Annotated in this window: 98 protein-coding genes and 2 pseudogenes (1 of these 100 running past the window's edge); 41 read left to right on the top strand and 59 right to left on the bottom strand. The window is 66.9% G+C overall.

The features are described from left to right. Positions 1-14 carry the end of a hypothetical protein gene (locus tag NED98_RS07260; protein ID WP_179515370.1) on the top strand. Its footprint begins 211 nt before the window's first position, so only the last 14 of its 225 coding nucleotides appear in the window; its start codon lies off the left edge, out of view; the stop codon is at positions 12-14. A gap of 46 nt (positions 15-60) precedes the next feature. Here the strand turns inward: NED98_RS07260 and NED98_RS07255 are convergent, their stop codons facing one another. The 6 genes from NED98_RS07255 to NED98_RS07230 all read right to left on the bottom strand — a co-directional run bounded on the left by NED98_RS07255 (position 61) and on the right by NED98_RS07230 (position 3,825). Then, positions 61-435: a MarR family winged helix-turn-helix transcriptional regulator gene (locus NED98_RS07255; RefSeq protein ID WP_179515371.1), complete on the bottom strand. Its 375-nt coding sequence runs from the start codon at positions 433-435 to the stop codon at positions 61-63. A 34-nt stretch (positions 436-469) separates the two neighbouring features. Further along, positions 470-844 carry a JAB domain-containing protein gene (locus NED98_RS07250; RefSeq protein WP_265268230.1) on the bottom strand — a complete coding sequence of 125 codons (375 nt, stop codon included), beginning with the start codon at positions 842-844 and terminating at the stop codon, positions 470-472. A 140-nt stretch (positions 845-984) separates the two neighbouring features. Further along, complete coding sequence (locus NED98_RS07245; RefSeq protein ID WP_265312399.1) at positions 985-1,458, bottom strand: hypothetical protein; 474 nt, start codon at positions 1,456-1,458, stop codon at positions 985-987. A gap of 55 nt (positions 1,459-1,513) precedes the next feature. Continuing rightward, positions 1,514-1,852, bottom strand: a complete 339-nt coding sequence (locus tag NED98_RS07240; RefSeq protein WP_179515373.1) for a hypothetical protein — start codon at positions 1,850-1,852, stop codon at positions 1,514-1,516. A gap of 68 nt (positions 1,853-1,920) precedes the next feature. Beyond that, positions 1,921-2,604, bottom strand: a complete 684-nt coding sequence (locus NED98_RS07235; protein ID WP_265312398.1) for a hypothetical protein — start codon at positions 2,602-2,604, stop codon at positions 1,921-1,923. A 270-nt stretch (positions 2,605-2,874) separates the two neighbouring features. Further along, entirely contained in the window at positions 2,875-3,825 is a 951-nt protein-coding gene (locus tag NED98_RS07230; RefSeq protein WP_265312397.1) for a LysR family transcriptional regulator, read from the bottom strand. A gap of 126 nt (positions 3,826-3,951) precedes the next feature. On the opposite strand from NED98_RS07230, the gene purU reads away from it, so the two are divergent. Next, positions 3,952-4,806: a formyltetrahydrofolate deformylase gene (purU, locus tag NED98_RS07225; RefSeq protein ID WP_265312812.1), complete on the top strand. Its 855-nt coding sequence runs from the start codon at positions 3,952-3,954 to the stop codon at positions 4,804-4,806. Beyond that, positions 4,803-5,297 (top strand): prolyl-tRNA synthetase associated domain-containing protein, encoded by a 495-nt coding sequence (locus NED98_RS07220; protein ID WP_265312396.1) that lies wholly within the window; start codon positions 4,803-4,805, stop codon positions 5,295-5,297. Before purU ends, NED98_RS07220 begins: the two co-directional genes overlap by 4 nt. A 135-nt stretch (positions 5,298-5,432) precedes the next feature. Here NED98_RS07220 and NED98_RS07215 read toward each other — a convergent pair whose 3' ends face one another. From NED98_RS07215 to NED98_RS07200, 4 genes are all read right to left on the bottom strand, one after another. After that, on the bottom strand, positions 5,433-6,563 hold the full coding sequence (locus tag NED98_RS07215; RefSeq protein WP_265312395.1) for a tyrosine-protein phosphatase: 1,131 nt from the start codon (positions 6,561-6,563) through the stop codon (positions 5,433-5,435). 295 nt (positions 6,564-6,858) lie between these two features. Then, positions 6,859-7,905, bottom strand: a complete 1,047-nt coding sequence (locus NED98_RS07210; RefSeq protein WP_265312394.1) for an alpha/beta fold hydrolase — start codon at positions 7,903-7,905, stop codon at positions 6,859-6,861. Positions 7,906-7,931: 26 nt separating this feature from the next. Beyond that, positions 7,932-9,413, bottom strand: coding sequence for a carnitine 3-dehydrogenase (locus NED98_RS07205; protein WP_265312393.1), 1,482 nt, complete (start codon positions 9,411-9,413; stop codon positions 7,932-7,934). 1 nt (position 9,414) lies between these two features. Next, entirely contained in the window at positions 9,415-10,320 is a 906-nt protein-coding gene (locus NED98_RS07200) for a beta-keto acid cleavage family enzyme (RefSeq protein WP_265312392.1), read from the bottom strand. Between the two features lie 110 nt (positions 10,321-10,430). Here NED98_RS07200 and NED98_RS07195 point away from each other — a divergent pair, with 110 nt between their 5' ends. The 6 genes from NED98_RS07195 to NED98_RS07170 all read left to right on the top strand — a co-directional run bounded on the left by NED98_RS07195 (position 10,431) and on the right by NED98_RS07170 (position 18,507). Beyond that, positions 10,431-11,396: a GlxA family transcriptional regulator gene (locus tag NED98_RS07195; protein ID WP_265312391.1), complete on the top strand. Its 966-nt coding sequence runs from the start codon at positions 10,431-10,433 to the stop codon at positions 11,394-11,396. Between the two features lie 117 nt (positions 11,397-11,513). Continuing rightward, positions 11,514-12,896 (top strand): purine-cytosine permease family protein, encoded by a 1,383-nt coding sequence (locus tag NED98_RS07190; RefSeq protein WP_265312390.1) that lies wholly within the window; start codon positions 11,514-11,516, stop codon positions 12,894-12,896. Between the two features lie 181 nt (positions 12,897-13,077). Then, positions 13,078-15,369, top strand: coding sequence for a TonB-dependent receptor (locus NED98_RS07185; RefSeq protein WP_265312389.1), 2,292 nt, complete (start codon positions 13,078-13,080; stop codon positions 15,367-15,369). A 147-nt stretch (positions 15,370-15,516) separates the two neighbouring features. Then, positions 15,517-16,851 (top strand): MFS transporter, encoded by a 1,335-nt coding sequence (locus NED98_RS07180; protein WP_265312388.1) that lies wholly within the window; start codon positions 15,517-15,519, stop codon positions 16,849-16,851. Next, positions 16,848-17,771 carry a carbon-nitrogen hydrolase family protein gene (locus NED98_RS07175; RefSeq protein WP_265312387.1) on the top strand — a complete coding sequence of 308 codons (924 nt, stop codon included), beginning with the start codon at positions 16,848-16,850 and terminating at the stop codon, positions 17,769-17,771. Before NED98_RS07180 ends, NED98_RS07175 begins: the two co-directional genes overlap by 4 nt. A 16-nt stretch (positions 17,772-17,787) precedes the next feature. Continuing rightward, positions 17,788-18,507 carry a potassium channel family protein gene (locus tag NED98_RS07170; protein ID WP_265312386.1) on the top strand — a complete coding sequence of 240 codons (720 nt, stop codon included), beginning with the start codon at positions 17,788-17,790 and terminating at the stop codon, positions 18,505-18,507. On the opposite strand, the gene NED98_RS07165 is transcribed toward NED98_RS07170, so the two are convergent. Genes NED98_RS07165 through NED98_RS07155 form a run of 3 tightly spaced genes read right to left on the bottom strand, consistent with a single transcriptional unit; the run spans position 18,508 to position 21,508 of the window. Beyond that, positions 18,508-19,761, bottom strand: coding sequence for an adenosylmethionine--8-amino-7-oxononanoate transaminase (locus NED98_RS07165; protein WP_265312385.1), 1,254 nt, complete (start codon positions 19,759-19,761; stop codon positions 18,508-18,510). Further along, positions 19,758-20,387 carry a dethiobiotin synthase gene (gene bioD / locus NED98_RS07160; protein WP_265312384.1) on the bottom strand — a complete coding sequence of 210 codons (630 nt, stop codon included), beginning with the start codon at positions 20,385-20,387 and terminating at the stop codon, positions 19,758-19,760. Before bioD ends, NED98_RS07165 begins: the two co-directional genes overlap by 4 nt. After that, the gene (locus NED98_RS07155; RefSeq protein ID WP_265312383.1) at positions 20,384-21,508 is read right to left on the bottom strand and encodes an 8-amino-7-oxononanoate synthase; all 1,125 of its coding nucleotides are present in this window, start codon (positions 21,506-21,508) and stop codon (positions 20,384-20,386) included. Before NED98_RS07155 ends, bioD begins: the two co-directional genes overlap by 4 nt. A 151-nt stretch (positions 21,509-21,659) precedes the next feature. On the opposite strand from NED98_RS07155, the gene NED98_RS07150 reads away from it, so the two are divergent. Beyond that, complete coding sequence (locus tag NED98_RS07150) at positions 21,660-22,217, top strand: inner membrane-spanning protein YciB (protein ID WP_265312382.1); 558 nt, start codon at positions 21,660-21,662, stop codon at positions 22,215-22,217. 3 nt (positions 22,218-22,220) lie between these two features. Here NED98_RS07150 and NED98_RS07145 read toward each other — a convergent pair whose 3' ends face one another. Beyond that, entirely contained in the window at positions 22,221-22,841 is a 621-nt protein-coding gene (locus NED98_RS07145) for a hypothetical protein (RefSeq protein ID WP_265312381.1), read from the bottom strand. A 102-nt stretch (positions 22,842-22,943) separates the two neighbouring features. Here NED98_RS07145 and NED98_RS07140 point away from each other — a divergent pair, with 102 nt between their 5' ends. The 3 genes from NED98_RS07140 to NED98_RS07130 are packed head-to-tail and all read left to right on the top strand — an operon-like array spanning position 22,944 to position 25,422. Beyond that, the gene (locus NED98_RS07140) at positions 22,944-23,390 is read left to right on the top strand and encodes a MarR family winged helix-turn-helix transcriptional regulator (RefSeq protein WP_179515391.1); all 447 of its coding nucleotides are present in this window, start codon (positions 22,944-22,946) and stop codon (positions 23,388-23,390) included. After that, a complete protein-coding gene (locus tag NED98_RS07135; RefSeq protein WP_265312380.1) occupies positions 23,387-24,676 on the top strand; it encodes an MFS transporter in 1,290 nt (429 codons plus the stop codon). Before NED98_RS07140 ends, NED98_RS07135 begins: the two co-directional genes overlap by 4 nt. Next, positions 24,673-25,422: an isocitrate lyase/PEP mutase family protein gene (locus NED98_RS07130; RefSeq protein ID WP_265312379.1), complete on the top strand. Its 750-nt coding sequence runs from the start codon at positions 24,673-24,675 to the stop codon at positions 25,420-25,422. Before NED98_RS07135 ends, NED98_RS07130 begins: the two co-directional genes overlap by 4 nt. On the opposite strand, the gene NED98_RS07125 is transcribed toward NED98_RS07130, so the two are convergent. Continuing rightward, positions 25,419-27,884 carry a TonB-dependent receptor gene (locus NED98_RS07125; RefSeq protein ID WP_265312378.1) on the bottom strand — a complete coding sequence of 822 codons (2,466 nt, stop codon included), beginning with the start codon at positions 27,882-27,884 and terminating at the stop codon, positions 25,419-25,421. The two genes, NED98_RS07130 and NED98_RS07125, sit on opposite strands and share 4 nt — an antisense overlap. A gap of 158 nt (positions 27,885-28,042) precedes the next feature. Between NED98_RS07125 and NED98_RS07120 the strand changes: the two genes are divergently transcribed. Next, positions 28,043-28,594, top strand: coding sequence for a sigma-70 family RNA polymerase sigma factor (locus tag NED98_RS07120; protein WP_179515395.1), 552 nt, complete (start codon positions 28,043-28,045; stop codon positions 28,592-28,594). Continuing rightward, positions 28,591-29,565, top strand: coding sequence for a FecR family protein (locus NED98_RS07115; protein ID WP_265312377.1), 975 nt, complete (start codon positions 28,591-28,593; stop codon positions 29,563-29,565). The genes NED98_RS07120 and NED98_RS07115 overlap by 4 nt, the downstream gene beginning before the upstream one ends. Positions 29,566-29,717: 152 nt before the next feature. Here the strand turns inward: NED98_RS07115 and NED98_RS07110 are convergent, their stop codons facing one another. Continuing rightward, a complete protein-coding gene (locus NED98_RS07110) occupies positions 29,718-31,169 on the bottom strand; it encodes an amidohydrolase (protein WP_265312376.1) in 1,452 nt (483 codons plus the stop codon). Between the two features lie 202 nt (positions 31,170-31,371). On the opposite strand from NED98_RS07110, the gene NED98_RS07105 reads away from it, so the two are divergent. Continuing rightward, on the top strand, positions 31,372-33,663 hold the full coding sequence (locus NED98_RS07105) for a TonB-dependent receptor (protein ID WP_265312375.1): 2,292 nt from the start codon (positions 31,372-31,374) through the stop codon (positions 33,661-33,663). A gap of 38 nt (positions 33,664-33,701) precedes the next feature. On the opposite strand, the gene NED98_RS07100 is transcribed toward NED98_RS07105, so the two are convergent. Continuing rightward, positions 33,702-35,087: an aminotransferase-like domain-containing protein gene (locus tag NED98_RS07100; RefSeq protein ID WP_265312374.1), complete on the bottom strand. Its 1,386-nt coding sequence runs from the start codon at positions 35,085-35,087 to the stop codon at positions 33,702-33,704. Positions 35,088-35,198: 111 nt separating this feature from the next. Between NED98_RS07100 and NED98_RS07095 the strand changes: the two genes are divergently transcribed. Further along, positions 35,199-36,041, top strand: coding sequence for a PhzF family phenazine biosynthesis protein (locus NED98_RS07095; protein WP_265312373.1), 843 nt, complete (start codon positions 35,199-35,201; stop codon positions 36,039-36,041). A 6-nt stretch (positions 36,042-36,047) separates the two neighbouring features. Here NED98_RS07095 and NED98_RS07090 read toward each other — a convergent pair whose 3' ends face one another. The 7 genes from NED98_RS07090 to NED98_RS07060 all read right to left on the bottom strand — a co-directional run bounded on the left by NED98_RS07090 (position 36,048) and on the right by NED98_RS07060 (position 42,559). Further along, positions 36,048-36,494, bottom strand: coding sequence for a host attachment family protein (locus NED98_RS07090; protein WP_265312372.1), 447 nt, complete (start codon positions 36,492-36,494; stop codon positions 36,048-36,050). Positions 36,495-36,562: 68 nt separating this feature from the next. Then, on the bottom strand, positions 36,563-37,432 hold the full coding sequence (locus tag NED98_RS07085; RefSeq protein WP_265312371.1) for an RDD family protein: 870 nt from the start codon (positions 37,430-37,432) through the stop codon (positions 36,563-36,565). Beyond that, the gene (locus tag NED98_RS07080; RefSeq protein WP_265312370.1) at positions 37,410-38,432 is read right to left on the bottom strand and encodes a stage II sporulation protein M; all 1,023 of its coding nucleotides are present in this window, start codon (positions 38,430-38,432) and stop codon (positions 37,410-37,412) included. The genes NED98_RS07085 and NED98_RS07080 overlap by 23 nt, the downstream gene beginning before the upstream one ends. After that, positions 38,429-39,739: a DUF58 domain-containing protein gene (locus tag NED98_RS07075; protein WP_265312369.1), complete on the bottom strand. Its 1,311-nt coding sequence runs from the start codon at positions 39,737-39,739 to the stop codon at positions 38,429-38,431. Before NED98_RS07075 ends, NED98_RS07080 begins: the two co-directional genes overlap by 4 nt. Next, positions 39,736-40,692 (bottom strand): AAA family ATPase, encoded by a 957-nt coding sequence (locus NED98_RS07070; RefSeq protein ID WP_265312368.1) that lies wholly within the window; start codon positions 40,690-40,692, stop codon positions 39,736-39,738. The genes NED98_RS07075 and NED98_RS07070 overlap by 4 nt, the downstream gene beginning before the upstream one ends. Then, positions 40,689-41,903, bottom strand: coding sequence for a DUF4350 domain-containing protein (locus NED98_RS07065; protein ID WP_265312367.1), 1,215 nt, complete (start codon positions 41,901-41,903; stop codon positions 40,689-40,691). The genes NED98_RS07070 and NED98_RS07065 overlap by 4 nt, the downstream gene beginning before the upstream one ends. Next, on the bottom strand, positions 41,900-42,559 hold the full coding sequence (locus NED98_RS07060) for a DUF4129 domain-containing protein (protein WP_265312366.1): 660 nt from the start codon (positions 42,557-42,559) through the stop codon (positions 41,900-41,902). The genes NED98_RS07065 and NED98_RS07060 overlap by 4 nt, the downstream gene beginning before the upstream one ends. A gap of 200 nt (positions 42,560-42,759) precedes the next feature. On the opposite strand from NED98_RS07060, the gene NED98_RS07055 reads away from it, so the two are divergent. Further along, complete coding sequence (locus NED98_RS07055; protein ID WP_265312365.1) at positions 42,760-43,560, top strand: DUF7847 domain-containing protein; 801 nt, start codon at positions 42,760-42,762, stop codon at positions 43,558-43,560. A gap of 11 nt (positions 43,561-43,571) precedes the next feature. Here the strand turns inward: NED98_RS07055 and NED98_RS07050 are convergent, their stop codons facing one another. The 4 genes from NED98_RS07050 to NED98_RS07035 are packed head-to-tail and all read right to left on the bottom strand — an operon-like array spanning position 43,572 to position 47,768. Continuing rightward, positions 43,572-43,853, bottom strand: coding sequence for a DUF3325 family protein (locus tag NED98_RS07050; protein ID WP_265312364.1), 282 nt, complete (start codon positions 43,851-43,853; stop codon positions 43,572-43,574). Further along, a complete protein-coding gene (locus NED98_RS07045) occupies positions 43,850-45,295 on the bottom strand; it encodes a PepSY-associated TM helix domain-containing protein (protein ID WP_265312363.1) in 1,446 nt (481 codons plus the stop codon). The genes NED98_RS07050 and NED98_RS07045 overlap by 4 nt, the downstream gene beginning before the upstream one ends. A 20-nt stretch (positions 45,296-45,315) precedes the next feature. Continuing rightward, positions 45,316-45,612, bottom strand: coding sequence for an iron transporter (locus NED98_RS07040; RefSeq protein ID WP_265312362.1), 297 nt, complete (start codon positions 45,610-45,612; stop codon positions 45,316-45,318). Next, positions 45,609-47,768, bottom strand: a complete 2,160-nt coding sequence (locus NED98_RS07035; RefSeq protein WP_265312361.1) for a TonB-dependent siderophore receptor — start codon at positions 47,766-47,768, stop codon at positions 45,609-45,611. Before NED98_RS07035 ends, NED98_RS07040 begins: the two co-directional genes overlap by 4 nt. A 369-nt stretch (positions 47,769-48,137) precedes the next feature. Here NED98_RS07035 and NED98_RS07030 point away from each other — a divergent pair, with 369 nt between their 5' ends. Then, entirely contained in the window at positions 48,138-48,458 is a 321-nt protein-coding gene (locus tag NED98_RS07030; protein ID WP_265312360.1) for a DMT family transporter, read from the top strand. Between the two features lie 81 nt (positions 48,459-48,539). Here NED98_RS07030 and NED98_RS07025 read toward each other — a convergent pair whose 3' ends face one another. The 5 genes from NED98_RS07025 to NED98_RS07005 all read right to left on the bottom strand — a co-directional run bounded on the left by NED98_RS07025 (position 48,540) and on the right by NED98_RS07005 (position 56,287). Beyond that, entirely contained in the window at positions 48,540-50,597 is a 2,058-nt protein-coding gene (locus tag NED98_RS07025) for a S9 family peptidase (protein WP_265312359.1), read from the bottom strand. A 191-nt stretch (positions 50,598-50,788) separates the two neighbouring features. Further along, positions 50,789-52,048 (bottom strand): metal-dependent hydrolase family protein, encoded by a 1,260-nt coding sequence (locus tag NED98_RS07020; protein WP_265312811.1) that lies wholly within the window; start codon positions 52,046-52,048, stop codon positions 50,789-50,791. A 168-nt stretch (positions 52,049-52,216) separates the two neighbouring features. Further along, positions 52,217-54,286 (bottom strand): alpha-glucosidase, encoded by a 2,070-nt coding sequence (locus NED98_RS07015; protein WP_265312358.1) that lies wholly within the window; start codon positions 54,284-54,286, stop codon positions 52,217-52,219. Positions 54,287-54,311: 25 nt separating this feature from the next. After that, positions 54,312-55,382, bottom strand: coding sequence for an LLM class flavin-dependent oxidoreductase (locus NED98_RS07010; protein ID WP_265312357.1), 1,071 nt, complete (start codon positions 55,380-55,382; stop codon positions 54,312-54,314). After that, positions 55,379-56,287: an aldo/keto reductase gene (locus tag NED98_RS07005; protein ID WP_432423302.1), complete on the bottom strand. Its 909-nt coding sequence runs from the start codon at positions 56,285-56,287 to the stop codon at positions 55,379-55,381. The genes NED98_RS07010 and NED98_RS07005 overlap by 4 nt, the downstream gene beginning before the upstream one ends. Positions 56,288-56,439: 152 nt before the next feature. Here NED98_RS07005 and NED98_RS07000 point away from each other — a divergent pair, with 152 nt between their 5' ends. Beyond that, on the top strand, positions 56,440-58,779 hold the full coding sequence (locus tag NED98_RS07000; protein WP_265312356.1) for a TonB-dependent receptor: 2,340 nt from the start codon (positions 56,440-56,442) through the stop codon (positions 58,777-58,779). A gap of 69 nt (positions 58,780-58,848) precedes the next feature. On the opposite strand, the gene NED98_RS06995 is transcribed toward NED98_RS07000, so the two are convergent. After that, positions 58,849-60,090 carry an MFS transporter gene (locus NED98_RS06995; RefSeq protein ID WP_265312355.1) on the bottom strand — a complete coding sequence of 414 codons (1,242 nt, stop codon included), beginning with the start codon at positions 60,088-60,090 and terminating at the stop codon, positions 58,849-58,851. Positions 60,091-60,148: 58 nt separating this feature from the next. After that, positions 60,149-61,216, bottom strand: a complete 1,068-nt coding sequence (locus tag NED98_RS06990) for a LacI family DNA-binding transcriptional regulator (RefSeq protein ID WP_265312354.1) — start codon at positions 61,214-61,216, stop codon at positions 60,149-60,151. 195 nt (positions 61,217-61,411) lie between these two features. On the opposite strand from NED98_RS06990, the gene NED98_RS06985 reads away from it, so the two are divergent. Beyond that, positions 61,412-62,938 carry a malonate--CoA ligase gene (locus NED98_RS06985; RefSeq protein ID WP_265312353.1) on the top strand — a complete coding sequence of 509 codons (1,527 nt, stop codon included), beginning with the start codon at positions 61,412-61,414 and terminating at the stop codon, positions 62,936-62,938. A gap of 81 nt (positions 62,939-63,019) precedes the next feature. Here the strand turns inward: NED98_RS06985 and NED98_RS06980 are convergent, their stop codons facing one another. From NED98_RS06980 to NED98_RS06940, 9 genes are all read right to left on the bottom strand, one after another. After that, positions 63,020-64,612, bottom strand: a complete 1,593-nt coding sequence (locus NED98_RS06980) for a family 43 glycosylhydrolase (protein ID WP_265312352.1) — start codon at positions 64,610-64,612, stop codon at positions 63,020-63,022. Next, entirely contained in the window at positions 64,612-65,583 is a 972-nt protein-coding gene (locus NED98_RS06975) for an alpha/beta hydrolase (protein WP_265312809.1), read from the bottom strand. The genes NED98_RS06980 and NED98_RS06975 overlap by 1 nt, the downstream gene beginning before the upstream one ends. An 8-nt stretch (positions 65,584-65,591) precedes the next feature. Beyond that, positions 65,592-68,474, bottom strand: a complete 2,883-nt coding sequence (locus tag NED98_RS06970) for a TonB-dependent receptor (RefSeq protein ID WP_432423301.1) — start codon at positions 68,472-68,474, stop codon at positions 65,592-65,594. Positions 68,475-68,701: 227 nt separating this feature from the next. Then, positions 68,702-70,267, bottom strand: coding sequence for a carboxylesterase/lipase family protein (locus NED98_RS06965; RefSeq protein ID WP_265312351.1), 1,566 nt, complete (start codon positions 70,265-70,267; stop codon positions 68,702-68,704). After that, a complete protein-coding gene (locus NED98_RS06960) occupies positions 70,254-71,264 on the bottom strand; it encodes a sugar kinase (RefSeq protein WP_265312350.1) in 1,011 nt (336 codons plus the stop codon). The genes NED98_RS06965 and NED98_RS06960 overlap by 14 nt, the downstream gene beginning before the upstream one ends. Then, the gene (gene kduD / locus NED98_RS06955; protein WP_265312349.1) at positions 71,261-72,016 is read right to left on the bottom strand and encodes a 2-dehydro-3-deoxy-D-gluconate 5-dehydrogenase KduD; all 756 of its coding nucleotides are present in this window, start codon (positions 72,014-72,016) and stop codon (positions 71,261-71,263) included. Before kduD ends, NED98_RS06960 begins: the two co-directional genes overlap by 4 nt. A gap of 5 nt (positions 72,017-72,021) precedes the next feature. Next, the gene (gene kduI / locus NED98_RS06950) at positions 72,022-72,864 is read right to left on the bottom strand and encodes a 5-dehydro-4-deoxy-D-glucuronate isomerase (RefSeq protein WP_265312348.1); all 843 of its coding nucleotides are present in this window, start codon (positions 72,862-72,864) and stop codon (positions 72,022-72,024) included. A 19-nt stretch (positions 72,865-72,883) separates the two neighbouring features. After that, positions 72,884-74,302, bottom strand: a complete 1,419-nt coding sequence (uxaC, locus tag NED98_RS06945; RefSeq protein ID WP_265312807.1) for a glucuronate isomerase — start codon at positions 74,300-74,302, stop codon at positions 72,884-72,886. A 180-nt stretch (positions 74,303-74,482) separates the two neighbouring features. Then, positions 74,483-75,511, bottom strand: a complete 1,029-nt coding sequence (locus tag NED98_RS06940; protein ID WP_265312347.1) for a LacI family DNA-binding transcriptional regulator — start codon at positions 75,509-75,511, stop codon at positions 74,483-74,485. A 99-nt stretch (positions 75,512-75,610) separates the two neighbouring features. On the opposite strand from NED98_RS06940, the gene NED98_RS06935 reads away from it, so the two are divergent. The 7 genes from NED98_RS06935 to NED98_RS06905 all read left to right on the top strand — a co-directional run bounded on the left by NED98_RS06935 (position 75,611) and on the right by NED98_RS06905 (position 86,131). Continuing rightward, positions 75,611-77,077 (top strand): UxaA family hydrolase, encoded by a 1,467-nt coding sequence (locus NED98_RS06935; RefSeq protein ID WP_265312346.1) that lies wholly within the window; start codon positions 75,611-75,613, stop codon positions 77,075-77,077. After that, positions 77,074-78,495 (top strand): mannitol dehydrogenase family protein, encoded by a 1,422-nt coding sequence (locus NED98_RS06930; protein ID WP_265312345.1) that lies wholly within the window; start codon positions 77,074-77,076, stop codon positions 78,493-78,495. The genes NED98_RS06935 and NED98_RS06930 overlap by 4 nt, the downstream gene beginning before the upstream one ends. Before the next feature lie 75 nt (positions 78,496-78,570). Continuing rightward, positions 78,571-79,356, top strand: coding sequence for a 2-keto-4-pentenoate hydratase (locus NED98_RS06925; RefSeq protein WP_265312344.1), 786 nt, complete (start codon positions 78,571-78,573; stop codon positions 79,354-79,356). A gap of 62 nt (positions 79,357-79,418) precedes the next feature. Then, positions 79,419-80,687 (top strand): MFS transporter, encoded by a 1,269-nt coding sequence (locus tag NED98_RS06920; protein ID WP_265312343.1) that lies wholly within the window; start codon positions 79,419-79,421, stop codon positions 80,685-80,687. A gap of 12 nt (positions 80,688-80,699) precedes the next feature. Then, positions 80,700-84,467, top strand: a complete 3,768-nt coding sequence (locus tag NED98_RS06915; RefSeq protein ID WP_265312342.1) for a LamG domain-containing protein — start codon at positions 80,700-80,702, stop codon at positions 84,465-84,467. 71 nt (positions 84,468-84,538) lie between these two features. Further along, positions 84,539-85,666, top strand: a complete 1,128-nt coding sequence (locus tag NED98_RS06910) for a DUF885 domain-containing protein (RefSeq protein ID WP_265312341.1) — start codon at positions 84,539-84,541, stop codon at positions 85,664-85,666. A gap of 78 nt (positions 85,667-85,744) precedes the next feature. After that, positions 85,745-86,131, top strand: a complete 387-nt coding sequence (locus tag NED98_RS06905) for a cupin domain-containing protein (RefSeq protein WP_265312340.1) — start codon at positions 85,745-85,747, stop codon at positions 86,129-86,131. A gap of 15 nt (positions 86,132-86,146) precedes the next feature. On the opposite strand, the gene NED98_RS06900 is transcribed toward NED98_RS06905, so the two are convergent. The 10 genes from NED98_RS06900 to NED98_RS06855 form a co-directional block, all read right to left on the bottom strand. Further along, complete coding sequence (locus NED98_RS06900; RefSeq protein WP_265312806.1) at positions 86,147-86,962, bottom strand: ferredoxin--NADP reductase; 816 nt, start codon at positions 86,960-86,962, stop codon at positions 86,147-86,149. Between the two features lie 2 nt (positions 86,963-86,964). After that, a complete protein-coding gene (locus NED98_RS06895; RefSeq protein WP_265312339.1) occupies positions 86,965-87,387 on the bottom strand; it encodes a hypothetical protein in 423 nt (140 codons plus the stop codon). A gap of 22 nt (positions 87,388-87,409) precedes the next feature. Continuing rightward, on the bottom strand, positions 87,410-88,402 hold the full coding sequence (locus tag NED98_RS06890; RefSeq protein WP_265312338.1) for a DUF6607 family protein: 993 nt from the start codon (positions 88,400-88,402) through the stop codon (positions 87,410-87,412). A gap of 15 nt (positions 88,403-88,417) precedes the next feature. Beyond that, positions 88,418-90,688, bottom strand: a complete 2,271-nt coding sequence (locus NED98_RS06885) for a TonB-dependent hemoglobin/transferrin/lactoferrin family receptor (protein ID WP_265312337.1) — start codon at positions 90,686-90,688, stop codon at positions 88,418-88,420. A gap of 384 nt (positions 90,689-91,072) precedes the next feature. Further along, positions 91,073-92,521, bottom strand: a complete 1,449-nt coding sequence (locus NED98_RS06880) for an aldehyde dehydrogenase family protein (protein WP_265312336.1) — start codon at positions 92,519-92,521, stop codon at positions 91,073-91,075. 20 nt (positions 92,522-92,541) lie between these two features. Next, positions 92,542-93,306, bottom strand: a complete 765-nt coding sequence (locus NED98_RS06875; RefSeq protein ID WP_265312335.1) for a sugar isomerase domain-containing protein — start codon at positions 93,304-93,306, stop codon at positions 92,542-92,544. 28 nt (positions 93,307-93,334) lie between these two features. After that, positions 93,335-94,072, bottom strand: a complete 738-nt coding sequence (locus NED98_RS06870) for a nucleoside phosphorylase (protein WP_265312334.1) — start codon at positions 94,070-94,072, stop codon at positions 93,335-93,337. Between the two features lie 26 nt (positions 94,073-94,098). Next, positions 94,099-94,944, bottom strand: a complete 846-nt coding sequence (locus NED98_RS06865) for a carbohydrate kinase family protein (protein ID WP_265312333.1) — start codon at positions 94,942-94,944, stop codon at positions 94,099-94,101. After that, positions 94,941-95,534: a cysteine hydrolase family protein gene (locus NED98_RS06860; protein WP_265312332.1), complete on the bottom strand. Its 594-nt coding sequence runs from the start codon at positions 95,532-95,534 to the stop codon at positions 94,941-94,943. The genes NED98_RS06865 and NED98_RS06860 overlap by 4 nt, the downstream gene beginning before the upstream one ends. Beyond that, positions 95,534-96,316 (bottom strand): GntR family transcriptional regulator, encoded by a 783-nt coding sequence (locus NED98_RS06855; RefSeq protein ID WP_265312331.1) that lies wholly within the window; start codon positions 96,314-96,316, stop codon positions 95,534-95,536. Before NED98_RS06855 ends, NED98_RS06860 begins: the two co-directional genes overlap by 1 nt. A gap of 137 nt (positions 96,317-96,453) precedes the next feature. Here NED98_RS06855 and NED98_RS06850 point away from each other — a divergent pair, with 137 nt between their 5' ends. From NED98_RS06850 to NED98_RS06820, 9 genes and pseudogenes are all read left to right on the top strand, one after another. Beyond that, the gene (locus NED98_RS06850) at positions 96,454-98,721 is read left to right on the top strand and encodes a TonB-dependent receptor (protein ID WP_265312330.1); all 2,268 of its coding nucleotides are present in this window, start codon (positions 96,454-96,456) and stop codon (positions 98,719-98,721) included. Positions 98,722-98,740: 19 nt separating this feature from the next. After that, positions 98,741-99,898, top strand: coding sequence for an MFS transporter (locus tag NED98_RS06845; protein WP_265312329.1), 1,158 nt, complete (start codon positions 98,741-98,743; stop codon positions 99,896-99,898). 313 nt (positions 99,899-100,211) lie between these two features. Then, a complete protein-coding gene (locus NED98_RS06840; RefSeq protein ID WP_265312328.1) occupies positions 100,212-101,597 on the top strand; it encodes an amino acid permease in 1,386 nt (461 codons plus the stop codon). A 23-nt stretch (positions 101,598-101,620) separates the two neighbouring features. Continuing rightward, positions 101,621-101,839, top strand: a complete 219-nt coding sequence (locus tag NED98_RS23380) for a hypothetical protein (RefSeq protein WP_432423310.1) — start codon at positions 101,621-101,623, stop codon at positions 101,837-101,839. Between the two features lie 55 nt (positions 101,840-101,894). Beyond that, a pseudogene (locus NED98_RS23375) lies at positions 101,895-102,032 on the top strand (sulfotransferase family protein); the annotation flags it as partial. A gap of 3 nt (positions 102,033-102,035) precedes the next feature. Next, positions 102,036-102,200 (top strand): hypothetical protein, encoded by a 165-nt coding sequence (locus NED98_RS23370; RefSeq protein WP_353744687.1) that lies wholly within the window; start codon positions 102,036-102,038, stop codon positions 102,198-102,200. 142 nt (positions 102,201-102,342) lie between these two features. Continuing rightward, complete coding sequence (locus NED98_RS06830) at positions 102,343-105,036, top strand: TonB-dependent receptor domain-containing protein (protein WP_265312327.1); 2,694 nt, start codon at positions 102,343-102,345, stop codon at positions 105,034-105,036. A gap of 13 nt (positions 105,037-105,049) precedes the next feature. Next, entirely contained in the window at positions 105,050-105,778 is a 729-nt protein-coding gene (locus NED98_RS06825; RefSeq protein ID WP_265312326.1) for a PepSY domain-containing protein, read from the top strand. Then, positions 105,775-106,509 carry a PepSY domain-containing protein gene (locus NED98_RS06820; RefSeq protein ID WP_265312325.1) on the top strand — a complete coding sequence of 245 codons (735 nt, stop codon included), beginning with the start codon at positions 105,775-105,777 and terminating at the stop codon, positions 106,507-106,509. The genes NED98_RS06825 and NED98_RS06820 overlap by 4 nt, the downstream gene beginning before the upstream one ends. 1 nt (position 106,510) lies before the next feature. Here NED98_RS06820 and hutC read toward each other — a convergent pair whose 3' ends face one another. The 3 genes from hutC to NED98_RS06805 all read right to left on the bottom strand — a co-directional run bounded on the left by hutC (position 106,511) and on the right by NED98_RS06805 (position 110,316). Further along, positions 106,511-107,278, bottom strand: a complete 768-nt coding sequence (gene hutC, locus NED98_RS06815; protein ID WP_265312324.1) for a histidine utilization transcriptional repressor HutC — start codon at positions 107,276-107,278, stop codon at positions 106,511-106,513. A 60-nt stretch (positions 107,279-107,338) separates the two neighbouring features. Next, a complete protein-coding gene (locus NED98_RS23275; RefSeq protein ID WP_265312323.1) occupies positions 107,339-107,863 on the bottom strand; it encodes an energy transducer TonB in 525 nt (174 codons plus the stop codon). A gap of 233 nt (positions 107,864-108,096) precedes the next feature. Beyond that, the gene (locus NED98_RS06805) at positions 108,097-110,316 is read right to left on the bottom strand and encodes a TonB-dependent receptor (protein WP_265312322.1); all 2,220 of its coding nucleotides are present in this window, start codon (positions 110,314-110,316) and stop codon (positions 108,097-108,099) included. A 285-nt stretch (positions 110,317-110,601) separates the two neighbouring features. Here NED98_RS06805 and NED98_RS06800 point away from each other — a divergent pair, with 285 nt between their 5' ends. The 4 genes from NED98_RS06800 (at position 110,602) to NED98_RS06785 (ending at position 114,191) form a co-directional block, all read left to right on the top strand. After that, on the top strand, positions 110,602-111,276 hold the full coding sequence (locus NED98_RS06800) for a response regulator transcription factor (RefSeq protein ID WP_265312321.1): 675 nt from the start codon (positions 110,602-110,604) through the stop codon (positions 111,274-111,276). Positions 111,277-111,406: 130 nt separating this feature from the next. Further along, positions 111,407-111,805 (top strand): hypothetical protein, encoded by a 399-nt coding sequence (locus NED98_RS06795; RefSeq protein ID WP_265312320.1) that lies wholly within the window; start codon positions 111,407-111,409, stop codon positions 111,803-111,805. 132 nt (positions 111,806-111,937) lie between these two features. Beyond that, complete coding sequence (locus tag NED98_RS06790; protein ID WP_265312319.1) at positions 111,938-112,291, top strand: protein-glutamate O-methyltransferase CheR; 354 nt, start codon at positions 111,938-111,940, stop codon at positions 112,289-112,291. Beyond that, positions 112,200-114,191 (top strand): CheR family methyltransferase, encoded by a 1,992-nt coding sequence (locus NED98_RS06785; protein WP_265312318.1) that lies wholly within the window; start codon positions 112,200-112,202, stop codon positions 114,189-114,191. The genes NED98_RS06790 and NED98_RS06785 overlap by 92 nt, the downstream gene beginning before the upstream one ends. Here the strand turns inward: NED98_RS06785 and NED98_RS06780 are convergent. Then, positions 114,188-115,195, bottom strand: coding sequence for a chemotaxis protein CheB (locus NED98_RS06780; protein WP_265312317.1), 1,008 nt, complete (start codon positions 115,193-115,195; stop codon positions 114,188-114,190). The two genes, NED98_RS06785 and NED98_RS06780, sit on opposite strands and share 4 nt — an antisense overlap. A 33-nt stretch (positions 115,196-115,228) precedes the next feature. Further along, a pseudogene (locus tag NED98_RS06775) lies at positions 115,229-115,343 on the bottom strand (IS5/IS1182 family transposase); the annotation flags it as partial.

The raw sequence follows: 115,343 nt of genomic DNA, 5'->3' as shown, positions 1-115,343 counted from the left end.
AACGGCGCAGTTAGCGCCGCCAGCCGGCGCCGTGCAGCGCGCTCTTCTTCATTTTTTCCTTCAATCTCTGAGTGTTGTTTGCGCGCGCTGGAATTGATCCGACAGGAATTGGTCGAGCGCGGCGATCACCTGGGGCGCGAGGCGGACGAAGGCCCGCCGCCGGTCAAGCGGATCGGGCTCGCGCGTGAAAATCCCACTGTCGATCAAGGCGTTGACATGGCGCAACGCGGTCGATGTCGGCGCCCCGGCGGTCGCGCATAGCGCGGTGATCGAGACCCGGCGCTCGACACCGTGATGAATATACAGATCGAGCAACAGGTTCCACGCCAGATCGCCGACGTCGAGATCGGGGAAGACCGTCTCGCGCCTGCGCCTGATCGACAGCATGAAGCTCGCAAGGGCGATCGATCGCGGGGAGGATGCAGCTAGGGTCATGTGGACTTTGATCCGGGTTCGGGGTGGCCTTGGCTCATAACAAGCCCGCGGCGCGCATGCTCAGCGCGCCACTTTCGGTGACGATCCAATGATCGACGAATTCGATCGAAAGCAGGCGGCTTGCCTCGGCAAGAATACGCGTGCTCTCGATATCGTGCGGTGTCGGTTTCCAGCGGCTCGACGGATGATTGTGCGCGATGATGATCGCACTCGCGTCGAACAGGATGCACTTACGAAGGATTTTATGGATTTCGACGCGAACCTTCCATCGCGTGCCGCTCGCGACGACCTGATCCTTTATCAGCCGATAGGATGAATCCAGGTACATCACCCGGATCTGCTCGACCGAGAGGCTTCCCATTTCGTGCGTAAGGTATCGCTCCACCAGCGCCGGCTGGTCGAGCAACATCGTATTCTGGAGCTGTTCGCGGAGCAGCTGGGAAAACAGCTGCTCGGTCTGGCGGAGGTGCTGGACGCTCGGTCGAAGCTGGTCCGGGAGCGACGCGGTGTCGGCGCCGAGGATCTGGCGGAGGCCGCCGAAGGTGGCGATCAGTTCGGCTGCGACTTGCTCGCTTTGATGCCCGGCGATCGGCCGGATAAGCGCGGCCACCAGCGCGCGAGACGCTTCCGCACGGGCGGCCAGTCGCGCAACGTCACGAATTGCAGAAGGATCACGATCGGCCATGACCAGGAAACCGTCCCCCGGACATAGACCCAGGGGGCGATACCCGGCATCAGCCCCGCAAGATGCGACAACACCGTCACGCCTTGCAGCGCGGCGATCCAGGAAGGCCAGCGTGCTTCGGAACATGCGACAACGCCTAAAAGGGCTAACCAGGTCACCACATCGACCGTGACGAGCTTCCAGGAAATGTGCACGACGCGCTCGGACCCGGTAAACGGGATGAGCCAGGTCGCCAGGGCGGCCAGGGTCAGAATGACCCCGATCCGTCGCGCATTCCGGTCACCGATCAGGAGCGCCGACAGGACGCTGGTTACCAGAAGGATTGCAAAGATCGTCATCCGCATGGCTTGACCGGATCATGGAGCCATGAGCCGGTCAAGCCGACAATCGGTCTCAGGCGACCGCGCGGAGCACTTTCTCCTCGACGCCCGTCGGCAACGAGCTGCAGCAATCGCCGAACGCGCTTGGACCCTTGCGGATGACCGTGCGGAATTCCTTGAGCTGCAGGTGCGCTTCGGATGCCTGGTTGCGCGCCTTCATCGCGAGTTCGAGCGTACCGAACAGCGACGCGATGATCGGCTGCGAGACAGGGGCGGCGATGCCGATGTCATTGCTCTTGACCGTGGCGGCCTTGAGGAGATCGCATCCGTCGGCCAGCGCCGCGTCGATACTGCGCTCGAAGCCGCGAAGCACGAGGCCGATTTCGCGAAAGTCCTGTTCATATTCAGACATAGAGCCTCCTCAGGCGACAGCATCCGCTGCGCCTTACGTATGTGGCTCCGAGGAACCCCCTGGAGCGATTAACGAGACAGCTGGGCGTACATGTTGCCGAGCGCGATCGTCGCCAAAACGAGGGCCAGGGTTATCGCCAGCGACCGCCACACCCGGCTCCAGATGACCCCCGGGGTGGTGCCCGTTGGTCCCAAGGCCGCGGGGGCCAGCGTTTCATTATTACCCGCCGATATCGCGCCGAAAGTGAGTTCGGTATCGCGAAAGGTCAGCGAGATATCCCCGTTGATTGCCTGATCCCGTTCGTTCGACGAGGACGTCTTTGCGCCCGATTGCCGGGGGGACAAAAGGTCCTCTGGCGGGAGGTCCAATCGGTGGACCCCCTGGCGCGCCTCGTATTCGGCGAACTGACGCGCGGCGTCGAAGCGCGAATTCGTCCCGATCCGCTCCATCGCCTGTTTGATGACCTTGTCGATCGCCGCCTTCGATACCTCGTTCCCGCGCTCGCGCTCGGCACGCGCGATCTCGGCCGAATTCTGTCGAATCAGGACCGCGCGCAGATAATGCCGCTGGCGCTCGTTGAGCTTGTTGAAGCGATCGTCTCCAGTCACGCCCCCAAGCATATAGCCCCAGAATGGGGAGGAAAAGTTGGCTCTTCGGCGCGGGCCGGGCGTGGCGGGCCGATCGGGCCGGCACAGTATCAACAGAGCCGCGCACAGGTCTTTGTCATGCTCGCCGAAGCGCCAGCGGTTCAAATATCTCGGGGGCTGGCCCCGCGCGTATGCGAGAATTTTACCAGTAAAAAAAAGACGGCCGGGCAAAACGCTGCCCGGCCGCGTTCTGGGAGGTCCCGCTGAACGGGATTTCTATTTGCCATGATCATCACGGGATTTTCAAGATGACGCCTTCAAAATGAAGGAGATTGTCGATCGCTTGCGCGTGATTTCATCGGCGCGAGAAGATGGTTAACGAAAAGGGCCCACGATGTGGAGACGGGCGGCCGAAGAAAAAAGTTCGACCGGCCGCTAGCGGGCGACCGGCGCCGCCCACGGCAATCGCGCGAGCACCGGGGGAAGCGCCTGTTCGTGGATCACCGCGCGCGCGAGGCCCGCGGTGCTGGCGGCGAGATCGCCGAGTTCGCCGGCCCGCGCGACGACCTGGATGCGGCGGGAGAACCGCCCACGCGGCATCGGCTCGACGCGCAGCTGCGGGATCAATCCGGGCATCGCCGCGAGGCACAGCAATGAGGTGATGCTCCAGCCGATCCCCAGCGCGACGATCGTGAGCTGCTGGTGGATGATGTCGACCTCGATCACATTGGGCAGCGCGAGCTTCATCCGGGTGAGCTGGCTTTCGATCCGCTGCCCCATGCCGGTATCGAGCGAATAGCGCACGAAGGGGAGCCGCCCCGCCGCTTCGGCCGGATCGGGCGACCCGTGATAATCGCTAGGAAAGACGAGCACGAACGGATCGTCGGTAACGTCGTGATGCTCGATCCCGGGGTGTTTTTCGAGCGTGTTGCTCCCCGTAACCAGCATGTCGCACCGGCGGGCGAGGAAATCCTGTTGCTGGTTGAGCGATATCCCCGAGCGCACCCGCCACCGCCCGACCCTTTTGCCGGCGTGGTGGAGCAATGGGGCGGTGAGCAGGGTGGCCAGGGTTTCGGCCATGCCGATCGTGATCTGGTCGATCGGCTGTTGCGCGCCTTCGCGCACCTCGTCGACCACGCGCCGCGCGGTGGAGAGCAGGGTACGCGCGCGCTCGTACAAGGCGCGTCCCGCGGGGGTGACGCCCAAGGGGCGCAGCGATCGATCGAAGAGCGCGGTGCCGATGCCCTGTTCCAGCCGCGTGATCGTCTGTGACACCGCCGATTGGGTGATGCGCAATTGCTGCGCGCTCGCCGTCATCCCGCCCAGCTCGACGGTAAGGACGAACACCTCCAGCGCGTGAAGATCGAACTCGGGCGGCAGGCGCATCAGGCAGGCTCCGCAATAAAATTACCTGAAACTGTATATTACATGTTCTTATGAAAAGCCAGTCGACTTTCCGCCTTCCGGGCGCATGCGTAGATGCTAGAGCGGTGAGGGATGACGGGGATGAACATGGCCAAGCCCGATTTCGTGTTGCTGGTGTCGTGCGTCGATCGGAAGGGGATCGTCGCGGCGATCGCCAATTCGATCGCCGCACAGGATTGCAACATCGTCCATAATGCGCAGTTCGGCGATGCCGACAGCGGGCGCTTCTTCATGCGCGTTACCTTCACCGGCCCGGCGGGGATGACCACCGAGAGCTTCGGGCGCGGCTTCCTGCCGGTCGCGGCGGCATTCGATCTGCAATGGCAGGTCCATGATCTGTCGGTGAAGCAGCGCGCGCTGATCATGGTCAGCAAGGGCGGCCACTGCCTCAACGATCTCCTCTATCGCGCGGTCACCGGCTATCTGCCGATCGAGGTGACCTCAATCGTCTCCAATCACGAGATCTGGCGGCGGCGCGCCGAGCACGAAGGGATTCCCTATCACTATCTGCCGATCACGCCGGCAACCAAGGCCGAGCAGGAGCAGAAGCTGCTCGCGTTGATCGAGGAACAGCAGGTCGATCTGATCATCCTCGCCCGCTACATGCAGGTCTTGTCGGATTCAGCCTGCCGCGCGCTACAGGGCAAGGTGATCAACATCCACCACAGCTCGCTCCCCGCCTTCAAGGGCGCGCGGCCCTATCATCGCGCGTGGGAGCGCGGGGTGAAGATGGTCGGCGCGACCGCGCATTATGTCACCCCCGATCTCGATGAGGGGCCGATCATTGCGCAGGACGTGTCAACGGTCGATCACGCCGATACGGCCGACGATCTCATCGCGCAGGGGCAGGAAACCGAAAGCCGCGTGCTGACCCGCGCGGTCAAGGCGCATTGCGAGCATCGCGTGATGCTCAACGGCCAACGGACGGTGGTGTTCAAATGAGCGAGGAAGCGCTGCGCCTTGCCTTTGCCGATCGCGGGCTGGGCTGGGACGTGCTCGAACATCAGGCGGTGTTCACCGTCGAGGAGAGCTTGGCGATCCACGCCGCGATGCCCGGTGCGCATACCAAGAACCTGTTCCTCAAGGATTCGGGCGGCGCCTTCTGGCTGGTGACGGTCGATCACGCCAAGAGCGTCGACCTGAAGGCGCTCGCCGGGGTGATCGGCGCGAAGAAGCTGAGCTTCGGCAAGGCCGAGGATATGCAGGCGCTGCTGGGGGTGGCGCCCGGATCGGTTACCCCGCTCGCCGCGATCAACGACCGCGAGGCGCGGGTGCGAGTGGTGATCGACACCGATCTCGCCGAGGCCGCGCAGGTCAATGTTCACCCGTTGCGCAACACCGCCACGGTGGGGCTGTCGGGTGCGGCGCTGCGCGCATTGCTCGCCGGCTGGGGGCACGAGCCGCTCGTGGCGACGATCCCGCAGCGCGGCTGAGCGCCCTGCGCTTAATTGGGACCACGTCGAGCCGCCCTTGTGCTCCCGGGAAGGCGGGAGCAGAAGGAAGAGCGCACCACCTCGGCAAAAGACCGGGGTCCAGTCGCGACCAGCTCCGGCCTGTGCCGGGGTGGATCACTTCGTCAGGTAGCGCGCCCGCAATGCCTTAATGTCGGCCTCGGTGAGCCCGAGCCCGTGGCGGATATAATTGTCGAACGAGCCGTAGCGATGCTCGACCTCGTCGAACGCCGCCTGGATATAATCGGGGCGCACCGTCATCGCCGCTTCGAGATAGGCGGGTTTCATCGGCGACCCCGGTTTGGCGAGCGCGGCGAGCGCCGCATCGTTCTTGGCGCGCAGATAGGTGTTGCTGAGCATATAATCGTGCAGCACCGTCTCACGCGGGACGCCGAGCAGGGTGAGGATCACCGCGCTGGCCCAGCCGGTGCGGTCCTTCCCGGCGGTGCAATGATAGAGCAGGGCATTGGTGCCCGGTGCTTCGAGCTTCTGGAGCAGGTCGCGGTAGCCGGCGCGCGCGCTGGGCAGCGAGACGAACTCGCGGTTGGCGTCGACCAGCATCTCCGCGGCATGCCCGGAGGCGATCGCCGCCATCGCGCCGCGCATGTCGCCGCCCAATGAGCCCTGGCTGTCCTTGGCGATATCGAGCACCAGCGGCTCGGCGCCCGCCGCGACGCGATCGGGTTCGCGAGTGCGCTCGGCGACGGTGCGCAGATCGGCAATGGTGGTCAGTCCGAGTCTGCCCATCGCCGCGAGATCGGCATCGCTCAGCCGGTTGAGCTGATCCGAGCGATAGATCAGCCCCATCTTCACCCAGCGGCCGTCGCTGGTGCGATAGCCGCCGATATCGCGCAGATTGGGCACCGTCGCGAGGTGCAGCCCGCGATCGGCGACGACCAGCGGGTCGCCTTCCGCGGGAACGAGCGTGAAGAACCAGCGATGATCGGGGGCGAGCCCATCGACCGTCACCGCGGCGGTACCCAGCCCCTCCGCCACCGGCTTGCCGGTCGATACCGGATCGGGGCGCTCGCTGGCGAAGACGCGTACCGTGCCGGCATTCTGCCCGGTCCATTCGATGCGGTAGCCGCCGCCGGCACGGGTGACCGAGGCGGCGGTGAACGGGATCGCAGTAACCCGCGCGGCGGCGGGGCGGGTGAGTTGCGCCTTGCCGCGGGCGATCAGCGGGGCGGGGGCCGATACGGCCAAGGCCAGCGCCGTCGCGCCGATCACTTTCCGCGAGATGTTCATCGGTTGTCTCCGCCGCTTAGCCGTCGGCGCCCGTTTCCGCCGGGCAGGCAGCGCAAGTCAACCGCTTTGCGTAGAAATATGCGCATTTATGTCCGCAAAACAGCGATCCAAGCTTTGCACGTTCGATCGGGATCACATTGAGCCGCCCTTGTGCTCCCGCGAAGGCGGGAGCCCAGACTGGGTCCCCGCCTTGGGTTCCCGTCAAAGTACTACTTTGACGGAGGCCCTTCGCGGGGACACAAGATGGGAACCACCCCGGCGAAGGCCGGGGTCCAGTTAGGATCGGCCCGATGCGCTAGCGCCGCGACCAGGCGCAGATGCCGAGCGTCGCGCCCTTTGCCACCAATCCCTCCGCCTCTGCCTTGGCGACCGCGCGGGCCTTGCCGGCCTCACAGATCACACTCTGGTCGGTGAAACCGGCGAGTTCGATCAGCACCTGGTCCCAGTGGCGATATTGCACGTCATGCGCTTCGCCGGGGAAGACGCGGAACGAGGCGACATTGGGATAATGGCTGCGCCAATATTCGGCCTGGTCGATCTTCACCAAGGGATCGGCGCCGCCCTGATAGATATGCACCGGCGCGGTGACCTTCGAGACATCGGGGGCGGGGCCGCAATAGCGCAGCATCTCCGCCGCCTCGGGGGTGGGATCGCCCATCTGGCCGCGGATGAAGAAGGTGCGTGCGCCTTCCTCATAAGCGCGATCGGAGAAGCCGGGGATGCGGAAGGTCGGGCTGTTGGCGGGGAAGGCCCACCAGCTTTGCGGGTTCTGTACCGAGGATCTGACCCCCGCGGTGGCCTGTTCGAGCGATACCTTGCACCGCGCCGAGCCCGCCGAGGTGGCGGCAGTGGCGAGCATATGGACCGAGATCAACCGCTCGGGCATCGCCCCGGCGACCGCCGCCATATACGGCCCGCCGCCCGAGATCGCGACTCCGGCGAAGCGCTTGACCGCGAGATGATCGAGCACCGCGCGCACCTCACCGGCATAATCGGCGAACCCCCAATCGGGCTTGAATACGGTGTCGCCGAAGCCGTTACGCTCGACGGTGATGAAGCGCAGCTTGAGCTGCTGGCGCAATGTCTTGAGGAAATCGGTCATCCCCGCAGCGCGCGCGCTGGTGCCTGTGCCGCCGATGAACAGGACGGTGCGGCCGCCGGCCTCGCCGGTGTCGGTATAATGGACCACCCGGCCCGACGGCAGGGTCAGCGACTGCACCGCGGGGCCGAAATCGTCGAAGTCGGACTGGATCGCGCCGATCGCCGGCACCGAGGGCGGATCGGCCAGCGCCGGGATCGCCCCGATCAACATGGCCGGCAGCGCGAGCAATCCGATCTTCATCATCCTCTCCTCTTTATCGTTTTCAACTATTTCCCCGGCATCGAAATCCGTCGCCCGGCGCCGTCGGGCGGGGCAAGCCCGGCCTGCGCCTTGGCCAGCGCCGCGACCTTTGCGGCGGGCGTCCCCGAGGCGGGGCCGCCGCGCCCTGTCTTGGCATCGACGTGAAGCAGCATCTGTTCGGCGGTCGCGACGCAGGCGCCGTCGCTCGCGCGCGACAGGCTGTGGAAGACGTGGAGCCGTTTCTCGTCCGCGCCGAGGATCTGGGTCGTCGCGGTGAGCCGGTCGCCGGCCTTGGTCTCGCCGAGATGCCGGATATGCGTCTCGACCGTATACCAGCTCCCGCCGTTCGCGAGATAATCGGCGTCGACCGACAGATAGCGCAGCAACGCATCAGTCGTATCGCCGAACACCTGCAGATAGCGGTGCTCGGTCATATGGCCGTTATAATCGATCCAGTCGGCCGCGACTGGCGCCTCGTGCAGCGCGAGCGGCCTCGTCTCGTCCACCTCGGTCGCCGGGGCGGGCAGCTTCGCCATCACCGTGCGGGCATAATCGGCGAGCGTCTTGCCCGCGCCATAATCCTCGCCGCGCAGCCCCGAGAGCACCGCGATCAGCGCGTCGTCGCGGATTCGCTCCAGCTCGCGGATCGAGGTGCCGCCGGCCTGATCGTCGGATTGCTCGGCGACGCGATCGACCAAGGCATCGGTCAGCTCGGGCGCCTCCAGCTTGGTCCAGGGCAATTTCAGCGCGGGGCCGAATTGCGCGAGGAAATGCCGCATCCCCGCCTCGCCGCCGGCGACGCGATAGATCAGGAAGGTGCCCATGAACGACCAGCGCAGCCCCGCGCCGTAGCGGATCGCGTCGTCGATCTCCTCGGTGGTGGCGATGCCGTCGTTGACCAGCCACAAGGCCTCGCGCCACAACGCCTCGAGCAGGCGATCGGCGATGAAGCCGTCGATCTCCTTGCGGACGTGGAGCGGATGCATCCCGAGCGAGATGTAGAAATCCGCCGCCCATTGCTTGGTCGCGTCGGAGGTCGCCGCGCCGCCGCAGATCTCGACCAGCGGGAGCAGATAGACCGGGTTGAACGGATGCCCGACCACCAGCCGCTCGGGATGCGCCATCCCCGATTGCAGCCGCGTCGGGAGCAGCCCGGAAGTCGACGAGCCGATCACCACATCGGGACGGGTCGCGCGATCGATGCGGCCGAGGACGTCGATCTTGAGGTCCTCGCGCTCGGGCAGGCTCTCCTGGACGAAATCGGCATCGGCGACGGCATCCTCGACCGAAGAGGCGAGCCGCAACTTGCCCTCGGCGGGAAGCCCCGCCGGGATCAACCGCTGCCACGCGCGCCGCGCGCCGGCGAGCACCGTCTCCACCTTGCGCCCGATCTCGGGATCGGGATCGAAGATCGCGACGTCGATGCCGTTGAGCAGCAGCCGCGCCGCCCAGCCGGCGCCGATCACCCCACCGCCGACCAGCCCGGCCTTGCGCACCGTGGCGATCATGTCAGGCGGCCTTCCTGAGCTTGAGCTTCTCGCGCACCTCGGCCGGGCCCATCACGCGGACGTTCATCGCCTCGATGATCGTCTTCGCGCGGGTGACGAGATCGGCGTTCGACGCCTTCACCCCGCGCTGGAGATAGAGATTATCCTCCAGCCCAACGCGGACGTTGCCCCCCGCCAGCACCGCCATCGCGACGAACGGCAATTGCCGCGAGCCGATCGAGAAGCCGGAGAAGATCGCGCCCTCGGGCAATTGGTTGACCAGCGCCATCGTCGTCATCGGATCGTCGGGCGCCCCATAGGGGATGCCGAGGCACAGCTGGATCATCAGTGGGTTATCGAGCAGCCCTTCCTTGATGAGATCCTTGACGAAGACGAGATGACCGAAGTCGAACACTTCGAGCTCGGGGCGGACGCCGAGTTCCTGCACCCGCTTGGCCATCGCGCGCAGGTGGCTGGGGGTGTTGGTCATCACATAATCGCCGGCCGAGAAATTCATCGTGCCGCAATCGAGCGTGCAGATTTCGGGCAGCAATTCCTCGACATGCGCCAGCCGCTCGAGCGGGCCGACCATATCGGTGCCCTTCGGGTCGAGCGGCAGCGGGTTCTCGCCGGGACCGAACACCACGTCACCGCCCATCCCGGCGGTGAGGTTGATGATGACGTCGGTGTCCGACGCGCGGATCCGCTCGACCACTTCGCGATACAGCGCGGGATCGCGGCTCGCGGCGCCGGTTTCGGGATCGCGGACGTGGATATGCGCGATCGCCGCGCCCGCCTTGGCCGCCTCGATCGAGGCGTCGGCGATCTGCGCCGGGGTGATCGGAAGCCCGGGATGCCGGCTGGCGGTATCGCCCGATCCGGTGACCGCGCAGGTGATGAACACTTCGCTTTGCATGGGGCTTTGCATGTGGGCCTCTCGCTAATCTGCGAGGAAATCTGCGCCGCGTTTCGATATTACGTGGGGCATCAGGCGACATTATTGGTGCATTTTGCGACAATATGTGATTGGTGCCGTTCATGGCCGACGGCATCGAGACGGTGGATTTCCTGTTGGTCGAGGGCTTTTCGGCGCTCGCCTTCTTCTCCGCGGTCGAGCCGCTGCGCGTCGCCAACCGCATCGCCGGGCGGACGATCTTCGCCTGGCGACTCCACGCCGAAGACGGCGCGCCGGTCGCCGCGTCGAGCGGGATGCGCTTCCCGGTCGATCGCGCGCTGGCCGAGGTCACCGCGCCGGGCACGCTGATCGTCTGCGCCGGTTTCCGCCCCGACAAGGCGATCGGCCGTGCCGGGCTCGCGACGCTGCGCCGCTTCGCGCACGACGGCGGCCGGCTGGGCGCGCTCGATACCGGGGTGGAAATCCTCGCGCGCGCCGGGGTCGCCGGACGCGGGCCGGTGGCGATCCACTGGGAGGCGGCGCCCGAATTTCGCGAGCGCTGGGCGGACATCCCCGTCACCGACGCGCTCTACGCTATCGGCGAGCGGGTGTTCACCTGCGCCGGGGGGACGGCGGCGCTCGACATGATGCTCGAACGGCTCGCCGACAGCCACGGTCGCGCCTTCGCACATGCCGTCTCGGAACAGTTCATCCACGATCGCATCCGCCGTGCCGGCGAGGCGCAGCGCATGGCGCTCGACCGCCGGCTCGCGGTGCGCAACCGCGCGGTGCTGGGGGTGATCGCGGTGATGGAGGCGCATCTCGACGCGCCGCTCGCCTCGCCCGCGCTCGCGGCGCGCGCCGGGCTGTCGGTGCGGCAGGTCGAGCGGTTGTTCGACACGCATCTCGGGATGGCGCCACAGGATTATTACCGGCGGTTGCGGGTCGAGCGCGCCCGCGCGCTGATTGAGACGACCGACCTCAAGGTGCTCGATATCGCGCTGGCAACCGGGTTCGACTCGGCCTCGGCGCTGGCGCGGGTATTCCGTCGGACGTTCGGCACGAGCCCGGCGTCGCTGCGCAAGCAATCTCCGTCAGCCCGGCCCTAAGCCGGGATGACGGGGCGCGCAACAACCCCCTTGCTAACCTCGTTCGACCCACCCCAGCATCGCGTGCGTATACGGGCGCGCACTGGAGCGACGCCTGACCATATGGGGGAGCGGGCTATGTCCAGTCAGCCGCTGATCGAAGTGCGTTCGATCGATTTCGTCCCGCTGGAAGAGCGGCACGGCAAGGTTTGGCATCTCTGGCCGATCTGGTTCGCCGGGGATGCGCATCTTGCGACGCTTGCCACCGGCGCGCTGGGCATCGCGATGGGGGCCAATCTGTTCTGGTCGATCGTCGCGATCGTCGGCGGGTGCGCGCTCGGCACTTTCTTCATGGCCTTCCACGCCGCGCAGGGGCCGCAGCTCGGCCTGCCGCAGATGATCCAGTCGCGCCCGCAGTTCGGGCATCTCGGCGCGCTGCTGGTATGGGGCGTCGCACTGGTCACTTATATCGGATATAACGCCTTTAATCAGGTTCTTGCGGGCCAGACGATGCACGAGCTGGCCGGGCTGCCGACCCGCCCGACGATGGTGGTGTTCACGCTGATCGGGCTCGCCGTCGCATTCGTCGGCAACGATCTGATCCACACCGCGCAGCGCGTGCTGGCCTTCACGCTGATCGTGATCCTCGCCGCGTTCAGCATCGGCGCGCTGATCGCGGTGCCGCTCCCTGCGGGGCAGCTCGATCCGGCGCGTTTCCTGCTCGTGCCGTTCATGATGCAGTTTTTCGCGGCGGCGGCCTATCAACTGAGCTGGTCAATCTACGTCTCTGATTATTCGCGCTATTTGCCACCGAATGTTGGGGTGAAGGCGGCCTTTTGGTGGACCTTCGCCGGGGCGATGCTCGGCGGGGTGTGGATGATGCTGGTCGGCGCGCTCGCGGTCGCGGCCTTTCCGCAGATGAACGTGATCGCCGCGGCGCGCGCGGTGGGCGACGCGATCGTCCCCGGCTTCGGCACGGTGCTGCTGGTGGTCGCCTTCGCCAGCCTGATCACCGCCACATCGCTCAATTTCTACGGCGCCTCGCTCACCCTGCTCAGCATCGCCGACGCATTCCGCAAGGTCGCGGCGACGGTGAAGAACCGGGTGATTTCGCTGCTGATCGTGATGCTTGCCTCTTCGGCCTTGTCCTTCTCGGCCTCGGGCAGCTTCATGCACCAGTACGAATTGCTGCTGTCGATCCTGATCTATCTGTTCACGCCGTGGACCGCGATCAATCTGGTCGACTTCTACATTGTTCGAAAACAACATTATTCGATCCCCGACATCTTCGATCCCGACGGCATCTACGGCCGGTGGAATGCAGCGGGGCTGATCGCCTATCTCATCGGCTTCGTGGTGATGGTGCCGTTCTTCAGCACGCATCTGTTCACCGGCGCGGCCGCGAAGGCGATCGGGGGGATCGACGTCTCGATGCTGGTCGGCCTGCCGGTCTCGGCAATCGCCTATCTGTGGCTGTGCCGGCGCGAAAAGATCGGCGAGTTTGCGGCGCAGTCGACATGAACTATTAGGAAAACGCGACTTGACCATAAGAGGCCCTGCTGAATAGCCTTCGGTCAAGCCCATTTCAGAACAAGACGAACCGTAACAAAGACAGCCCGAAGACCGGCCCTCCAGCGGCCGTTTTTCGGGAAGGGGGATCGGCGCGCTGCGTTGATCGACAGGCTTATCGATAGGGGGGAATATGCTTCGACATCAGCTTCTTGCCGGGGTCGCACTGGTTGGCGCGCTCGGGCTGCCTGCACTGCCCGCCACGGCGCAGACGCAACCGCGCACGCCCGACGGCGCGATGCAGGAGGATATCGTCGTCTACGGCAAGGGCGAGACTCGCCAGGTCCAGACGCTGACCGCCGCCGACATTTCTGCCGCCGCGCCGGGCACCAGCGCGCTCAAAGTGCTCGAAAAGCTGCCGAGCGTCTCGTTCCAGTCGGCCAATGCGCTGGGCACCAACGAATGGTCGACGCGCATCGCGGTGCGCGGCTTCACGCAGAACCAATTGGGCTTCACGCTCGACAATGTGCCGCTCGGTGACATGAGCTATGGCAATTTCAACGGCCTGCACATCAGCCGCGCGATCGCTTCGGAGAATATCGCGCGCTCGACGCTGGCGCAGGGCACCGGCTCGCTCGATACCGCGTCGAGTTCCAACCTCGGCGGCACGCTGCAATTCTTCAGTAAGGCGCCCGAGGATGTGATGGGCGGCGATGTCGAGGCGAGCTATGGCAGCGAGAACGCCTATCGCCTGTTCGGCCGGATCGAGACCGGTGATCTCGGCGGCGGGGTGAAGGGCTATGTCAGCGGCTCGTGGCTCGATTCGCCGAAATGGAAGGGGCAGGGCAAACAGCAGGCGTGGTCGGTCAACAGCAAGTTGGTCGTGCCGCTCGATACACGCGGCAGCATCAGCGCCTTCGTCAATTATTCGGACTTCAAGGACGACGACTATATGGATACGTCGCTCGCCCTGATCAAGAAATACGGCTGGGACTGGGATTATATCCGCAACGATTACCCGACCGCGCTGGCGATCGCGAAGAACCTCCAGTCCGATCTGGTGAACTATACGGGATATTGCGCGAAATATCCCGGTTACTCCCAGACGATCTGCGCCGACGATACCTATTATAACGGCTACGGCCTGCGCAAGGATCTGCTGGTCGGCGCCAATCTGGACTATAAGTTCAGCGATACGGTTTCGATCAAGCTGACCCCCTATTTCCACCGCAACCGCGGCATCGGCACGTGGTGGACGCCTTATACCCCCACGCCGGGCGGCGCCGCGCTGTCGATCCGCTCGACCGCTTATGCGATCAACCGCGGGGGCGCGACCGGCGGGCTGACGTTCCACTTCGGCGACCACCAGATCGAGGTCGGCGGATGGTTCGAGCGCAACGGCTACACGCTGACGCGCGAATTCTTCCCGTTGGCGAACAGCAATGTGTCGAGCATCGACAATCGGCAATGGCCGGAGAACCCGTTCTATATCCAATATCAATACGATATGACGATCACCACCGGCCAATATTATGTTCAGGATACCTGGCAGGTGACGCCCGATTTCAAGATTACCGCGGGCTTCAAGGGGCTGGATGTCAAGATCGTCAATAAGTACGATCCGGTCAGCCAGGCGTCGGCGGCGTCGCGCGATACGAGCGGCACGCTCGAATCGAAGAAGATGTTTCTGCCGCAGGTCGGGTTGAACTACAGCTTCTCCAACGCCGTCGAGGCGTTCGCCGGCTATGCCGAGAATATGCGTGCCTATACGACCGAACCGTTCGTGACCAACCAAGCGGGCTTCCAGGCGATCCAGGGCAAGATCAAGCCGGAAACCTCATGGACGCTCGAAGGCGGCCTGCGTTTCCATCTGCCGAACTTCGACGGATCGCTCGCCGGCTATCACGTCAAGTTCAGCAACCGGCTGCTGTCCGTCCAGCCGTGCGCGATCGTGGTCGGATGCGCCTCGGTCCTGTCGAACGTCGGTTCGGTGACGACCAACGGCGCCGAGCTGGCGGGCACCTATCACCTGACCCACGCGCTCTCGCTCTACGGCTCCTACGCTTATACCGACGCACAATATGACGATGATGTGCTGAGCGGGCAGGTGTGGGCGACCAAGGGCAAGCAGGTCGTCAGCATTCCGAAGCATCTCGCCAACGGCGAGATCGCCTATGACGACGGCGCGATCATCGCGCGCATCGCGGCCAATTATCAGAGCCGGCGCTATTATACCTATACCAATGACGCGAGCGTGCCAGGCCGGGTGCTGGTCGATTTCGCGCTCGGCTATCGCTTCCACGATACCGGCAGCGCACTCGACGGGCTGGAGATTCAGGGCAATGTGACCAACGTGTTCGACAAGAAATATGTCGGCACATTGGGGCAGAACGGCTTCGCTTTCTCCGATCCGGGCGGCACGCTGCAATCGATGCTGGTTGGCGCGCCGCGGCAGGCGTTCATCACGCTGCGCAAGAAGTTCTGATCGTTACGCTTCGGCGCGACGGAAGGCCCCGTGCGGCACGCGCCGCGCGGGGCTTTTCGCTATTAGGCCGCATAACCGTTGATCCCGGCGCCGAAACGGTGTTGCTGGCGGGCGATATCGCCACGTCCAGCCAGAAAGACCGCCCTGATGCATCAAACCGCCGGCGCCCGAACGGCACCCCGCCAGCAACAGGGGCGTCTGTGGTCGATCTTGGGCGGATCGGCGGGCAATCTGGTCGAATGGTACGACTGGTACGTCTATTCGGCGTTCACGCTCTATTTCGCGCCGGCCTTTTTCCCGGCGAGCGACCGCACCTCGCAATTGCTCAACGCCGCGGCGATCTTCGCGGTCGGCTTCCTGATGCGGCCGATCGGCGCGTGGCTGATGGGGCTCTACGCCGACCGCCACGGGCGCCGCGCCGCGCTGACGCTGTCGGTGACCCTGATGTGCGCCGGGTCGCTGCTGATCGCGCTGACCCCGTCGTTCGCGACGATCGGCGTGATGGCGCCGATCGTGCTGCTCGCCGCGCGGCTGATGCAGGGGCTGTCGGTCGGCGGCGAATATGGCGCCAGCGCGGTCTATCTCAGCGAGGTGGCGGGGAAGAAGCATCGCGGATTCTTCTCCAGCTTCCAATATGTCACGCTGATCGCGGGGCAATTGGTCGCGCTATGCGTGCTCCTCATCCTCCAGGGCGTGTTGAGCGAGGCGGAACTCCATCTGTGGGGCTGGCGCATTCCGTTCGCGATCGGCGGAATGCTGGCCTTCGCGGTCTTCTACCTGCGGCGCGGGATGGACGAGACCGACTCGTTCCGCCGGGTCGAGGAAAGCCGCGCCGAGCGGATCAGCAGCCTCAAATTGATGCGCGATCATCCGCGCGAGGTGCTGCTGGTGATGGCGCTCACCGCGGGGGGGACGCTCGCTTTCTACACCTATAGCGTCTACCTCCAGAAATTCCTCGTCAACACCTCGGGCTTTTCGGTGCAGACCGCCTCGCGGGTGATGACTGCGGCGCTGTTCATCTACATGCTGCTCCAGCCGCTCGCGGGGGCATTGTCCGATCGGATCGGGCGCAAGCCGCTGATGATCGCCTTCGGCATCGCCGGGGTATTGGGCACGGTGCCATTGTTCACCGCGCTGGAGACGGTATCGAATTCGTTCAACGCCTTCCTGCTGGTGCTCGCCGCGCTGGTGGCGGTGACCGGCTATACCTCGATCAACGCGGTCGTGAAGGCGGAGCTGTTCCCGGCCGATATCCGCACGCTCGGCGTCGCGCTGCCTTATGCATTGGCCAACACATTGTTCGGCGGGACCGCGGAATATGTCGCCTTGTGGTTCAAGCGTGCCGGGTTCGAGAAGGGCTTCTATTGGTATGTCACCGCGATGATCGGCCTGTCGCTGATCGTCTATCTGCGGATGCGCGAGACGCATCACAGTGGCACGCTGGCGGTGGAATATGCCGAGGCCGAAGGGAAGGGTGAATGAGCCAGAAAACGATCGCCGCGCTGCAGATCGGTGCGTCGCCCGACGGCACCGAGGCGACGCTGGCGCAGATCCTGTCGTTCGAGGGGGCGATCGCCGATGCGGGCGCCGATCTCGTCGTGCTGCCCGAAGCCGTGCTCGGGGGCTATCCCAAGGGCGAATGGTTCGGCACGCGGCTCGGCTATCGCCTGCCCGAGGGGCGCGAGGCGTTCGCGCGCTATCACGCCAAGGCGATCGACCTGCCGGGGCCGGAGACCGCCGAACTGACGGCGCTGTCGCAGCGCACCGGCGCGAGCCTTGTCGTCGGGGTGATCGAGCGCGACGGCGGGACGCTTTACTGCACCGCCTTGTTCTTCACCCCGGCCGAGGGGCTGGTCGCCAAACACCGCAAATTGATGCCGACCGGGACCGAGCGGCTGATCTGGGGGCAGGGCGACGGCTCGACGCTGCCGGTGGTGGAGACCGGCGCGGGGCGGGTCGGCACCGCGATCTGCTGGGAAAACCATATGCCGCAATTGCGGCTGGCGATGTACGCCAAGGGCATCGACATATGGGCCGCGCCGACGGTCGACGAGCGCGAGATCTGGCAATGTTCGATGCGGCATATCGCGCATGAGGGGCGCTGCTTCGTGGTCAGCGCGTGCCAGGTGCAGCCGTCGCCCGCGACGCTCGGCCTCGATCTGCCCGGCTGGGACGCCGATCGCCCGCTGATCCGCGGCGGCAGCCTGATCGCCGATCCGCTGGGCGAAATGCTCGCCGGCCCGCTCTACAACGAGACCGGGCTGGTCGCCGCGACGATCGACACCGGCGCGATCGTGCGCGGGCGCTACGATTTCGATGTCGTGGGCCATTATGCCCGCCCGGACGTTTTCTCGCTGACCGTGGACGAGCGCGCGCGGGCGGCGGTGCGCTTCACGCGCTGAGGCGGGAAGATAGCGCATGCGAACCTATCGCATCCGGCATTATCGGATCGACTGGGGGCTCAGCGCCCTGCTCGGGTTGCAGGTGCTGACGCTGTTCGTCGCGGTACCGCTCAACACGCAATATGCCGGCGCGCATCTGTTGCTCGACGGGTGCCGGCTGGGATTCGCTCTGGTCTGCGTCACCGTGCTGACGCGACATCGGCTGCTCCAGTTGTTGCTCCTGCTTTCGCTGGCGGCGCCGCTGTTCGGGCCGCTCGTCGCGCGGCGATTGCTGCTCGATATCGGGATCGATGCCAGCCCCGGCTTCCAGCACGGGGTGATCGAGGTCGCCGCCTTCTGCTTCAACGCGGCGGTGACGGCGCTGGTCGCGCGGCACGTCTTCGGGCCCGGGCGGGTGACCGTCCATCGCATCCAGGGCGCCGTGCTGATCTATCTCAACATCGCCGCGCTGTTCGCGATCGCCTTCAATGCGATCCTCACCCACTCGCCGGGCGCATTGGTCTCGACCACTGCGACCCCGCTCGCGCTGGGGCAGGGGGAGCGGACCGCGGTGCTGACCTATTTCAGCCTCGCGACGCTCACCACCACCGGTTATGGCGATATCGTGCCGGTGCTGCCGCTGGCGCGCAGCCTCGCCAATCTGGAGGCGGTGATCGGGCAATTGTTTCCCGCGACATTGCTCGCGCGGATCGTGGCGCTCCAACTCGAACATAGCCGGCGCACCCCGGATGCGTGATCAAAGCGCAGAGATCGCCTCGGCAATCGCATCATAAGCGCGATCGAGATCGTCGTCGCCGATGCAATAAGGCGGCATGACATAGACGGTATTGCCGAGCGGGCGGAGCAGCAGGTCGCGCTCGCGGAAATGCGCGAGGAGCCGCGGGGCGAGGTTGGAGAGATAGCCGCCGCCCGCCGGATCGACGAGATCGACCGCCGCGATCGTCCCGATCGACCGCGGGTTGGCCACCCCGGGCAGCGGGGTGAGCCGCGCCAGCCGTTGCGCCTGCCGCGCCGCGAGATCGGCGATCCGCGCCGTCACCGGCTCGTCGCGCCAGACCGCGAGATTGGCATTGGCCGCCGCGCAGGCGATCGGATTGGCGGTGTAGCTCGACGAATGGAAGAACATCCGCGCGCGATCGGGTGAGAGATGCGCCTCGTAGATCGCCGCGCTCGCCAGCGTCACCGCGAGCGGGATCGCCCCGCCGGTCAGCCCCTTTGAGAGGCACAGGATATCGGGCACCACCCCGGCCTGTTCGCATGCCAGCAACGTACCGGTGCGGCCCCAGCCGGTCATCACCTCGTCGGCGATGAACAGCACGTCGTGTCGCGCGCAGATCGCGCGCATCTCCGCCAGCACCCACGGCGGGTAGATCAGCATCCCGCCCGCGCCGAGCACCAAAGGCTCGACGATCAGCGCGGCGGGTGCCTCGCGGCACGCCGCCTCGAGCGCGTCGAGCGTCGCCTGTTCGTTGCCGGCGGTGGGAAAGGGGAGCGTGCCGACGTCGAACAGCAATGGCGTATAAGGCGCGTTGAACACCCCGCGCTCGCCGACCGACATCGCGCCGATCGTATCGCCGTGATAGCTATGCTCCATCACCAGGATGCGGTGCCGCGCCGTGCCGCGATTGGCCCAATAGCCGAGCGCCATCTTGAGCGCGACCTCGACGCTGGTCGAACCCGAGTCGGAGAAGAATACATAGCCGAGCGAGGGCGGCATGATCGCGGTGAGCCCGCGCGCGAGCGTCTCCGCGGGCTCGTGGGTCCAGCCGGCGAAGATGATCTGGTCGAGCTTCGTCGTCTGCTCGGCGATCGCGGCCATGATGCGCGGATGGCAATGGCCGTGCGTCGTCACCCACCAGGAGGAGATGCCGTCGACGATGCGCCGCCCGTCGGCGGTGTAGAGCGCGGCCCCCTCGGCATGGGTGACGAGGGGAATCGGCTCGTTCAGGCCGTGCTGGGTGAAGGGGTGCCAGATCGGCGAGCGCGTCATCGGAAATCCCTCGGATCGAAATGCGCGGCGAAGGCCGCCGCCAGCGTGTCACGGTCGAGCGGATCGAGCAGCGGCAGCCGGCCGAGTCGCTTGACCTGGCCGATGCTGGCGATCGTCTCCTCGCTGTCGGGCTGCGGGTCGCCGATGAAGGCGATGCCGAGGATCGGCACGTCGCGCCGGCGCAGCGCCTCGATCGACAGCAAGCTGTGGTTGATCGTGCCGAGCGCGGTCCGCGCGACGATCACCACCGGCGCGCGCCAATGCGCGAACAGATCGGCGAACAGCAAGGTGCGCGACACCGGCACCATCACCCCGCCGGCGCCCTCGATCACCAGCGGCCCCGCCACTTCGGGAACAGCGAGCCGCGCCAGTTCGATCGTCACCCCGTCGATCTCCGCCGCGCGGTGCGGCGAGCATGGCGTGGTCAGGCGATAGGCCTCGGGCAGAGCGCGGTCGGGCGGCAGGCCGGCGAGTGCCGCGGCGCGCTCGATATCGCCTTCGGGATCGACCCCGGCCTGCACCGGTTTCCAATAATAAGCCCCGAGCGCCCCCGCCAAAGCGGCGGAGAAGATCGTCTTGCCGACATCGGTGTCGGTGCCGGTGACGACGATCCGAGGATGGGTCATGAGCGGCATGTCCTGATCGTATCGGCGAGTGCGACGATGTCGGCCTCGGCGACGTTGAGGGTGATCGAGATGCGCAGCCGCGCGGTGCCGGCCGGGACGGTGGGGGGACGGATACCGCGCACGTCGAAGCCCGCCGCCTGCACCCCCGCCGCCAGCGCCATCGCCGGGGCGTCCTCGCCAATCACCAACGGCAGGATCTGCGATCCGGTCGGCGCCACGCCGCAATCGGCCAAGGTGCGCTCGGCAAAGGCGATCAGCGCGGCGAGCCGCGTGCGGCGTTCGGGCTCGTCGGCGAGGATGTTCAGGCTCTCGCGCACCGCGGCGGCGATCAGCGGCGAAGGGGCGGTCGAGAAGATGAAGCCGCGCCCGCGATTGATCAGGAAATCGCGCACCACGCGCGGGCCGCAGATCAGCGCGCCCTCGCACCCCAGTGCCTTGCCGCAGGTGCGCAGGGTGACGACGTCTTCACGCCCTTCGAGCGGTGCGGCGAGCCCGCGGCCGCGATCGCCGAACACCCCCGTGGCATGTGCCTCGTCGATCAGCAAAATCGCCTCGTGCTGCGCGGCGATCGCGGCGAGATCGTCGAGCGGAGCAAGGTCGCCGTCCATGCTGTACAGGCTTTCGACCGCGATCCACGGCCGCCCGATGCCACCCGCGGCGCGCCAGCGGCGGATCGCCTCGTCGAACGCGCCCGCATCGTTATGCGCCGCCGCGACACGCTCGGCGCGGGCGAGCCGCATCCCCTCATGCGCGCTGGCATGGACCAGATCATCGTGGACGATCAGGTCGCCGCGCTGCGGCAGCGTCGAGAGCAATGCGGCGTTGGCGGTGTAGCCGCTTGAGAAGAACAAGGCCGATTCGCTGCCGAAGAACGCCGCCGCCTCCGCCTCGAGCGCCTCGTGCTCGGCATCATTGCCGCGCAGCAGCCGCGAGCCGCCCGAACCGACTGGCACGCCCCGTGCCAGCGCCGCCGCCACCCCGGCGCGCAGCCGCGGCGCATCGGCCAGCCCGAGATAGTCGTTGGACGAGAAATCGCGCCCGGTGCGGGGCTGCAAATGCCGCAACCGCGTGCGGTCGGCGAGGGCGCTGAGATCGCGTTGCTGGGCGGCGAGGAGACTCATGAGCGCGCGCTATAGCGCATTGCGGCCGCGGCGCACCTCATCCAATGTACGAAAACCGGGAGCCTAAGTTTACGGTGTAAACTTTTTGATTGACGCGCTTCGCGAGGCGTGCCAGATCGATGTTAACAGTGATAATATCAAGGGTCCCGAGATGCTCCGCCAATTGAAATTCGCCGCCGGTCCGCTGCTGCTCGATTCGCTCGGGGTGATCATCTTTGCGGTGCTGATGGCGCTTCATGCCAGCGTGTTGGTCGCGACGATATGCGGGGCGACGATCGCGGTGGGAATGGTCGTCAGCGATATCGTGCGGGGCAAGCCGGTGCCGGCGATGCAATGGCTCAGCCTCGCGCTGGTGGTCGTGTCCGCAGGCGCGACTTTGCTGACGCACGACCCGCGCTTCGTGATGGCCAAGCCCTCGATCATCTATTGGGTGGTGGGATGCGCGATGCTCCGCCCCGGCTGGCTGAACCGCTATGTCATCCCCGAGGAATTCGCGGTGATCGGCGATCTGATGACCGCATTTGGCTATGTCTGGGCCGGGCTGATGTTCGTCACCGGGATCGCCAACCTCGTGATCGCGATCGCCTTCCCGCAATGGTGGCTGACGTTCCTCGCGATCTTTCCCACCGCGTCGAAAGTCGTGCTGTTCGCGGTGCATTTCGCCACGTTGCGCATCATCGGACGGCGCCGGGTGCGCGCCGCCGCCTGAGCTTTACTGCGGCTTCTTCAGCGTTTCGTCCAACGCCTTCGCGCTACGGCCGACGATCGCGTCCGCCTGCGCCGCCACCGCGAGGAATTCGGCCTTCGAGACCGGCGTATAATTGCAGCCGACGAACAGCGTTGTGTTGGTCGCGTCGGGCTTGGCCTCGCCGCCGAACAGCAATTCGAGCGAATTGTCGGTCGGGGCGAAGGCACCGAGCATCGGCCCCTCTTCATCGGTGATGAAGCGATAATATTGCTCGGTGATGCGGATCGGGGCGCGTTCCAGCTTCTGATCGCGGACGATCGCGTCGGCCGCCTCGCGCGGCAGCTCCACCACCACCCATTGTTTGAGGAACGACAACGTATCGACGCTGCGCCCGAAAACCTCGATCGGCCGGTCGAGGCGATAGGTCCACAGCCCGAGCATCCCCGGATGCCCGTTGTCCGACACCGGCTTGAGCCAAGCCGGCCGCTGCTTGTCGCTGAACAATGCCTCGCCGAAAGCGCCGAGCGTCGCGAGATCACCACGGCATTCGATCGTCCGCTGCAACGCCTCCGGCGACAGCTCGGGCTCCGCCGCAACCGCCGGAGCGGCGAGCAGCAACGTCAGGATCGCCGGGATGATACGCAACTGAAACTCCGTCATTATTTACGTCCGCCTAGCCGCACGACTGGGCGCACGCCACCGTTCCGATCGTTGACAGCGAGATGCCCGTCCCACTAGATGATGCATATGCATCATGACACCGACTCGCTGACCGCGCTGCCCTGTATCTGTACCGCGCTGCGCAAAGCCTCGCGAGCCGTGACCCGCGCCTATGACGAGGTGATGGAAGAGGCGGGGATGTCGGTCGCGCAATTCTCGATCCTGCGGCACCTCGCGCGGCACGGCCCGCTCCCGCTCAGCCGGCTCGCCGAATTGCTGGTGATGGAACGCACCACGCTCTACCGCGCCCTCGGCCCGATCGAACGGCACGGCTGGGTGACGATCGCCGAGGGGGCGGGGCGCGCCAAGATCGCGACGCTCAGCCCGGCCGGGCATCAGGCGATCGCCGACGCCACCGCAGGCTGGGCGAAAGTGCAGACCGCGATGCTCGAACAGATCGGCGCCGACGACTGGCAGGAGCTGGAAGCGGCGCTGGCGCGGATCGTCGCCGCGACGCGGGAATGCGGCGCATGAGCCGGATGCTCCACCGCACCGGGCTGGTGCCGAGACGGGTTCATATCTTCCTGGTCGTCGCGGCGACGTTCGTCGCGCTGCTCGTATCGGCGGGGCTCCGCGCGACCCCCGGGGTGTTGATGCAGCCGCTCGAACTGCATTTCGGCTGGGACCGCGCGACGATCTCCTTCGCCGCGGCGGTCGGCATCTTCCTGTATGGGCTGGTCGGGCCGTTCGCGGCGGCGCTGATGATGACGTTCGGGATCAGGCGGACGATGCTCGGCGGGCTGATGCTGATGGCCGGCGCGACCTTCGCCAGCCTGTGGATGCGCGAGCCGTGGCATTATGTGCTGAGCTGGGGCGTGATCTCCGGGATCGGCAGCGGGGCGGTCGCTTCGGTGCTCGGCGCGGCGATCGTCAACCGCTGGTTCGCGACGCGGCAGGGGCTGGTGATGGGGCTGCTCAGCGCGAGCACCGCGACCGGGGCCTTGGTGTTTCTGCCGCTCCTCGCCTGGCTCTCGACCGGCGGCGCATGGCGCCCGGTGGTGATGGCGGTGAGCCTTGCCTGCCTCGTGCTGGTGCCGATCGTCGCGCTGGTGGTGCCCGAACGGCCCGGCGACATCGGCACCGGCCGCTTCGGCGAAGAGCCGGGGAGCGCGCCGCCCGCGCCGCTCAAACAGGCGGGCACCGCCGGGCTGGCGATCTCGGTGCTGCTGCGCGCGGGGCGCAAGCCGGTGTTCTGGCTATTGTTCGGTACCTTCTTCGTTTGCGGGCTCACCACCAACGGGCTGGTCGGCACGCATATGATCGCCTTTTGCGGCGATCACGGCATCGCGCCGGTCGCCGCGGCGGGCTTGCTGTCGATGATGGGATTGTTCGATCTCGTCGGCACCACCGCCTCGGGCTGGCTGACCGACCGCTATGATCCGCGCAAGCTGCTCGCGGTCTATTACGGGCTGCGCGGGCTGTCGCTCGTTGCCCTGCCGTTCCTCAACTTCGACACGATGAGCCTGACGATCTTCGCGATCTTCTACGGGCTCGATTGGATCGCGACCGTCCCGCCGACGGTCAAGCTCGCCAATGATGCGTTCGGCGAGCAGGAAGCGCCGATCGTGTTCGGCTGGATCCAGACCGGGCACCAGCTCGGTGCGGCGCTCGCGGCGTTCGGTGCAGGGGTGATCCGCGAGGCGACCGGGACCTATCTTCCCGCCTTCGTTGTTGCGGGCGCGACCGGTGTGATCGCTGCCGGGCTGCTGCTAGGCTGGATTTCGCGCACGCAATTTCACGACCGGAGACACATCGCATGACGAGCATCGCCGACGCCCGCCTTCGCTTTCGCAAGCTACACGAAAGCGGATTCTTCATCCTGCCCAATGCATGGGACGCGGGCAGCGCGGTGCGGCTCGCCGCGCTCGGCTTTCAGGCGATCGCCTCGACCAGCTCGGGCGCGGCCTGGGCCGCGGGCAAGGAAGACGGGCAATTGACCCGCGACGAGGTGCTCGCGCACCTGCGCCTGCTGGTCGGCGCGACCGATCTGCCGGTCAACGCCGATTTCGAAAACGGCTTCGCCGATGCCCCTGAGGATGTCGCAGCGAACGTCAGGCTGGCGGTCGATACCGGGGTGGCCGGGCTGTCGATCGAGGATTGGTCGGGCAGCGCGCTCTACGACACCGGGCTTGCGGTCGAGCGGATCGCCGCGGCGCGCGAGGCGATCGACGCGACCGGCCAGGATGTGATGCTCGTCGGGCGCAGCGAGAATTTCCGCGTGCCGGGGATGAGCGCCGCCGACAGCATCGCGCGCGCGGTGGCCTATGCCGAAGCGGGGGCGGATTGCCTGTTCGTGCCGGTCATCGAGGATCGCGGCGCGGTCGCCGAGCTGATCGCCGCGGTCGCGCCCAAGCCGGTCAATGTGCTGGTGCACGATTATGACGGGCGCATCGCAGAATTCGCCCGGCTCGGCGCGCGCCGCTGCAGCGTCGGCGGGAGCCTCGCCAAGGCGAGCTGGAATGCATTCGACGCGGCGGCACGCACGCTGAAAGGATGCGCGCCCTAGAAACGATAGGCGACATCGAGGCTGGCGGTACGGGGCAATGCGTTCCACACCTGCCCGATGCCGGCCGGTCCCGAGGCGATCCGCGCCGGTACTTTATCGTCGAGCAGATTCCTGATCGACAACCCGGCATTCCAGCGCGCCTGTTCGACGAGCAATTGAAGGTCGAGCTGGGTGCGCCGCGCGGTCCGCTCGAAATAGGGATCGGTGCGGTTGAAGGCGGTGTTCATCGCCGAGGTGTAGCCGAAGTCGATGCGGGCGACTGCGTTGGTGGTGGTGGACAGCGGTTCGCGGCGCTGCATCCCCAGCGCGAAGGCGAGCAGCGGCACGTTGGGCAGGCGATCGCCCTTGCGCGCGATGATCCCGCTCGTGTCGATCGGCTGGTTCCGCGACAGCCGCGCGTCGGTCAGGCTGGCGCGGCCCTCGATCGTCGTGCGCGGATCGGCGACGACGGTCAGCTCCAGCTCGGCGCCGTGGATCGCCGCGCTGCCCGCATTGCTGTTATAGGCGAAGGCGCCATTTGCGCTCGACACCGGATAGATCATGTCCGACCAGTCGATGCGATAGACATCGGCATTGATGCTGACCCTGCGATCGAACGCGCTGGCCTTGACCCCCAGCTCGTAGCTCCACAGCCGATCCGCGCGATAGACGCGCAGCCCGGGGGCGAGCAGCGGAATGATATTGACCCCACCCGGCCGGTAGCCCTGCGACGCCTCGGCATAGACCAGCAATGCCTCCGCCGGATGCCACGACAGCAACGCCTTGAGATTGCTCCCGATCTCCCGGCTGGCATAGCGCCCGCCCTGCAGCGCGCCGGTGCCGGTGATCGGATTGGGGATATCGACATTGCCCCCCGAGGCGCGGACGTAGCGGAACAGCCGTCCGCCGAGCGTCAGCGCCAGCGCGCGGGTCAGCCCCTGCGTCCATTCGCCGAACAGCGCCTGTTGCGACAACACGCTGTCGAGATAGCGCAGCCCGGTGACGTCGAGCGGGCGCGGCATGATGCCGGTCGCCGCATCGACCTTGAGCGCGTAGCTCGCGATATGCTCGCGCCGCCGCTCGAGATAGGCGCCGACGGTCCATTTGGCGGCGCCCGATCCGGTCGAGGAGAAGCGCAGCTCCGCACTCCAGTCGGCGACCCGCATCGGCTGATAGAGGATGCCGGGCAAGCGGCTGTCGACGAACGACCCGAACGCAGCGACCTGCGCGGCGGAGCAATTTTCGGTCGCCGCGAGCGCGAAGAAGCTGCGGCAGATCGCGGGATCGTCGCGCTGGCCGGAGAGGACCCCCGTGTAATCGATCTCGCGAACGATGTTCCACGTATAATGCGAGACGGTGGCCAGCGCGGTGACCCCGCCCAGATCGTGTCGCGCGGTAAGATTGTAGAGCGTCAGGTCGTTGCGCTGCGGGGTGCGCGCGCTCTGGTCGTTGATGTTGCGCCCCTGCGCGCGATACCAGAAGGCCGCGTCGCTGATCCGCGTGCGCTGGACGATCGCGCTGCCCTGGATGCTGGTGCCGTCCTGCGGGGCCCAGGCGAGGGTGAAGCGCCCGCCGCTCTTGTCGGTCCGCCCGCCGTGGTCGAGATCGAGATGGTCGTTGCGGATCACCCCGCCGGCGCGCCGTGCATAGAGCGACATCCGCGCCGCGAGCTGATCGGCGACGATCGGCGCGTTGAGCGTCAGCGAGGCACTGCCGCCCGGCCCCGCCCCGCTGGTCTGTTCGACACCGGCACGCGCCTCGCCGTGCCACGCGGCCGGATCGGGCTGGTTGAAGATGACGCGCACCACGCCGCCCATCGCGCTCGCGCCGTATAACGTGCCCTGCGGCCCGCGCAGCAGCTCAACGCGATCGATATCGACCAGATCGAGATCGGGGGCGAAGGCGCTGGGATCGAAGGTCGTCCCGCCGGGGCCGCTGATCGCGCTTTCGTCATAATAGATGCCGACGGTCGGCTCGCCCGCGCTGGCGAGGCCGCGGATCAGCAGCCGCTGCTGACCCGTCCCGGTATCCACCACGCTCAGTTCGGGATGCCGGCGCGCCAGCGTGCGAATGTCGTGCACCCCGCGGTCGGCGAGCACGTTGCCCCGCTCGACGCTCATGCTCAGCGGGGTTTCGGCCATCACGGTTTCGCGCTTCAGCGCGGTGACGATCACCGGCTGGTTGTCGGCCTCGGCGGCGGGCGGCGGCGCACGGCTCGGCGCGCGCGGGACGATCAGCAAGGTGCCGCCGGGCAGCCAGCGCGCCTCCAGCGCGTTATCGCGCAACAGCCATCCGAGCAGTTTCTTCGCATCGGCGGCGTGCGTCGTGCGCTTGATCGAGCGCCCGCGCACCAGCGCCGGATCGAACAGCAATTGCCAGCCGGCTTGCCGCGCGAGATCCGTCAGCGCCGTCGCGAGCGGGCCGGGGCGCAATGTGACGGTCCGTCCTTGCGCCGCCGGCGCGGCGGCCGCCTGCGCCGGCAACGCGGCGGACAGGAACGCCGCCGAAACGGGGAAAAGGCGCGGGGACGGGTGAAGAATCGAAATGCGCCTTTCCAGCGGTGGCCGATGGCCATGTTATCCAAAGCTTACTTGGGTTGCACCGTTGACAGGCGCGCGCGCGACCGATTTATTTCACATCCGTGACCAATCTCCCCGATGGGATATCAGGCGGCTCTCACGGCCTGCTCGCCCCGCCGCAACCGGCGGCGGGCGCGGCCGCGCCGTTCCTGTCCTATCTCGGTGCGATCCGCGCCTTCGTCTCGAAACGGGTGCATCCCAACGATCTCGACGATGTGGTGCAGGATGTCGCGCTCAAGATGCACCAGCGCGCGGGGCGCGACGGGGTGGAGAATGTCCAGGGCTATCTGTTCCAGGTCGCGCGCAGCGTGCTCGCCGATCACGGGCGACGCAGCCGCGCCGGGCAGGCGGGGCTGCACGATCCGCTCGAGGATCATAACCACCCGGTCGAAACCTGCCCGCCGGACCGCATCCTGGAGAACCGGCAGGAATTGCAGCTGATGCTCGCGGCGCTGCGCGATCTGCCCGATCGCGCCCGCCAAGCATTTGTTCTTCATCGATTTGAACATATGAGCTACGCGGACATCGCGCGGCATATGAACATCTCGGTCAGCGCGGTTGAAAAGAATATCATGCGCGCGATGAGGCAACTGACCGCATGTCGGCAGAAATGACGATGACGAACGCGAGCGACGAGGCGGCGCGCTGGTATGCGCGCCGGCACGCCGCTGCGCCGACCACGGCGGAGCAGGCAGCGTTCGAGGCGTGGCGCAACGGCAGCGCGGCGAATGCCGAAGCCTGGGCGGCGACCGAAGCGACGCATGACGCGCTCGGCGGGCTCGCCGCCTTGCCTGAGATGACAGCGCTGCGCAGCGCGGCGCGCCGGCCGGTGCCGCCCTGGTTCGCGTCGTGGCGGATCGCCGCATCGGTCGCCGCGCTCGTCGCGGGGGCGGCGGGGACGTACAGCCTGATATCGCATCGCGCGCCGACCACCACCGCCCCCGCGGTGGCCGCGGTCGCGCATTATCGCACCGCGATCGGCGAGCAGCGCATCGTCGCACTGGCCGACGGCACGCGGATGACGCTCAACACCGATTCGCAGATCGACGTCCCGGCGTGGCAAAGCGAGCGCCGCATCCGGCTGCTGCGCGGCGAGGGCTATTTCGAGGTCGCCAAGGACAAAAGCCACCCGTTCGTCGTCGAAACCGGCGCGGGCGATGTCGTCGCGGTGGGCACCGCCTTTGCGGTGCGCAAGGCGGGGCGCGGCTTCAGCGTTGCGCTGGCCGAGGGCAAGGTGCGCGTGACGATCCCCGCGATCGCCGAACCCGCTGTGCTCACCCCGGGCGAGCGGCTCGCCTATGACGGCGTGGCGGTGAAGCGCGAGACGAGCGGCGCGGGCGAAGCGACGACGTGGCTGGCGGGCAATCTCACCTTCCGCGATACCGTGCTCGGCGATGCGATCGCGGAGATGAACCGCTATTCGCCGCGTAAGATCGTGCTTGACGACCCCGCCGCCGCGCACCGCAAGCTGACCGGGGTGTTCCGCACCGGCGACGTCGCAACCTTCGTCGCGGCGGTGACGGCTTATGGCATGGCGCGCATCGAGCGCGAGGATGCGGCGGAGATCCGATTGAAGGGGGCGTAACCTCCGTTCGCCCTGAGCTTGTCGAAGGGCTGCACTTCTTCCGACGAAGAAAAGTACAGGGCTTCGACAAGCTCAGCCCGAACGGATTCTATTGTATCTACCGTATCGACAGGTTTCAGGAGCCGGGATCGAGCGACCCCGGCTCCCGCACCTTATTGCGCCGGCGGGTCGCGATAATCGAGCGCCGGCTTACGATCGCCGAGCATCGCCGCATATTTGAAGTCCTTGCCGCGCCGCTCGACCAATTCGGCCTTGGCCTTGGCCAGCACGTCGGGGCTTTGCAGCAGTTCGGCGCCCATCAGCGTCAGCGCCGAGGCCGCGACCGAGGCGCCCTTCACCCCGAGCGAGGTGCCGCTGGCGGCGGAGGATTGCCAGCTGTGCGCCGGGGTCCCCGGCACCCAGGTGGTGGTGGAAATCCCCATCGTCGGCACCGTCCAGCTCACATCGGCGACATCGGTCGACCCGTTGAGCTGCTCTTCGGCGCTCGGCGGCAGGATCGGGGTCGGATCGAGCAGCCCGGCATGCGGCAAATTCTTCGCCATCTGCGCCGCGAAGGCGGTCTGCTCGGCATCCCAAGGCGCGATCGGCACCTTGCTGAAATTGCGCTCGGCGACCTCGAGCAGGGTCTTGTTGGGCAGCAATGAATAGACCCCGCCGGTGATCTCATAATCGCTCGTCGTATCGGTGGCGATTGCCGCGCCCTTCGATGCCTTCACCACCCGCGCCCAGACGTCGCGGACGATCTGCGGATCGGCCTGGCGGACGTAATAATAGACTTCGGCGAAATCGGGGACGACATTGGGCGCCTTGCCGCCCGAGGTGATGACATAATGGATGCGGGTCTTGTCGGGGATATGCTCGCGCAGATGCTCGACCGCGATGTTCATCACCTGCACCCCGTCGAGCGCTGAGCGCCCCTGATCGGGCGCCGCGGCGGCGTGCGCGGAGACGCCGTGGAAGCGGAACTTGCCGCTGATATTGGCCATCGAAGGCGTGACGGTATAACTGTTGTTGTCGCCCGGGTGCCAATGCAGCACCGCGTCGACATCGTTGAACAGCCCGTCGCGCACCAGATAGACCTTGCCCGATCCGCCTTCCTCGGCCGGCGAGCCATAGACGCGGACCTCGCCCTTCACCTTATTGGCGGCCATCCACTCCTTGAGCGCGACCGCCGAGGCGACCGAGGCCGCGCCGAACAGATTATGCCCGCAACCGTGCGCGGCATTCTTCCCCGTCGTCCCCTTGCGATCGGGCACCGCCGCCTGCGACAGCCCCGGCAGCGCGTCATATTCGGCGAGGATGCCGATCACCGGCCCGTCGCCGTTGCGGAAGCTGGCAACGAAGGCGGTCGGCATCCCGGCGACCCCGGCGCGCACGGTGAACCCCGCCTTGCGCAGCCGATCCTGCAGCAAGGCGCTGCTCTTCTCCTCCTTGTAGCCGACTTCGGCGAGGTTCCAGATCGCCAGCGCGTCGCTCGACAGTGCGGGCTCCTGCTTCTTCGATGCCGCGAGCAATTGCGCGCGCTGCGCGTCCGTCAGCGGCGCCGCTTGCGCCGTACCCGCCAAAGCCAGCGCCCCGAGCGCGGCCGCCAGGCCGGTCGTCATCCTCAATCCCCGTGTCACGCGCATCGCGCCCTCCCTCATCGTTCAGTCAGGAAGGACGGGCCGCACCGGATTTTCCTCACCCCGCGCAAAAAAATTTTCGGCTGCGGGGTGAGGGGACGCCGCGCGCCCGCGTCTTGGATCGCGACGGGGACGGCAATCAACGCCGCCGCCCCGATCGAAAACCAGACAAGGGGGGTTAGTCATGTCTTTGAGATCATTCGGCATCCTGTTGCTTTCCGGCAGCGCGCTCGCCGCGACCCAGGCCGCAGCGCAGACCGAGGCGCCGGCAGCCGCGCCCGCCGCCGAAGCGACGAGCCAGTCAGGCAACGATATCGTCGTCACCGCGCTCCGCCGCAGCACGACCTTGCAGGATACCCCGATCAGCATCTCCGCGATCGGCGGCGAGGCGCTCAACCGGATCGGCGCGACCTCGATCAACGATTATTTCCGCCAGGTGCCCAATTTGCAGGTCGAGGGCAACGCCCCGGCCTCGCGCCGTATCACGATCCGCGGCGTGCGCAGCGCGGGCGAGGCGACCGTCGGGCTCTATTATGACGAAACCCCGCTCACCGGCCCGGGCGGCACCACCGCCGATGCCGGATCGACCAACCCCGATATCAACCTGTTCGACGTCGAGCGGGTCGAGGTGCTGCGCGGGCCGCAGGGCACCTTGTTCGGCGCGGGATCGATGGGCGGCACGATCCGCATGATCTACAACAAGCCCGATGCGACCAAGATCGCCGGGGCGATGGAAGTGCAGGGCACCGTCACCAAGAACGGCGATCCCGGCTTCTACGCCAAGGGGATGATCAACCTGCCGATCGCGACCGACGTGCTGGCGCTGCGCGTCGTCGCCTATAAGGAGAACCGCGGCGGGTTCATCGACGTGCCGGGGCTCAAGCGCGAAAATGTCAACGATGTCCGCTCATGGGGCGGGCGCGTGATGCTGCGCTTCATCCCCGACGACAATCTCGCGATCACCGCCAGCGCCAATTACCAGCGCAACGAGCTCGACGGGCCGACCAATTATAATCTGTCGCTCGGCGCGTATAATTCGACCGTGGAATCGATCGCGCGCAACAACGATCGGCTCCAGCTCTACAACCTTACCTTGACCTACAAGCTGCCGTTCAACGCCACCTTCACCGGCTCGGCCTCGACCTATAATTGGGATCTGCTGCGCAATTCGGATTATACCAAGACGCTGCGCGGATCGCGCACCAACGCCACCTCGTGCAGGAACTACATCGGGGTCGCATCGTGCAACGCGTCGCAGATGGCGACCTATAGCGCCTATGTCGACAGCCGCCTGCCGGGGATGCTCTATCAGCCGCTCGCGCTCAAGGCGTGGATCTACGAGGCGCGCGTCTCGGGCAGCCTGCTCAACGACGGCATCAGCTATACGCTCGGCATCTTCCACGACGATCGCCAGGATCGCGCCGACAGCCAGGTCGCCAAGGCGGATGCCAACGGCAATCTCATCACTCCGCTCGATCTCACCGCGTGGCGCATCGTCAAGACCAGCGTGAAGCAGACCGCCTTTTTCGCCGAACTGTCGGTAAAGCCGGTCCACGCGCTGACGCTGACCGCGGGCACCCGCCGCTTCTCTTATGACAAGACGGTGTTCGGCCAGGTGCAGATCAGCAATTACATCACCCAATCCTATGTCGGCCCGCCGAGCACGGTCGACGCCAGCGCCAAGGGCTGGGTGCACAAGTTCAACGCAAGCTATGATTTCGACCGCGATTTCATGGTTTACGCCACCGCGTCCAAGGGCTTCCGCCCGGGCGGGGCGAACAATGTCCCGGGGCTCACCAATACATTGGTCGCCTATCAGCCCGACAGCCTGTGGAATTACGAGATCGGCGCCAAGACGCAGTGGTTCAACCGCATGCTGACGTTGAACGCGGCGGTCTATCAGATCGACTGGCGCAACATGCAGGTATCGGGGCGCAGCGCGAACGGCGCCTTCTCCTTCCTCACCAACGCCGGCAAGGCGCGGATCAAGGGCGCCGAAATCGAGGCGACCCTGCGCCCGGTCGAGGGGCTGTCGCTCAACACCGCGCTGGGCTTCGTCGACGCCAAATTGACCGAGGACCAGCTCAACTCGGGGCTGGCGGCGACCGGATCGACCGGGCTCAAGGGCGATCGCATCCCCTATATCCCGCAATTCACTTTGTCGCTGGGCGGCGATTACCGCTGGTCGCTCTCGGACACATTGCACGGGACGGTCAGCGCAAACCTCACGCACAGCGCGGGCAGCTATTCCGAATTCCGCCCGACCTACACCTTCTACCGGCGCAATTCGGCCTATGAGAATGTCGGCATGCGCGCCGGCATCGAGACCGACAACGGGCTGACGCTGCAGCTATTCGTGCAGAATCTGTTCAACACCGACAAGCCGATCCAGCTTTCCTCGTCGATCGGCGACCCGGATTCGGCGCTGACGCTCCAGCCGCGCACCTTCGGCATCATGGCGCGCAAGACGTTCTGACCGCTACGGGGTCGCGCGGCCGATCGGCGCGCGGCCCCTCACAACGCCCGCGCGAGCGCGGCGAACACCGCATCGTCGTCGCTCATCGCGACGTTGAAGCGCATCCGGTCGTTCCACAATCCACCGGCGCTGAACACCTTGCCCGGCGCGAGCACCAGCCCCTGCGCCAGCGCCGCCTCGGCCAGCGCCACCGCATCGCAACCGTCGGGCAGCTTCGCCCAGACGAAGATCCCGGCATTGGGCTCGATCCACGGTTCCAGCCCCGCGGCGCGGAGGCGGCGCAAGGTGCCCGCCATCGCGCGGGCCAGCCGGGTGCGGATCGTTTCGACATGGCGGCGGTAGCTGCCGTCGGTCAGCACTGAATGGAGCAAGGTGGCGGCGAGCGGATTGCCCGACATCGAGGTGGCGATGCGCAGATCGGCGAGCGCCTCGATCCAGTCGGCGCGCGCCGCGATATGCCCGCAGCGCATCGCGGCCGAGAGCGACTTGGAAAAGCTGCCGATGCGGATCACGCGATCGAGCCCGTCGAATGCGGCGAGCCGCGGGGCGGGGGAGATTTCGAAATCGGCGAAGATATCGTCCTCCACCACGATCAGGTCATGCGCCTCGGCGAGCCTGAGCAGGCGGTGCGCGATTGGCGCGGCGAGCGTCGCGCCGGTCGGATTGTGGATGCCCGAATTGGTCAGGTAGAAGCGCGGGCGGTGGGTTTCGAGCGCCTCCGCAAAGCGCGCGATATCGGGGCCGTGCGGGGTCATCGGCACCCCGATCGCGGTCACGCGATGCGCGCGCATCAGCGCGAGGAAATTGAAATAACATGGATCGTCGACCAGCACGGTATCGCCGGGTTCGAGCAGGAAACGACAGATGAGATCGAGCGCATGCGTCCCGCTGTCGGTCAGCATGACCTGATCGAGCCCGGCCTCGATCCCCTGATCGGCCAGCCGCCGTGCGAGCAACGCGCGCAATCGCGACGAGCCGAGCGGGGAATCGTAACCGGTCAGCGTGCCGGCCGACCCGCGCGCCGCGGCGCGCAGCCCCTTGCGGATCGCGTCGCTCGCGAGCCATTCGTCGGGCAGCCAGCCGCACCCCGGCATCATCGCGCCACGATTCTCCGCGAGCGACTGGCGGAGCATCCACAAGGGATCGACCTGCCGCGCGGCGGCCACATCGGGGCGATCGAGCGTCAGCGGCGCGAGCGGCGCGGTGACGTAAAAGCCCGAGCCGGGGCGCGCGCGGATCGCGCCCTCCGCCGCCAGCCGGTCATAGGCCTCGACGATCGTCGATTTGGAGAAGCCGGTGGTCTCGGCCATCGCGCGGACGGATGGGAGGCGCGCGCCGGGGGGCAGCGTCCGCCGCGCGATCCGCTCGCGGACGATCCGCATCACCTGCCCGGTGCGGGTTTCCGCGCGTGCGGCGCTGGCCATCGTATTGATCTCCGGATCGGTACAGTTTGTACTTATCGTATCGAACTGTCTCTGTTCGCGCCAGCCGCGGCGCGGCATCGCGGATCACGCATCGCCAAGAGGAGAAAATTCATGCCCCATCGCCCGTTCAGCCTTGTCGACGTGTTCGGCAGCGCGGATTTCAGCGGCAATCCGCTCGCGGTGATCGCCGATACGCAAGGGCTGACGACCGAGGAGATGCAGCGCATCGCGCAGTGGCTCAACCTCTCCGAGACGACCTTCCTGGTACCGACGACCGACGCGGCGGCGGATTATCACGTGCGCATCTTCACCCTGGCGCACGAATTGCCGTTCGCGGGGCATCCTACGCTCGGCACCTGCCATGCCTGGCTCGAAGCGGGCGGGCAGCCCCAGCGTGACGGGGTCATCGTCCAGCAATGCGGCGCGGGGCTGATCGAGCTGCGCCGCGCCGCCGACGGCAATCTCGCCTTCCGCGCCCCGCCGCTGGTCCGCAGCGGCACCCCGAGCGAGGCGGAGATCACCGAGGTCGCCGAGGTGCTGCGGATCGATCGCGCGGCGATCGTCGACGCCCAATGGGTCGATAACGGCCCGGGCTGGATCGCGGTGATGCTCGGATCGGCGGAGGCGGTGCTGGCGCTGGAGCCCGCACGACACCACGCGCAGCGGATCGATATCGGCGTGGTCGGCCCGCATGAGCCGGGCGACGCGGTCGCGTTCGAGCTGCGCGCGATCTTCAGCGACGCGCACGGCGCGCTGATCGAAGATCCGGTGACCGGCAGCCTCAACGCCTCGGTCGGCCAGTGGTTGTTCGCCAGCGGCCGCGCGCGCGGTTCCTATGTCGCGGCGCAGGGCACGCGCCTTGGACGCGCCGGGCGGATCGCGGTGTCGCAGGATGCGAACGGCGACGTGTGGGTCGGCGGGCGCACCGTCACGATGTTCGCCGGGCAGCGGTAAGGCCGGTTACTCCGCGATGATCGCCTGCTCGATCGCGGTGGTGGGATGTTTGACGAGATCCTTGGCGATCTCGCCGACGATGCGATCCTTGACTGCCGGATCGAGCTGGCCGCGCAATTCACCCAAAGTGCGCGGATCCGCAACGACGATCAGCGCGTCGAACGCCTGTTGCAGCGCCTGATCGCGCAGGAAAGCGGCGGTTTCGGCGGCGAAGCTCTTCTTCTCCTGCGCGTGAAAGTCGGTCTCGGCATAAGCGCTGCGGCGCGTCGCCCCCGACAGCGAGAACGAGGTCCGCCCCGGCCGGTCGCTCTTCTGGTCGCGGTCGGGCGGGTTCACGTCTTCGAGCAGGTTGACCGGCTCGAGATGGGGGTAAGTGGCGTCGCCGCTGTTGCGGAACAGCAGCCGTTTCTGGCCGTCGGTGACGAGTACATGGGTCGCATGCGCAAGCCGCATCGCCGTTCTCCTTCCGATTTTCGCTTTGCTTCTGCAACGCTTGCACGGGGGAGAGGGTTGCGATGCGGCTAATTGCCGAACTTGTTCTGCCGCCGCCGCCCGACGAGCAGCCCGCTTTCCAGCCGCGCGCATAACGCAAGATAATAATCGGTCAGGAAACCGAGATCGTCGCCGTCGTCGGCGATATTGGCCTTGCGGCGGATCGTCGCCGCCACCGTGGCGACCGCGCTCGGCCGGCCGCCGCGCAGCACGTCTTCCAGCGTCTGCAGCTCGTAGACGCCGTAAAGCGCGAGCGCGGCATCCGAGAAATGCCGTCGCGCGCGATCGGGCGCGGGGCCGATATCGGCGGCGAGCTTGCCGCCCGGCGCGTGGATCACCCATGTCCCCGCGACGAGATCGCCGGCGCGCAGCCGATCGCGGTTGAACAGCGGGAAGAACAGGAAAATCCCGCTCCACGCCAGCGCGAAGAGCGCAAGGAACGCATCCGCCGTGCCCTGCGCGGTCTGCGCGGCGAGGAACGACAGCGGCAGGAACAGCTCGATCTCCCGCAATGCGTTGCGCGCGATCACCGCCCCGGCGGTCAGCCGCGCGCCGTCCCGCGCGACCACGCGCAACCCCATCGCGCGCTTCCCCGGGGTGGCGCCGCGCCCGCTCATCTCGAACAGCACGAACCAGCCGTTGCGCAGCATGAACGCGCCGATCAGCCACAGGATGACGAGCAGTTCGGAGCGGGTGGCGATCGCCGCCCAGCCGATCACCAGCGTCGCGACGACCAATATGACCAGGATCAGCGCGACATCGAGCGCGAAGGCGGCGATCCGCGCGCCGGTTGCGCCGAGTTCGAGCCGTAGGTCGACCCCCTCCGGCGTGATGAAGGTCCGGCGCAGCGCATCCGGCCCGGCGGCGCGCGCGCGCCTAGGTCCGAACGGCCAGCGCACGCCGCCTCCCCAGCCCGTAGAAATAGACCAGCCAGCCGACCAGCATCGCCGCGCCGATCGCCGCGCGCATGCCGTCGGTGCGCACCACCTGACGCCCGATCCCTTCGAGCACCCCGGCCACCGCGAGCATCACCACCGCGCCGATCATCGCGGTCGCCGCGGTCCGCCCGGCGGCGATCGCGGCGTCCATCCGGTCGGCACGGCCGGGGAAGGCGATCGCGGTGCCGATCCGCATCCCCGCCGCGCCCGAGATGATGATCGCGAACAGCTCGGTCGTGCCGTGGATCGACAGCCAGGCGGCGAAGCTCAGCCCGAGCCCCTTGGGGGTGAAGACCGCGAACATCGCCCCGAGCATCAGCCCGTTATAGAGGATCAGCAATATGGTCGGCACCGCCAGCGCAAAGCCCAGCGCGAAGGAAAAGATCGCGATCTGCGCATTATGCCCGAACAGGAAGGCGGCAAAGGTGGCGAGCCCGTCGCTGGCATGCGGATAGAGCGTGGCGCGCAGCGCGGCGATCGAGGCCGAAGGATCGCGCCCGCCCGCCAGCCCCTTGGGGATGACGCCGTAGAACCAGCCGGGATCGCTCCGCACGAGGATATAGGCCGCGATCGCCCCCGCGACGGTGATCAGCGCCATCGCCAGCGTCTCGCGCCACAGCGACGCGACCGCACCGGGCCAGCCGCGCGCGAAAAACCCGCCCAGCTCGCGCGCCGCCGAGGTCGGCACGCCATAGACCTGGAAATAGGCGCGCGCGCACAATTGCTCGAGATAGGTGATCAATGCGCGATCGAGCGAGGTCTCACGTGCCACCGACAGCGACGACAAGGTGGTGCGATAGAGCAGGGGGAGCGCGAGCAGGTCGTCGTCGGAGATCGCGCGCAGCGAGCGTTTCTCGATCCGCGAGACCAATGCCTCCAGCCGCTCCCAATCAGCGGCATGGGCGGCGCGGAAGCGGCTGGCGTTGAGCAGGATCGGTTGATCCTCGACGCGCGCGGTCACAGCAAGTTCCTCCGCTTGAGATCGATATAGCCGTGGACCAGCCGATCGCCGACGCGATCATGCTCGCTTTCGATGACATGCGCGCCGAGATGGCGCAGCCGGGTCAGCACCAGCAGCCGATCGCGCAGCAGCGCCGCCGCGGTGACCGCGCGGGTGACGTCGGCAGGGGTTTCGGGGGCGCGGTCGACGATCGTCTCCAGTTCCTCGTCGCGCAGCACGACGATCAGGATGAGATGCTTCTTCATCAGCCGCGCCACCGCGCGAACGAGGAAATCGGCCGAGGTGAGATCGGTGAATTCGGTGAACAGCACGATCATCGAGCGCCGCGTCAGTTGCGCGGCGAGCGTGGTGAGCGCGAAGGTGTAATTGGTTTCCTCATTGCTGTAATCGATCGTCGCGGCGAGGTGCTGCAGCTCGGGAAACGCCGCCGCGCCGCCGATGAACCCGCTCGAGATACGCGGGCGCGCATCGAAGGCGGAAAGCGCGATGCGGTCGCCGAGCTTGAGCGCGACCCAGCCGCACAGAAGCGCCCCTATCACCGCACGATCGACCCGCGGCATTCCCGCGACCGGCTCCGACATCTGGCGCCCGGCGTCGATCGCGAAGACGATCTGGCTGTTGCGCTCGCTGTGGAATTCCTTGGCGTGGAGCTTGTGGAAACGCGCCGATTGCTTCCAGTCGATCGCGCGCCGGTCCATCCCGGCGCGAAATTCGACGAGCGCGTGGAAATCGGTGCCGTCGCCGCGATCGGCCTGCGCGACCAGCCCCTGCAGCGCGTGCCGCTGAAACAATTGCGCGCCGCGGTCCTGTATCGCCTGGATATCGGGGAGGATCGCCAGTCGCCGCTCCCCGGCAAGCCGCCGCTGATGCCAGACGAGCCCGAGCGGCCCGGTCCAGCGCAGCCACAGGTCCCGAAACGCCGCCGTCCCACGCCGCACCGGGGTCAGCGTCAGCGCGCCGATCCCTTCGCCCCCGAGCAGCGCGACCCCGATACGTCCGTCATCCTCGATCGCGACGAGCGGATCGGGCGAAAGCGCCACCTCGACCCGCCGCGGCGGCCGTTGGCCGGCAATGCCGACAATCACCGGCACGTCGAGCGGGGCGCCGATCGCCGCACTGCGCGGCAGTACCAGCTCGGCGGTCGCGCGCGCGGCACCGAGCAGCGCGTCGGCGAGGACCAGCAGCAACAACGCGAGCGGCCACAGCAATGCGAGCTGCCAACGCCCGGGCAGCGCGACGGCGAGCGCCAACGCCAGCGGCGCGCCGGCAACCGCGCCGATCACCGCAAGGCGCGTGGGATAGATCAACGCGGCGCCTCGATCGTCTCGATGATCCCGTTCACCACATCCTCGATCGCGCGCCCGCCGATCTCGGCCGCCGGCGACAGCGTCAGGCGATGACGCAGCAGCGCGGGGGCGAGCGCCTTCACATCGTCGGGGATGACGAAATCGCGCGCGTCGAGCGCGGCGCGCGCCCGCGCGGCTCCGGCGAGCATCGCCCCGGCGCGGGGAGAGGCGCCGCTTTCCAGATCGGCGACGTCGCGCGTCCCGCGCACCAGCGCGACGACATAATCGGTCACCTCGTCGATCAGCCGCACCTGCGCGACCGCCGCGATCGCCGCCGCGATCGTCGCGCTGTCGGCGCAGCGCGTGACGCCCCAGTCGGCGGGCGACATCGCCGCCTGCCGCGCACCGTGGGTCGCGACGATGCGGCGCTCCTCCTCGGCGCTGGGATAATCGACCGCCTGTTTGAACAGGAAGCGATCGAGCTGCGCCTCGGGCAGCGGATAGACGCCCTGCTGCTCGATCGGATTCTGCGTCGCGACCACCATGAAATGCTCGCTCAGCCGCAGGCTCTCGCCGTCGATCGTCACGGTGCGTTCCTGCATCGCCTCGAGCAAGGCGGCCTGCGTCTTGGGCGGGGTGCGGTTGATTTCGTCAGCGAGCAGCAATTCGGTGAAGATCGGGCCGCGCGTCAGCGTGAAGGACGAGGTCTGGAAGTTGAACAGATTGGCGCCGATGATGTCGCCCGGCATCAGATCGGGGGTAAACTGGATGCGGCCGAACTGCAGCCCGATCGCCTCGGCGAAGCTGTGCGCGAGCAACGTCTTGGCGGTGCCCGGCGGGCCTTCGAGCAGGATATGCCCGCCGGCGAACAGCGCGACGAGCATCAGGTCGACGGTCGCTTCCTGCCCGACGACCGCCTTGCCGATTTCGCCGCGGATCGCCCGGCCGAGCGCCTGAACTTCTTCAACCGTCACCGTCTTTCCTCCCACAACCAGTGATTGAGCGCGCGCGCGGCGCCCAAGATATCCTCACGCCGGTCGGCACGTTCCGCCGCCGCGAACAGCTCGGTGAAGCGCGTATCGCCGCCGAGGCCGTCGAGATAGGTGTCGGCCTCGGCATCGCGCAGCCCCGCAGGCACGCCGAACACCGCGCGCGCGCGATCGCGGACCAGCGCGGCATAGCGATATCCCAGCGACGCCTCGCGACCGGCGCGCCGAACCAGCGCGGCGGTATTGTCGATCAGCGCGACCTTGCCGAAGGCGATCGCGCGAGCGCGCGGGCGCGGCGCGCCGAACCGGGTCACCGCCTGCCACCCGGCGAGCGCCAGCGCGACCGCGAGCAGGATCGTCGCGCCGACGAACGGCGGGACGAACATCAGCTTCAACGGGCTCCGGCCACGCGCGAGATCGTTGGTCACCACGTCGAAGGCGATCCCCGACACGCCGGGCGCGTTGAGGTGATCGAGCAGCGCCAGCGCCGCGCGCGCGTGGGGCAGATCGCGGATCCCGTGGTTCGACAGGAGATCGGGGTCGGCGAGCACGTAGCGCTTCGTGTCGTGGATCCGCCCGAGGACGATATGCCCGCGCTCGTCGGTCAGCAGCGGATCGAGCAGCGGCGTCGCGGCGATCGCCTGCAACGGTCGCGGCGCGGCGACCGCGAGCAGCTTCGGCATGCCCCCCACCGGCACCAGCGGCCGCCCGAACCTCTTGACCCGCCCGACGCGCAGCCGCGTCGCCGGCGCCAGGACGCCTTCGGGCTCGCCGGCGGGCAGCAGCCCGACGATATTGACCCAGCCGGGATTGTCCTGATCGGCCGCCGTCAGCCATTTCGGCAACACGATCAGCGTCGGCAGATTGGTGCGGGCGGCAAGGATCTTGGTCATATCCGCCGCGCCACGCTCGGGGGTGATGACGAGCAGATTGTCGGTATCCCAATCCGCTTCGTCGCGGATGATGCTGGGATAGCGCCCGGTCGCCCGCGCCAGCTCGACCAGCCCGGCATAGCCCGTCGACGCCTTGGACAAAGCGTGCGATCCCGCGGGCGCGCCGCCACTGCCGAGATCGGGCGCGAACGCCCCGAGCAGCAGCGAGCCGACGAAACCGATGACGCCGACCGCGAGCAGCAGCGCGACCGTGACCGGCCGGAAGAGCGCGGGTCTGTCGCGGCCGCTCGCCAGATCGCTCATCCGCGCCACGCCTGATTAAGGGCGAGATCGGCATAAGCCGCCCGCGCGACGCGCCAGTCGTCGCCGCCGACCGGCCGCCCGCCGAACAGACTGCGCTCGACCAGCGCCGCGATCGATGCGAACAATCCGCGCACCGCCGGCGGCAGGGCCTCGGCGCGGGCGAGCTCGCGACTGGTCAGCGCCGGACGGACGAGCTGCGGTCGCCGTCGCGCGATATCCTCGACCGACCGGAACAGCAAGTGGTGGACCGCTTCGGCGTAATGCCCTTCGGCGGCGAGCGCATCGGCTTCCTCCAGCCAGGCGCGCGCCGGGCCGGCCTCGGGCGCCCATATCTCCTCGGCCGCCGTGGCCTCGACCTTCCGCCGCCGCCGCGGCCGTCGCGGCAGCCGCCATTCGCCGCCGCGCGCGCGATCGACGATCATCCACACCAGCCCGGCGGCGAGCAGCACGATCAGCGTCCACAGCAGGATCCGCGCATAAGGCGCGTCGGGCATCAGGCTGGAGATCCAGCGCAGGAAACGCCCCACCGGCGCCAGCGCGTCGCCGATCCACTCCGCCAGCTTGCGCAGCCAGGCGGGCGGCTCGGGCGGCTTGGGCGGGCGCGTGAAGTCGAACTGGATCGACGCATCGGCGCGCATCGCCTGATGCGCCGCCACGAGCGGATCGGCCGCCGCCGCTGGTTGAACCTGTCCCCCGATAACGCCCTCCCCGAGCGAGGATCGCACGGTTGCCCCGGAGCTTAGCGAAGCGCGGGCATCGCGCAACCGGCTGGTAAAAAATGTTTACAATCAATTCGCTGGACAGCGCCCCGCATCGGGCGCAGGTTCGCCGCAGCTTAACCTTGGGGGCAGGGCGCATGGCGACACAGGCTTTCGGTGAAGAACAACGCGCGCTGTCGGTCGGCAAGGCGTTCTCGCGCGGGTTCGACGCGATCCGCGCTTATCCGCTGCAGACGTTGGGGCCGATCTTCGTGCTGACGGTGGTTCCGGGGCTGCTGTTCCAGACTTTGGGGGTCAACGCGCTGATGGCTGCCGCGGCGCGGGGGACCGCGCCGCCCCCGGTGGGGCTGATCATCATCGGCGGGATTCTGCTTTCGCTACTGTGGGGGACCGCGCTCGGTGCGGTGATCCAGGCGACGCTCGCTCATGCCGAAGGGCGCAAGCCCGAGCTGGGCGAGATGCTTCGCGCGGCTGTCGCACGGTGCGTGCCGCTGGTGATCGTCTATCTGCTTTACACGCTTGCGATCATGTTCGGCTTTTTGCTGTTCATCGTTCCCGGCATCTTCATTGCGACGATGTGGTCGATGGCCATGGTCGCCGTGGTGGCGGAGCGGCCGGGGGTGTTCGGCGCGTTCGGACGCAGCGCGAGGCTGACCAAGGGCGCACGCTGGAAGATACTAGGCGTCTTCGTGGCGATGTTCGTCATCTACATCATCGTCTTAAGTTTTGCGGGGCTGACGGGCGCAGCCTCGACCATGTCGCTCGCCTCGCTTCAGGCCGCCCCGCAGGCGAGCGTTGGCATCGGACAAATCATCATCGCGCTGATCAACGCGCTGTTGACGACCTGGATGGCGGCGATGTTCACCTCGCTGTTCATCGAATTGCGCGAGTGGAAGGAAGGGCCGGATACCAGCCGGCTGAGCGATATCTTCGCCTGATCGTCTCGGCGTCAGCGGCGGCGGGATTTCCGCTGTGTCGCTGGGCGCAACAACAAGGCGGCCGCCAGCGCCTCGATCGCGAGCGCGCCGATCCAGCTGGTGATCGCGCGCGCCTGTTCGCCGCCCGAGGGAAGCAGCAGAAACGATAAGGCGAGCAGCGCGAAGCCGGCGCAGCGCAGCGCGCGGCGGCGCGTTGCGGTCCAGCGCCGCCCGAGCCACTGATCGGCCTGACGCGGGGTCGCCAGCGCGATCGCGAGCAGCGCGGCGAAGGAGGCGAGCAGCGCGGGCGTCATGCGGTGGCGCGCCGGCCGCCGGCGCGGCGCGCGGCGAAGACGAAGCCGGCGGCCAGCGCCAGCGCGATCAGCGCCACCGTCAAATGCAACCGATCGAGCCGCATCGAGCGGGTGATCAGGTCGGTCAGCGGGATCGCCGCGCAGGCGGCGGCGGTAACGGTGAGGATCTCGCGCCACGCGCGCCGCGCCGGGCGAAGCGCGGCATAGATCAATATCGCCCCCCACAGCCAGAACATCACCCGCACTTCCGTCGCCGCACGCTGCGCCAGATCGATCGGCAACAGGCGGTTGGCGAGGAAGAAAGCGGCGAAAGCGAGCGGCGTGCCCGCGACGATCGCGATGTTGAGCCGCTCGACGATCGCAAAGCCCAGCCCCTGCCGCTGCGCCCGGCGTTTCTCGGTCCATAGCACCAGCCCGGCGCCGATCAGCGCGGTCAGCATCAGGCCGCACACGAAATAGAGCCAGCGCGTCAGCGTCTCGCCGAAGCGTGCGGTGTGCAGCGCGTAGAGGAAGTTGAAGGTGCGCAGCGCGGGGCGTCTTTCGACATGCGCGGCGATCGGGCGGCCGGTGGTGCCGTCGAAGCTGATCACCTGACGCTGGATGCCGATGCGCTGGTCCTCGCCGCTCGTCACCGACACCACAGCCGCCGCGTCGCCGGGGTTGAGGATGGCGATCTGCGCGATATCGCTGCCAAAAAACTGCTTCGCCTTGCCGAGCATCGGCGCGATCGGCGCCAGCGGGGCGGGGACGTGTCGCGCCGGGCGATCGACCGCGGCGGGATAAAGATCCTTCCACACCGCCGCCATATCGCCGCGATAGAGCGACGAGGCGCCCCACGGCATGATGAGATTGGCCAGCGTCAGCGCGCCGGTGAAGGCGATCATCAGATGAAACGGCAGCGCGGTGACCGCGAGCACATTATGCGCGTCGAGCCAGCTTCGTTGGCCCTTGCCGGCACGGAAGGTGAAGAAGTCGACGAAGAAGCGGCGATGCGCGACGATCCCGGTGATCAGCGCGAGCAGCATCGCGACCGCCGCCGCGCCGGCCAGCACCCGGCCCCAAGGGAAGGGGAGTTCGAGCTCGAAATGCAGCCGATAGAAGAAATCGCCGCCCAGCGTATCGCGCACCGTCGCCGGATCGCCGGTTTTGGGGTCGAGCCATTTCTGCGCGAAATCGCCGCCGGGCGCGGTCCAGACGGCATAGCTGGTCGCCGATCGCCGGTCGGCGGGCTGGATATACCACGCGGGCGATGTCGCGGCATGCTTGCCCAGCCAGTGCACCGCCGCGCTGCCCGCAGTGACGCTGTCGGCCGCGCAGCATCGCGCCTCGGGCCGCATCCAATTGCCGATCTCGCTGCGGAAGACGCTGAGCGTCCCGGCCAAAGCGATGACGAACAGCAGCCAGCCGACGATCAGCCCCGCCCAATCGTGGAGCCAGGTCATCGCGTTCCGGAAGCCGGGCTTCACGGCCGCCACCCCGCGGCGAACGCGAGCCCCGCGAGCAGCGAAGCGGCGATCGCCAGCCCGATCCACGCCCGGAATGCGGTGCGCGCGTAAAAGCACGCCATCATCACGATCGGCAGCCCGAGCAGCGCGATCATCGTCGCGACGATGCTCGCTTCCTCACGCGACAAGGGCATCGTCCAGGCGACCGCGACTGCCAGCAGCACCGATACGCCATAGCCCCCCGCGACCGCCGCGACGCTGCGCGACAACACCGCAAGACGATAACGCGCGGAGATCGGGCGGGCATTTCTCACCAGCGGAACCCGATCGTTCCCTGCACGGTGCGGCGCTGCCCGTACCAGCACCAGCCGACCGAGCTGAGGTAGCAGCTGGTGAGATATTTGCGGTCGAAGATATTGGCCGCATTGAGGCCGATCTCCAGCCCCTTGAGGCTCGGGTTGGCGCGGCCGAGATCGTAGCGCAGGAGCGCGTCGAACAATGTGTAGGACGGGGTGTGGCTGTCGCTGCCGGCGTAAACCTTGTCGACCCAGCGCAACCCGCCGCCCAGCTTCAGTCCCGCCAGCGGCCCGGCCTCGGGTGCCCAGTCGAGGTTGAACGCGGCATTGCCCCGGCCGACCCCGATCAGCCCCTTGCCGATATTGGCGGGATCGGCGTCCGCCACCGTCTTGACGATCTGGTGGCTGAACGCTGCGCGGGCGGTGAAGCCGTGCGGCAGCGGCACGGTCGCTTCGGCCTCGACGCCTTGCGACCGCACCTTGCCCGATTGGGTCGAATAGACGCTGTTGGGCACGGCGGTGAGCAAATTGGTCTGCTCGATGCGGAACCACGCCGCGGTAAGCAGGATCGCGGTGCCCGGCGGCTGGTATTTCACCCCCGCCTCGATCTGTCGCCCGAGCGACGGGCTGGCGCCGGTCGTGGTGCCGTCGCCGCGCAGGACCTGGCCGAGCTGCGGCTGGAACGAGGTCGAGTAACTGACATAGGGCGCGACGCCGATCGGCGTCATATACAGCGCGCCCGCGCGCCAGGTGAATTTGCGATCGCGCTGGGAGGCGCCATTTTCGGTCTCGGCCCAGTCATGCCGCCCGCTCAGCGTGACGCGCAGCCCGCCCCAGCTGATCTGATCCTGCGCATAGAGCCCGGTCTGGCGAAGCTTCGCGTCATATGATCCCGGGGTGCCGATCGCGCCGGGGGTGAGCGGCACGGGCGTGGTCCCGTAAACCGGGTGGAAGGCGTTGATCGGGGTGACCGCAATGCCGTTCACGGTATCGCCGAACGCCGCGATCTCGGTCGAATGCGCGACCTGCCGATCGACGCCGATCATCACCTGATGCGTAAGCGGCCCGGTGCGGAACCGCCCGCTCAGCTGATTGTCGAACGTCCAGTTGTTGAGCTTTTCGTCGGTGGCATAAGCCGCGCGGCCGAAGGTGGTGAGCGTCGCGTCGGTCGCGACGCCGGTCTGATAGATCGCGCCGAGATCGGTCGAGGCATATTGGTAGCGCCCGCTCGAGCGGAACGCCCAATCCTCGCCGAACCGGTGGGTGAAGATATAGGTCAGCGCGGCCTGTTCGCGGCGGAAGAAATCGCCCGGCTCGCCGTCGGCGAATTGCGTGGCGATCTTGCCGTTGGGGTTCGCGAAGAGCGTGCCGAGCGCGGGGGCGCTGCCGTAATTGCCGTTCTGCGGATCATGCGAATAGGCCGCCAGCACGGTAAGGCTGGTATCGCTTCCCGCACCGATCGTGACCGCGCCGCTCACCGTCGCGCGGCGGCGCTTGCCGAAGCTCTGCTGCGTATCGGCGCCGTTGACCGCGCCATAGAGCCGCCACAGCACGTTCCGATCGATCCGCCCGCCGATATCGGCATCGACGTTATAGAGGTTATAGGTGCCGTAGGTTCCTGAGACCGCGCCGTAAAATTTCTGATCGAGCGGCAATTTGCTGGAGATCGCCACCAGCCCGCCGGGGCTAGACTGGCCGTAAAGCACCGAGGCCGGCCCCTTGACCACCTCGATCCGGTCGATCCGCGATACGTCGACCTGCGGATTGGCATAGCCGGTCGGGCTGTCGAACACCCGGAGCCCGTCGAGATAGCGCGGCGCATCGAAGCCGCGCAGCTTGAACTGATCGTAGATCTCGGCATTGGCGCCGCGCGATTCGGGAGTGACCCCGGCGACATAACGCAGCGCCTGATTGAGATTGGCGAGCCCGAGCTGGCTGATATCCGCGCTGCTCACGACGCTGATCGACTGCGGCGTCTCGACGATCGGCGTATCCGATTTGGTGCCCGAGGACGCCTGCCCGACGACACGCTCCCCACGCACCACCACTTCGTCGACATTGTCGGCGGGGGCGGCATCGTCGGTGGCGAGCGGCGCCGCGATCGCGGCTGTGCTCGCGGTCGACGCGAGCAATATCGCGCCTACGAACAGGGAGTTGCGGGGTCGCGCACGCATCGGAACCTCATCAGCAAGGGAAGTGGTGTGCGCCCTTAAGCTAATGAGAGTGATTCGCAATCTTATTTTTGCGATTTCGTCATTTCGATGAAACGGTAAGCGGGATCACCTCTCCCCGTTCGCCCTGAGCTTGTCGAAGGGCGTCTTGCCGTTTGCGAGTTGGGGCCGCCCTTCGACAGGCTCAGGGCGAACGGGGAATGCTCTGAATCTTCCTCGCCGCCCGCCGCGCAACAGCGGCTGCGCAGCAGAGGAGGAGCGCCCTGGTGGACAGACAGGCGACAAGCGCCTATCGGGCCGCCGGCGCGCGCCTCTTTCGGGTTTCCGGCCGTCGCGCCTTTTCATCCGAGCCCGCAGAAATGGAGATACCCGATGGCGTGGCTCGTCCTCGGCATTGCCGTGATCACCGAAATCATCTGGGCGCTCAGCCTCAAATGGGCGGCGACCCAGGGCAGCTGGCTCGCCTCGTCGGTGCCGATCGCGCTGAGCTTCGTCAACATGGGGCTGCTCGCGCTTGCGATGCGCGGGCTGCCGGCGGGAACGGCCTATGCGGTCTGGACCGGGTTGGGCGCGGTCGGCGTCACGATCTTCGGCGTGATGTTGTTCGGCGAAAAGCTCAATCCGGTGCAGGCCGGGTTTATCGGGCTGATCATCGTCGGCGTCGTCGGCACCAAATTCTTCGCCACCGCCTGAGCCGGATCCGGCAAAATTTAGCTTCTGTCCCCGTCATGCCGGGTCAAGCCCGGCATGACGGCAAAGGGCCCAAGCCGGCGACTATTTCGCGGCCTCCGGCGACGCGCGATAGCGATCGAACCAGGCGATGATCGCGGCGGCCTTGGACGCGCTCTGCGAGGGGCGGGCGGTGAAGCCGCCGTGGCTCGCGCCCGGCACCTTGACCAGCGCGGTCGGCACGCCGCGGATCTGCAGCGCGGCATAATATTGCTCGCTCTCACTTACCGGGGTGCGATAATCCTCGCTGCCGACCACCACCAGCGTCGGCGTCTTGACGTTGCCGACAAGGCTGAGCGGCGAGCGGTTCCAATAGCTCATCGGATCCTCCCACGGCTTCTTGGTGAACCAATAACGTGAGGTGAAGACGGTATTGTCCATCGTCAGCGCCTCGCTCGCCCAGTTGATCACCGGCTTCTGCGTCGCCGCCGCCTTGAAGCGATCGGTCTTGCCGACGATCCACGCAGTGAGCACGCCGCCGCCCGACCCGCCGGTGACGAACAGATTGTTGGGATCGGCGGTGCCGTCGGCGATCGCGGCGTCGACCGACGCGATCAGATCGTCATAATCCTGGCTGGGATAATTCTTGTCGATCAGATTGGCGAATTCGGCGCCGTAAGAGGTCGATCCGCGCGGGTTGGTCCACAGCACCGCATAGCCGGCGGCGGCGTAAAGCTGGACGTCGCTGGCGAAGCTCGGGCCATAAGCGCTGTTCGGGCCGCCGTGGATTTCGAGGATCAGCGGCACTTTCTGCCCCGGCTGGCGACCCGGCGGGGTGGCGAGCCAGGCGTCGATCGCGCGCCCGTCCGGCGCGGTGACCGCGATCTTGCGCACCGGGGCGAGCGCCTTCGCCTCGAGCAGGTTGGCGTTGAGGTTGGTCAGCCGCCGCGCCTTGCCGCCGGACGACACCCAGACGTCCGCTGGGGCACTGGCGTCGCCGCCGGTATAGGCCACCACGCCGCCGCGCGAGACCGAAAAGCTGCCCCCGGTATAGGGACGATCGATCCCGCCGCCGGCGATATTGTCGACGATCGGCGACAGATGCCCGTCGAGCGAGATCCGCGCGAGCTTGCGTTTCCCGTGATCGTCGTAGCTGGCGTAGAGGCTCTTGCCGTCGCCCGCCCATTGCGCATCCTCGATCGAGCGGTCGAGCGAGGCGGTCAGCGAGCGCGGCGCGTCGGCCGCGCGGCCGCCGACATAGAGCTGGTTATTCTCATAGCTGCGCCGATGATCGTCGAACCCGATCCACGCGATGCGCGCGCCGTCGGGGGAGAAGAGCGGCGCTTCGTCCGGCCCGTCGCGGGTGGTAAGGGTGCGCAGCTCCCCGCTCGCGACATCGACCGCGAAGACGTCGCTGTTCATCACCTGCCGCTCGGCATCGGGGCCGCGGATCGCCGAGAACAGGATCGTGCGGCCGTCCTGGCTCCACGACAGCGGGCCATTGTCGTCGAACTTGCCGAAGGTCAACTGGCGCGCGCCGCCGCCGTCGGCCGAAACGACGAAGAGATGATCGTTGCCGGGCTTGATATAGCCGCCGCCGTCGGCGCGATAATTGACGCGATCGATCACCTCGAGCGGCTCGGCCCATTTCGCGCCCTCGGGCTTGGCGGGCGGCTTGCCGAGCCGCATCGGCTCGCCCGCCACCGTCGCGATATAGGCGAGCCGCCGGCCGTCGGGCGACCAGGCGAGTGCATTGGGATCATTGGGCAACGTGGTCACCCGCGTCGCCCCCTCGCTGCCGAGCCAGCGAACGAACAATTGCGGGTGCGCGCCGTCCGACGCGACATAAGCGATACGCGTGCCGTCGGGCGACCAGCGCGGGTTGGAGCCGCTCGCGGCGAACGGCGTCTGGCGGCCGCTGGCGACGTCGATCAGCCACAAGGAGGATTGCATCCGGTCGCTCATCACGTCGCCCGAGCGGCGGACATAGACGATCGTCCGCCCGTCCGGGCTGATCTGCGGATCGGCGGCGATCGAAAGCTGGAACAGGTCGCTTCCGGTGAAGGCGCGGGTGGGGCCATCCGCCGCGGCGGTGGCCGCCGGGGTTTCCGCCAGCGCGGGCGCGGCGGTGGTGACAAGAAGAAGAGCAGCGAGCAGGCGCATCACAATCCCCGGTTATGGTTTTGATGGCGAGAGAAATGCGGCGCGGCATCGCCGCTGGCAAGCGCGATATTGGCGCCGGATCGCTCTCGCCGGGATGTCGGAATAATTCTTACGCCGCCGGGCGCGAGGGCGTTCTAAAATATCGTTAGAGCTTTGGGTGCACGGCGATTTTCATCGATTGCCGATCGCGCTCAATGCGCGGAGCGCTCGTAAATTGCGCCGTCCTTCATGACGAAGCGGACCTTGCGCAACGCGCCGACCGACGCGAGCGGGTTCCCCTCGACCGCGATCAGATCGGCCAGCATGCCCGGCTTCACCGCGCCGATCCGATCCGCCATGCCGAGCATCGCCGCATTGCCCGAGGTCGCCGCGATCGCGACTTGCGCCGGCGACATGCCCGCGGCCACCATCGCTTCGGCTTCGCGTGCATTGTCGCCATGCGCGAAGACGCCGACGTCCCCGCCGAGGCAGATCGCCACGCCCGCCTTCATCGCCGCGGCGAAGGCGCGGCGCGATTCCGCGACACCGGCGGGTGCCGGGTCGCCGCCATTCCACCCCTGATAGCGCGCGATCGCCTCCGATGCGGAAAGCGTCGGGCAGAGGCCGGTCCCGCGCGCCTTCATCAACGCGAAAATCTCGGCATTTCCCTCGCCGCCGTGCTCGATCGTATCGACCCCCGCCAGAATCGCGCGGCGCATCCCTTCGGCGGTATGCGCATGTGCGGCGACCTTGCGCCCCGCGCTGTGCGCGGCCTCGACCGCGGCGGCCATCTCGGATTGCAGATAGGTGGGGCGGCTCGGCTCCCCGGTGCTCCAGCGATAATCGGCATAGAGCTTGACCACATCGGCGCCCGCCGCGATTTGCCGCCGGACCGCAGTGACCAGATCGGGCCCGTCGGCCTGCTCGGCGCCGAGCGGGGTCGCCACGCCCGGCTCGAACCCGCGCGGCCCGTAGGAGCCAGTGGCGACGAGCGCGCGGCTGGCGATCAGCATCCGCGGCCCGGGAACGATATCCTGCTCGATCGCCTGCTTGAGCCCGGCATCGGCATAGCCGGCGCCTTCGGTGCCGAGATCGCGGACGGTGGTGAAGCCGGCCATGAGCGTGCGCCGCGCCGCGACGGTGGCGCGCACCGTGCGCAGCGCGATCGCCTCGTGCAGCACCTGCTGATCCCACGGCGTTTCGTTATAGGGGTGCAGGAAAAGGTGCGAATGCCCCTCGATCATCCCCGGCATCAGCGTCGTGCCGGGCAGATCGATGATCCTGGCGTCGGCGGGCGGCGAAACCGTCGCGCCGACCGCCTCGATCCGGTTGCCGCGCACCAGCACCGCCCATCCGCGATGGAGCACGGTCGTCGCGCCGTCGAAAATCGCGTCGGGCTTGAGCAGATAGACCCCGCGCTCCGATTCCTGCGCCGTTGCGGCGTGGATCGGGGCGAGCGTGAAAACCAGCATCGCCGCGATCAACCGCACGATCGCGCTCGTTACGAATGCGGCCCCGCGCGCGCTGTCGGCGATTACCCTGTTCAAATCCCCAACCCCCATTGTCGATCCAGCCATCCCTCTCGCGACGACCATCAGATCAGGAAACCGGCCGGGTGTACAGGCGGGCGCGCTGGTCGATTATCCGTGCATCAGGGAGCAGAAAAGCTCGGCGTGGCGGCTTCCTTCGCGCCAGAACACGGGCGGATGGCCGAAGGGGGCGGGGGTCTCGACGGTCGATCCGCCGGCATGTCGATCGCCGGACCAGAGGTGTACCCACGTCGCGCCGGCCGGCAGATAGACCGCACGGCTATCCACACCCGCCTCGATCACCGGGGCAACGATCAGATCGCGGCCATAGCCATATTGCGTCTCGATGCCCCAGCAATCGGCGTCATCCTCCCAGTCGAGGAACAGCGGGCGTTGCAACGGCATCCCGGTCGCGACCGCCTCCTCGCACAAGGCGGCGACATAGGGCGCCAACCGTGCATGGACCCTTGTCATCGCGGCGAAATGGGCGAGGACTTCAGGATCGCCGTCGATCTGCAGATTGTCGTCCGGCCTATTCCCCTCGTGGCTGCGCATGACCGGCGAGAAGGCGCAGAGTTCGCTCCATCGCATCAGCAGTTCGGGGGTGCGGACGTTGCCATACAGGCTGGTGTATCCGCCGAGATCGCTATGGTGGTACGCGTTCCCCACCATACCGGCAGAAAGCGCGGCGCGAATGACTGTGCCGATCCCGTCGTGGCGGGAGAAGTCGACGCTCTGGTCGCCAGCCCAGAGCAACGGGCAGTAACGGCCGACATCGGTGTAGCCGGCGCGCATGAAGAACAATGCCTCGCCGGTCTTTCCGCGCGAGGCGATCGCGCGCGCGTTGACCTCGGCCCAGATCGTCGGCCAGGCATTATGCGCGAGCATGCCGTCGGTGCCGTCGTGGAGGCGGATATCGGTGGGGAGATATTCCCCGAAATCGGCCATCCAGCCCGCCAGGCCGATATCGAGCATCTCGCGCCCGATCACGCGCTCGGCGAACCAGTTCGCCGCGGCGGGATTGGTGAAATCGACGATGCCGCAATCAAATTCGCCGAAATCGACGATATAGGGCTCGTCGGCATCGAGCCGGCGCGCGAGCAACCCGGCATCGACCGCCTCGACATAGAGATCGCCGTCCACCGCGAGATACGGATTGACGTAGCCGAGAAAGCGGATGCCGCGCGCGTTCAGCGCCGCGATGCGCTCGCGCAATGCCGGATAACGCGCGTCATTGGCTTTCCAGTCCCAGAACAGGCGCTTGCCGAAGCTCGTCTCGCGCAGCCCGACCCAATCCTCGCACCATAATCCGGTCACCACCGCGCCGGCGGCGATGATCGCTTCCATCCGCGCGAAGCTTTCCATGCCTTGCTTGAACCCGAGGATCGCGCCCTCATAAGCCCAGGCGGGCAGCGGCGGCTGGCGACCGAACCTCGTCGACAGGATCCCGGCCAGCTCGGCGAAGCGATCCGCCGCGAACAGCTCGATCCGCGCAGGGATCTCCCATGCCTCGATCTCGTGGAACGCCGGATCGCGGAAATCGAAACAGGCATAGGCGGTGGTATCGAGGTGGAGCGCATAATGCCGCGAGGAGACATAGGTCGGCTGCGGATAATTGGTGTTCCAATAATCGCCGCCCGAGCGCCCGTCGCGGTCGCACTGGAAGGTCAGCAGAGTCGATTTGTCGCGACCGACGCCCGGCTCCGAGGTCCATAGCGGGAAGCGCCGGCCCGCAAGGTCGAAATAGGACAATTGCTCGCCGCCGCCCCACAGGCGTTCGCCGGGCTGCGCGACGCAGCGCAGCCACAATCGGTTGAGGCGATCGGCCAGCGCGGTGAGGGCAAGCGCGCCGCCTTCCACGGTGATCGCGAGCAGCGGATCGCCGCCCGGCGTCGCCGCCAGCGCGACCGTCGCGCCGTCGATCAGCGCATGGCGCAGCGGAATGCGCGCATCGAGCCGGTCGGACAGGAAATAATTGCCGCGATACATGTCGACGTCGGCGCGGCCCTCGCCGACGAAGATCGCGGGATCGTCCGGCCGGTGGCGCAGCACGAGCGTCGCGCCGATTGACAGATCGAAGCCACCGTCGACGGCGCGCAGGCGCAGGTCGCTCGCGCCGCTGGCAAGCGCGCCGGCGACGGTGGTGCCGCCGACCGGCGGTCGCGAACAATCCTCGGCCATCGCTTCCTTTCCCCGGCGCGCCTTGTCAGTCCAGCGTCAACGGCGCGTGCTGCAGCCGCGGCAGGACGTGGCGCGCGAAAAGATCCGCCTCGGCGATATGCGGATAGCCCGAGAGAATGAAGGCCTCGATCCCCATGTCCTGATACATGCGCAATTTGGCGAGCACCTGATCGGCATCGCCGACGATCGCCGCGCCGCAGCCGGAGCGCGCGCGCCCGACCCCGGTCCAGAGGTTCTCCTCGGCATAGCCGTCGTCGGTCGCGCCCTCGCGCAGCGCGGTCTGCGCGGCGACCCCGGTCGAGGCGGTATCGAGCGACTTGTTGCGGATCGCCTCGCCGCTCGCCGCATCGAGCTTGGAGAGCAGCCGGTCGGCGGCGCTCCGCGCCTCCGCCTCGGTCTCGCGCACCACGACATGTGCGCGATAGCCGAAGCGCAAGGTGCGCCCGTGCTTCGCCGCGCGCGCGCGCATGTCCTCCATGATCCCGCGCACGACTTCCTTCTTGTCGGGCCACATCAGATAGACGTCGCAGCCCTGCGCCGCGGCCTCGCGCGCGTCTTCGGAAAGCCCGCCGAAATAGAGCGGCGGGCATTTGCCCGAGACGGTCGTGACCCCTGGAGGATCGAGCTGGAGCTGCCAGAATTCGCCCTGGTGATCGAGCGGCTCGCCGTTGAGCAAGGTCTTCAGGATCCGCATCGCCTCGAGCGTGCGCGCGTAGCGCGGCGCCGATGCCAGTTTCTCGCCGGGCAGATCGGAGGAGATGATGTTGACGGTGAGCCGCCCGCCGAGGATGCGATCGATCGTCGCGATCTGCCGCGCGAGCTGCGGCGGCCAGCTCTCGCCGATGCGGACCGCCATCAGCAGGCGGAGGCGACGGAGCATCGGCGCGATCGCGGCGGCAAAGGCGGTGGTGTCGATGCCGAGCGCATAGCCCGAGGGGAGCAGGATATTGTCGAATCCGCCGGTCTCCGCCTGGAGGACGATATCGCGACAATGCTCCCAGCTCGATCGCAGCATCGCATCGGGCGTGCCGAGAAATTCATAATCGTCGTCGCAGAGTGCGGAGAACCAACTGACTTCGCACTGGCCGTTCGTCATGGCAGTCTCTCTCCAAGGCTCGCCTCGAGGACGGCGTACCATTGGGCGCGGGTCCAGCGGGGCGTATAGGCGTCCGGCAGCTTTGCGATCCGGGACGGATTCTGGGTGCCGGCGATCGGGATGATCCCGGCGGGATGCGCCATGATCCAGCTATAGGCGGCAGCGGCGCGATCGACCGCGGCCTCCTCGGCCTTGGCGTCGAGCAGCGCGGCGACCGCGCGGGCGCGATCGTCCTGCGGCGCGGCGATCCGCCCGCCCCCGAGCGGGGACCAGGCGAGCACGCTCATCCGCTCGGTCATCGCCTGATCGAGCAGCCCGTCGAACAAAGGCGCGGTAGCGAGCGGGGAGAATTCCGGCTGGTGGCTGGCGAGCGGGACGGGGAGGAAGGCGGCCAGCGCCGCGGCCTGCGCCGGCGTGTGATTGGAGACGCCGACCGCAACGATCTTGCCGGCTTGCCGCGCGTCGTCGAGCGCGCGCGCCACCTCTTGCGGATGCGCGAGCAGATCGGGGCGGTGGATCTGATAAAGGTCGATCCGCTCGCACCCGAGCCGCGCGAGCGACGCATCGATCGCCTGCGCAAGATAGGCGCGGCTCGAATCATACGGCACGCCGAGCCGGATGCCACCCTTGCTGGCGAGGATCATGCGGTCGCGCAGTGCCGGGGCCTCGCGGAGCACCTTGGTGAGCAATTCCTCGGCCGCGCCAAACGGCTCGCCGTTATCGGGGCCGTAGATGTCCGCGGTATCGAGCAACGTGATGCCGGCGCCCAGCGCCGCCTCGACCCGTGTCCGGGCGAGCGCGACGTCATCCCCGGCGAACCGCCACATTCCCCACGCCAGCGTGCTGACGGTGATGCCCGATTGACCGAGCGACGCAAAGCGATCTGGCGTTTTGAGATAGGACACCGTTGTCTTATCGCAGCGATCTGGTCTAAAGAAAAGCCGGAAAAGATATCCGCGGCGCCGGTCCATCCCGGCCGAATCCGGTCGAACGACAGCTAAGTCACTGTTAGATAGAGCGTTTCACGCGCCGAAATTGGGGAAGGGGAGAGTTCTGTATGTCCAAGCATCGCCTTTTGAGCGCCGGCCTGATGGCGAGCTGCGCGTTCATCGCGCTCGCCGCTCCAGCCTATGCCCAAGTCGAAACCGCGCCCGCGCCTGCCGAGCTGGCGGCAAATTCGGGTGATATCGTTGTCACCGCGCAGAAGCGCAGCGAACGGTTGCAGGACGTGCCGCTCGCGGTCTCGGTCGTCGGCGGGGCGATGCTGGAAAGCACCGGCAAGCCGAGCATCGAAAGCGCGGCGACGCTCGTTCCGGCGCTGAACTTCCAGAAATCGGGGACGACGCTCAATCAGTCGCTGTTCCTGCGCGGAGTCGGCACCACTACCTTCTCGATCGCCGGCGAACCGTCCGTATCGGCCGTGGTGGATGGGGTCGTCTATGCGCGCTCCGGCGAGGCGTTCGGCGATCTGGTCGATATCGAGCGGCTCGAGGTGCTGCGCGGCCCGCAGGGGACGTTGTTCGGCAAGAATGCCTCGGCGGGCGTGATCAACGTCGTGACCGTCCAGCCCAAGCCCGGTTTCGGCGGCTATGTCGAGGGCCAGTGGTTTTCCAACGGCAATGAGGCGCGCGTCCGCGGCGCGCTCAACGTGCCGCTCAGCGATACATTGCTGACCCGCGTCACCGGCTTCTACGGCCATTATGACGGCAATATCCGCAACCTTGCGACGGGCGGGCGCGTCAACGGCTATGAACATTACGGTTTCCGCGGCCAGGTCAAATGGATGCCGAGCGCATCGACCACGATTTCGCTGATCGCGGACTATCACCGCAACGACGACAATTGCTGCGCCGAGCTGATCGGCACCGGCCCGCTCAACGCCGCGGGCGCGGCGATCTCCAGCCCGGCCTTTGCGGTGCTGCCGACGCCGCGCGGCGACCGGACGCGCGCGGTCAACCAGAATTACGTCACCCGCACCCGCGAAACCGGGTGGGGCGTCTCGGCGCAGATCGATACCGAGCTCGGCACGCAGACGGTGACCAGCATCACCGCCTATCGCAATTACAAGAACACCGAGATCCGCGACGGCGATTTCCTGCCCGCGGCCTATGTCGGCTTCCCCCAGCTGCAGGATTTCGGGCCGCAGACCAGCAATACCTTCAGCCAGGAATTGCGGCTGACCTCGCCGTCGAAGCAATTCCTCTCCTATGTCATCGGGCTCTATTATTCGCGCGCGGAGTCCGAACGGATCTTCTCGCGCTCGGTCGTTTCATGCGGCACGGCGGCGCCGGCGACGCTGATCCCGTGCGGCGCGCCCGGCGCGCCGGCAACGACCACGCCTTATGGCATCGCCGATTTCGGGTCGGTGTTCAAAAACATCGCGGCGTTCGGGCAAGCGACGGCGAATTTCACCAGCCGCTTCCGCTTCATCGGCGGGCTGCGCTGGACGGGCGACCAGCTCGATGTGTTCCACAGCCGCACCACCACGCTCGCCGGCCCCGGGATCCAGCCGAGCTTCCCGACGACGCCGACCGGCACCGGCACGCCGGCGACGATCTTCACCGGCAAGGCGACCAACACCAACGTGTCGGGCAAGGCGACGCTGCAATATGATCTCTCGCCGGAAGTCGTCGCCTATGGCGGCTATACGCGTGGCTATAAAGGGCCGGCGTTCAACGTCTTCTATAATCTCACCGCGACCGGCACCAATGTCATCGCACCCGAAACCTCGAACAGCTACGAGATCGGGCTGAAGAGCAATCTTCTGGGTGGCGCGCTGGTGCTCAACCTCGCGGCCTTCTACGCCAAATATTACAATTTCCAGGCCAATAACCCCGATCTCGTCGCGGGGGTGGTGGTCACCCGCTTCACCAATGCTGGCGAAGTTTCAACCCGCGGCATCGAGGCGGATCTGATATTGCGCCCGGCGACCGATCTCTCGATCTCGGGCGGGCTGGCTTATACTGATGCCAAGGTCGACCAGTTCTTCCGCGCACCCGGCGCGCCGGTCAGCGCGGTGATTCCGGCGGGCACCTCGCTGCCGTTCGCGCCCAAGTGGAAGGGCTCGCTCAGCGCCGATTATCGCTGGCGGTCCGGCGGGCCGGTCGATCTCTTCCTCGGCGCGCAGGGAAGCTTTCAGTCGAAGCAGCTCGCGCTCTTCTCGCCCGATGCGGTGCAGCGCCAGCTGGGGACGATCCACGGCTATGCCCTGGTCAATCTCTCGGCGGGGGTAGGGGATCGCGACGATCGCTATCGGCTGACCTTCCAGGTCCGCAACCTGTTCGACCAGAGCTTCGCCGCGGCGATCCAAAACGGCGGCCCCTCGGGGTCGTATCGCTATCAGATCCCGCGCGATGCCGATCGCTATTACGGGGTTACCGGTCGCGTGAACTTCTGATCGCTTCGCGATGTATCATATTGGCCCTTCCCGCGCACCTGCGGGGAGGGCCGTTTCATCGGGCGACGATCAATGCCCGGCAAAAACCGGGCGGGCCGCATCCGGCTCGGCGAGTTCGAGCTTCGGCACCAGAAGCTGGATGAGCAGCAGCCCGACGAGATAGGACCCTGCGCAGACATAGAGCAGCGGCGCATAGCCATAGCCGCGTTCGAGCGAGAAGCCGGCGGCCTCGATCATCGCCATGCCCGAAAGATTGCCGGCGAAGGCGCCGATGCCGATCGCGGTGCCGATCATCCGTGCCGGGAAGATATCCGCGGTCATCCCGAACACATTGGTCGAGAACCCCTGATGCGCAAAGAGCCCGAGGCCGAGCAGCGCCGCGGCGGCCCAGGCATCGTCGACGTGGAGAACCAGCGCCACCGGCAGGATCAGCAAAGCATAGAGCAGCATCGATCCCTTGCGCGCGCGGTTCATCTCGACCCCGCGCGACAGCAGCCAGGTCGGCAGGATGCCGCCGCTCAGCGATCCCAGCGCGGCGAGCGTATAGACCCATGCGATCGGCACGCCGAGCTCGCCCTGCGACAGCCCGAACACGCGGTGGAAAAGATCGGGCATGAAGAACAGCAGGAACCACCAGCATTGGTCGGAAAATGCCTTGGCCGCGATGATCGCCCATTGCCGACGGTCGCGGAGCAGTGATGCCCAGGGCACGCGTTGCGCCGGGATATCGGTAGCAGCGGGCGCGGTCCGCGGCGTCACCGCAAGCCACGCGACCACCCATACCAGCCCGAGTCCACCCGCGATCAGGAACGCAGCGCGCCACCCCAGCCATAGCGCCAGCGGAGGGATCGAAAGCGGCGCGACGACCGCGCCGAAATTCGCCGCCATATTGCCGATGCCCAGCATCAGCGACCGTTTCTCGGGCGGGAAATAGGTCGCGGCGGTCTTCACCTGCGCCGGGGTGCCGATCGACTCGGCGACGCCGAGCGCGGCGCGCGCGGCGACGAACCCGCCGACCGTGGTGACGAAGGCATGCGCCATCCCGGCGATGCTCCACGCGCCCACCCCGATCGCGAAACCGCGGCGCAATCCAATGCGGTCGATGAACCAGCCGGTGCCGAGGAACGCCACCGCGGCACTGAACTGGAACGCCGACGCCATATGGCTGTAATCGCGATTGGACCAGCCGAACTCCTGTTCAAGCAGGGGCTTGAGCAGCGCGATGATCTGCCGATCGACATAATTGAGCATGATGGCGATGAACGCCAGCCCGACGATAAGCCATTGTCGGATGCCGATCCGCTGCGTCACGATCCTCTCCGCTCCCCCGCCGTATAGGACAACGATGTCACAGAGAAAGCCGCGATGGTCAAGCGGCGGGGGGTGCGGTCGATTCCCTGACGACGATCTCGTGGCCGAGGCGTCGTTCCCCTTCGGCGGCAGGGTCGAGCAATTGGTCCGCGGCGGCGGCGGCCATCGCACGGACCGGCTGGCGCACCGTGGTCAGCGCCGGCCACACCGCCTGCGCGAGCGGGGCATCGTCGAAACCAGTGACCGACAGCCTTTCGGGCACCGCAATGCCCCGGCGATGCGCGGCGGCCAGCACCCCCGCGGCGAGATCGTCGCTCGACGCGACGATCGCGGTGGGCGGGGCAGGGAGGTCGAGCAGCGCGTCAGCCGCGGCGCGCCCGGAGTCGAAATCGAACTGGCCCTGCCGCACATAATCGAGATCGACGTCGACGCCGGCGCTGGAAAGCGCCCGGACATGCCCCGCCAGCCTTTGCCCCGACGCGGCATAGCCGCGATCGCCGACGATGAAGCCGATACGGTGATGGCCGAGCGACAGCAGATAGGACGTCATGTCGAACGCCGCCCGCTCATTGTCCATCAGGACGGCGCGCGCGGATTGCAGCGGCCCGCCGGGCTGCAACCGCACGAACGGAATCGAGCGCCGCTCCAGCTCGTCGATCACCCGCCGGTCGTCGCAGGCGGGCGGGGCGAGGATCAACCCGTCGGGATGCGCCTGATCGATCAGCGCGACGATATCGTCGAGCAGCGTGGGCGAGGACCGATCATAGGGCTGGGCGATCATCCGCACATGCGCCGCGGCGCACCGCTCGCGCACCCCGGCCTGGATCTCGTAGACGTACCACGGATTGGGGTTATCGCAGATCAGCGCGACCTGATGCGATCGCCGACCCTTTAGCGCGCGCGCGGCGTCGCTCGGCTGGAAGCCGATCTCGGCCATCACCTCCAACACCCGCTTGCGCTTTTCCGCGCTGACATATTGCTGATCGTTGATGACGCGCGACACGGTCTTGATCGACACGCCGGCGATCCTCGACACGTCGCGGATCGTCGGGCGCTGATTGACCGCAGGCGGAAGAGCGCTGTTCATCCCGAGGGCATAGGGAAGATCGGGTCTGCGCGAAAGCATCTGGCGCTCGCCGACAGGTGCGGATCGGGGGCAGGTAGGAAACAACGAAGATCGATAATAAGTGTTATGTTAAATCAATTGAAGACGTTGCCGACGACAAGCGACCCCGCATACAGTCACCCCGATTTCGCCGCGCCGTGCCGGTAAGAGCGTGGTTGCAGGTCCTTCGTAGATACCCACAGGAACAAGGCATAAATGGCGCAGGATATTCTCTCGGTCTTTCGGCAGCGCGCGGCAACGGCCCCCGAGGCGCCGTTCCTGATCCTGCCCGACGGCGCGGTGATCACTTATGCCGCCGCGCTCGACCGCAGCGCGCGGATGGCTGCGCTGTTCCGCGCGCGCGGGGTGGCGCCGGGGGATCGCATCGCGGTGCAGGTCGAAAAGGGAGCCGATGCCTTGCTCACCTATCTCGGCGCGATGGCGGCGGGGGCGGTCTACCTGCCGCTCAATACCGCCTACACGCCCGCCGAGGTGCGCTTCTTCCTCGCCGATGCGGGGGCCACGCTGTTCATCCATCGCCCCGAGGACGAGGCAGCAATGGCCGCATTGTGCGACGAGGTCGGCGTCGGGCAGCGGCTGACGCTCGGCCCCGACGGCAGCGGCACGTTGGTCGCGGCGGCGGCGCAACTGGCGCCCGTCGACGCGACCGGATCGATCGCCGCGGACGATCTTGCCGCGATCCTCTACACCTCCGGCACGACCGGGCGATCGAAAGGCGCGATGCTGACCCACGGCAACCTCGCCTCCAATGCTCAGACGCTGACCGATTACTGGTGCTTCACCCCCGACGACCGGCTGCTCCACGCGCTGCCGATCTTCCATACTCACGGCCTGTTCGTCGCGACCAACATCACGATCGTCGCGGGGAGCGCGATGATCCTGCTGCCGCGCTTCGACACGGCCGAGCTGGTGCGGCTGATGCCCGCCGCGAGCGTCTTGATGGGGGTGCCGACCTTCTACACCCGGTTGCTCGCCGAGCGTGGCTTCACCCGCGGTGTCGCACACCACATGCGCCTGTTCGTCTCGGGATCGGCGCCTTTGTCGGCCGAGACGCACAAGGCGTTCAACGCGCTGACCGGCCACGCGATTCTCGAACGGTACGGCATGACCGAGACCAATATGAACACCTCCAATCCCTATGACGGGGATCGCGTGCCGGGCAGCGTCGGGCTGCCGCTGCCGGGGGTGGAATTGCGCATCACCGATCCGGCGAGCGGCGCGGTCCTCCCCGCCGGCGAGGCCGGGATGATCGAGGTGCGCGGCCCCAATGTGTTCAAGGGCTATTGGCAATTGCCCGACAAGACCGCGGAGGACCTGCGCCTCAACGGCTATTTCATCACCGGCGACCTCGGCGTGGTCGACGCGCGCGGCTATGTCTCGATCGTCGGGCGCGCCAAGGATCTGATCATCTGCGGCGGGTTCAACGTCTATCCGGCGGAGATCGAGGCGCTGCTCGATGCGGTGCCGGGTGTCGCCGAAAGCGCGGTGATCGGGGTGCCGCATCCCGATCTGGGCGAAGGCGTGGTGGCGGTGCTGCAGCGCCGCGACCCCGCGCTCGACGAAGCGCGGGTGATCGCCGCACTCGACGGCCAACTCGCGCGGTTCAAGCAGCCGCGCCGCATCGTCTTCATCCCCGAATTGCCGCGCAACACGATGGGTAAGATCCAGAAGAAGCAATTGCGCGAAACGTATCGCGATCTGTTCGCCGCGTCGGGAAGCTGAGACGATGCCACTGCTCGACCGGCGCGATTTCCTGATCCTCGTGGGGGGCGGCAGCGATCGCGTCGGGCAGCGGCGAACGTCTCACAGCGCGCGGAAGGTGAAATCCCTGAAGCGCGCCTCCCCCGTGCCCGCGGCGTAAAGCGCGGGGCGCAGCATCAGGAAGCCGCCCCGCACATTGTGATGATAGCCGGAGACCTCCATCCCGCGATCGAAGCGCGTCCAGCTACGCCCGCCGTCGCCGCTGATATGATAGGAGACGATATGCCGGTCGTTGGTCACGCGCATCCGCATCCGTCGGCCGTGCGGATTGGCGGGCCGGCCCCGCTCCGCACCATATTGATGCGTCACGAACCGCGCCGCGTCGAATCCCAGCCCGCAATAGAGCCGGTCGTCGTAGAAGAGCAGCAGCCCCGCAGTGACGCCGGGATCGATCTCGATATCGCATTCGAACCGATAGGCCTGGTCCCCTGCGATCAGCATCAGCGGCGATGAATCGTGCGGCGCGATGCCCTTGGCGCGGAGATGCAACGCCCCGTCCGCAACCCGCGCGCGCTCGCTTTCCCCCACTGCGGGGCGGAAGAAATTCCATTTCCGGCCGAGCGCCAGCGTCGCGAAATCGTCCGACAATGTTTGTCCGTGCGGCAGCGCCCGCCCACCCCGCGGCTTGGGCAGCGGCGCCGACAGATCGTCGCCGCGCATGCGGAACCACCCGTCCGCAGTCCATTCGACCGGATCGAGCAACGCCTGCCGGCCGAGCGTCCAATAGCCATTCTCATAGCCGTGATAGATCGACCACCAGCTTCCATCGGGCCCCTCGACCAGACTGGCATGCCCGCGCGACCACCAGCGCTCGGCCTCGTCGCGGGTGCGCACCACCGGATTAGCGGGGTCGTTCTCCCACGGCCCGTGAATCGAGCGCGATCGGGCAACGATCACCATATGCCCGGTCGGCGGCCCGGCCGTCCCGCCGACCGCGGTGATCATGTAATAATAGCCGTTGTGGCGGTGGATCTTCGGCCCTTCGGGCGAGAAGCTCTCGACCACCCAGTCCGCCGGATAATGCCATGGATCATAGACATGCTCGACCACGCCGGCGAGCGACAGCCCGTCGTCGCTCAGCCGCACGCGATCGCCGCCCGACAGGAACAGCCAGCGCGACCCGTCCTCGCCGACTGCGTGGCACGGATCGATATGGCCGTGCAGGTCGAGGTTGATCGGATCGCTCCACGGCCCGTCGATATGATCCGCCCATAGCACGTAGATCGTGTCGGGCGTCGCCTTGACCGGCACGTAGAGGAAATAGCGGCCCTTGTGCTTTTCGAGGCTGACCGCCCACACCGACCCGATATTGCGGGTGAGCGCCGCCCCGCGCGGCTGCCAGTTCACCAGATCGCGGCTGTGCCAGATCGTCAGCCCGGGATAGCTGTCGAACGACGAGAAGGTCATGTAATAATCCGCGCCGTCTTTGAGGATCGCGGGATCGGGATGATCCCCGGCGAGGATCGGGTTGAGGAAGCGCCCATCGCCGAGATCGGCAATCCGCTGATTATCCGCCCCGCGCCGCCATGACGTCACCGCAGCGGGTGCGTGGCTCGCCGCGGCGGAGGCGCCAAGCCCCGTCAGCCCCAGCCCGGCGACCCCGCCGGCGAGCAGATCGCGCCGATTGACCGCCATCAGCCCAGCCCCTGCGTGCGCGCCCAGGCGTGGAACAGTTCGGGCCAGACCGCCACCGGCTTGCCCGCCGCGCGGCGCAGCCCGAAGCCGTGGCCGCCGTGGGTGAACAGATGCGTCTCGACCGCCACCCCCGCGTGCTTCAGCGCCGCGCGCAATTCGATGCTGTTTTCGGCCGGCACGACATCATCGTCCTCGGCATGAAGCAGGAAACAGGGCGGCGTATCGCGCGCGACGTTGGCGGCCGGCGTGTGACGCCGTTCGAGCGCTGGCGAAGCATCGGCGCCGATCAGCAACCGGCGCGAGCCGGGATGCGCCAACGGCGCGGCCATCGATTGCACCGCATAGATCGGCGCGGCGATATCCGGGCGCGCGCTCAGCGCGTCGGCGGCGTCGACCGGCGTATAGCTCGGCAGCGCGAACCGGGTCGCGAGATCGGCGCAGACATGCCCGCCCGCCGAAAAGCCCATCGCCGCCACCCGCTCCGGCCGGATGCCGTAATCGCGCGCACGGGCGCGGATCAGCCGCATCGCGCGCTGGGCGTCCGACAGAGCGACCTCCGGCCCCGCCGCCCAGCCTTCGCCGGGCAAGCGATAGAAGAGGACGAACACGGTATAGCCGCGCGCCGACAGCCAGCGCCCGATCTCATACCCCTCCTTGTCGATCACCACCCAGCGATAGCCGCCGCCCGGGGTGACGAGAACCGCGGACCCGTTCGGGGTCGCCGGGCGGAAGACGATCATGCGCGGGCGCGTGATGCCATAGACCGCGCGGTCGCGGAGCGCGGGATCGGGACTGCGCTCCTCGATCGTCTCGCGCGGCGGCGTCGCCGGCATCCCCGGCGCGCCGTTCGGCCAGAGGTCGATCGTCTCGCCCGGATCGGTCGAGGCCGGCGCCACCGTTCCAGGGAGGCGCGCGGCAAGGCCGGTGGCGAGCGTCGCGCCGAGCGCGCCGCGGCGGGTGATGCCCGACATGGTTTCGCTCACATCTTGAACCGCGCCCCGATCAGGATCGTGCGCCCGAAATGGTTGTTCTCGTAATTCCGGTTCGCGTCGATATCGGTGTAGCGATAGCGATAGGTGTCGAGCAGGTTGTTGCCCTCCAGCGATACTTCGATCGCGTCGGTCAGCTTGTAGCGCATCGAGGCATCGAGGTTGGTCGTCGGGCCATAGCCTTCGAAGACGTTGCCGGTGGCGCTATTGGCATCGATATATGCCCCGCGATAGCTCGCCATCACACGCGCGCTGAACCGGCCGTCGTCATAATAGAGCGTACCGTTATAGGCCTGCTTCGACACGCCGAACAACGTGCCGGTACGCACCGCGTCGACCAGCTTGCCGTTGGGCACCACCACCGGCCCCTGAACCTTGTAGGTAGCGCTCGAGTCGATGAAGGTCGCGTTGCCGAGCACGCCGAAATTGCCGAGGATGCCGCTGGCGAACACCTTGAACGGCAATTGCAGCGCGATTTCCACGCCCTTCAGCGTCGCGCCCGAGCCGTTGACGTTGGTGGTGATCGTATAGATCTGGTTCGGATCGAAATTGATATAGGCGGGCGAGCTGGGCAGCAGCGCCTCCTTGGGCAGCCCGGTCGACGCATAGGTCGCCGAATAGGCCTGGGAGACCGGGAAGCTCTCGATCTTCTTGACGAAGCCCGCGACCGAGAAGATCGCCCCCGGCGCGAAATACCATTCGGCGCCGAGATCGAAATTGGTCGCGCGATACGGCTGGAGATCGGGGTTGCCGTAGCTGATCTTGTAGTTGAAGCCGTCGACCGACCCGCCCGGGGTGAGATTGCCCAGCGTCGGGCGCGTCATCACCTTGGCGATCGCGGCGCGGATGATGACGCTTTTGACCGGATAGAGCGCGAGGTTGAACGACGGCAGCCAATCGTCATAGCTGCGCGCGATCGTCCGCGAGATCGGTCCGAGGATGCCGGTCGAACGCTGTCCGGTATGCGCGTAACGGATACCCGCATTGCCCGCATAATCGAGGCCGAGGATCGTTCCCTTCACATCGACCTGCATATAGCCGCCCGAGGTGGTTTCCTGCACCGAGCGGATATTGCCGACGTCGGGGGTCAGCGCGCGCGAATAGAGCTTGGTATAGTCCGCGGCATTGGCGAGGTTCGCGACCAGCCATTGCGTCGTGGTGCCCGCCGGCTGCCCGGCATTGCCCAAAGTGAACAGCTGGGTCAGATTGCCATCGACCGGGAAACCATAGACCGCATTCGGCCCGAGCGTGCCGTTGGGCGAGCAGGTGATCGTGCCGAGCACCAGATCTTTGCCGCCGTTGCCGCACACCGCGGTATCGCGGGTGTAACCGGTCGTGTCGAAATTGAACCGGCGCCACATCCCGCCGAGCTTGAGCTGGAACCCCTCAGTCACATCCCATTCGGTGCGCAACTGGACGGTCTTGAAGCGGTTGACCACATCCGACGGCCGGTCACGGATTTCAGCGAGCTGGAAATTCGCGGGATCGGTAACGCTGGTGCCGAAGGCCAGTTTCGGCGCCTTCATGTTGCTGTAGTCGTAGGAGTAACCGTTCGCATCCCGATCATCGAGCACGATCGTCGTCTCGACCGGAATATTGGCATCCGATTTCGAAATCCCACCGAGCAACGTGAAGCGGAAATTGTCCGTCACGTCCTGATCCCAGGTGCCGCCGACCTGATAGAATTCGGTCGACGATTTGCGCAGATAATGTTCTGTCCGCACATAGGCATTATTGAGCGTCGCCGAGACCATATTGTTGTTGGCGTCATACACCGGGTTGACGACGTCGATCGACCGCTCGTTGGAGCGGAGCAGCACCTCGCCCCAGGATTCCTCGCGGGTCTCCTTGAACTTCGAATAAAGCGCGTCGATCGAGATCTTGGTCCGGTCGGTCGGCGCGAACTGCACCGATCCGGTGATGCCCAATCGGTCGCGGTCGTGCCGCACGAGCCCGTAGCGCGGGATGCGCGGGTGGAAGCCGAGCGAGGCCTGATTGCACGCCGCATTATTGTTATAGACCCCGCCCGAATAAAGCTTGGGCGCAGGATTGGTGGCGCTGACGCTATAGCAGGCGTTGCCGTTGACGCTGTTGAACGGCGTCTGCACCCAGCGCACCGAATTGTTGCCCAGCTCAAAATTGTCGGTGGTCTGATACGCCGCCGACAGCGAGACGCCGAACGTCCCCGCCTCGTTGCGATAGCTCACCAGCCCGGCGAGGCGCGGCCCCCAATTCTTGCTGAGATCGTTATAGCTCGCCACCGCCGAGCCCACCACCGTCACCCCGGGCTTCTTGGCCGCAAGCGGATTGCCGGTGTTGAGATCGACCACTGCGCCGAGCGAGCCTTCGTCGAGCGAGGCTTCCGCGGTCTTGTGGACCACGATCGAATTGAACAGCTCCGACGCGAAGACGTTGAAATCGAATGCGCGATCGCGGTTCGACGAGGCGCCGTCGGTTGCCGTCGCAACGGTTTCCAGCCCGTTGACGCGGACGCGGGTGAATTGCGCGCCGAGCCCGCGCACGGTGATCGCCCGCCCCTCGCCCGCGTCGCGCTGGATCGAGATGCCGGGGATGCGCTGGAGCGATTCAGCGAGATTCTGGTCGGGGAATTTGGCGATATCCTCCGCGACGATCGCATCGACCGCCGAAATCGTGTCGCGCTTCACGTTGAGCGCCGCCTCGAGCGACTGGCGGAAGCCGGTGACGACGATATCGCCGGCGGCAGCGGGACTGGCGGGGCTCTCGGGCGGCGGCGCGGCGGGCGCCGCCCCCTGCTCCTGCGCCAGCGCACTTGCCGGCATGAGCAGGGCGAGCGCCAGCGCGGTGGCCGAAATGCCCTGCATCCCGCGGATACGTGCCGACGCTTTCGTCATATTCCCTCTCTCTCCCCGCGCCATGCGCGTCCCTGACACCGGTTTCGCATGCTGATGCGATTCCGGCGCTGAAAACCGACTGTCGGGGAGGGACAGAGTGCCCTTTCGAGGCGCTTCCGGGTGATCCTCCCCGCTTTCCGGCGACTCTATGGCCGCCTTAGAGTTGCTATTTGACCGGCATGGTAACCGGTGTCAACAGCAAATAGCGAAGCGCGATCGGCACGAAATCATGTTCCCGGCTGGATATAGGGAATGCGGGCGAACAGCTCGCGCTGCCAGCCGCGCGGATCGTCTTCGACCCGCGATCGCGCGTCGAAGATCATCGTTGCGCGCCGCGTCAGATCGTAACGCGGCCACGGCGTCAGCCCCGACCGGTTGGGATCGCCGCCGGCGGCGAAGGCGATGAAGCGATCCTGCATCGCGCGGCTCGCCGCCTGTGCGTCCGCGCCGGTTCCGGTCTGCGATCCCGTCGCGCCCAAGGTGCCGAACACCAGCGGAATATCCATCGTGTGAAAGGCGCCGCGGCGCGGATCGCTGCGCGAGGCGAAATCGACCTGATAGACCCAGGCCGGCACCCCGGCGGCGGCGCGCGCCTCCGCCTCGATCACCTGCCCGCGCCAGCTGCGCGCGGCGGTCGTCGCGCCGTAGAAGACGTCGCTCGGCGACCAGGACGGGTAATGCGCGCGATATTGCGCGACGACCCATTCGGGCAGGGCATCGATCCGCATCTCGGGCGCGATCCGCGCAGCGAGATTGTCCCAGTCGAGATCGCGCATCTTCGCAGAATCCGGCGGAATGAACGCACGGGTTTCGTCGCGGACATTGCCCAGCATCATCGGGATGCCGTTCCCCAGCGGGTTGGCGTCGGGCCAGAACGGGTGGCGGGTCAGCCAGCGCATATCGAGCACCGGCCCGAAATAGACCCCGCCCGGCATGATCGGATCCCGCGCGTCGAGCGCGGCGACCAGTCGCTCGACCGGCATCGCGCGCAGCGGCGAAAGGTCTCCCTCCCCCACCCCCAATTTCGCCAGATAGGCGCGCGCGCGTTCGGTGGCGTGGAGCGGGCCCGAGGCGGTGACCTGCTGCCCGCTCATCGTCGTGGCGCGGTGGAACAGCCCCTTGGCGGCGTCCATCCCCATCAGGGTGGCGATCTTCGCCCCGCCGCCCGACTGGCCGAACAGCATCACCCGCCCCGGATCGCCGCCGAACGCCGCGATATTGTCGCGCACCCACTGCAGGGCGAGGACAAGATCGAGCTGCCCGGCATTGCCGCTATCGGCGAAGCGCGGGTCGAGCCGCGCGAGATAGAGATAGCCGAGCGCGTTGAGCCGGTGGTTGACGGTGACCACCACCGCCTCGCCGCGCGTAGCGAGCGCCTGCCCGTCGTTGAGCGGATCGGTGACGCTGCCGTTGGAATAGGCGCCGCCGTGGACATAGAGCATCACCGGCCGCCGCGCACGCGGGTCGGCCTCCGGGGTCCAGATGTTGAGGAACAGGCAATCCTCGTCCTGCGGCCCATAAGGTCCCTGTTGCGGGCAGACCGCGCCGAAGCGGTCCGCAACGATCGTGCGCCCCGGCTCGGCGACCCCGAACGGCGCGCGAAACCGCTCGGCGCGGCCGTAGCGGATGCCGCGAAACGCCCGCACCCCGTTCTCGCGCGTGCCGAGGAAGCTGCCGGCGGCGGTCCGCACCGGCGCGTCGCCCACCGCCCCCCGCGCCACGCCGGGGAGGGTCAGCAGCGCCGCCCCCGCCCCGATCGCGCCGCGCCGGGTCCAGCCGTCACCGCCGGACATCGCGCCCGCCGTCGAGGAAAGCGTCGATGTCGGCCTGACGGAACAGCGCGGCATCGCCGGGGATCGAGTGTTTGAGCGCGGCAAGCGCAAGCCCGCTATGCGCCGCGGCGGCGATATCCTGTCCGCTTTCGAGCGCGTGGAGCACCCCGGCGGCAAAGGCGTCGCCGCCGCCGACGCGATCGACGATCCCGGCGAGCTCGATCTCCTCTGTCTGCGCCGCGCCGTCGCGGACATCGATCCGCGCCGACAGCCGGTGGAGATCGACATGCGCGACCGCGCGCGCGGTCGAGGCGATCGTCTTGAGCTTGGGGAAGGCCTCGAACGCCGCTTCGGCCGCCTCGCGACGACGTCCTTCGCCGGCAAAGTCATCGCGCCCGAGCAGCAAGGCGATATCGCGGTGGTTGCCGAACATCAGATCGGCATGCGCGACGATCCCCGACAGGATCGCGCGCGGGTCGCCGTCCCACCGCGCCCATAATTTGCCGCGCCAATTGCCGTCGAACGATATCGCGATGTCGCGCGCCGCCGCCGCCTCGACCGCGGCGAGCGCGCTGCGCGCCGGCACCGGCCCCAGCGCCGGGGTGATCCCCGAAAGATGCAGCCGCGTCACCCCGTCGAGCAGCCGATCCCAGTCCCAGCTCTCCGCCGGTGCCTCGGCGAAGGCCGAACCGGCGCGGTCGTAGACCACCTCGGTCGCGCGCAGCCCGGCGCCGTTGGTGACGAAATACAGCCCCATCCGTTCGCCGCCGGTGGCGATATGGCGCACGTCGACCCCGGCGCCGCGCAATCTGGCGATCGCTGCGCGGCCGAGATCATTGTCGGGCACCCGGCTGGCGAAACCGACCTGATGCCCGAGCAGGGCGAGCTGGGTCGCGACATTGGCCTCTGCGCCCGCCACCCACACGTCGAAGCGCGGGGTCTGGAGCAGCAATTCGCGCCCCGGCGGCGACAGCCGCAGCATGATCTCCCCGAAGGCGAGAATGCGTGGGGCGGTCATCGCGCCAGCCACCCGCCGTCGACCGCCAGGATATGCCCCTGGACATAGGCCGCCGCATCCGAGGCGAGGAATACCGCCGCCCCGCCGAGATCGGCCGCATCGCCCCAGCGCCCCGCCGGGATGCGGTCGAGGATCGCCTTGTTGCGCCCCTCGTCGGCCTGCAGCGCGGCGGTATTGTTGGTCGCGATATAGCCGGGCGCGATCGCGTTGACCGTCACCCCCTTCGCCGCCCATTCGTTGGCGAGCAATTTGGTCAGCCCGCCGACCCCGGATTTGGACGCGGTATAGCTCGACACACGAATCCCTCCCTGAAAGGTGAGCATCGAGGCGATGTTGATGATCCGGCCATAGCCCGCCGCGATCATATGCCGCCCCGCCGCCTGGCTGAGAAAGAACACCGATTTGAGGTTGGTATCGACCACCGCATCCCAATCCGCCTCGGTAAAGTCCACCGCATCGGCGCGGCGGATGATCCCGGCATTGTTGACCAGAATATGCAAGCCGCCGAGCCGCGCCACCGTCTCGTCCACCACGCGCTGCACCGGCTCGATCGTCGACAGATCGGCGGCGACGATCTCGGCGCGCCGGCCAAGGTCGCGGATCTTGCCCACGGTCTCCTCGGCCGGGGTGCGCCCGACGCAGGCAACGTCCGCGCCCGCCGCGGCGAGCGCCACCGCGATCGCCTGCCCGATCCCGGTATTGGCGCCGGTGACGATCGCAACCCGCCCTGAAAGATCAAAGGGATGTGCCACAGTTTTCACGCCAGTTGGCAGATATCGAGGACATTCATGTCGGTATAATCCTGATTCTCCCCGGCCATCGCCCAGATGAAAGCATAGGATTTGGTCCCCGCGCCCATATGGATCGACCAGGGCGGGGAAATCACCGCTTCCTCATTCTGCATCACGATATGCCGCGTCGCTTCGCCCTCGCCCATGAAATGCATCACGCGATCGGTATCGAGATTGTCGAGCTCGAAGTAGAAATAGATTTCCGAACGGCGCTCGTGAACATGCGGCGGCATCGTATTCCACACGCTGCCTTGCTTGAGCACCGTCAGCCCCATGACGAGCTGCGCGCTGTCGCACACGCCGGGGATGACGAGCTGGTAGATCGTCCGCTCGTTGCTTTCGGCCAGGCTCCCGCGATCGAGCGCATTGGCGTCCGCGATGCCCAATTTGCGCGTGGTGAACGCCTTATGCGCCGGGCACGATGCGAGATAGAAGCGCGCGCCCTTGCCCGAAAACAGCACCTCCTTCGCACCCATCGTCACATAGAGGCAATCCTTGTTGCCGAGCGTGAACGCCTCGCCGTCGACGGTGACCGTTCCCTCCACCGCGCCGACATTGACGATCGCCAGCTCGCGCCGCTCGAGGAACGGATGCCCCGCCGCCGAGGCGGGCTCGGTCTGATCGGGCAGCTTGACCGGGGCATCGGTCACCGCGACGCCGCCGATCACGAAGCGATCGGCATGGGTATAATTGAGCACGCATTCGCCGGCGCGGAACAGCCCCTGGATCAGATAGCGGTCACGCAATTCCTCGTTCGACACGCATTCCATCATGTCGGGATGCGTCGCGTAATAGGTCCGGTCGTACATCGTCAAACTCCTGGGAAAATCAGTCGTCAATGCGATACGCGCGGCGCACGAGCCCGCTGGTCAGCTCCTGCGCCAGTTCGGCGGCTTCCCAATCCGCCAGCCGATGCTCGGCGACGAGCCGTGCGAGGAAGGCGCAATCCACCCGCCGCGCGACATCGTGCCGCGCCGGGATCGAGAGGAAGGCGCGGGTATCGTCGTTGAACCCGACGGTGTTGTAGAAACCGGCGGTCTCGGTGGTCATCTCGCGGAAGCGGCGCATCCCCTCGGGGCTGTCGTGGAACCACCACGCCGGGCCGAGCTTGAGGCACGGATAATGGCCCGCGAGCGGCGCAAGCTCACGCGCATAGGTGCTTTCGTCGAGCGTGAAGAGGATGACCGACAGATCGCGTTCGTTGCCCACCACGTCGAGCAGCGGGCGCAGCGCGTGGACATAATCGGTGCGCGTCGGGATATCCGCGCCCTTGTCGCGGCCGTGGCTGGCGAACAGCCCGGCATTGTGGTTGCGACAGGATCCGGGGTGGATCTGCATCACCATCCCGTCGTCGACGCTCATCTTCGCCATTTCGGTGAGCATCTGCGCGCGGAACAGCTCGGCATCGGCCGTGCTCCACCCGCCGCCGACGATCCGCGCGAACAGCGCCTCGCATTCGCGATCCGAGAGATTGGCGGTCGCCGCGGTCGGATGGCCGTGGTCGGTCGCGGTCGCCCCGGCGGCGCGGAAATCGGCGCGGCGGCGGCGGTGCGCGGCGAGATAGCCCTTCCAGCCGTAGACATCCTCGCCGGTCAGCTCGGCGAAACGCGCCATCGCCGGCGCAAAGGCCTCATGCTCGACATCGATCACCCCGTCGGGGCGATAGGTGGTGACGACGCGCCCGTTCCACCCCGAGGCGCGGATCGCATGATGCGCATCGAGGCTGTCGTGCGCGCCTTCGGTGGTGGCGAGGAAGTCGATACGGAAACGATCGAACAACGCGCGCGGGCGGAAGGCGTCGTCGGCGAGCTTTTCGCCGATCGTATCGAAATAGGCATCGGCGCTGGCGGCATCGAGCGCGACCTCGAACCCGAACACCTTGGCGAACACATGATCGAGCCACAAGCGTGAAGGTGTGCCGCGAAACAGATGATAATGGCCCGCGAACAGCCGCCACGCCGCGCGCGGATCGGTCGCCGGCATGCCGTTGCGATCGGGCACGCCGAGCGCGTCGAGCGACACACCCTGGCTGTAGAGCATGCGATAGAGATAATGATCGGGGGCGAGCAGCAGGCTCGTCGCGTCGGTCCACGGCGCGTCGTCCGCGAACCAGCGCGGATCGGTGTGGCCGTGCGGGCTGACGATCGGCGCATCCGCGATCGTGGCGTAGAGCGCCCGCGCGATATCGCGCGTTGCGGCGTCGGCCGGAAACAGCCGGTCCGGGTGCAGCGCCAGCGCTTTCACGATCGTCCTCCTCTCCACTTGCGGTTTGCACGGTAACCGGTGTCAGATCGATGTGCAACCATTGTTCCGCCGTCCTCGTTCATGTGTTCGCAGCAAAATCCGTGTCCCCGCGAAGACGGGAGCGCATTAAGGTTTCGCGGGCCGAGCCCCGAGCGCACAGGCCGCGCGCATCCGGGAAGCGCTCTACCGCCCCGGCGCCGCGACCGAGCCGCGGCGGATCAACGTCGAAAGGAACAGCGACGGCTCCTCCACCCCCACTTCCTCCTCCTCGGCGCCCGCGATCAGCTTGAGCGCCGCCGAGCGCGCCATCGAGGCGATCGGCCAGCGCACCGTGGTCAGCGGTGGCCAGACATGCGCCGCGATCGGCGTATCGTCGAACCCGATGATCGACAAGTCGCGCGGAATCTCCAGCCCGCGTTGCCGCGCGGCGTGGATCACCCCCGCCGCCATTTCGTCGTTCGAGGAGAAGATCGCGGTCGGACGCGGCACCAGATCGAGCAGCCGCTCCGCCGCGATCAGCCCCGATTCGAAGGTATAATTGCCGTCCGCGATCAGCGAGCGCGGCAAGGCGATGCCCGCCGCGCCCAGCGCATCCTCGAACCCCAGCCGGCGCTCGCGCGCCGAGCGGAAGCCGTGCGGCCCGGCGACCAGTCCGATCCGCTCATGCCCCTGTTCGACCAGATATTCGACCGCGATGCGCACCGCCTCACGATCGTTCGAGGCGACCATATGCGCGGCATCATCGAGCTGTGCCGATCCCATGCGGACATAGCGACAGCCGATATCGTCGCACAATTTCGCCACCATATCGTTCTCGCTGACCGGCGGCATCAGCAGCACGCCGAACAGGCGCTGGCGCTCGAGGAAGTGGCGCAGATCGTCGAGCATCGTCGCCGCGCCGCGATCGACCGGGCGCACCACCATCTCGAATTCGGTGCCGTGCAGCGCCTCCAGCATCCCCTGCTGGACGTTCATCACCGTCTGCGCATTGGGATTGTCATGCACCAGCCCGATCAGGAAGTTGCGGCGCAATGCCAGCGCGCGCGCCTGCGGATTGGGGATGTAGCCGAGATCGGCGATCACCTCCTCGACCCGCTTGCGCGTCTCCTCGTTGAGCAAGGGCGAGTGATTGATCACGCGGCTCACGGTCTTCTTGGAGACGCCCGCGATACGGGCGACGTCATTGATCGTCGGCTGGCCGGTCTTCTGCATCGCGATAGTGATAGATTGCTCCCGACTTTATCGCCAGTCTTGCAAGCATAGCACATCCGGCTATAGCTGACACCGGTTTCCAAAACGGCTTTCGACGACATGAGAAGCGCGATCAAGGTTGCGGCATCGGATATGGTGGCGACACTGCTGCACGATGCGGTGGCAGGAGAGACGATCGAAGGCGTGGCGCTGCGCGAGAATATCGCGCGCGGGCACAAGGTCGCGCTGCGCGATATCGCCGCCGGCGAGCGGATCGTGAAATACGGCCGCGCGATCGGTCACGCGACGCAGGCAATCGCCGCGGGCGCGCATGTCCACACGCATAATTGCGCCACCGATCTCTCGGCGACGCTCGACTATCGTTACATGCCACACGCCGCCGTGATGCCCGATACGCCGTCCGCCGGGCGTTTCGCGGGCTATCGCCGCGCCGACGGGCGGGTGGCGACCCGCAACGAAATCTGGGTATTGCCGACCGTCGGCTGCGTCGCGCGCACCGCGCAGCGGATCGCCGCCCAGGCCGCCGCACTGGTCGGCGATGCGGTCGACGGGGTTCACGCCTTCGCGCATCCGCACGGCTGCTCGCAGCTCGGCGACGATCTCGGCGGCACCCGCGCGATCCTTGCCGGGCTGGCGCAGCACCCCAATGCCGGCGGGGTGCTGATCGTCGGGCTGGGGTGCGAGGAGAATCAGATCGCCGACCTGCTCGACGCAATTCCCCCCGCGCGACGCGGCCATATCCGCACGCTTGCCGCGCAGATGAGCGAGAATGAAGTCGCCGAGGGCGTCGCGCTGGTCGCCGAACTGGCGGAGGCGGCGCGCGCCACGCGCGAGGATTGCGCGCTTGCCGATCTGGTGATCGGGGTGAAATGCGGCGGGTCGGACGGATTGTCGGGGCTTACCGCCAATCCGCTGGTCGGGCGCATCAGCGACCGCATCGTCGCGGCCGGCGGGCGGGTGGTGTTCACCGAAATCCCGGAGATGTTCGGCGCCGAACAGGCGCTGATGGATCGCGCGATCGATGCCGAGGTGTTCGATCGCATCGTCGCGACGGTCAACGGGTTCAAACGCTATTTCCTCGATCACGGCGCGCCGGTGTCGGAAAACCCCTCTCCCGGCAATATCGCCGGCGGGATCACCACGCTGGAGGAAAAGTCGCTCGGCGCGGTGCAGAAGGCCGGCCACGCCGCAATCGTCGACGTGATCGATTATGGCGCCGCGGTGCGCGCGCCGGGGCTGACGATGCTCGACGCGCCGGGCAATGATGCGATCTCCTCGACCGCGTTGGCGGCGGCGGGGGCGAGCGCGATCCTGTTCACCACCGGGCGCGGCACCCCACTGGGCTTTCCGGTGCCGACGCTCAAGATCGCCTCCAATAGCACACTCGCAATGCGCAAGCCCGACTGGATCGATTTCGACGCCGGCCGCGTGTTGACCGAGGGAAGCGATGCCGCCGAAGCGGCGCTATGCAATATATTGCTCGCGACGGCGTCCGGCCAGGAGACCGCGGCGGAGCGCAACAACGAGCGAGAGATCGCGATCTGGAAACGGGGGGTAACGCTGTGAGGCTGTCTCGCGCAACGTTGAGCGCGATCCCCGGCGCGATCCGTGCGCCGCGCCATCGCGCCGCGCCGAGCATCGGCGTGGTCCATTTCGGCCCGGGCGCATTCCATCGCGCGCATCAAGCGAGCTATATCGACGACCTGCTCGATCACGATCCGCGCTGGGGGATCGCCGGCGTGTCGCTGCGCAGCTCCGGCACGATCGAGGCATTGGCGGCGCAGGACGGGCTGTACACTGTCGCGGTGCGCGATGCTCAGCCTGCGCTGCGCATCATCGGCGCGCACCAGCGCTTCCTCGGCCCGCAGCAGGCCGCGGAGACCGCCGCGCTGCTCGCCGATCCGGGAGTGCGGCTGGTCACCACCACCGTCACCGAAAAGGGCTATTGCCTCGCGGCCGACGGGACGCTCGATCTCGATCACCCCGATATCGCGCACGATCTTCGCGCCGCGCAGCCACGCAGCGTGATCGGCTGGATCGTCGCCGGGCTTGCCGCGCGGCGCGACGCGGGCGCCGCGCCCTTCGTGCCGATGCCGTGCGACAATCTCGCCGCCAATGGGGTGAAGCTGAAAGCCGCGCTCGTCGCCTTCGCACGCCGGCGCGATCCCCGGCTGGCCGACTGGATCGACGGAGAAGTCGCCGTCCCCTCGACGATGGTCGATTCGATCACCCCGGCGAGCGACCCGCAATTGCTCGCCGACGTGGCCGAGACGCTGGGCCTGACCGACGCGGTGCCGGTCCAGCGCGAATCCTTCGTGCAATGGGTGATCGAGGATATCGGCGACCCCGCGCTCGCCGCCTTGGGGCAGGTAGGCGCGATCCTGACCGATGATGTCGCGGCTTATGAGCGCGCCAAGCTGCGCATCCTCAACGGCGCGCATTCGACCCTTGCCTATCTCGGGCTGTTGCGCGGCCATGCGACGGTGTTCGAAGCGATAAGCGATCCCGCGCTGAACACGTTCGTCGAACGGATGATCGCCGAGGATATCGTGCCGACGATCGATCCGGTGCCGGGGATGGACCTGCCCGGCTATGCCGCGAGCGTGCTGACGCGCTTCCGCAACCCGGTGATCGCGCACCGGCTGGAGCAGATCGCGCAGGACGGGTCGCAGAAAATCCCCTATCGGCTCGGCGATACGCTGGCCGAGGCGCTGCGCCGGGGGCGCAAGCCGCGGCATGTTATCCGCGCGATCGCCGGCTGGCTAGCGTTCGTGATCGAGCGTATCCGTGATGACACCGGGATCATCGATCCTGCCGCCACGGCCTTGGCAGAGCTCGTCCAAGGCGCCGACGTCAGCACGGCAGCCGATCGCATCCTTTCGTCGATAAATCTCTATATTACAGATAATTATGACGATCATTTCGCGATAATTGACGCCGTTCGGCTGATCCTCGACCGCCGATGGGACGATATTCTGAGCTGATCGATCGCCACAGGTGCTTGCAATTGACACCGGTTTCCAATAACCCGATTGCACCGCCGAGGGAGAGGGAAAAGGGTGACGTCAGACAGCCAGACTCCGCATATCGCACGCGCCTTCGTCGAGGCGCGGCGCACGGCGACCCCGCTTCCCGACTTTCCCGGTGCGATCCCCGCCACGCTCGACGCGGCCTATACGATCCAGAATGTCGCGATCGAGCTGGCCGGCCAGCGGGTCGTCGGCTGGAAGGTCGGACGGATCAACCCGCCGGTCGAGGGCGTCGATCGGCTGGCCGGACCGATCTTCGCGCAGCAGGTGTTCGCCGCCGCCGCCACGCCGCCGGCGATGCCAATCTACGCCGGCGGGTTCGGCGCGGCCGAGGCCGAATTCCTGCTCCGCATCGGCACCGCGCCGGCGGAAGGACAAAAAGATTTCACCCCCGATGAGGTGCACGCGTTGATCGACGCGGTGCATATCGGGATCGAGATCGCGAGTTCGCCCTTCCCCGGCATCAACGATCTCGGCCCGACCGTCACCATCGCCGATTTCGGCAACAACAACGGCCTGGTGATCGGCGCGGCGATCGACAGCTGGCGCGCGGTGGATTTCAACCACTGGCCGGTGGCGCTGCGCGTCAACGGCGAGGTACGTGGTGAGGGCATCGCCGCCGATATGCTCGACGGCCCGATCGGCGCGGCGCGCTTCCTGTTCCGCCACGCCGCCGCGCGCGGGATCAAGCTCTCGCCGGGCGACTGGATCTCGACCGGCGCGGTCACCGGGGTTCATCCGGTGACGGTGGGCGATCGGATCGAGGCGCGCTTTGACCACCGGCTTTCGGTAAGCTGCACGATCGAGGCACAGTAAACGCGCGATGGCATGACGCGGCCCGGTTAAAGAGGCTGCGCAGCCGGTGGTGAGGAGAGGATATGGAAACGCCGACCGTCCAGCCCGCCGTGGGCCGCTATCGCTGGGTGATCTGCGCGCTGCTGTTCGCCGCGACCGCGATCAATTATGTCGATCGCCAGATGATCGGCGTGCTCAAGCCGACGATCTCGGCCGAGCTCGGCTGGTCCGAAATGACCTATGCCGACATCATCTTCTGGTTCCAGGCGGCCTATGCGATCGGCTATATCAGCTTCGGCCGCATCGTCGATCTGGTCGGCGCGCGGATCGGCTATTCGATCGCCTTCGTGATCTGGACGATCGGGCACACATTGTGCGGCTTCGTCCATTCGGCGTTCCAATTCTCCGCCGCGCGCTTCATCCTCGGCATCGGCGAGAGCGGCAACTTCCCCGCCGGGCTCAAGGCGGTGAGCGAGTGGTTCCCTGCGCGCGAGCGCGCGCTGGCGACGGGGATCTTCAACGCCGGCGCCAATGTTGGCGCGATCGTGACCCCGCTGATCGTCCCGATGATCACGATCGCCTTCGGCTGGCGGATGGCGTTCATCGTCACCGGCGCGGCGAGCCTCGTCTGGCTCGTCGCGTGGATCGCGCTTTATCGCCGGCCGCGCGAAAGCACCCGCGTCTCGGCCGGGGAGCTGGCCTATATCGAGAGCGACCCTGCGGATTCGACCCGCAGGATCGGCTGGCTCAAGCTGCTCGGCTATCGCGAGACCTGGGCCTATGCGCTGGGCAAGTTCCTGATCGATCCGGTCTGGTGGCTGTTCCTCTTCTGGACCCCCGATTTCCTCGCCAAGACCTATCATCTCGATCTGGTCAGCTTCGGCCCACCTTTGGTGGTGATCTATCTGATTTCCGATCTCGGCAGCGTCGCCGGCGGCTGGTCGTCGTCGCGGCTGATGAAGCGCGGGATGAGCGCCAATGCCGCGCGCAAGCTGACGATGCTGGCCTGTGCGATCCTGGTGACGCCGATCTTCTTCGCGCAATATGTCTCGCATCTGTGGCTCGCGGTCGCGATCGTCGGGCTGGCGACCGCGGCGCATCAGGCCTTCTCCGCCAATCTCTACACAATCCCGTCGGACATGTTCCCGCGCGCGGCGGTGGGATCGGTGGTCGGGATCGGCGGGATGGTCGGCGCGATCGGCGGGATGATGATGGCCAAATTCACCGGCTATATCCTCCAGACCACCGGCAGCTATGCGGCGATCTTCGCGGTGGCGGGGAGCGTCTATCTGATCGCGGTCGCTATCGTGCACCTGCTCAGCCCGCGGCTGGCGCGTGTCGATACGCTCTGACCGGATAGCAGCATGAGGAGGACGAGCCTCTGGGTGCTGGCGGCGGCGCTGGCGGCGCAGGAGGCCGGCGCGCAGACGCCGGATCAGCCCGGTCTGCTGTTCCGTATGTCGGCCGACCACGATCTGACCGCCGAGATCGCGCATGGCGAGGCCAGGCCCAATTTTCGCGCGCATGTCGATATCGTCCCCGACGGCGCGATCGGCGGTGCGGCGCGCTGGGCCGACGACGGCTATGTCGCGTGGCAGGCGCCGGGCAACATGCGCGCCGCGCGCGGCACGTTGAGCTTCTTCTGGCGCGCGCGAACGCCTGTCGGGGAGGTGCCGTTCGTCATCTTCCGCGCCGGTTTCGCCGATCACAGCAGCTGGGACATGGCGTTCCTCAGGATCGACTGGAACGGCCACGGCTTCGACGCTTTCGTCACCAACGCCAATCTGTCGCGCATCCGGGTGTCTTGGCGAATGCCGATCCCGCCTGCGGCGAGCGACTGGAACCATATCGCCTTCGCCTGGGACGAGACCAAGGGCGTGACGCTTTACATCGACGGCCGCGAAGTGGCGGCCAAGGCCGAGGCGGCCGATCTCGATTCCGGGCTCGACCAGTTCGGGCTCGCCGGCCGCGTCATGGCGCCGCATCAGGTGCAGAGCCGTTACAGCTTCATGCGCGGATCGGATATCGACGAGCTGCGCGTCTATGACCGCGCGCTTTCCCCGGCGAATATCGCGCAACTCGCGGCGAAGCAGGAGCCGGGCGCGCTCCCCGAGGCGCAGCCGACGGGGGCGTGGCAGGCGTGGCTTCACCGCTACGGCTGGGACAAGACGCTGCCGCCGCTGCTCGACACCCCGGTGACGCGGGTGCGCAAGGTCGAATTCGCCGAGGCCAAGGATCTGAAGCAATGGATGTTCAAGGGCGTCGACGGCATCGCCGAAACGACCTGGCCGGGGGTCTATAACCGCTCGCGGCTGCCCGGCCGCGACGATTATTTCGAGCTGCCCGACTGGAACGTCTATGTCGAGGGCGGCAAGCGTTATGACCTGACGATCCCGCCCGGCGACCGCATCAATCGCGTCGAGCTGCGCGGTGCGGCCTATGGCGCGCTGACATGGACTGCAGAGGGCAAGGACGGGGGCAAGGAGAAGCAGCTCGCCTCCCGCCCTAAAGGCGTCGTGCGCAGCATCAGCGATTTTCCGGCAGTGACCGGCGGCGCGCTCCACTTCACCAATGTGATGCAGGAGCAGCCGATCCAGGAAATATGGGCCTATGATATCGGCCCCGGCGCCGAGCCGAGCGGCAGCTTCAAGCTCGACTATACGATCCACAGCGCGATGCGCCCCGATCTCGCCGCGCTCTCCGATCTCAACACCTTCATCGCCGGCCGCTACCCCCCCGAGGAGCGCGCGACCGTGGTGGCGATGCCGACATCGGGGGTGAAGGCCGCGGTGGGCGCCGGCGCGGCGGGCGGTGCGGGTCGGGCGGCGCGCGCCGAGGGATTGGCGCCGATCGTCCATATCCTGATCCCCGCCAGCCTCGGCGATGCCCCGCCCGATCAGCCGGTCGCACGCGCGTTCGATTATGGCTGGCAGAATATCCACGACGGGCTCGACGGCGTCGCGATCGACCTGCCCGCGCTCAGGGGCAGCAAGCCAGTCGCGCTCGATATCCGCGTCAAGGACCCATTGTGGTCCGGCCGCGACATGATCGACCTCACGGTAACGGTGAAGCCGGGCGAGAAGCGCACCCTGTGGCTCGATTTGCGTGACCGCATCCTACCGCACGACAGTCTCTATCTCTCGATCGCCGCATCCGACCCCGCCTTTTCCGCCGACAGCCTCGACGGCGCGCGCATCCGGCTGGTATTCAAGCCGCGCGCCGAGGCGCTGAAGGAGCATGTCGCCGATCGCTTCAATCAGGTGCGCGACAATTGGGGTTTTCTGGTCGAGGAGCATACCGCCTCGAAGCGGATGGCGCTCTATCGCCGGCTGTTCGCCGACATCACCGATCTGCTCCGCGTCGACCCCGACAACCGGCAGGCGCGCAGCTATTGGGCGGATATCAATTATCGCCCGGAAAACCTCGCGCCCTTCACCCAGCCCACGCCGCGGCGCGGCGAGCCGCTCTGGGCGTTCCGCCAACTCGAGGATCTCAAATACGTCCGCCGTTACGTCTCGTGGTGGATCGACAACCGGCAAGTGCCCTACGGTGATTTCGGCGGCGGGATTTCCGACGATACCGATCTGACCCAACAATGGCCCGGGCTCGCGCTGATGGGCGTCGAGCCCGACAAGATCAACGCCTCGCTGCGCGCCCTGTCCGACGCGGCATATAAGAACGGCATGATCGTCAATGGGTTGGGCTATCTCACCACCGACGAATTGCATGCTTATGAGGAAGGGCTGAACTCGGATGCCGAACGGCTCTACCTCAATTGGGGCGAGCCCAAATCGGTCGAGCGGCTGATGGCGACGGTCAAGGCGCTGCAGGGCGTGATCGTCACCAACCCCGCCGGGCATATGCACTTCGCCTCCAACTGGTACGGCGCGCGCAAAATATATCGCGACCCGGCCTGGGCGTGGCAGAAACCCTATAGCTTCGTGATGATGCACGCGCCGATCCTGATCGGCCTGTACAACGGCAACCCCGCCGCGCGCGGGCTGGTGACCGGGGTGATGGACGGCTGGCTCGCCCACGGCAAGCAGGACGCCGGCGGGCATTGGTCCTTCCCCAACGAGATCAACTGGGGCAGCGATAAGGAACAGGCCGGCGACGGCGGCGGCGTCACCACGCCTTTCCAGAGCGGCTGGGCGGCGTGGCGTTTCACCGGCGATGCCAAATATCTCCGCCCGATGACCGCGCGGATCGCGCAATCGGGGCCGAGTGTTCTCGCCGAGATCAACGAGAACGCCTTCGCCGCATTGCCCGACGGCGCGGCGCTGCGCGGCGATCTCGCCAAAGGCGCAAGCGATTTCACGCGTTATGCGCGGTGGGACGGATCGGGCGACCTGTCGGCGCTGGAAACGCTCCACGCCGATGCGATCGCCGACAAGGCGCGGCATGACTATATGTATACCGAAGGGCATTGGTGGTCCGATCGGGTCGACCAGCCCAATGAGATTCTCCAGCGCGAGCGGCTCGGCGGGATCGCGCTGCGCCGCAATCAGACCTGGCCGGGGAATAGCGTGAGCTGGCGTTTCGCGCAGCCCGGCGCGGGCGAGGATGTCGCGATCCTGATGCCCGGCGCGACGCGCGAGCGCTTCCGCGTCATCGCCTATAACCGCACCGACCAGCCGCAACGCGCGACGATGACCGCGTGGAACGTCACCGCCGGACAATGGCGGATGACCCGCATCGAGGAAGGCAAGGCCGCGACGACCGGTGAATTGGCGCTGGAACGCTCCGCCTCGACCGAGGTGGAATTCGCGCCGCGTACCACGACCACCTACGAATTCACGCTGGCGCGCGCGGGCGAGCCCGTCGAGGAGCGCCCCGATCTCGGCATCGGGGTGGACGATGTAGCGCGTCAGGGTGGCCGGTTGGCGGTGACCGTCCACAGCCTCGGCGCGAAGCCGACCGGCGGCGGCACGCTGACGATCGCCGATGCCGCCGGCCGCGTCGTGGCGAGCGCCGCTATCCCGCCGCTCGACGCGCCGCTTGATCTCGTGCCGCGCACGGCGATAGTGCGGCTGCGCGTGCCGGCGGGGGCGACCCGGCTCACCGCGACGGTGGCACTGCCGGGCGATGCGCCCGAGGTGACCGCGATGAACAACAAAGTCGTGATCCGGTGACGATATCCGCCGCGCCCCGCTCCTCCATCGCGCAAGATGCCCCGGTCACTCGTCGTCAGACGATCGCGGGCGTGGTCGCGCTTGCCGCATGCCCCGCTGCCGCCCGCGCGACGAACGCCAGCGACGCAACGATCAAGCAAGCGCTCGATGCGGCAATGACGCTCGACCCGCAGGCGGCGCTGGCGCGGCTGGCGGGCGTATCGGACGAGGGTGCCTCGCCGGGGATACGCCTCGATCTCGCCGCCGCACGCGCCGGTCTGACGATCGATCGGCAGCTCGCGAACCCCGCGCTGCAGCCCGCCGAACGGTTCGAGTGGCAGATGCGGCGGATAACCGGCGACACGGTGCAACTCGCCGAGATCCGCCGCGATCTCGAGGCGCGCCGGGCAATGCTGGCGGCGCAGGCCGACGCAGCGTTCGATGCGCTGGGCGTGCCGGCGGGCACCACCGGCGCGCGGTTCGAGTGGTTGTGGCGCGATCCACGCTTCCTCTATCCCGACGAGGCCGCCGGGCGCGATGCGGCGGTCGTGGGGATGCGCGCGACGCTGGCGGCGATCCGGCCGAAGCTCCCCGGCCTGTTCGGCACCTTGCCCCCCGCGTGCCTCGACGTCGATGTGCGCGCGCTCGACGCCGCCGGGAAAGGCGGTTATCGCATCCTGCCCGCGCCGCGCGCTCGCGGCGCCTATGTCGTCGACCTCCAACGGATCGCGCGGCGCCCGCGCTTCTCGCTGCCAAGCGTCGTCGCGCATGAATTGCTGCCCGGTCATATGATCCAGATGCCGCTCGAAGCGCGCGCCGCGCCGCACCCGCTGCGCAAGCGTTATACCGCGCCGTTCGCCGAAGGCTGGGCGACCTATGCCGAGATGCTGATGGCCGATTGCGGCCTGTTCGCCAGCGCAGCGGACCGGCTCGGCCATATCCACTGGATGTTGTTCCGCACCTGCCGCGGCCTCGCCGACCTTGCGCTCCACGTCGACGGGCGTGCGCCCGATGCGGTGCTCGGCGATCTGGCGCAATGGCAGGGCGAACCCGCCTATTTCGCATCGTTCGGCAATGACCTCGCCACCATCGCGCGTACCCCGGCGGTCCGCGCCGCGGAAGGCTGGGTGCCGCTGCGCATCGAACAGGAGGCGCGCCGCCCGGGACAACGGCGGCGCGTCCACCACAAGCTGCTCGATCACGGCCCGATCCGGCTGTGACCGATCGCACCGCATAGGGAGACGTTCAATGACGCCGGATCATCTCAGCTTTTCGGCGCGCGACCGGGCGCGGCGGCAATGATCGGGGCGCTCCTGCTGGCGGCGGGGGCGCCCGCGATGGTGGTCGTCCGCGACGAGGATGTCCGGCGCGAGGAGCCGCCGCCGCACGGCAATATCGGGATGTCGACCGCCTATCGCATCAGCGACGCCGCCCCTGCCCCGCGCGCGATGGAATTCCGCAAGCGCGTGCTGCATCGCGGGGCAGCGATCGGCCTCCACCCGATCGATCACGACGAGGTCTATTATGTTCTGTCGGGCGAAGGCGAGGTGACCAGCGACGGCGTGACGCGGAAGCTGAAACCCGGAATGGCGGCCTATCTCTACCGGAAAGCCGTGGTCGGCATCCGCCAGACCGGCAGCGAGCCGCTGGCGCTAATCATCAGCTATCCGAACAATCAGCATTAGGCGAGCTGCGCGGCATCAGCCGACGAACGCGCGCTCGATCACATAATGGCCGGGATTGGCATTCGACCCTTCGCGCAGCCCGGCATCGGCGAGCAAGGCGCTGGTTTCGCGGATCATCTCGGTCGAGCCGCACAGCATCACGCGGTCGATCGCGGCATCGAAGCCGCGCGGCCCCATCACCGGCGGCGCGAACAATCGCCCGTCGCCGATCAGCGCGGTGATGCGCCCCGCGGTATGGAACGGCTCGCGGGTCACCGTCGGCAGATAATGGAGCTGGAGCAGCGCCTGCTCGCTCACCAGCGGATCGCCGGCAAGCTGCGCGACGAGCTGCTCGCGCCACGCAAGATCGCTCACGCGGCGCACACCGTGGACGATGACGACCTGCCCGAAGCGTTCATAAACCTCGGGATCGCGCGCGAGGCTGAGGAACGGCGCAAGCCCGGTGCCCGTCGCCAATAGCCACAGGCGCCGCCCACCGAGCAGCGCGTCGCACACCAAAGTCCCGGTCGGTTTGCGCCCCAGATAGAGCTGGTCGCCCGCCCGCACCGCCTGCAGCCGCCCCGTCAGCGGGCCGCCCGGCACCTTGATCGACAGGAATTCGAGCTCCTCGGCCCACGCCGGGCTGGCGATCGAATAAGCCCGCATCACCGGGCGCGCATCCTGCTCCCCCGGCAGCCCGATCATCACGAACTCGCCCGAGCGGAAACGGAACGACGCCGGGCGGTCGACCGCGAAACTGAACAGATGCTCGTTCCAATGCCGCACCCAGCGCACGCCGACGCGCTGGAAAGCGGGGTTGTCGGGAATCAGCGCGGGGGCGCGAACATCCATCTTCACTGGTCGTGTTCCATGAAACTGCCATCGGAAAGGCGAACCGCGACCCATTCGACCGCGGTGGCGAGCGTCGCCGTCGTCTCGTCGCGCACCAGGGTCGCGGCGATACGGCGAACGCGCGGGGCGTCGGCGCCGAGCGCGGCGTCGAACAGCGTCAGCATCCGCGCCTCGTCCTCGCTGACGCGCATCGCACGGCGACACCCGAAGGTGAGCTTTTCCAGCGCGTCGCGATCGAGTGCGGTCATCACGATGCCGAAATCGCGCACCGCGGCGCCGACCCGGCAATGTGCAAAGCCCCTGACCAGCGCGGCGCAGCAGCACCGCCCACCACCCGCGCTTTCGACCCACAGCCGCATCGCGGCGAGCAGGAAGCGTTGCGGTTCGCCGAGATCGGTGACGCGACGATCGAGATAGCGGTACATGGCGGCTCCTCGCCTGCGCGCGTCAGCGGCGGGTGACCTCGGCGACGATCGCGCGGCCGCGCTCGATCGCCGCGGCGGTCTTGATCTTGCCTGCCTGGATATCGTCGGCCAGCCCCATCAACCGCTCGGCGCCGGCCGAGCCGGTATCGGCGACTTCGGTGACGCTCACCCCCTTGTCGCGCGCGATCGCCGTATCCCAGGCGGTGCGGATTGCCGCCCAATAATCCTTGCTCGCCGCCCAATAGGCATCGGCCGCGGCGGCATCGAACCCATTGTCCTTCACATAGGAATTGAGCACCGATTCCTGGACGAAGGGGACGATCCTGCCCTGCCCCGCGGTCCCCGGCTCCGGCCCCATCTTGATATTGTCCTGCCAGTGGATCCACCCCGCCGGCGAGGGCGAGTGGCGGTTGATCGCGAGATAGCGATCGTAGGGCGGATTGCGCACCGCATCGCGCCGCGCGAGCGGGCGCCACGTCCAGTTGCTGCGCCAGCGCCGCACCCCGCCCTCGTCGGTCCATTGGCCCCAGCCGCCGTAGCGCGGCGAATCGTCGGTCTGCCACACCGTCTGCGACCAGCGCCCGGCGCGCATCGCGGCGGGCACCGCCTCGACGTTCCACCGCCCCTTGCCGGCATAGACCAGCACGCTTTCGGGCTCGTAGCTCCAGTCCTGCCGCCAGTGTTTGATCACCACCGGCTTACCGTTCTTGTCCTTCACCACCAGCAGATGCTGGAGCGCGATGCGGCGCCCGCTGTCCTCGATCACCCGTACCGCCTCGTGCCCGCCCGACACCTTGGCGGCGATCGGGGCATAATCGGCGCGCCACGGCGTGGTTTCGCGCATGTCGAAGGTCACCTTGTAATCGCCCGCCATCGCGAGGATCGCCGCGCGATCGGCCTGGAAGGATTGCGCTTCGGCCGCCGCATCGCGCGCCTTGAGCGGGCCGTCGGCAAAGGCGGGCAGCGGCGCGGCGGTGGCGGCGAGCAGAACGGAAAGCAGCAGGATCTTCTTCATCTTATCCCCCAAGGATCAGAAGCGGGCGGTGAGCGATGCGCTCACGTTGCGGCCCGGCTGGGTGTAAGCGTCGGTGACGGTGGAATTGGCGGCGAGCCCGCGCACATCGCTCCACCAGGCATATTTGGCGTCGAGGATGTTGAAGACCCCGGCGCGCAAGGTCAGCGCCTCGCCGACGCGGACATAGGCGGTCGCATCGAGGATCGTGAACCCGCCCGGCCGGAAGCACGGCGCACCGTTGCAGATCGTCGTCTGCGCCCCGCTGGCCGTATCGTCATAGACCGTCCGGCCGAGTTCCTTCTGTGCCGCATGGGTGGCGATGATCTGCCCGCCGAAGCGGCGTTCGGGGGCGTCATAACCGATCCCCACCACCAGCTTGAGCGGATCGATCGTCGACAGCGGTTGCCGCGACTTGTCAGGCTCGGAGACGCTCCCCTTCGCATAGCTGATCGCCATCCGCGCGGAGACGCCGCTCGGTGCGCGCAGGTCGATACGACCCTCGACGCCGTCGATCTTGACGCGATTGAGGTTGATGAACTGGAACACCGCGGGATCGCTCGGGCGGAACGACCCGCCGACGACCTGCTGGCTGATGAAATTGCGATAGCGGCCGGTGAACCCTGTCACCCCCGCGCTGACCGCGCCGCTCGACACGCGCAATCCGCCCTCCCAGGTCTCGCTCGTCTCCGGGCGCAGATCGGGGTTGGGGATCGAGGTATAGCCCTGCGCCAGATTCTGGAAGAACTGGTTCACCTGGGTCGGCGACGGCGCCTTGAACCCTTGCGCATAATTGGCAAACAGGCTCGCGCCCCCGCCCAGCTTCACCACACCGCCGACCTTGGGCGAGACGCGCGATCCGCTCTGCCCCGCCGATCTGAACCCGGGCAGCAGCGCGTCCTGCTTCGGATCGAGATTGTAATGATCGAAACGCAGCACCGGATAGAGCGTCAGCACCCCGCCGCCGACACCGATCTCATCGCCCAGATAGGCGCCAGCGAGCGTGAAATCGGTGACCGGGAAGGCACGGGTCGGGAAAACGTCGGGCGGGGTCGGCACCGTACCGTCGCGCACACCCTTCTGCCGCGTCACGCTGACATCGCCGCCATAAACGATGCGGTGGGTCAGCGCCCCGGTGGTGACGTCGCTGCGCAATTCGGCGCTCGCCCCGAACACGCGATTGTCGAAGGTATTGAGCCGGGTGCGATCGGCCGCGGTATAGCGATCCTCGGCGCTGAACTGGCGGTTCCGCGCCTGCTGATACCAGAAAGCGAGCTGCGCGGAGGCGAGCGCGCCGCTCCCGCTATAGCGCCAATCGAGGCTGATGCGGTCGCGCCGCGTCTCATCGCGCGCGGTCAGCCCGATCACGCCGGTCGGCGCCGTCGGCACCGGGGCGATACCGCTCAGCACATTGGTGCGAACATGATCGTCATAATGATCGACCGTCAGCCGCACGCGATGCGCGTCGCTCGGCTGCCACACGATCTTGCCGAGGATCGCGTTGGAGAAACTGTCCTGCGGATTGGGCGCGGTGCGGCGCGAATTGCGCTCCTCGTTGGTCCCCTTATTGTCGAGCTCATGCCCGTCGCGGCGGGTATAGGCGATTAGTGCGGACCAGTCGCCACTGCGTGCGGCGAGGATCGCGGTTTCGGAAAACTGGCGGTCGGCGGAATCATAGGCCACGCGGCCCAGCCCCGCGATCTGCTTCCCGTTGCGCAGGAAATCGATCGGATCGCTGGTGGTGAAGCTCACCGCCCCTGCGAGCCCATCGCTGCCGTAGAGCGCCGATGCCGGGCCGCGCAGAATCTCGACCGATTTGACCAGCCCGACATCGACATAATCGCCGCGCCCGGCGGATTGCGCGCCGAAATCGAACCCGTCGGGCACGCGCACCCCGTCGACCTGGATCAACACGCGATTGCCCTCCAGCCCGCGGATGTTGAAACCGGCATTGCCGTCGCGCCCGGTCGCGCCGTTCGCCGCGCCGAACCGGGTCGGCGCGCGCCGCACGCTCACGCCGGGCTCGAAGCGGACGAGATCCTTGATGTCGGAGGCGAGCTGGTCGGCGATCTGGCGATCGGTGATCACGCTGACGGTCGCGGGCACCTCCTCCACCTTCTGCGGTAACCGCGTCGCGCTGACGGTGATCGTGCCACGCGGATCGACGATCACCAGCGGATCGCCGTCCTGCGCGGCCGCCGGCGGGGCCAGAACAGCGACGCAGGACGCGAGCGCGGATATGCCGGCGCGCGCTTCCGATCGGCCGATACGGCGAATGAGGTTGGACAAGGCTGTTTCCCGGTTATTTTCGCTATTGCGAATCGTTATCGATGCAACGCGGGCTAAATGCGCTGCTGGACCGGGTCAAGCATATTGTTGCGAACCGCTCGCAATTCGGTGCGGGATTTGCGCGTCATGCGCCTCAGCGCAATCAAACCGCGCGTGCCCTTGTGCTGCCGCGAAGGCGGGAGCCCAGACTGGGTCCCCGCCTTCGCGGGGACACAAGAGATGGAACGGCCACCCGGGCGAAGGCCGGCATCCAGTCCCGACCGGCCCGCTGCTGGACCCCGGCCTACGCCGGGGTGGATCTCATTTACACGCCGGTCGCCGCATATCCCTCGTCACCCCGGCCTTGAGCCGGGTTGGCGGGTGGATTAGCGCCGAGGGATCGGCCTAACCGATCGCCCGCCGCCGCATCCGGATCAGCTTGGGTTCCAGATACGCCATCAGCCCCTCGGTCCCCAATTCACGGCCAAGGCCGCTCAGCTTGGTCCCGCCGAACGGTGCCTGGAGATCGGATGTATCGTTGACGTTCACCCCGACCATTCCGCATTCGAGCGCCTCGGCGATCGCCCAGCCGCGTTCCAGATCCTCGGTGTAGAGATAGGCGGCGAGGCCGAATTCCAGGCCGTTGGCGATCGCCAGCATCTCCTCGATCGTGTCGAAGGCGCGCATCGCGGCGATCGGGCCGAAGCTTTCGCTCGTCATCGGCAGCGAATCGAGCGGCGCCTCATCCACCAAGGTCGGGCGATAGAAGAATCCTTCCTCCAGCCCGTCGAGCCGCGGCCGTTGCCCGCCGGCCAGCAACCGCCCGCCCTTGGCCAAAGCATCGTCGAGATGCGCCTGCGTCCGCTCGATCACGCTCGCGTTGAGGACCGGGCCGTAAGCCACGCCTTCCTCAAGGCCATGGCCCAGCACGATCGCATCCGTCTGCGCCGCCAGCGCGTCGGCGAAGCGATGGTGGACGTCGCGGTGGACGAGGATGCGGTTCACCGCGATGCAGATCTGCCCCATGTTCGAGAAGGACCGCCGCAGCGCCGCCTTGGCGGCCGCTTCCACATCGGCATCGGGCAGGACGATAAACGGGGCATGCCCGCCGAGTTCGAGGCTCAGCCGCTTGAGATTGCCCGCGGCGCGGCGCGCAATCTCTTGGCCCGCGGCGATCGACGCGGTGGCGGAAATCATCGCAATCCCGGGATGCGCGGCGAGCGCGGCGCCGGCCTCCGGGCCGCGGCCAGGCAGGTTGGCGAGAACGCCCGGCGGCAATCCGGCTTCGTCGAAGCAGCGGACCACTTCGGCAATCGCGAACGGCGTTTCGTGCGGCGGCTTGATGATCGCCGGGCAGCCGGCGGCGAGCGCCGGCCCCACCTTCCAGCAATAGAGATCGACCGGATAATTCCACGGCACGATGCCGGCGACGATGCCGACCGGGTGATGGCTGACGAGGTTGCGCACCTCGGGCGAGGCGCTCGGCCGGATCGAGCCGCCGACACGCCGCGCCTCCTCGGCGTAATAGTGAATCACCTCGACGCCGAAATCGATTTCCTTGCGGCTGTCGCCGACGGGCTTGCCCTGTTCCAGCGTCAGCAGCCGCGCGATCGCATCGGCGCGTTCGGCGATGCGATCGGCGGCGGCGTGGAGGATGCGCGCGCGCGCGTCCGCGCCGATCGCGGCCCAGTCGCGCTGCGCGGCGCGCGCGGCGTCGACCGCGCGATCGACATCCGCTGCGCCGGCCAGCGCGGTGCGCCCGATCGGGCGGCCGGTCGCCGGGTCGACCACCGTGAACCACGCTTCCTTGGCCGGCAGATGCCATTCGCCGCCGTAGAAAAGCGTCGTTTCCATCTCCATCGCCCCTGCCCCGCTCATCGCGCGCTCAGCCGGCGCCACAATTCGGCGTAATTGCGGTCGTTCTGCGCGTCCGCGCTCTTCTTCTCGGTGGTGTTGGGGCTGACCATGATATGCGTTTCCACCCCGCGCGCGTTGAGCTTTTCGACCGTCGCGGCATTGATCGCCTGGCCGATCGCGATCGCGATGCTGGTCGAGGTCGCGCCGGTACGGCCGGTCACGCCCTCGATCTCGATCCCCGCATCGCCCTTCGGCACCCCGGTGTCGATCACCACATCGGCGACCTCGAACAGCCGCTTGCCCGACGAATGGCGCGACGGCGTGCTGGTGGAATGCGGCAGGCTGGTGACCCCGATCACCTTCATGCCCTTGGCCTTGGCGCCAAGCGCGATGTCGAGCGTCACCGCGTTGAGCCCGGAGTGGGAGAAGATCAGCATCGCATCGTCGGGCAAGGTCTGGTGCGAGCTGAGGATCGCATCGCCATAGCCTTCCTGCGCGTGGATGAAGCGATATTGGCGCGCGCCCATGTCACCCAGAACGCGGTGGAAGGAGATCATCGTGCTCTCCACGATCGGCCGGAAGCCGACCACCGTGCCGGTGCGCGGGAACATCTCCAGCGCGGCGAACGCGCCGTGCCCGGTGCCGAAGGTGAAGACCAGCCGGTCCGCCGCGATCGCATCGGCACAGATCTCCGCCGCCCGGTCGATGAGATGCGCCTGCGTTTCGAACACCGTGGCGAGCCGGGTGGAGAGCATGCGGTGATAATCGGCGATAATGGACATGGCGTGTCTCCGGTAAACGGTGGATGCTTCAGGCGGCGACCAGCGCATCGAGCGCGGCGTCGAACAGCCGGCGCTCGAGCGTCGCCATCTCGTCATCCGCGATCTTGCGCTGGGTGTCGCTGTCAACGGTGGCGACGCACAGGCTCCCGGCGCGCACCCCCAACGCACGCGCGGCGGTGAAGAGCGGCGCGGTTTCCATATCGGTTACCAGCACGCCTTGCCGCAGCATGTCCTCACGCACCGCCGCGACCCGCGCCTCGGTATCGGGGTCGATCGAGAACATGTCGCGGTAGAAGCCGTCGAAGCTGGCGAACCGCCCCGCGCGAGACGGCAAGCCGTGCGTCGCGACGGCGTGGCGAAGCTGCGCCACTAACGCGTCGGCCGCGGGCACGGGATCGCCGGTGCCGCCGTAGGCGATCGAGGCACCGTCCTGTCCCCAGGCCTCGGTCGCGATCAGAAACTCGCCCAGCTCGACCGGCGGCAACGCCATCGACGTGCCGATGCGCAGGAAGGTCGTCGCGCCCAGATTGGCGAGCTCATGCAGCACGATCGTCGCGATCGGGCCGCCCATGCCGAAAGCGGAGGCGGTGACCCGCACGCCCTTGTGGAAGCCGGAGATGGTGCGCAGCCCGCGATTCTCCTTCACCCGATGAACCTCGTCGAGCTGCGCGGCCAGCCGCGCGACACGCGCCGGATCGCCGATCAGCAGGGCCCGTTCGGCAATTTCACTTTGATCGCAGCCGATATACCAGGCGCGCTTGGTCACATGGGTCTCCCGTGTTGATGTGTCGGTCAGGCGGTCCGTTGCCGCAGCAGATCGCGCGCGGCAGCCGCGCCGGCGTGGACCGCGGCGATGATATCGGTCTCGCCCGCGGCAATCGCCGCCAAGGTTCCCCCCGCCAGCGTATCGCCGGCGCCGGTGGTGTCGGTCGCCGCGACCGGCGAAACCGGAATGGCGACCTCGCCTTGCACGCGGTGGACGGTGATTTCCGACGCGCCATTGGTCTCGACGATCGTGCGGTCGCCGATCGCCCCGCCCAGCGCCTCGTCGACCCACGCCAGTTCGCGCTTGTTGCAGAAGATGATACGCGATCGGTGCGCGATCGTATCGCGCAGCCGTGGCGGAAAGGAGACCGGGTCGTTCTTCGTCACCCAGGCGAGCGTCGCGTCGGGCCGCACCAGATCCAGCGCGTGGCGGCTCGCCGCCGGGGGCGCCACCGTCAGGCACACGAGATCGGCCGCCGTCAGCACCTTTTCCTGCTCGGGGGTGACCGTCTCGCGCCCCGCCATGCCGAAATCGATCAGGCAGGCGCAGGCGCCATTATCCTCGTAGACGAGAAAGCACAGCGGCGTGGCCCCGTCGGCGATCACCGCCATGCCATCGTCGGCGATCCCCGCCGCGACGCATTGGCGGCGGTAGAGCGCGCCGAAATCGTCGCCGCCGATCCAGGTGACGAGCGACGGCCGCATCCCCGCCCGCGCGATCGGCAGCGCGGCATAATAATGGCACCCGCCCGCGCGCGGCCAGGCGCCGCCGCCGCGATGCCGGATCGGCGTCGTCCAATGCGGGCGATAGACGCCGTCGAGCTGGATCGGATGATCGAGCGAGGCATAGCCGACAAGCGCGATACGCGTCATCCGAGCGCCGCCTCGGCATCCGCCAGCGCGACGCACCACCCCATATAGCGATCGATGTCCTCGACCGCCGCGGCCTCCAGATTGGTGCGATTGGAATTGGTCGCCGCGCGCGCCAGCAGGCAGCTGTAACCGAGACCGAAACCATCCTGGATCGTCGCGCGGACGCAGACGTTGGTCTTGACCCCCGCCACCACCAGCCGTTCGATCGCATTCTCGCGCAGCGTCAGGTCGAGATCGGTGGCGAAGAAGGCGCTGAACCGGCGCTTCACGACGACGAGTTCATTGGCCGGCGCGGGCTCGGGCGGGCCGAAGCCGTCGAAGAAGGCGGCGTCGAACGCGCCGTCGACGCAATGCTCGGGCAGCTTGGCGGATTCGAAATCGGCCAGCCCGGCGCGATGCCGGTCGGCGACATGGACGATCAGCCGCCCGCGCGACCGCGCATGGGCGAGCAGCCGGCGCAGATTGGGCACGATGTCCGACGCGGCGGGATAGTAATTCCCGCCCTCCGGATGCAGGAAACCATTCTGCAGATCGACGAGAACCAGCGCGGTACGCTCGGGCGACCCCGCCTCATGCCAGTCGCGGGGCATCAATGCCGATCCGCGACCTGCGAGACCATATGGGCGACGCCGCGATCGCGTGTCAGCCGCGTCTCATAACTATATGAATCACCCACATAATTCGTTTCGACCAATTCGACGATCCGCCCCGCCGCATCATAAGCGCGACGGTTGATCGCCATCAGCGCGGTGCCGGACGGGACGCCGAGCAGCGCCGCCTCCTCCGGCGTCGCGGCGCGCGCGCGGAGCAGTTCCTCGGCATGATCGACATGGATGCCGGCTTCCTCCATCGCCTGATAAAGCGAGAAGTCGGCGGCGTGGAGCAGTTCGACGCCGTCCGCGGTCAGCGCCGGCACGCGCTCCGCGACCTGCTCCGGCACGACCGAATTGTGCAGCGCCCAGGGCGTGTCGTCGACCAGCCGCAGACGCGACAGCCGGACCGCGGGGCCGCCGCAGCCATATTGCTGCGCCTCGGCGGCGGACAGCCGCGTGAACCCCAGGATACGATGCGTCGGCACGCGTCCCTGATCGCGCACCGAATGCGAAAAGCCGGTCAGGAATCCCGGCTGACGATGCAGCGACGGCCGCGAAACATAGGTGCCATCGCCCTGCCGGCGATGCGCCAGCCCCTCCTGAAGCAGGATTTCGATCGCGCGAACCACCGTCCCCCGGCTGACGCCATATTCGCGGCACAATTGCGCCTCGCTGGGCAGCTGGTCGCCCGGCTGCCAGCGCCGCGACAGGATGCCCGCGCGCAGCTCCGCCGCGATCCGGATGTAGAGCGGCCCGTGCCGCGTAAGCGCGTTGGTCATGCGCCGGAGCTTAGCATTTAAGGTTGACTAGTCAACCGTCGACAGCATGGTCGCACCTTTGAAGAGAGATATTTGTCAGGTTGACTAGTCAATCGATCATTCATAAGCCTTTGCCCGATAACGTTAGGGGGTGGGGTATGATTCCGAACGTCCATCGACTGCTTGTCCAATCGACCGCGCTGCTGCTGATCGGCACAGCCCCCGCCGTCGCCACGCCTGCGGACCCGGCATCCCCCCAGGCCAAAGCCGGCACCGTCGAGGGCGGCGACATCGTCGTCACGGCGCAGCATCGCGAGGAGCGACTCGACAAGGTCGGGATCACCATCGACGCCTTCGACGGCAATCGGCTGCGCGAGGAGGGCGCGACCAGCGTGCGCGATCTGACGATGTACACGCCCAATCTCGCGGTCCATCTGCCGTTCGGCGAGAACAGCTATCCCTCGATCACCCTCCGCGGGATGAGCGCGGACAATTTCAACGAAAGCGCCCCGCAGACCACCGGCGTCTATGTCGACGGCATCTATCAGTCGTCCTCGCCGATGCTCGCCTTCCAGATGTTCGATCAGGAGCGGGTCGAGGTGCTCAAAGGCCCGCAAGGGACGCTTTACGGCCGCAATACCACCGCGGGCGCGGTCAATTTCATCTCGCGCCAGCCGAACTTCACCCCCAATGGCTATGCGCAGATCGATTTCGGCCGGTACAATTATCTCAACGTCGAAGCGGCGATCGGCGGCCCGCTCGTCGGCGATACGCTCGCCGGGCGGATCGCGACCAAGGTGGTGCGCCAATGGGACGGCCCGCAGACCGATCGCAGCGGCGGCGATCATTACGGCCAGATCCGTACCGCTTTCTTCCGCGGCTCGCTGCTCTTCACCGACAATGACGGGCTGCGCATCACCGTCACCGGGCACGGCGGAGTCGATCGCTCGGATACCTGGCCGTTCACCTCGGTCGCCGCATTGGTGCCGGCGGGTCAGCCCAATGCCGGGCAGATCTGCCCGCAATTCCTTGCCGGCGACATCGCCGGCGCGAATGCCAATTGCGTCGACGTCTCGGGCTATCACAAGCAGACGAAGAGCGTCTACGACAACCCCCGCAGCCTCTACGGCCGGCATGACAACAGCACCTACGGCGTCGTTGGGCAGATCGACTATAGCTTCGGCGCGGTCCGCCTGACCTCGGTGACGGGCTACGACCATCTCAAGCGGCGCGAGGGGCTCGACGAGGATGGCGGCGCCAATGTCGTGACCGATACGATCCGCGGCAGCACCGTCGATCAATTCTCGCAGGAATTGCGGCTCGCGTCGGACGACGACGGCGCCGCGCTGACCTGGATCGCGGGCGCTTATTATTCCTGGGACCGCCTGACCGGCAACCCGATCTTCTCGTCCGATTTCCGTGACTGGTTCGGCGGCGCGGTCGCCGATTATTCGAAGCTCTCCACCCGCACCGGCGCGATCTTCGGCCAGCTCGACTATCGCCTGACCCCGACGCTCAAGCTCACCGGCGGGTTGCGCCAGACCTGGGTCGGGCGCGATTTCACCTATCGCTCGGTCTTCACCCCGACCGGCGGCACCGGTGCGACGACCTTCGCCGGCAGCAACAAGCTCAACCAGAGCGACTGGTCGGGGCGGATCGCGCTCGATTATACGCCGAGCGACCAAGTGCTGATCTACGCCAACATCTCGCGCGGGTTCGACGCCGGGACGTTCAATTCCTATTTCCTCGGCAGCCAGGCGGCGCTTCAGCCCACCCGTCAGGAACGCGTGACGGCCTATGAACTGGGGATCAAGGCGTCGGTCGCGCCCGGCGTGCGGATCGAGGCGGCGGCCTTCTACAATCGCTGGACCGATATCATCGTCACCGCGATCGAAAATCGCACCGGGGTCAACGCCCCTTACCTCACCAACGGCAAGGGCGCCGATATCGCGGGCGGCGAGCTCAAGCTCGCACTCCGCCCGGTCCGCAGGCTCAGCATCGACGCCGGCGCGAGCTATACCTATCAGAAGCTCGACACGCTGCGGCAGCAGAATCTGTTCGGCACGATCGTCGACCTCGCCGGCGGCCGGCTGGCCAATTCCCCCGAGTGGACGCTGAACGGCTCGGCGCGCTATGCCGCCCCGGTCGGCCGCTACACGGTCACCCCGTCAATCGACGTGAAATACGAAAGCCGCTCGCAGCGCGACTTGCTCAACACGAAAATCCTCCAGACGCCGCCGCACGCCTTGCTCAACGCGCGCCTGATGATCGAGGACGGCGCCGGCTGGCAGGGATCCCTGTGGGTGCGCAACCTGACCGACATCCGCTATGTCGCAGAGGCCTATCAGGTCGTCTCGGGCGGTTATGCCGGGCTGGTCTATAACCTGCCGCGCACCTATGGCATCAGCCTGTCGCGCTCGTTCTGACCTGAGGGGGGGCGGATCGATGATTGCCGAACCCGATCGAGCGCAACCCGTCGGCCGCGGTGCCATTGCCGGCGCGATCGCGCTCTATATCGCCGGCGGGCTCTTCTGGGCCTTCCTGCCCTTCTTCGTGAGCCTGCAGACCGAACATGCCGGGATCGGCGCGGCCGAGGCCGGGCTGCTCGGCACCGCCTATCTCGCGGGCTTCACCGTCTCCTCGATGCTCGCGGTGTGGTGGGCGGGGCGGATCGCGCTCCGCCCGGCGATCGCGGGGGCGGCGGTGGTCATCGCCGCCGCCTTCTGGCTGCTCGGGGTGAGCGGGGCGTTTGCGGTCGCGCTGGCGGCCTGTTTCGTCATCGGCAATGCGATGGGCGGCTTGTGGGTGATCGCCTATCGCGTGCTCGGGCTCGCCCCGGTCCCGGCGCGCGCCTTCGCGATTGCGATCGGGCTTTCCTATCCCGCGCTCGCGCTCGTCACCTTCACCGCCGGACAATGGATCATCCCGCGATCGGGGCTGGCAGGGGTGCTGCTGACGATTGCCTTGCTGGTCGGCATCCTCAGTCTCGGCGGGACGCAGATACCGCGGCGTTTCACCCCCGCCGTCGCGGCCGACCGGCAAAGCGGTGCGGGCGCGACGGGCGCGGGGGTATTGGCGCTCGCCGCTCTATTCTTCACCGGTTTCGCCTTCGCCTGCATCTGGTCGTTCGCCGCCAAGATCGGCGCGAGCATCGGGATCGACGCGGGCGCCGTCGGCGCGGTGCTGTCGTCCAATCTGTTGCTCACCGGGTTCGGCTCGCTGGTCGCCTCGGCAACGGTCGGGCGGACACGCCACGCGCTGCCGCTGCTCGGCGCGCTGGCCGTGCTCGCGCTGTGCGCGGGGCTGTTGATGCTGCCGCTCACGCCGTTGCTGTTCGCGGTGGCGCTGGTCGGCCTCGGGTTCGGGATCGGCGCGGTGATGCCCTATCAACTCGCGGCGATCTCCGACGCCGATCGCAGCGGCGCGCTCACCAGCCTGATCGTCGCGGTCCAGGGCGCGGGCAGCGCGCTCGGGCCGCCGCTCGCCGGGCTGATGTGGGACGCCGGCGGCCCGGTCGCGATCGCCGGCGCCGGCTTGCTGCTGATCCTCGCCGGCACCGGCTGCTCGATCCTGGCGATACGGGGCTCGTCCGTCCGCGCCTGACACCGGCCGTGGATCCGGCAGGCGCAGGGCAAGCGCGGCGGCGGCATCAGAAAAACTGTTATCGCCGTTCAGCGCCGCTGATCTTCCGATGATCAGCGATCAACTATTTGTAACGAAGTTCCATTTTCCGCCGAAGCGACGACGGTTTCGCCGCGCCTGCGCCGGGAGTTGCCGATGCCTGCCCGCGTCGCCGATCGCGGCGTTGACGGCGTTCATTCTATCGCGGCTAATCGCAATTCGAACCTTGTCCACGCGTCGCGAAATCCGGCGGCAGGCGGAGGGAAATGCCGAAACGGCTTCGGAGAGTGCGCGTATGACGAACCGGGATCCCGGCCAACACGAAACGCTCGCTCATTCGCTGCAGCCGCGCCACGTCACGATGATCTCGCTCGGCGGGATCATCGGCGCGGGCATCTTCGTCGGATCGAGCGCGGCGATCAACGTCGCCGGGCCTGCGGTACTGTTCACCTACGCAATGTGCGGCACCTTGGTGTTCGTGATCATGCGGATGCTCGGCGAGATGGCGATCGCCCGCCCCGGGGTGGGCACCTTCACCGGCTATGCGACGCTCGGGCTCGGGCCGTGGGCGGGGTTCGTCACCGGCTGGCTCTATTTCTATTTCTGGGTGGTGACGATCGCGGTCGAGGCGATCGCCGGCGCGGCGATCCTGGTGCAATTGCTCCCGATGCCGGCGTGGCTGCCCGGCACCGGGCTGATCCTCGCGACGATGCTGATCAACCTGCTTTCGGTGCGCGTCTATGGCGAGGCCGAATTCTGGCTCGCCGCGCTCAAGGTGGTGATCATCACCGCGTTCATCGTGATCGGCGCGCTGCACATCTTCGTCTTCGGCCCGGGGGTGAGCGCCACCGCGGCGGCGATGAGCGCGCACGGCGGAATGTTTCCGGCCGGCTGGGCGGCGATCTTCACCGCGATACCGATCGTCATCTTCTCGATGATGGGGAGCGAGGTCGCGACGATCGCCGCGGTTGAAACCAAGCATCCGGCCGAGAATGTCGTGCGCGCCGCGCGCACGGTGACGATGCGCATCCTGTTCTTCTATCTCGGCTCGATCGCGGTCATCGTCGCGATCGTGCCGTGGGATCAGATCGTCCCCGGCCATTCGCCCTTCGCCGACGCGATGACGCGGATCCGCATCCCAGGCGCGGCGCCGCTAATGGCGGCGGTGGTATTCACCGCGGTGACCTCGTGCCTCAATTCGGCGATCTACGTCACCTCGCGGATGCTGTACGAAATGGCGGAGCGCGGCGATGCCCCGCCGGTCTTCGCCCGCGTTTCGCGTCGGCGCGTCCCCAGCCTCGCGATTCTGGTGAGCTGCGCCGCCGGCTTCGCGATGGTGCTGATCTCGGTGATCTCCCCCGAACGCGCCTTCGTCTTCCTGCTGCAATCCTCAGGGGCGATCATCCTGTGCGTCTATCTGCTGATCGCGCTGAGCCAGATCGCGTTGCGCCGCCGGCTGGAAAGTGCGGGCGAGCCGCTGCCGGTGAAGGTCTGGCTGTTCCCCTATGTCAGCTATGCGCTCGTCGCGGCGATCCTCGCGGTTCTGGCGCTGATGGCCACCCAGCCCGATCTGCGAGAACAGGTCGGATTATGCGCGATCCTGTTCGTCGTGGCGCTGGCCGCTTACCGGTTTCGCCGCCGCACCCGATCGCTCGCCGCGCGTTCGGAAATCGTTCTTTAGAGGAAGGACCGGCATCTGGATCGATGTCAATAAGTCCGCATTATGCAACCGATGAGCTTCCCGCGACATTGACCTCACGCGGCCATGCGCCCAAGGCCTGCGGCTGGCAGCGGGAGGCAATCGCCTCCTACTGCGCCGCGATTTCGGCGCACCCCGACCTCGACGATCCTTATTATTCGCTGGCCAATCCCAAGACCTATCGGTTCGAGGACGAGGAAGTTATCGCGATGCACCGCCAGTAGCGCGGGAAGATTTGCGGCCGATGGATCGTGTCCACCTCAATTTCGCGCCGGGCAAGGCTGCCCCGCGCCCGATCCGATCTTCATCCTCGGCCTGCCGCGTGCGGGATCGACCCTGCTCGAACAGATCCTCGCCTCGCACAGCCAGATCGACGGCACGCTCGAGCTTCCCGACATCCTCGCGCTCGCCCAGCGCGCGGTGCGTACCGCCAGCTCCGAACAGGTCCGCCGCCCGCTCAACACCAGCGGCGTCGCGCAATGGAAGCCGTTCGAGCCGTGGCTCGGCCCGCTCAAGGCGGCGCTGGGGCGGCTTATCCTCCCGCCAAGAAAGGAAGAAAAATTTCGCGACAAAAGTGAGGGATAAGGAGATTTGCTGCGTATTACCGGCGTACGATATACCTTGATGAAATCGATATAACTATTTGAAATTTAATGAAGAATTCATATTGACCTGTATATACAATTGATGCTCCTTCCGGGTCATTACGAATCGGGGGAGAGTCAAAATGAGCAAGAAGGGGGCGCTGCTTTGCGCCGCGATGGTCGTCGCCTATGCGACACCGCTACACGCACAGCAGTCGCAGGCCGAACCGGCCGCCGGCAACGACACGTCGGGCGACGTCGTGGTCACCGGCTCGCGCATCCGCCGACAGGATCTCGCGGGAGTCGCGCCCGCCACAATCGTCTCGGCCGAACAGATCGAGAATACCGGTATCGTCAATATCGAGACGGTGCTTCAACGGCTTCCGTCGGTCGCGGGCGCCGCGGGCAACCAGACCTCGGCTTATTGGACCAGCAACGGCTATGGCACCACCCAGGTCAATCTGCGTGGGCTCGGCATCAAGCGCACCCTGGTTCTGCTCAACGGGCGCCGCCTCGTGGCGGGCGGTACCGGCGCCAATTCTTCGCCCGATCTCAATATGATCCCCGTCGTGGCTTTGGGGCGGACCGAGGTGCTCAAGGACGGTGCCTCGGCAATCTACGGCGCCGATGCGATGGCCGGTGTGGTCAATCTGATCACGCGCACCGATTATGAAGGGCTCGGCGTCAGCCTGCGCAACGGCATCACCGAACGCGGCGACGGATCGGATTTCACCGCCGACCTGATCTGGGGCATCCGCAACGAGCGCGGCGGCTTCATGGCCGCGGCGACCTATCAGAAGACCAGCGCGGTCAATATGGCGAGCCGCGCGCCCTGCTCGCTCGCCGAAACGACGCCGGGCAAGCTCTCGTGCATCAACAGCGCCTCCACGATCGGCGGCCGTGCCGTGCTGCCCAACGGGCAGCAAATCAACTTCAACCAGATCCCCGGCGGCAACGGCAATTTCTACGAGCCGTACAGCGCCGCGAAGCACAATTTCAATTCCAACCCGTTCCTCAACGCAGTGAGCCCGGTCGAACGCATCAGCACCGCTTTTTTCGCCGATTACAAGGTGACCGACGGCATCACCGCCTTCGGCGAATTCCTTTACACCTATCGCAAGTCGAACCAGATCGCGACGCCGGGCACGCTGCGCAATCTCAGGATCGCGGCGACCAACCCGACCAATCCGACGGGGCAGGATATCGTCCTGATCCAGCGCCGCCTCGCCGAGCCGGGGGGGCGCCGCTTTTTCCAGGAGACCGATACCTGGCAGGGCACGTTCGGGTTGCGCGGCAAGCTGGCGAATGACTGGGCGTGGGAGGTCGCGGGGAGCTTCGGCCGCAATACAGCGATCGATGGCTCGACCAACATCGCCAATCTCGAACGCGTCGCCAATACGCTCGATACCAGCAAGTGCAGCGCGACCGTCGGGGCGGCGATCCCGTGCGGCGATTATCTCGGCTATGGCGATCTGACGCCGAAAGTTCTCGATTATATCCTGTTCACCTCGCGCGATCGCGGCGGCAACGAACTCGCCACGGTGACCGCGGACATCAACGGCAATCTCTTCCGCCTGCCCGCCGGCCCGGTCGCCTTCGCGGCGGGCGCGGTCTATCGCAAAGAAAAGGGCTGGCGCGATCCCGATCCGCTTACCGTGCTCGGCGTCGCCAATACCAACCAGCAGGATCCGATCTCGGGATCGAGCACCGCCAAGGAAGCCTATTTCGAGCTTTCGGTCCCGGTGCTCGCCAACACGCTTTTCTTCAAGGCGCTGACGATCGACGGCGCGGTGCGCTATTCGAACTATGACCTGTTCGGCAGCGACTGGAATTACAAGCTGAGCGCGGATTGGGTGGTCAGCGACGGCATCCGCCTGCGCGGCACCTATGGAACCGGCTTCCGTGTCCCCAATGTGCCTGAACTGTTCGGTGGCGTCTCCGAGGGGAATCTCACCACGACCGATCCGTGCAGCCGCTATGCGCAGAGCGGCAATGCGACGCTGATCGCCAATTGCCGCGCGTCGGGCGTGCCGGCCAATTATGTCCAGCTCGGATCGACGATCCTCACCACCAGCGGCGGCAACCAGAAGCTCAGGCCGGAAAGCTCGACGAGTTGGACGATCGGCACCGTGCTCCAGCCGCGCACGCTCGTGCCCGGCCTGTCGCTCACCGCCGACTGGTTCGACATCGATATCAAGGATGCGATCCGCACCATTCCGGGATCGACCAAGCTCGCGGTCTGCTATGCCAGCGCCAATCTGTCGCACCCGTTCTGCGGCGATTTCACGCGCAGCCCGCTCACCGGCGAAGTCACCTATCTGTCGGCCCAGCCGATCAATACCGGGCGCGAGCAGATGAACGGGCTCGATCTCGGCCTCGTCTATGAACGCAGGATCGGCGCGGTCGCGCTGACGGTCGATCTCAATGCCACCTATCTCAACAAATATGTCGTGATGCCGTTCGCCGGCGCAGAGCCGATCGTCTTCGACGGCTTTATCGGCGGTGGCAATGGCGGCTATTCGAAATGGCGCGGCTATGGCGTGATCACCGCGGCAAGCGGCGGCGTCACCGCAACCTGGTCGACGCAATGGATCGGCAAGGCGACCGATTTCAACGCGAAGCCGGGCCAGATCGGCTATAAGACGCCCGACGTGTTCTACCACAATGCACAGCTGGCGTTCGAAATCGACGCGAAGACCCGCTTCCAGGTCGGCGTCGACAATCTGTTCGATCGTAAGGCGCCCTATATCCAGAGCTTTACCGACGGCAACACCGATACGATGACCTACGACCTGCTCGGCCGGCGGTTCTACGTCGGCATGCGAACGGCCTTCTGAAGCGTATAGGGCGATGGCACGCACAATCCGCTGGCCGCTCGTCGCACGGCGGTTCCACAAATGGCTCGCCTTGCTCGTCGGGGTTCAGGTCGTGCTGTGGACGCTCACCGGTTTCTACATGGTGGTCGTCCACATCGATACGATCCACGGCGATCATCTGGTTCGCGCAGCTTCGGCCAGGGCGGTCGATTTGCGCGGCATCGCCCCGCCCTCGCGGATCCTTGCGGCGCGTGCCGACGTCTCGGAGCTGCGGCTCCAGCATCATCTCGATCGACCGGTGTGGCGCGCGGAAACGCCGGACGGCGCTGCGCTGTTCGACGCGCGGAGCGGGCAGCCGCTGCCCCGGCCGACCGAAGCCGATATTCGCGCGCTGGCGCGGCGCGCTTATGCCGGGACCGGCGACATTGTCTCCGTGCGGCTGCTCACGCGCGCGCCGCAGGAAATGCAGGCGCGCAAACCGCCCTTCTGGCAGGTCGAGTTCGCCGGCTGGAACCGGCCGACCTTCTATCTGTCGCCGGCGACTGGCGAACTGATCTCGCGACGCCACAATCTGTGGCGCATCTTCGACTTCGCCTGGATGCTTCACATCATGGACTATGACGCGCGGACCGACGTCAACAATCCGCTGCTGCGGGTCGCGACGTGGAGCGCATTCGCCATGGCCGCGAGCGGGGCGTGGCTGCTGATCTGGGCCTTTCCACGCAGGAAGAAGAAGAAGAAGAAGGAGGAGGCGGCGATATGAAGCGTATCCGCTTGTCGCCCTTGCTGTTCCGCCGGATCCACAAATGGGTCGGGCTGATCCTCGGCATTCAATTCCTGCTCTGGGCATTGAGCGGCTCGATGATGGCGCTGCTCGATAAGGATGCGGTCGGCGGTCACGACATGCCGGCCGAGCACGCGCTGCCCCTGCCCACGCAGACCTCGCTGATCGCCCCCGCTGCGCTCTCCGCGTCCGCGCCGATCAGCGGCCTCGCGTTACGCACGCTTGCCGGGCGCCCGGTCTACGAGCTGCGCACGGCCAACGGCATCCGGATCGTCGATGCGATCGACGGCCGCCCCCTCACGATCGATGCGACGATGGCGCGCGCGGTCGCCGCATCGGCCAATCAGGCACCGGTGCGGCAGGTCGAGCGGCTCGCCAAGCCCAATCTGGAGGCCCGCGAGCATAAGGGTGCGATGTGGCGGGTCGATTTCGCCGACGCGGCCAACAGCAGCGCCTATGTCGCCGCCGACACCGGACGGTTGCTCGTCATGCGCGGCGATACGTGGCGGATGTGGGACTTTTTCTGGATGCTGCACAATATGGATTATGTGAGCCGCGCCAGCTTCAACCACCCGCTGATCATCGTCGTCGCCTTCGGCGTGCTGTGGCTCTCCGGGACGGGCTTCTACTTGCTGTTCAAAAGCTTCAACCGGGTCGATTTCCGCTGGCTGCGACGGCGGCGGCGCGTGGTCGCCAAGCCGGTGGGATAGGTCAGACGCCCGGCACCGAGAAGCTGGCGGAAAGCTCGAAACGATGCGCCGGATGGGTCAGGCAGGCATGCGAGACCAGCCGTCCCCGGCTCCAGGTCTGACGGATCATGATGAGGGCCGGTTCCTTCTCATCCAGCCCGAGTAACGCGCGGGTCGAAGCATCGGGCATCGCGGCGCGCACGCGGTGCTCCACCCGCTCGAGCGGGGCGATCCGCGTCAGATATTCGTTGGGCGTGGTGCGGGTGAAATCGATCCTGCCATAATCGGGGGCCGCGGATGCCAGCACGATACGATCCTCGAGCTGGATCGGCCACTCGGCCTCGTGGTGGACGATGATCGAGTGGAACAATCGCGTCCCGGCGGGAACGTGCAGCAGCGCCGCGGTCGCCACCGTCGCGCGGACGATGTCGTTCTGCACCACCCGCGCGCGATAGGCGTGGCCGCGCGCGCGGACCTCGTCGGCGATGTTACGGATTTCGATCATATGGCCGATCGGCCTTGGCTCGGCGACGAACGACCCGCTCCCTGCTCGCCTGACCAGCATGCCGGCGCTTTGCAATTCGCGCAACGCGCGGTTGACCGTCATGCGCGATACGCCGAACCGCGATACCAATTCGGCCTCCGACGGCACGCGATCGCCCGGACATAATTCGCCGGTCCTGATCGCCTCGCTGATGAAATGTTTGATCGCCGCATAATGTGGCGTGTGAGGATTTTGCCCCGCGTCCCGCCCGTCCGTTGCTGCGTGTTTGGCGAGCGTCGCTGTCATGCGCCCGCTATATCGGCCTTGCGCAATCGGCGCCATGACTTCGGCCGCGCAACGTATCGATCAGCGCTCCCTCAGCTCGAACGGGATGCGGACGAGCCCCCGCACCTTGCTTGGCCGCCCCTCGATCACCGTCGCGGACCAGCGCCAGCGGCGCACCGCGGCGAGTGCGACCTTGTCGAGCCGATCCGACCCGCTGCTTTCGGCGACCGATATCGCGCTGACCCGGCCCTCCTCGTCGACCACGACGAGCAGAACGACGGTGCCGGTTTCGCGCCGACGTCGCGATTCCACCGGATAACGCGGGGGCTCGGCCGAGAGCAGCCGGGTATCGAGGTTGACCAGCGCCGGCGGCACGGATGCGACCGTCGCCACGATCGGCGCGACGGGCTCGGGCGCCCGTGCGATCTCGACCGTGACGGGCGCGGTGGGCGCCTTGACGACCGACGGCGGTGCGACGACCGATCGCGGCGTGGGGGGGCGGTCGACCGCCGGCTTCGTCGGCAGTTCTACCGGCGCCGGCGGCGGTTCGAGCGGGAGGAGCCGGACCACCAGCGGCGTATGCGGCAGACGCCGGACGACCTCCACCCCGGCATATTCGAGCGCCGCGATCCCCGCGGCATGGGCCGCGACGATCGCGGCAAGCGCGACCCAATGCGGCCGGGGGGGGGGGGGGGGGGGGGCCGGGGGCGGCCCCCGCGCCCGGGCGCCGGGCTCGTATCGCCCGCGCGCCTCCCCCTCTCCTGCCGACGGCGCCGGGTCGACCGCCCGCGAGACGGCCGATCTCGTTGCGCGCGCGCGGGGCAGGCCGGGCGAGATGATCAGAACCGCGCGTTGAGGCCGAGCTTGAACGCGGTCGGCGAGCCCGGCGTGTGGTTGGTGTTGCTGTGCGCATAGAGGAAATAGCGCTTGTTGAAGATATTCTCGACATTGAGCTGGAGATCGAGCTCGGGCGCCACGCGGAAATAGATCGCGCCGTCGAACCGGGTATAGGCCGGCATCGTGACGGTATTGTCGGTGGCCGAGAAGCGCTTGCCCTGGTGGATCATCCCGACCGCCACGCCCAGCGCCTCGATCGGATCGAACCGCGTCCACAGCGACGCCGCGTTCCTGGGCACGTTGGGGACCAGATTGCCGCGCTGGACGGTGCCCGATTGCGAGTCCAGGAATTTCGCATCGGTATAGGTATAGGCGCCGATGACGCTCAGCTTGTCGGTGATCTCGCCCTGCGCGCTGAGCTCGAAGCCCTTGGTGCGCTGGCGGCCGATCGGCACGGTCGGCGAGCGCGGGTCGTTCGGGTTGCTCAGCGCGAGCACATTGTCGCGATCGAGCTGGAACAGCGCAGCGGTGACATTGAAGGTCGGGACGATATCCCATTTCGCGCCGATCTCGTAATTATCGTACCGTTCTGGCGCGAGGTTTTCGTTCGACAGCGACAGCCCGGTGAGCTGGTCGCCCCCGCGCGGCAGATAGGTCCGCGAAAAGGCCCCATAGATCGACGCCTGTTCGACCGGCTTGAAGATCAGCCCGGCGCGCGGCGACCAGAGATTATCGGTCGCCTCGAGATCACGGCGCTGCGTCGCGGGGAAGCCTACGGTGCGGCGATCGTACACGCTGGTCGTGATATGTTCGTAGCGGAGGCCGAGCACGACATCGACCATCGGCGAAAAGGCGATCTGATCCTGGATATAGCCCGCCGCGACCGTGGTGATGCCGCGATTGTCGTTGCTGGTCGACGTCGGCCGGAAGAGGATATCGGGGCGACGGACGCGCGGCGACGCGATCGTCGCATAAATCTTGGAGACGCCGTTGGCATTGGTCGCGGTCGGGAAGAAGCCTTCGACGCGGAAATTGTCGCTAACTTGCCGCCCGAGTTCGACCCCGGCCAGCAGCGTATGCTCGATCGCACCCGTGGCAAAGGCTACGTTGAGATCGGTCTGGTTGATGAGGTTCTGACGCTGCGTCGTCGCCTGGTAGCTCTGAATCTCGACGATCGTCCCTGCGGCATAGCTGCCGCGCGGCAATCCCTCCGGGTTGACCGAGGTCTTGGTGTTGACCGCGCCGGGATAGGTGTTGCGATATAATTTGCTGTAATCGGCATAACGCGTGCGGTTGCGGATCGACAAAGTGTCGCTGAAGCGATGCTCGATGTAGAGCGTCACCGCATCGGTATTGGTCCAGGTCGGGCTGTTCTGCGGATCGCCGAAGAACCGCTCGGGCGGCGTTTCCAGCGGGCGCCCGAGATAGGCCGAAACCCCGCGGTCGGCGACGCGATCGTCCTGAAAATGCTCGTATCCGGCGGTGATCGTCGTCTTGTCGTCGAGACTGAACGTAATCGTCGGGTTGAACCCCCAGCGGTTGTAATTGACCCCGTCGCGATAACTGTTGCTGTCCTGATAGACCCCGGTCAGCCGCACCGCCACCGCCCCGCTGAGCGGGGTGCCGACATCGAATTGCGCGCGCTTATGCTCGAAACTGCCGCCCTCCAGCCGGAAGGCGCGATGCGGGGTCCAGTCCGCGACCTTGGTGACGCGGTTGACCAGCCCGCCGACGCCGCCGCGGCCGAAGATCATCGCATTCGGCCCCTTGAACACTTCGAGCCGCTCGATGTTGTAGAAATCGCGATAGGTCTGGATGTCGTCGCGGATGCCGTCGACGAAATAATCGCCGGTGGTGGCATTGCCGCGGAAGATCAGCGTCTCGCGATTGCCCTCGCCCTGCGCGACGAATACCCCGGGGACGTAGCGGGTCGCCTCGGCGATGCTGCCCGCGGCCTGATCGAGAATTTGCTTGATCGGCACCACCGTCACGCTTTGCGGCACGTCGATCAGCGGCGTATCGGTGCGGGTGGCGCTGATGCTGCGCGATACCTTGTAGGAGGTTTCGGCCTCCTTCTCGTCGATCGCGGTATCGGTCACGACGACGCTGCCGAGCTCGGCCGGCTTTTCCTGCGCCTGCGCCGCGGCGGGCGACGCCGCCGCAACGGCAACCGCGATAGACAATGCGCGCGGTGAAACATGCGCCAAAATACTGAGTTTCATCAAATCCCCCTGCCCGCCTCGGCTATTGCGAACCATTTGCATGACGCGCTTGGCGCGCTGGCGGGCGGGGATCAACTCGGCATCGCCTACATTGGGCAATTGTATTGCAGCCCCAATGTAACCCCAATTTACAAGACGACTGTCCCGGCGCGCGCCATGTTGCCCCGGCGCCGTTGCTTGGCGCCGCGCTGGGTCAATTGGGCGATCTCTTCGGGTGAGATGGGGGCCTTTGCCGGCGGGCGAGCGGCGGCGGGGAGGCGGCGTATCCGCGAGTTAGGATGTGAAATGCGCGTGTTGGTGATCGAGGACGATGCCGGAACAAGGGCGTTCGTGGCGCAGGGGCTCGCCGAAGCCGGGCATCGCGTCGCGACCAGCCCCGACGGGCGCGACGGGCTGTTTCAAGCGACCAGCGGCGATTTCGACGCGATCGTCGTCGATCGGCTGCTACCGGCGCTCGACGGGCTCGCGCTGGTCAAAGCGTTGCGCGCCGCCGGCGAAGCGACGCCGATCCTGATGCTGAGCGCAGCCGGTGGGGTCGCCGATCGCGTCGAAGGGCTGGAAAGCGGCGCCGACGATTATCTGGTCAAGCCATTCGCCTTCTCCGAGCTGGCCGCGCGGCTGACGGCGCTCACGCGACGACCGGTATTGCGACGCGACCCGCATCGCTTGACGGTCGGCGACATCATGCTCGATTTCGATCGCCGGACGGTCGAGCGCGGCGGCCGGCGCATCCATCTGCAACCGCGCGAATTCGCGCTGCTCGCCGAGCTCATGCGCAATCCGCATCGGGTGATGACACGCACCATGTTGCTCGAACGCGTATGGGATCTCGATTTCGACCCCAAGACCAACATCGTCGAGACGCATCTCTGCCGGCTGCGGTCCAAGCTCAATGCCGGCTTCGACGAAGATGCGATCGAGACGGTGCGCGGCGCCGGTTACATGATCCGGGGCGGCTAGACGCTCTGTCGCCCGCAACGTCGAGGCGAAGTTCCTGACGCACCGCCAAATCACCGGATCGTCGCCCCGGCGCAATGTTGACGTCATCTTCTTCATGCACGAGCGCGCGTCGATGTATCGGAGTTTGCGCATGAATTTCCGCCCCTTCCCGCCCCGCCCGCGTCGCTTCCACCCGCTGTTCGGCGCCTTCGCGCTGGCCGGGGCGTTGCTGGCGGGTTGCTCGGTCGATATCATGCGCGGCTATGTCGGGCGCTCGCCCGAGGACGTGATGGCGCGTTATGGCCCGCCGATCGACGTTCGCGATCTCCCCGACGGCCGGCGCGCCTATCAATGGATGCAGAGCGAAACCGAAACGAGCGGCGGCGAAGCCGTCTCGCGGGTCGAACATCGCGGCGATCATCCTCGCACCCGTGTCGAATATTCGCCCACGACGACCAGGGAGAAGCGCTGCTTCTACACTTTCTACGCTCACCGCACCCCTTATGGCTGGCGGATCGAGGATTTCAGGCGCCCCGAATTCGGCTGCTGACCCCCACCATCTTTTTTTAAGCGCGCGCCGAGCGGTCACCGTTTCGGCGCGTTCGCACGTTCGGTCTCCACTCGCCAGTGGACGCGCGCGCGGCGCGCGCCTAGCAAGCTAATCGCCGCTGCGAACAAGAGAATGAACATGGTAGAACGCGCCACCCCTGATCCCGAATTCGAAGCGTTGCTGCGCCACATTCAGGAAAGCCGCGGGCTCGATTTCCGCGGCTATAAGCGCACCAGCCTGCGCCGCCGGATCACGTTGCGGATGGAAGCGGTCAACGCGGAGAATTTCGCCGCCTATCGCGCGCATCTCGAAGCGCAGCCGAGCGAATATGAGGAATTGCTCAACACCGTGCTGATCAACGTCACCTCCTTCTTCCGACGAAGAAGCCTGGGCGGTGACGCGCGACAAGGTGATTCCGCAAATCCTCGCCAACGCCGAGGAAGATCGCGCGATCCGCATCTGGAGCGTCGGCTGCGCGAGCGGTGAGGAGCCCTATTCGATCGCGATGCTGCTCGCCGAGGCGATGGGGATCGGCGAATTCTGCCGGCGGGTGAAGATCTACGCCACCGATCTGGACGAAGAAGCGCTCAAGGTCGCGCGTCTCGCGACCTATTCGCCGCGCGAGGTCGACAGCGTGCCCCCGGATTATCTCGAAAAATATTTCGAGCGCACCAACAATCATTACGTCTTCGAGCGCGAGCTCAGGAAGTGCGTCATCTTCGGCCGGCACAATGTCGTCCACGACGCGCCGATCTCGCGCATCGACCTGCTGACCTGTCGCAACCTGCTGATCTATCTTGAGGCCGAGACCCAGGCGCTGGTGCTGCCACGGCTGCATTATGCGCTCAACGTCGACGGCTTCCTGTTTCTCGGCAAGGCCGAGACCCAACTCGCGCGGTCCTCGCTCTTTCGGCCGGTCGATATGAAACACCGCATCTTCGCCAAGGTGCCGCAGGAATGGCGCCGCCCGATCAACGGCAGCTTCACCGCCGGCCGCGCACCGCGGCTCGACGTGCCGCTGCCCGACAGCCATTTGATGGAAGCGGTGCTCAACGAGGCCGGCACCGCCTTACTGGTGATCGACGCCGCGGGCGCGGTCGCGCTGGCCAACCAGCCGGCGCGGATGCTGCTCGGTGTCGGCGAGGCCGATGTCGGTCGCCCGTTCCAGGATCTGCCGATCTCCTATCGCCCGATCGAATTGCGCGGGCCGATCGACGAGGCGTTTCGCAGCCGGCGCGGGGTGCGGCTCGAAGATCAGGAATATCGCCTCAACCAGAGCGAGGTGATGCGGCTGACGATCGACATCCGCCCGCTGCAGCGCGCCGACGGCAGCGTCCACGCGATCCTGCTCGCCTTTCACGATCACACCGGAATCCACACCTTACGCCGCGAACTTGAAGCGGCGCAGGAGAATCTGGAGCAGTCGATCGAGGAATTGCAATCGGCCAACGAAGAGCTCGAGACGACCAATGAGGAGCTCCAGTCGACCAACGAGGAGCTCGAGACGACCAACGAGGAGCTCCAGTCGACCAACGAGGAGCTCGAAACGCTCAACGAGGAAGCGCGCTCGTCGAACGAGGAAATGGAATCGGTCAACGAGGAACTGCGCATCCAGGCCGAGCAGGCCGCCGGCTATCGCCTCCACCTTGAATCCGTCCTCAGATCGATGAACGCCGGGATCGTCGTGCTCGATGCGCGCCACACGATCCAGAGCTGGAACCGTTGGAGCGAGAACACCTGGGGGCTGCGCGCCGAGGAGGTGGCGGGCACCAGCTTCGACAAGCTCGACATCGGGCTGCCGGTGCTCCAGTTGCGCGACAGCCTCATCGCGGTGCAATCGGGCAGCGAGGAACATGCCGAGCGCCAGCTCGAAGGCGTCGACCGTCGCGGGCGGCGCATCCTGTGCCGCGCGCGGGTGACCGGGCTGATCGACGAGAACGGCGCCAATCACGGGCTCGTGCTGGTGTTCCAGGACATCACCGAGGAACGCACCAACGAGGATTTCACCCGCCATCTCGGGCGGGTGCTCGGCGCGGCGCTCAATCAGATCTATTTCGTCGATCCCAGGACGCTGCGCTTCCTGCTCGTCAACGATGGCGCGCAGAAAAAGCTCGGGCTCACCACACAGCAGCTGATGCAGATCGCCCTGCCCGATATCCTGCCGAGAATATCGGCCGACGATCTTCACGCGCTGTTCGCGCCGCTGATCAGCGGCGAGCAGGCGGAGATCGTGTTCGAAACGGCCTTCCGCGCCGCCGACGGGAGCGAATTCCCCGCGCAGGCCTGCGTCCAGTATTTCCCCGACGAGGCGCCACCGATCCTCACGCTGATGGTCCAGCAGACAGGTAATCGCGCGGAGATCGGCGCGGGAATCGATCGCCGCTAGGCCTCGCCCTCGCCGAACGATTTGCGCAGGCTGATCATCGCGTCTTCGAGCGCGCTGATCAGCCTCCCCGATTCCTCGGAAGCCTCGCTCCAGCGTCGCGCCGCATGCGTCATGCCGCGCGCGCCGGCGTTTTCCAGCATCTGTTCGAACAATTTGAGCCGATCGCGGTGAGTGCGCACCGCGACGCTGAGCGCGCGTTCCAGTTCGTCGCACTGCGCCGCGGCGAGCCCGAGCGGGGTGAAGGCATGCCCGACCTGGCAGCGAAAGCGCACCTCGCCGTCCGAGACGATGCAATTGAGCACCCCGCCGCAATCGGGGCAGGACAAATGGCTCGGATCCCCTGGGGTGACGATCTCCGGCTCGGCCACGGCAAACTCCTGTGCGGCAATGCGATCCTCGATCAGATATTCGCGCGGAATGGGAATGCTGGCGGCGGCCCCCTCATGCACCAATTGCATCAGCAGCGCGGGCAATTGATCGAGCGGCACGACATGATCGACATGATCGCGCTTGAGCGCGTTTCGCGGCATCGACGGCCATTCGGCGTCCGCCGGATCCTGCACGATCGAGACGCCGCCGGTGGCCTTGATCGCGAGCAACCCGTCGGTGCCGTCGTCGAGCAGCCCGGTCAGCACCGCGCCGATCGTGCGGCTGCCATAATGGATCGCCGCCGAGCGGAACAAGGCGTTGATCGCGGGGCGCGTGCGGTTCTCGTGCGGCCCGCGGCGCATCAGGATCCGTCCCGGCCGCAACAGAAGATGCTGATCCGGCGCCGCGACATAGATGCGCCCGCGCTCGATCTCCTGCCCGTCGACCGGGGAGAGCGCGCGCAGCGGCCCCATCTTGTCGAGCAGATGTGGCAGGACGCTGCGCGCCGACGGCGACAGATGCTGCACGACGAAAATCGCGGCCGGCAGGTCCTCGGGCAGCCCGGCACAAAGCCGCTGCAAGGCACCCACCCCGCCCGCCGACGCGCCGACGACGATGATATCCCTGGTCGGCATCGTGTCTCCTTGCGTGCGGCTTAGGGTTAGGACTCAATCGCACCAGAAGGTGATGACGGCAGCGAGGAAGACGCCAGCCATGTAGTTAGCGGCGAGCTTGTCGTACCGGGTTGCGATGCGCCGCCAGTCCTTGAGCCTGCACCAGAGG

Source organism: Sphingomonas lycopersici, assembly GCF_026130605.1.
Lineage (GTDB): Bacteria > Pseudomonadota > Alphaproteobacteria > Sphingomonadales > Sphingomonadaceae > Sphingomonas > Sphingomonas lycopersici.
Note: the sequence above shows the minus strand (reverse complement) of the source record. Positions and strands in the feature narration are given on the sequence as shown.

Bases quoted from the DNA above. Each gene is read 5' to 3' on its own strand.
- NED98_RS07255 (WP_179515371.1), bottom strand. From the start codon at position 435: ATGACCCTAGCTGCATCCTCCCCGCGATCGATCGCCCTTGCGAGCTTC.
- NED98_RS07250 (WP_265268230.1), bottom strand. From the start codon at position 844: ATGTTGCTCGACCAGCCGGCGCTGGTGGAGCGATACCTTACGCACGAA.
- NED98_RS07245 (WP_265312399.1), bottom strand. From the start codon at position 1,458: ATGACGATCTTTGCAATCCTTCTGGTAACCAGCGTCCTGTCGGCGCTC.
- NED98_RS07240 (WP_179515373.1), bottom strand. From the start codon at position 1,852: ATGTCTGAATATGAACAGGACTTTCGCGAAATCGGCCTCGTGCTTCGC.
- NED98_RS07230 (WP_265312397.1), bottom strand. From the start codon at position 3,825: ATGCGCCTGCCGCCCGAGTTCGATCTTCACGCGCTGGAGGTGTTCGTC.
- purU (WP_265312812.1), top strand. From the start codon at position 3,952: ATGGCCAAGCCCGATTTCGTGTTGCTGGTGTCGTGCGTCGATCGGAAG.
- NED98_RS07220 (WP_265312396.1), top strand. From the start codon at position 4,803: ATGAGCGAGGAAGCGCTGCGCCTTGCCTTTGCCGATCGCGGGCTGGGC.
- NED98_RS07215 (WP_265312395.1), bottom strand. From the start codon at position 6,563: ATGAACATCTCGCGGAAAGTGATCGGCGCGACGGCGCTGGCCTTGGCC.
- NED98_RS07210 (WP_265312394.1), bottom strand. From the start codon at position 7,905: ATGAAGATCGGATTGCTCGCGCTGCCGGCCATGTTGATCGGGGCGATC.
- NED98_RS07205 (WP_265312393.1), bottom strand. From the start codon at position 9,413: ATGATCGCCACGGTGCGCAAGGCCGGGCTGGTCGGCGGTGGGGTGATC.
- NED98_RS07200 (WP_265312392.1), bottom strand. From the start codon at position 10,320: ATGCAAAGCCCCATGCAAAGCGAAGTGTTCATCACCTGCGCGGTCACC.
- NED98_RS07195 (WP_265312391.1), top strand. From the start codon at position 10,431: ATGGCCGACGGCATCGAGACGGTGGATTTCCTGTTGGTCGAGGGCTTT.
- NED98_RS07190 (WP_265312390.1), top strand. From the start codon at position 11,514: ATGTCCAGTCAGCCGCTGATCGAAGTGCGTTCGATCGATTTCGTCCCG.
- NED98_RS07185 (WP_265312389.1), top strand. From the start codon at position 13,078: ATGCTTCGACATCAGCTTCTTGCCGGGGTCGCACTGGTTGGCGCGCTC.
- NED98_RS07180 (WP_265312388.1), top strand. From the start codon at position 15,517: ATGCATCAAACCGCCGGCGCCCGAACGGCACCCCGCCAGCAACAGGGG.
- NED98_RS07175 (WP_265312387.1), top strand. From the start codon at position 16,848: ATGAGCCAGAAAACGATCGCCGCGCTGCAGATCGGTGCGTCGCCCGAC.
- NED98_RS07170 (WP_265312386.1), top strand. From the start codon at position 17,788: ATGCGAACCTATCGCATCCGGCATTATCGGATCGACTGGGGGCTCAGC.
- NED98_RS07165 (WP_265312385.1), bottom strand. From the start codon at position 19,761: ATGACGCGCTCGCCGATCTGGCACCCCTTCACCCAGCACGGCCTGAAC.
- bioD (WP_265312384.1), bottom strand. From the start codon at position 20,387: ATGACCCATCCTCGGATCGTCGTCACCGGCACCGACACCGATGTCGGC.
- NED98_RS07155 (WP_265312383.1), bottom strand. From the start codon at position 21,508: ATGAGTCTCCTCGCCGCCCAGCAACGCGATCTCAGCGCCCTCGCCGAC.
- NED98_RS07150 (WP_265312382.1), top strand. From the start codon at position 21,660: ATGCTCCGCCAATTGAAATTCGCCGCCGGTCCGCTGCTGCTCGATTCG.
- NED98_RS07140 (WP_179515391.1), top strand. From the start codon at position 22,944: ATGCATCATGACACCGACTCGCTGACCGCGCTGCCCTGTATCTGTACC.
- NED98_RS07135 (WP_265312380.1), top strand. From the start codon at position 23,387: ATGAGCCGGATGCTCCACCGCACCGGGCTGGTGCCGAGACGGGTTCAT.
- NED98_RS07130 (WP_265312379.1), top strand. From the start codon at position 24,673: ATGACGAGCATCGCCGACGCCCGCCTTCGCTTTCGCAAGCTACACGAA.
- NED98_RS07115 (WP_265312377.1), top strand. From the start codon at position 28,591: ATGACGATGACGAACGCGAGCGACGAGGCGGCGCGCTGGTATGCGCGC.
- NED98_RS07110 (WP_265312376.1), bottom strand. From the start codon at position 31,169: ATGACGACCGGCCTGGCGGCCGCGCTCGGGGCGCTGGCTTTGGCGGGT.
- NED98_RS07105 (WP_265312375.1), top strand. From the start codon at position 31,372: ATGTCTTTGAGATCATTCGGCATCCTGTTGCTTTCCGGCAGCGCGCTC.
- NED98_RS07100 (WP_265312374.1), bottom strand. From the start codon at position 35,087: ATGGCCAGCGCCGCACGCGCGGAAACCCGCACCGGGCAGGTGATGCGG.
- NED98_RS07095 (WP_265312373.1), top strand. From the start codon at position 35,199: ATGCCCCATCGCCCGTTCAGCCTTGTCGACGTGTTCGGCAGCGCGGAT.
- NED98_RS07090 (WP_265312372.1), bottom strand. From the start codon at position 36,494: ATGCGGCTTGCGCATGCGACCCATGTACTCGTCACCGACGGCCAGAAA.
- NED98_RS07065 (WP_265312367.1), bottom strand. From the start codon at position 41,903: ATGAGCGATCTGGCGAGCGGCCGCGACAGACCCGCGCTCTTCCGGCCG.
- NED98_RS07055 (WP_265312365.1), top strand. From the start codon at position 42,760: ATGGCGACACAGGCTTTCGGTGAAGAACAACGCGCGCTGTCGGTCGGC.
- NED98_RS07050 (WP_265312364.1), bottom strand. From the start codon at position 43,853: ATGACGCCCGCGCTGCTCGCCTCCTTCGCCGCGCTGCTCGCGATCGCG.
- NED98_RS07045 (WP_265312363.1), bottom strand. From the start codon at position 45,295: ATGACCTGGCTCCACGATTGGGCGGGGCTGATCGTCGGCTGGCTGCTG.
- NED98_RS07035 (WP_265312361.1), bottom strand. From the start codon at position 47,768: ATGCGTGCGCGACCCCGCAACTCCCTGTTCGTAGGCGCGATATTGCTC.
- NED98_RS07030 (WP_265312360.1), top strand. From the start codon at position 48,138: ATGGCGTGGCTCGTCCTCGGCATTGCCGTGATCACCGAAATCATCTGG.
- NED98_RS07025 (WP_265312359.1), bottom strand. From the start codon at position 50,597: ATGCGCCTGCTCGCTGCTCTTCTTCTTGTCACCACCGCCGCGCCCGCG.
- NED98_RS07020 (WP_265312811.1), bottom strand. From the start codon at position 52,048: ATGCTGGTTTTCACGCTCGCCCCGATCCACGCCGCAACGGCGCAGGAA.
- NED98_RS07015 (WP_265312358.1), bottom strand. From the start codon at position 54,286: ATGGCCGAGGATTGTTCGCGACCGCCGGTCGGCGGCACCACCGTCGCC.
- NED98_RS07010 (WP_265312357.1), bottom strand. From the start codon at position 55,382: ATGACGAACGGCCAGTGCGAAGTCAGTTGGTTCTCCGCACTCTGCGAC.
- NED98_RS07000 (WP_265312356.1), top strand. From the start codon at position 56,440: ATGTCCAAGCATCGCCTTTTGAGCGCCGGCCTGATGGCGAGCTGCGCG.
- NED98_RS06990 (WP_265312354.1), bottom strand. From the start codon at position 61,216: ATGCTTTCGCGCAGACCCGATCTTCCCTATGCCCTCGGGATGAACAGC.
- NED98_RS06985 (WP_265312353.1), top strand. From the start codon at position 61,412: ATGGCGCAGGATATTCTCTCGGTCTTTCGGCAGCGCGCGGCAACGGCC.
- NED98_RS06980 (WP_265312352.1), bottom strand. From the start codon at position 64,612: ATGGCGGTCAATCGGCGCGATCTGCTCGCCGGCGGGGTCGCCGGGCTG.
- NED98_RS06975 (WP_265312809.1), bottom strand. From the start codon at position 65,583: ATGTCGGGCATCACCCGCCGCGGCGCGCTCGGCGCGACGCTCGCCACC.
- NED98_RS06970 (WP_432423301.1), bottom strand. From the start codon at position 68,474: ATGACGAAAGCGTCGGCACGTATCCGCGGGATGCAGGGCATTTCGGCC.
- NED98_RS06965 (WP_265312351.1), bottom strand. From the start codon at position 70,267: ATGTCCGGCGGTGACGGCTGGACCCGGCGCGGCGCGATCGGGGCGGGG.
- NED98_RS06960 (WP_265312350.1), bottom strand. From the start codon at position 71,264: ATGACCGCCCCACGCATTCTCGCCTTCGGGGAGATCATGCTGCGGCTG.
- kduI (WP_265312348.1), bottom strand. From the start codon at position 72,864: ATGTACGACCGGACCTATTACGCGACGCATCCCGACATGATGGAATGC.
- NED98_RS06940 (WP_265312347.1), bottom strand. From the start codon at position 75,511: ATGCAGAAGACCGGCCAGCCGACGATCAATGACGTCGCCCGTATCGCG.
- NED98_RS06935 (WP_265312346.1), top strand. From the start codon at position 75,611: ATGAGAAGCGCGATCAAGGTTGCGGCATCGGATATGGTGGCGACACTG.
- NED98_RS06920 (WP_265312343.1), top strand. From the start codon at position 79,419: ATGGAAACGCCGACCGTCCAGCCCGCCGTGGGCCGCTATCGCTGGGTG.
- NED98_RS06915 (WP_265312342.1), top strand. From the start codon at position 80,700: ATGAGGAGGACGAGCCTCTGGGTGCTGGCGGCGGCGCTGGCGGCGCAG.
- NED98_RS06905 (WP_265312340.1), top strand. From the start codon at position 85,745: ATGATCGGGGCGCTCCTGCTGGCGGCGGGGGCGCCCGCGATGGTGGTC.
- NED98_RS06900 (WP_265312806.1), bottom strand. From the start codon at position 86,962: ATGGATGTTCGCGCCCCCGCGCTGATTCCCGACAACCCCGCTTTCCAG.
- NED98_RS06895 (WP_265312339.1), bottom strand. From the start codon at position 87,387: ATGTACCGCTATCTCGATCGTCGCGTCACCGATCTCGGCGAACCGCAA.
- NED98_RS06890 (WP_265312338.1), bottom strand. From the start codon at position 88,402: ATGAAGAAGATCCTGCTGCTTTCCGTTCTGCTCGCCGCCACCGCCGCG.
- NED98_RS06880 (WP_265312336.1), bottom strand. From the start codon at position 92,521: ATGGAAACGACGCTTTTCTACGGCGGCGAATGGCATCTGCCGGCCAAG.
- NED98_RS06875 (WP_265312335.1), bottom strand. From the start codon at position 93,306: ATGTCCATTATCGCCGATTATCACCGCATGCTCTCCACCCGGCTCGCC.
- NED98_RS06865 (WP_265312333.1), bottom strand. From the start codon at position 94,944: ATGACGCGTATCGCGCTTGTCGGCTATGCCTCGCTCGATCATCCGATC.
- NED98_RS06860 (WP_265312332.1), bottom strand. From the start codon at position 95,534: ATGCCCCGCGACTGGCATGAGGCGGGGTCGCCCGAGCGTACCGCGCTG.
- NED98_RS06855 (WP_265312331.1), bottom strand. From the start codon at position 96,316: ATGACCAACGCGCTTACGCGGCACGGGCCGCTCTACATCCGGATCGCG.
- NED98_RS06850 (WP_265312330.1), top strand. From the start codon at position 96,454: ATGATTCCGAACGTCCATCGACTGCTTGTCCAATCGACCGCGCTGCTG.
- NED98_RS06845 (WP_265312329.1), top strand. From the start codon at position 98,741: ATGATTGCCGAACCCGATCGAGCGCAACCCGTCGGCCGCGGTGCCATT.
- NED98_RS06840 (WP_265312328.1), top strand. From the start codon at position 100,212: ATGACGAACCGGGATCCCGGCCAACACGAAACGCTCGCTCATTCGCTG.
- NED98_RS23380 (WP_432423310.1), top strand. From the start codon at position 101,621: ATGTCAATAAGTCCGCATTATGCAACCGATGAGCTTCCCGCGACATTG.
- NED98_RS06830 (WP_265312327.1), top strand. From the start codon at position 102,343: ATGAGCAAGAAGGGGGCGCTGCTTTGCGCCGCGATGGTCGTCGCCTAT.
- NED98_RS06825 (WP_265312326.1), top strand. From the start codon at position 105,050: ATGGCACGCACAATCCGCTGGCCGCTCGTCGCACGGCGGTTCCACAAA.
- NED98_RS06820 (WP_265312325.1), top strand. From the start codon at position 105,775: ATGAAGCGTATCCGCTTGTCGCCCTTGCTGTTCCGCCGGATCCACAAA.
- hutC (WP_265312324.1), bottom strand. From the start codon at position 107,278: ATGACAGCGACGCTCGCCAAACACGCAGCAACGGACGGGCGGGACGCG.
- NED98_RS06805 (WP_265312322.1), bottom strand. From the start codon at position 110,316: ATGAAACTCAGTATTTTGGCGCATGTTTCACCGCGCGCATTGTCTATC.
- NED98_RS06800 (WP_265312321.1), top strand. From the start codon at position 110,602: ATGCGCGTGTTGGTGATCGAGGACGATGCCGGAACAAGGGCGTTCGTG.
- NED98_RS06795 (WP_265312320.1), top strand. From the start codon at position 111,407: ATGAATTTCCGCCCCTTCCCGCCCCGCCCGCGTCGCTTCCACCCGCTG.
- NED98_RS06790 (WP_265312319.1), top strand. From the start codon at position 111,938: ATGAACATGGTAGAACGCGCCACCCCTGATCCCGAATTCGAAGCGTTG.
- NED98_RS06780 (WP_265312317.1), bottom strand. From the start codon at position 115,195: ATGCCGACCAGGGATATCATCGTCGTCGGCGCGTCGGCGGGCGGGGTG.